Raw genomic sequence first — 115,343 nt, 5'->3', positions numbered from 1 at the left:
ACGGCTGGGTCGCCGTCGCCACCCTCACCGGCATCGCGCTCGTCTCCGGGATGATCTCGACGATCGGTGCCGTGGCCTCCGCGTCGGGCCTGGTCCTGCTGCTGAACTCGGTGATCGGCGCGGGCCTGCCGCTGCCCGGCGCCTGGTGGCTGGCGCCGATCCTGATGTCCGGCGGCGGACTGCTGGTGCTGCTCCTCGCCCTGCTCTTCTGGCCGCTGCGCTCCGGGGTGCCGGAACGGGCCGCGGTCGCCGACAGCTACCGCGCCGTCGCCGATCTGCTCGCCGCCTGCGGCGGCGAGGTGCCCGGCGAGTACGACGCGGCCCGGCGCGCCGTCACCGAGTCGCTGAACGAGTCGTACGACGTCATCCTCGCCCGCCGCACCCACCAGCACGGCCGCAGCCCCGACCTCACCCGGCTGCTCGCGCAGCTCAACGCCGTCACCCCGGTGATAGAGGCCGCCCCGGCCGCCCACCAGAGCGGCCACCGCCTCGCGCCCCCGGTCGCGGAGACGGTACTGCGGCTCGCGGTCGCCGTGGAGAGCGGCCGCACCGGCCCGACGCCGATCGACCTGCCCACCCCCACCGACGAGGCCGGCCGCGCCGTCGAGCACGCCGTGCGCCACGCCGCCGAGGTCGTGGCCGCCCCCGACGTGGACCTGCTCGGCCCCGTCACCGCCCCGGCGCCGCCCGGGCACGGCCCCGTCGTCGTCCCGGTCACCGTCTCCGCCGTTCCCACCACCGCGCTGCACGTCCGCGCCGCCCGGGCCGCCCGTGCCGCCGCCCTGTCCGCCGCCGCCTGGCGCTACGGTCTGCGGCTGGCCCTGTGCATCGGGCTCGCCCAGGTCCTGGTCTCGACCATCCCGGTCCCCCGCTCCTACTGGGTCGCCCTCACCATCACCTTCGTCCTCAAGCCCGACTTCGGCTCCGTCTTCTCCCGGGCACTGCTGCGCGCGCTGGGCACGGTGGTCGGGCTGGCCGTCGCGGCGGCGGTGCTGACACAGGTGCCGCGCGGCTGGTGGGACGTACCGACGATGATGCTGCTGGCCCCGCTGATCCCGATCCTGACGCCGCGCGGCTACGGCTACCAGACGGCGGCCATCACCCCGGTGATCCTGCTGCTCTCCGACATCCTCAACCACCTGGGCACGGCCCTGCTCCTGCCGCGCCTGGTGGATTCCCTGGCGGGCTGCGCGATCGCGCTGGTGGCGGGCTACCTCCTGTGGCCCGAGAGCTGGCACACCCGGGTCGGCGACCGCCTGGCGGACGCGGTCGCGGACACCGCCCGCTACGTCGAGTCCGCGTTCGGCGCGGGAACGGCCCCGGCGGTCCGCGCCCGGATGCGCCGCCGCCTCTACCGCGACCTGTCCGACGTCCGTACGGAGTTCCAGCGCGCGCTGACCGAACCGCCGCCCGTCGGCCGGCGCGCCGCCGCCTGGTGGCCGCTCGTCGTCGCCGTGGAACGCATCGTGGACGCCACGACCGCGGCCCGGGTCCGCGTGAAGCACGGGGCCGCGGCGCCGTCACCGGCCGAGGTGTCCCAGGTGGCGCGCCAGCTGGGAGAGCTGTCCGCGGGCCTGCGGGAGGCGAAGACCCTGATCGCCGTCCGCAGTGACCTCACGGGACCGGCGGACAGCGTCCTGGAACCGGTGCGCCAGGAGGTCGCGGCGGCCAGGGCGATCGCGTCCCCGCACTGAGCGGCGGGCGTCGAGAGTACGCGGGCGCGGACCCGTCGCGAAGCGGTGAACGAGAGTGAACCCATCGGCGCGGCAGGGGTGTTAACCATGGGGGCGGCACGGCCGGGGACACGGTGTTGACACAGCGGCCCGACGTTGCTCACCCCACCCCAAGATCACCACCTGGGGCCGCTAACCTTACGTGTCCGTCCTGGCCAGGGATTAACGGGCATCAACTCACGCGAAGGGTTGCGCACATGGGCATTCTGACTCTCCTGCGGAACGCATTCGGCCGCTCACGCAAGGATCACGCCGCCGAGACAAAGGGTGCGGAGCAGACCTCGCAGGAGACGGTCCCCACTCAGGAACCGGCGGCCCCCTCCGAGGAGCCGGCATCGGAACCCACGGCAACCGCCCAGGTCCCCGAGCCGCGCAGCACGTCCGAGCAGGACGAACACGAACTGGTGGCGGCGGCCTTCGACAACGTGACGGTCCCGAAGCCGACGGAGTCACCGGAGACCGAACCGACGACCGAGCCCGAGGCAGAGCCGACGGCCGAGGCCGCACCGGAGGCCGAGGCCGCACCGGAGGCTGAAGCGCAGACCGAGCCGGTCGCCGAAGCCGCACCGAAGGTTGAAGCGGAGACCGAGCCGGTCGCCGAGGCAGAGCCGACGGCTGAGGCCACGCCGGAGACCGAGCCGGTCGCCGAGCCTGAGGCCGAGCCGGTGGCTGAAGCCGAGCCGGTCGCCGAGGTCCCCTCGGAGCCGGAGACGGAGACGGCAGCGGTGGCCGAGACCGAGCCGACGCCGGAGCCGGAGACCGAGCCGGTCGCCGAGACCGAGCCTGCGGCCGAGCTGCCCTCGGAGCCGGAAGCCGAGCCGACGCCGGAACCGGCGCCGGAAGCCGAAGCCGAGCCGGAGGCCGAGGCGCCTTCGGAGCCGGCGGCGGAGGCCGAGGGCACGGACGAGTCCGAGCCCGAGACTGCGGCCGAACCGGCCGCCGAGGTCACGCCCGCGGCGGACCCCGAGCCCACGACCGAGCCGACGGCCGAAGCGGAACCCGAGCCTGAAGCGGAAGCGGAACCCGTCACCGAACCCGAGCCGGTCGCGGCCGCTCCCGAGCCGGAGCCCGAGCCGGAGCTCACGTCGGAGCCCGAGCCCGAGCTCACGTCGGAGCCCGAGCCCGAGCCGGAGACGGCTCCCGAGCCCGAGGCCGAAGCCGAGCCCGCCGCCCCGCTCACCGCCACCGCTCCCGGGCTCGCCAGCGCCCACGGCGCCGCCACCGCCGCCCTGGCGAACGCCGGCCTCACCGGCACCCGGGCGAAGCTGTACCTCGTGCTCGACCGCTCCGCGTCGATGCGCCCCTACTACAAGGACGGCTCCGCCCAGGCCCTCGCCGACCAGGCCCTCGCCCTCGCGGCGACCCTGGACGCCGACGCCACGGTGCACGTCGTCTTCTTCTCCACGGAGGTGGACGGCACCGCCGACCTCACCCTCGCCGACCACGAGAACCGGATCGACGAGCTGCACGGCTCCCTCGGCCGCATGGGCCGTACGAGCTACCACGCGGCCGTGGAGGCGATCGTCGCCCACTACGAGAAGTCCGGCACGACGGACCCCGCCCTGGTCGTCTTCCAGACCGACGGCGCCCCGGACGCCAAGACCCCGGCGACCCAGTCCCTCGCGGACGCCGCGAAGAACAACCCGTCCCTCTTCTTCTCCTTCGTCGCCTTCGGCGACCTGGAGAACAAGGCCTTCGACTACCTCCGCAAGCTGAACACCGGCAACGCGGCCTTCTTCCACGCGGGCCCGACCCCGCGCGAGCTCACGGACGCCGAGCTGTACGAGGGCGTACTGGCCGCCTGGCGTCCGTAACCACCGCCCGCCCGGCCGCACCGCCGGGCACCACCCGCGCCGTCCGCTTCCCACCCCTTAAAACGGGAGGCGGGCGGCGCACCCGTTTCGGCTACGATTTCAAGGTTCAGAGACGACCAGAGAACCGACGATCGTCACCCCACGTAGCGACTTGGGAGCAGCCCGCGATGGCTCGACACCTCATCACCAGCGCCCTTCCGTACATCAACGGGATCAAGCACCTGGGCAACATGGTGGGGTCCATGCTCCCGGCGGACGTGTACTCCCGGTACCTCCGCCAGCGCGGCCACGACGTCCTCTACATCTGCGCGACGGACGAGCACGGCACCCCCGCCGAGCTCGCGGCCAAGGAGCAGGGCCTGCCGGTGGCCGAGTTCTGCGCCCAGGCGCACGACGCGCAGAAGGCGGTCTACGACGGCTTCGCGCTCGCCTTCGACTACTTCGGCCGCAGCTCGTCCCCGGAGAACCGGGACATCACCCAGCACTTCGCCCGCAAGCTGAACGAGAACGGCTTCATCGAGGAGCGGGCGATCCGCCAGGTGTACTCCCCGGCCGACGGCCGCTTCCTGCCGGACCGCTATGTCGAGGGCACCTGCCCGCACTGCGGCTACGACAAGGCCCGCGGCGACCAGTGCGAGAACTGCACCCGCGTGCTGGACCCGACCGACCTGATCAACCCGCGCTCCGCGATCTCCGGCTCCACCGACCTGGAGGTCCGCGAGACCAAGCACCTCTTCCTCCTCCAGTCCAAGCTCCAGCACGAGGTCGAGGCCTGGGTCGCGCGCCACGAGGCGGACTGGCCGCAGCTGGCCTCCTCGATCGCCCGCAAGTGGCTGACCGAGGGCCTGCACGACCGGGCGATCACCCGTGACCTGGACTGGGGCGTGCCGGTCCCGGCCGACACCTGGCCGGAGCTGGCGGCGGAGGGCAAGGTCTTCTACGTCTGGTTCGACGCCCCGATCGAGTACATCGGCGCGACGAAGGAGTGGGCGGACCAGGACCCGGAGAACCGGGACTGGAAGTCCTGGTGGTACGAGGCCGACGACACCGTCCGCTACACACAGTTCATGGCCAAGGACAACGTCCCGTTCCACACGGTGATGTTCCCCGCCACCGAGCTCGGCGTGCGCGAGCCGTGGAAGAAGGTCGACTACGTCAAGGCCTTCAACTGGCTGACGTACTACGGCGGCAAGTTCTCCACGTCCCAGAAGCGCGGTGTCTTCACCGACCAGGCGCTGGACATCCTCCCGGCCGACTACTGGCGCTACTTCCTGATCGCCAACGCCCCGGAGTCGGACGACTCGTCCTTCACCTGGGAGCACTTCACGGCGACCGTGAACAAGGACCTGGCCGACACCCTGGGCAACTTCGTCAACCGGGTGCTGTCCTTCTCCCGCAAGCGCTTCGGCGACGACGTCCCGGCGGGCGGCGAGCCGGGCGAGGCGGAGGCGCGTCTGGGCGAGGAGATCGCCCGGCTGCTCGCCGAGTACGAGTCCCAGATGGAGGCCCTCCAGTTCCGCAAGGCCGCGGCGGCGCTGCGCGCCCTGTGGTCGGCGGGCAACTCCTACCTGGAGGAGAAGGCCCCCTGGCTGGAGATCAAGACCGACAAGGACGGCGCGGCCCTCACCCTGCGCACGGCGATGAACCTGATCCACCTCTACTCGGTGGTCTCGGAGCCGTTCATCCCGGCGTCGGCGGCGACGATGCGCGCGGCCTTCACCCTCCCCGACGACACGGCGGCCTGGGTCACCGAGGCCGAGGCGAAGTCCCTCACCGCGGTCCCGGCCGGCACCCCGTTCACGGTTCCCCCGGTCCTCTTCGCCAAGCTCACGGACGAGGACCTGGAGACGTACAAGGAGCGCTTCGGCGGTTCGCCGGAGTAGCCACGGCTCTTCCGACAGCGGGCCCGGTGACGTCGTGCGGCGTCACCGGGCCCGCTGTGCTGCGTCACCGCATCGGTCCGCTACGACGCCGACGCGGACGGGGTGGCCGAGGCGCTCGGCTGCGGCGGGGCGCCCTCGCCGTCGTTGGTGGCGTCCGGGTCGACGCCCACCGTGATCGACCCGTGGACACCCCGGGCGATGTCGCGCTTGTCGTACTTCAGCTTGAGCAGGCCGCCCTGGGTGCCGCTCTGGTCGTAGATCGTGTCCTCGGTGAGCGTGGTGCGCTCGGTGGTGTTGGCGGAGTACGGCGCCACCTCGGCGGAGGCGAGGACCGACTCCTCGTCGAAGAAGAACTGGCCGGTGTGGCAGGTGTGCCCGCCCTCGTAACCGGCGTCGGTCCACTCGCCGTCCACGTGCACCTTGACGTGGATGTGCACGCAGCGACCCCGGTACCAGCCCGGGAAGACGGTCTTGAAGGTGACGTGACCGTGCCGGTCGGTCCGCCAGGTGCCGCGCAGATAGCGGGTGTCGTCGGTGGGCTCCTGGTGCCCGCCGGGGTTGCCGCCGCCGGGGCCGCCCGTAGGCGGTTCGCCGGTGGGCGTGCCGGTCGGGGGCTCACCGGTGGGCGCGGGGCCGCCACCGCCGCTGCCCTGGCTCTCGTAGCCGGAGTAGACACCGGAGGCGTCACAGTGCCAGATGTCGACGGCGGCGTTCCGGACCGGCCTGCACGTCTCGGAGTCGATCACCTTGAGGGCGAGCAGCAGCGGGATGCCCTCCCGGTCCTCGGTGACGTCCCGGCGGATCTTGTCCGCGTCGATGTAGTACGGGCCTTCGACGGCTTCGGAGGTCAGCCGGTAGCAGGCCTCGGCGCCGCTCGTGGCCGCGGCCGGCGCCGGTCCGCCGCCACCCGCCTCACTGGCGAAGGCGTCCGCCGCGAACGCGCCTGCCAGACTCACCGCGGCGACCGCTCCGGTGCCCGCGACGACGACCTTGCGGCGTGTCAGTTCCCTTGATTCCGGCAGCCCTTGGGGCTCCTGATTCTCTGTCATGCGCCGGAAAGCTAGGGAGGCAGCCTGTCAGCGAGCTGAGAAAAGGACGCTCTTTGCCCTGTCCGGGCGAGGAGGGCCGGAAATCACCTCCGGGACAACGCGACCTCGTGACAGTCGCGTTCGGGCCGATCCGACCGCCGCACGGCCATGGACGATCTCCCTACATCGGTATAGGTTTCAAAGATCTTGCACAAAGGGGGAGAAAGTCATGGCACTTTTCGGCAACGCGCACACCGTCGACCCGGCGCAGGCGCAGCAGGACTACGCCCGTCTGCTGGGGCAGGGCGAGCAGGTGCACGCCGCGTTCCTGCTGATCCGCGACACCATCCTGTTCACCGACCGCCGTCTGATCCTGGTCGACAAGCAGGGCATCACCGGCAAGAAGGTCGAGTACCACTCGGTCCCGTACCGCAGCATCACCCACTTCGCGGTGGAGACGGCGGGCACGTTCGACCTCGACGCCGAGCTGAAGATCTGGATCTCCGGTTCGTCGGTCCCGATCGAGAAGACCTTCACCAAGGGCGTGGACATCTACGAGGTCCAGGCGATCCTGACCCAGTTCGTGGCGAAGTAGCCCGCCGGCGGTCCGGCACACCGAAGAGCGCCCGGGACGGTGACGTCCCGGGCGCTCTTCCCGGTCCGGCCGCGATCGCCCCGGAGCCGGGGCGGTCCGGACTACGCCGCCGAGGCCGACGCCCCCGGCTGCACCGCGTCGTCCGTGCCGTCATGGGTGGCGTCCGGGTCCACGCCCAGGGTCAGGGAGGCCTGCACCCCCTTCGCGATGTGCTTCTTGTCGTACTTCAGCTTGAGCAGGCCGCCCGCGGTGCCGCTCTGGTCGTAGATCGTGTCCTCGGTGAGCGTGGTGCGCTCGGTGGTGCTGGTGGAGTACGGCGCCACCTCGGCCGAGGCCAGCACGGCCGCCTCGTCGAAGAAGAACTGGCCGGTGTGGCAGGTGTGCCCGCCCTCGTAACCGGCGTCGGTCCACTCGCCGTCCACGTGCACCTTGACGTGGATGTGCACACAGCGACCCCGGTACCAGCCCGGGAAGATCGTCTTGAAGGTGACGTGACCGCTGCGGTCGGTCCGCCAGGTGCCGCGCAGATAGCGCTCGTCGTCGGTCGGCTCCTCGTGGCCACCGCCACCGGTGCCGCCGGAGGGCGCGCCGGACGGGGGCTCACCCGTGGGAGTACCGGAGGGGACGTCGGTCGGCGCGCCGCCGGCGCCGGTGGACAGGCTCTCGTAACCGGAGTAGATGCCCAGCGCGTCGCAGTGCCAGATGTCGACGGCCGCGTTCTTGATGGGCTTGCAGGTCTCGGAGTCGATCACCTTGAGGGCCAGGGTCAGCGGGATGCCTTCCTTGTCCTCGGTGATGTCCTTACGGATCTTGTCCGCGTCGATGTAGTAGGGACCCTCGGTGGTCTCCGAGGTGAGCTTGTAGCAGGTCTCCGCGGCGGTGGCCGACGCGGTCGAGCCGGTGGCCGGCTCGCCGGCGAAGGCGGTCACGGCCACGCCGCCGCCCACGCTCGCCACGGCCACGGCCGCTCCGCCCGCCACGACGACCTTGCGCCGGGTCATGCTCCGCTTGTGTGCTGGTCCTTGGTTTCCCGTCATGGGCGGTGACGTTAGGCACGGGCCCTGTCAGGAGCGTGGGGAAGGACTGTGCGTTGCCATGTGCGTGCAAAAGGGGCCAGGGAGTGGCTCCTCCGGAAGACCGGCGGTCATCTCAGGACCCTGGAGTGAAAGTCGCCACAGCGGATACGTATGGTTCTCGCCATGCCAGTCCCTGAGGTCATTCCGATCGCTTACGAGCCGCAGGGCCGTACCCAGGCCGTCGGCCGCTACGCGGACGGACAGTTCCTGGGCTCGGTCACCTATGCCTTCCCCGAGAAGTACCGTCCCGACGACGGCTGGGAGGTGCACAAGCGCCTGTACTCGGTGCTGCATCTCTTCGACGCCGACGGCCGCTACCGCGACTCGGAGATCTGGTGCGCCGGCACCTGGGCCGAGCAGCAGCGGTCCCCGCACGGAGGAACGTCGGTGCTCGCCCACGCCCGCGCCCACCTGGCGACCAAACTCCGCAGCCTGCCCCGGCGCACCTACACGGACATCGCGGTCCGTCCCTTCCGAGTCACCGTCGACGGCGTGCTGTTCGGCCTGCTGACCGGCGAGGACGAGGGCGAGGCCTGGGCCGAGCTCTACCCGGACCACCTCGGCTTCGGCGCGCCCTGGGACGGGCGGTACGACACCTAGGACCTGAACGGCGAAGGGGGCCGGAGACCGACATCGGTCTCCGGCCCCCTTCGTCAGGGCTCGTCCGGGAGCGGATCTCGCTCCCCGCGCTCGGCTACTTCGGCTGCGGCTTGCGCACCGAGAGGTGCAGCTCGCGCAGTCGCGCCTCCTCCAGCTCCGTCGGCGCGCCCATCATCAGGTCCTGGGCGTTGCCGTTGAGCGGGAAGGAGATCGTCTCGCGGATGTTGGGCTCGTCCGCGAGGAGCATGACGATCCGGTCGACGCCGGGGGCGATACCGCCGTGCGGCGGGGCGCCGAAGCGGAAGGCGCGCAGCATGCCCGCGAACTTCTCCTCGACGGTCTCACGGTCGTAGCCCGCGATCTCGAAGGCCTTGAGCATGATCTCCGGCTCGTGGTTCCGGATCGCGCCGGAGGACAGCTCGACGCCGTTGCAGACGATGTCGTACTGCCAGCCCAGGATGTCCAGCGGGTCCTGGGTCTGGAGGGCCTCCAGGCCGCCCTGCGGCATCGAGAAGGGGTTGTGCGAGAAGTCGATCGCGCCGGTCTCCTCGTCCTTCTCGTACATCGGGAAGTCGACGATCCAGCAGAACCGGAAGACGTTCTCCTCGAAGTGGCCGGCGCGCTTGGCGGCCTCGACGCGGACCGCGCCCATGATCTTCGAGACCTCGTCGAACTCGCCCGCACCGAAGAAGACGGCGTGACCGGCCGCCAGCGACAGGCGCTTGGTCAGCTCGGCGACGTTCTCCTCGGTCAGGAACTTCGCGATCGGGCCGGTCAGCGAGCCGTCCTCGGCGACCCGGACCCAGGCCAGGCCCTTCGCGCCCAGCGTCACGGCGAAGTCGCCGAGCTGGTCGAAGAACTTGCGGGGCTGGGCGGAGACGTCCGGCACCGGCAGCGCGCGCACGTGCTTGCCGGCGAACGCCTTGAACTCCGAGCCCTCGAAGATGTCGGTGATGTCGACCAGTTCGAGCTGCGCCCGCAGGTCCGGCTTGTCGGAGCCGTACTTCAGCATCGCCTCACGGAACGGGATCCGCGGGAACGGGGACGTCACATGACGGCCGTTGCCGAACTCCTCGAAGAGCTCCGTCATGAGCTTCTCGATGGGCTGGAAGACGTCCTCCTGCTCGACGAAGGACATCTCCACGTCGAGCTGGTAGAACTCGCCCGGCGAACGGTCCGCGCGGGCGTCCTCGTCGCGGAAGCAGGGCGCGATCTGGAAGTACCGGTCGAAGCCGGAGATCATCAGCAGCTGCTTGAACTGCTGCGGGGCCTGCGGCAGCGCGTAGAACTTGCCCGGGTTCAGGCGGGACGGCACGACGAAGTCGCGGGCGCCCTCGGGGGAGGTGGCGCTCAGGATCGGGGTCGCCATCTCGTTGAAGCCCAGTGCCGTCATCTTGTGGCGGATCGCCGAGATGACCGCCGTACGCAGCATGATGTTGCGGTGCATACGCTCGCGGCGCAGGTCCAGGAAGCGGTACTCCAGGCGCCGCTCCTCGTTGACCCCGTCCTCGGCGTTGATCGTGAAAGGCAGCGGCTGGGCGGCGCCGAGCAGCTCGACCTCGCCGACCTCGACCTCGACCTCACCGGTGGGCAGCTCGGGGTTGACGTTGTCGCTGCCACGGGAGACGACCTTGCCGTCGACGCGGACGGTCGACTCCTTGGTCACCTTGTCGAGAGCCTCGTACGCGGGCGTGCCGGGGCGGGCGACGAGCTGCGTGATGCCGTAGTGATCGCGCAGATCGATGAAGAGGATGCCACCCAGGTCGCGCCGATTGTGCAGCCAGCCACTCAGCCGGACGTCGGTGCCGACGTCAGAGGCGCGGAGCTCGCCGCAGGTGTGGGACCTGTACCGATGCATCGTCGTTCATCCAGCCTTCGCGGATCGGGGTTGCGTTTCACGTGAAACCTCACCCCAGCCTACCGGCCAGCCCGTGATCACCTCCCCACCATTGGTACGGCAGGTCCGGGGGCGGGCCCGCCGCGAGGGCCCGGACAGAACCTGCGCTACGGCTCCGACGGCCCGGACGGCACCTGCGACGGCCCGGGCGGCCCGGACGGCAGGTGACGGGTGCGCAGTTCGTGCAGGACCCCGAAGACGGCCGCCGTCAGCGGCACCGACAGCAGCATCCCGAGGATCCCGGCCACGGACGCGCCCGCGGTGATCGCCAGCATCACCACGGCCGGATGCATCTGCACGGTCCGGCTCTGGATCGCCGGCTGGAGCACGTGCCCCTCCAGCAACTGCACCCCCACCACCACACCGAGCGCCCACAGCGCGATCACGAATCCGCGTTCGGCGAGCGCGACCAGCACGGCCACCGAGCCGGAGAGGAAGGCCCCGAGGTAGGGGATGTAGGCGGCGACGAAGACGAGCGCCCCGAGCCCGATCGCCCCCGGCACCCGCAGGATCAGCAGACCGACGGTGATGCAGACCGCGTCGATCAGCGCGATGAGCGTCGTCCCCCGCATGAACCCCTCGACGGCCTCGAAGGCGCGCCGCGCCATCACCTCCACGGTGTCGGCGGTGCCCCGCGGGGCGAGCGACCTGAGCGCGGGGGAGACCCGGTGGGCGTCGCGCAGGAAGAAGAAGACGAGCAGCAGGGCCAGAACGGCGACGGCGATGGTCTCGCCGACGACGCTGACCCCGCTGATGACGTTGGAGGCGGCGGTCCCGCCGAACCGGGCGAGCAGCTCCCGGCTGTGGCCGGCGAGGTCGTCCAGCGAGGTGCCGGCGGCGCCGAAGTGGTCGGCGATGCTGCGCGCCGCGGTCCTGAGCGAGGCGACGATCTCGTCCCCGGTGTGGACGAGCGCCGCGACGACGATGTAGACGGCCCCGCCGACCACGGCCACCACGGCGACGCAGGTGACCACGGCCGCCACGGACCGGTTGACCCCGGCCTTCACCAGCCGGCGGTGCAGCGGCCCGAGCAGCGCGGTCCCCAGCAGCGCGAGCAGCACGGGCGTCACGGCCGTACGGAGCTCGGCGCACAGCCGGATCCCGAGATAGCCGACTCCGGCGACCAGCAGGACGACGGCACACCAGGCGGCGAGCCGACGGGCGGGATCGGGAAGCAGGTGCACACCTCCACCCGATCACGCGGCGGGCGGGCCGTCCCGTCGGGACGGCCCGCCCGGGTGACGGAGCGTCAGGCCTGCGGTCCGCCCTCGGTCATCCCGTGCACCGCCGGGACGGTCCCCAGGCGGCCCTTCTGGAAGTCCTCGAACGCCTGCTGGAGCTCCCTCTGGTTGTTCATCACGAACGGGCCGTAGTGGGCCATGGGCTCACGGATGGGCTGTCCGCCCAGGAGCACGACCTCCAGGTCCGGGGTGTGGGAGTCCTGCCGCTCGTCCGCGCGGACGGTCAGCGAGGAGCCCGTGCCGAAGACGGCCGTCTGGCCCAGCTGGATCGGCCGGCGCTCGGCGCCCACCGAACCCCGCCCGGCCAGCACGTAGGCGAGGCCGTTGAAGTCCTCGCGCCACGGCAGGGTGAGCTCGGCACCCGCGGCCAGCGTCGCGTGGATCATCGTGATCGGGGTGTGGGTGATGCCGGGGCCCTGGTGGCCGTCCAGCTCACCGGCGATGACCCGCAGCAGCGCGCCGCCGTCGGGGGTGGACAGCAGCTGGACGTTGCCGCCGCGGATGTCCTGGTAGCGCGGGGCCATCATCTTGTCCTTGGCCGGGAGGTTCACCCACAGCTGGAGGCCGTGGAAGAGGCCGCCCGACATGACCAGGGACTCCGGCGGCGCCTCGATGTGCAGCAGGCCCGAGCCCGCCGTCATCCACTGGGTGTCGCCGTTGGTGATGGTGCCGCCACCGCCGTTGGAGTCCTGGTGGTCGAAGACGCCGTCGATGATGTAGGTCACGGTCTCGAAGCCGCGGTGCGGGTGCCAGGGGGTGCCCTTGGGCTCGCCCGGCGCGTACTCCACCTCGCCCATCTGGTCCATCATGATGAACGGGTCCAGGTGGCGGTAGTTGATCCCGGCGAACGCGCGGCGCACCGGGAAGCCCTCGCCCTCGAAGCCGCTGGGCGCGGTCGTCACGGTGAGCACGGGGCGGGCCACCGCGTCGGCGGGAGCGGCCACACGGGGCAGCGTCAACGGGTTCTCGACGGTTACTGCGGGCATGTCGGTACCTCCTTGTGCAACCAGATTAGTTGAGCATTGAACTTTCTGCCACCCTCAACGGGGAGAGCCCGGAGGGAATTCCCTCCGGGCTCGGGTCGTGTCATCGGGGTCGGCCGGGGCGGCAGGATCGGACGGCCGGGGCAGCCGGTCAGCCGTACATGCGACGCATCGCGAATTCGACCATCTGTTCTACGGCTTTGGCGTCGAAGACCATCCGGTACTCGCCCTCCATGTCGAGGACGAACCCGTACCCGGTCGGCAGCAGGTCGATCACCTCGGCGCCGGTGATCACGAAGTACTTGGACTCCTTGCCCGCGTACCGGCGCAGCTCCTTGAGGGAGGAGAACATCGGGATCACCGGCTGCTGGGTGTTGTGCAGCGCGAGGAAGCCCGGGTTGTCGCCACGCGGGCAGTACACCTTCGAGGTCGCGAACACCTGCTGGAAGTCCTCGGCGGCCACCTGGCCCGTGGTGAAGGCGCGGACCGCGTCCACCAGGGAGGGGGGCGACGGTTCCGGGTAGAGCGGCGGCTGCTGGCCGTAACCGCCGACACCGCCGGGCATCTGCTGCTGCGGCGGGGCGTACCCCTGCTGGGCACCCGCGCTCTGGTCGTAGCCGTACATGCCCCAAAGAGTAACGAGTCACAGATGACCCGATCGGGGTTGCATCTTATTACTGGCGGGTAGCATCATCTAGCTACTTGTTGGTAAGTGAAACAGTCGCGAGGATTCAGCGCCTCGCCGATCCCGCTACGGAGCCGTCGCCATGGGGCACTACAAGTCGAATCTCCGCGACATCGAGTTCAACCTCTTCGAGGTGCTCGGTCGCGACAAGCTGTACGGCAGCGGCCCGTTCGAGGAGATGGACACCGAGACCGCCAAGAGCGTCCTCGCCGAGCTGACCCGCCTGGCGGAGAACGAGCTGGCCGAGTCCTTCACCGACGCCGACCGCAACCCGCCGGTCTTCGACCCGGAGACGAACACCGCCCCGGTGCCGGCCTCCTTCAAGAAGTCGTACAAGGCGTTCATGGACTCCGAGTACTGGCGCCTCGGCGTGCCCGAGGAGATCGGCGGCTCCACCTCGCCCCGCTCCCTGATATGGGCGTACGCGGAGCTGATCCTCGGCGCGAACCCGGCGGTCTGGATGTACTCCTCCGGCCCCGCGTTCGCGGGCATCCTCTTCGAGGAGGGCAACGACGTCCAGAAGCACATCGCCGCGATGGCCGTCGAGAAGCGCTGGGGCTCCACGATGGTCCTCACCGAGCCCGACGCCGGCTCGGACGTGGGCGCCGGCCGCACCAAGGCGATCCAGCAGGAGGACGGCTCCTGGCACATCGAGGGCGTGAAGCGCTTCATCACCTCCGGTGAGCACGACATGGAGGAGAACATCCTCCACTACGTCCTCGCCCGCCCCGAGGGCCACGGCCCCGGCACCAAGGGCCTGTCCCTCTTCCTCGTCCCGAAGTACGAGTTCGACTTCGAGACCGGCGAGCTGGGCGAGCGCAACGGCGTCTACGCGACGAACGTCGAGCACAAGATGGGCCTCAAGGCCTCCAACACCTGCGAGATGACCTTCGGCGACCGCCACCCCGCCAAGGGCTGGCTGATCGGCGACAAGCACGACGGCATCCGCCAGATGTTCCGCATCATCGAGTTCGCCCGCATGATGGTCGGCACGAAGGCAATCTCCACCCTGTCGACGGGCTACCTGAACGCGCTGGAGTACGCCAAGGAGCGCGTCCAGGGCACCGACCTCGCGAACTTCATGGACAAGACCGCGCCCAAGGTCACCATCACGCACCACCCCGACGTGCGCCGCTCGCTCATGACGCAGAAGGCGTACGCCGAGGGCATGCGCGCCCTGGTCCTGTACACGGCCGCGGTCCAGGACGAGATCCAGATCAAGGAGGCCGCCGGCGAGGACACCTCCGCCGCCGAGGCCCTGAACGACCTCCTCCTGCCGATCGTCAAGGGCTACGGCTCCGAGAAGGGCTACGAGCAGCTCGCCCAGTCGCTCCAGACCTTCGGCGGCTCCGGCTTCCTCCAGGAATACCCGATCGAGCAGTACATCCGCGACGCCAAGATCGACACCCTGTACGAGGGCACCACGGCGATCCAGGGCCAGGACTTCTTCTTCCGGAAGATCGTCCGCAACCAGGGCGCCGCGCTGAACTCCCTGGCCGAGGACATCAAGAAGTTCCTCGCCATCGGCACGGGCGGCGAGGAGCTGTCCGCCGCCCGCGACCACCTGGCCAAGGCGGCCGTCGAGCTGGAGGCCATCGTCGGCCTGATGCTGACCGACCTCGCCTCGACCGAGCAGGACGTCAAGAACATCTACAAGGTGGGCCTGAACACCACCCGTCTGCTGATGGCCTCCGGCGACGTGGTCGTCGGCTACCTGCTGCTCAAGGGCGCCGCGGTCGCCGCGGAGAAGCTGGAGACGGCCTCCGCCAAGGACCGGGCCTTCTACACCGGCAAGATCGCGGCGGCGAAGTTCTTCGCGGCCAACGTCCTGCCCGGCGTCACCCTGGCCCGCAAGGTCGCCACGGACGTCGACCTGGAGCTGATGGAGCTGGACGAGGCCGCCTTCTAGTCCGCACGGAAGCAGCTCCACCAAGCCCTCACGAGGGCCCGTTCCCAGTGATGGGGAGCGGGCCCTCGTCCGTCGTTAAGGTGAACCCATGAGCGAACCCTCCCGCTTCGACCGCGGCCACACCGACGACCTCATGACCTTCCTGAGCGCCAGCCCGTCGCCGTACCACGCGGTGGCGAACGCCGCCGAACGGCTGGAGAAGGCCGGCTTCCGGCAGGTCTCGGAGACGGACGCCTGGGACGGGACGAGCGGCGGCAAGTACGTGCTGCGCGGCGGCGCCATCGTGGCCTGGTACGTCCCCGCGGGCGCCGCGCCGCACACCCCCTTCCGGATCGTCGGGGCGCACACCGACTCGCCCAACCTGCGGGTCAAGCCGCTGCCCGACACCGGCGCGCACGGCTGGCGGCAGGTGGCCGTGGAGATCTACGGCGGTCCGCTGCTCAACTCCTGGCTCGACCGCGACCTGGGCCTGGCGGGACGGCTGACGCTGCGGGACGGTTCGACGCGTCTGGTCGACGTCGACCGGCCGCTGCTGCGCGTGCCGCAGCTCGCCATCCACCTCGACCGCGCGGTCAACTCCGACGGTCTCAAGCTCGACAAGCAGCGCCACCTCCAGCCCGTCTGGGGCCTCGGCGACCGGGTGCGCGACGGCGACCTGATCGCCTTCGTGGAGGAGGAGGCGGGCCTCGCCGCGGGCGAGGTGACCGGCTGGGACCTGATGACGCACTCCGTGGAGGCGCCCGCCTACCTGGGCCGCGACAAGGACCTCGTGGCCGGTCCGCGGATGGACAACCTGCTGTCGGTGCACTCCGGCACCGCGGCGCTGGCGGCGGTGGCGGCCCTGGACGACCTGCCGTACATCCCCGTCCTCGCCGCCTTCGACCACGAGGAGAACGGCTCGCAGTCCGACACCGGCGCGGACGGCCCGCTGCTGGGCAGCGTGCTGGAGCGTTCGGTGTTCGCCCGCGGAGGGTCGTACGAGGACCGGGCCCGTGCCTTCGCCGGCACCGTCTGCCTGTCCTCCGACACCGGCCACGCGGTCCACCCCAACTACGCCGAGCGGCACGACCCGACGCACCACCCGCGCGTCAACGGCGGCCCCATCCTCAAGGTGAACGTCAACAACCGCTACGCCACCGACGGTACGGGCCGCGCGGTGTTCGCCGCCGCCTGCGAGAAGGCGGACGTCCCGTTCCAGTTCTTCGTCTCCAACAACTCCATGCCCTGCGGCACGACCATCGGCCCGATCACCGCGGCCCGCCACGGCATCCGGACCGTCGACATCGGCGTGGCCATCCTGTCGATGCACAGCGCACGGGAGTTGTGCGGCGCGGACGACCCGCACCTGCTGGCGAACGCGCTGACGGCCTTCCTGGCGGGTTAGCAACATCCCGCCGCGGCATGGGTGTTGCCCGCCGGGGTACCCGCAGTCCAGGACCGGAACGACCGGTCAGGACAGGGAGGCGAGCCTGATGGGTCTCGGCGGATGCATCATCCTCATCGGAGTGGGAGCCATACTCACGTTCGCGACCGACTGGCACATGCAGGGAGTCGACCTCGACATGGTCGGCATCATCCTGATGCTGGTCGGACTGATCGGTGTGGCGACGTTCAGCGGACTCGCGCGGCGCCGGCGGGTGGTCGTACCGCCCGCGGCCACCGTCGTCGAGGAGGAGCGGCACCACCACCGCGACGGCTACTCCGACGGGTACGGCGTGTGATCCCGGCACGACGCCGCAGTCCCCGGCCGCGCGGGCGGACCGCTCACTCGATGTGAGTCACGGAGCGTGAAGCGTTGACCCCGCATTGTCAAATAATGTGGCTATCGTGAAGACTCTGTCGCGCAGAGGCCATGGAGTCTTGCAATTCCACGACGGGGGAGCTCTGCCGTGCACGACCCGGCGGTACTCGGCGACCCCGCCGCAAGGGGCAATGCGACCAGTTCGGCCAATTCACCCTCCGGGCGTCACGGCGCCCGCCGCGCGCACGCCGCGCACGAGGAACCGGTGGACAACCCCCGGCTCGCGGTACTGATCCCGGCGCACAACGAGCAGGACCGCATCGCCGACGCCATCGACGGCCTGTGGCGGCAGAACCGGCGCCCCGACCTGATCGTGGTGGTCGCCGACAACTGCACCGACGACACCGCCGCCGTGGCCACCGCCCACGGCGCCCAGGTCTTCCACACCCAGGGCAACACCCACAAGAAGGCCGGCGCCCTCAACCAGGCCATCGCCTGGATGCTGCCCCACCTCGACGACCGCGACCTGCTGCTGGTGCAGGACGCGGACACCGTGCTGAACCCCTGGTTCACCGAGACCGCCATCGCCACCTTCAACCGCAAGGTCGGCGCCGTCGGCGGTGTCTTCTACGGCGAGGAGGGCGGCGGACTCCTCGGCCTGCTCCAGCGCATGGAGTTCCACCGCTACGCCTGGGAGCTGGACCGCACCGGCGGCAGGGCCCAGGTGCTGACCGGCACCGGAACCATGTTCCGGGCCCGGGTGCTGCGCGAGGTGCGCGCCGCCCGCCGCGCCGGCACGATCGGCGGCGGCAACAGCTACTACAGCCTCGCCTCGCTCACCGAGGACGACGAGATGACCAAGGCGGTCAAGACCCTCGGCTACCGGGCCATGTCCCCGGCCGGCTGCGCGGTCGTCACCGAGGTCATGCCCACCCTGCCCAAGCTGTGGCACCAGCGGCTGCGCTGGCAGCGCGGAGCGCTGGAGAACCTCCGCGACTACGGCTGGACCCGGGTCACCGCCCGCTACTTCGTCCAGCAGTTCCTGATGGGCTTCGGCGCGCTGTCCTTCCTCGTCTACCTGACCTTCATGGCCATGTCCACGGCGATCTACGGCCTGCCCGGCCTGTCCCCGTTCTGGACCTCGATCGGCCTGATCTTCGTGGTCGAGAAGACCGTCTCCGTGCGTCGCGCCGGCCCCAGGGCACTCCTGGTGGCCCTGCTGATGGTCCCGGAGATGCTCTACGACCTGTTCCAGCACGCCGTCTACTTCTCCTCGCTGTGGGGCCTGTTCCGCCGCAGCGAGGAGAAGTGGGTGGCCACCTGAGCCCCCACACCCTCCGCCGACACCTGAGCACCGAGGAGAAACGACCGTGTACGGACGAGTGATAGGCGTCGGCACCACCGGCGCCGGAGGGGCCACGCTGGCCGCCACCGGGATGTGGATGAACAGCATGGCCCTGATGGTGGCCGCCACCACGCTGGTGGCGGCCGGAGTGGCCCTGTTCAAGCTGGCGCCGCGCCCGCGCCGCCGCTGAACCGCCGGACGCCCTGGGACGTCAGGCGTCCCGCGCCGTCTCCTGGCCGTCCATGCCGGCCAGGACCAACGGCAGCCGGTCCGCCCCGCCTTCGGTGAGGCGGACCGGAACACCCCAGTCCTGCTGGTGCACATGGCAGGCCGGATATTCGTTGGCCGGATCGTCGTCGCACGAAGCGGCCATCGCCGAGACGTGCAGCACGCCCTCGGTGACCGCCGGGTCCAGCTCCAGCGTGCGCGAGAGGTCCGTGTCCGCGCCCTCCCCCGCCAGCAGCAGTCCGGGCGGGGTCGAGGAGACCAGCAACCGGGTCGAGGGACCGTAGCGGGTGTCCAGCTTCTGGCCCGCCGGAGCCTGGAAGATCACATCCAGCCGCAGCCTGCCGGGCCGCACCTCGGTGGCCGCACGCTGCGTGCGGTGGGCGACCGACTCCACCCGCACCGCCTCCTCCGGCAGCCGCAGCCGGGTCAGCCGGTGCCGGGCCGACTCCACGACCACGATGTCCTCGCCGACGAGCACGGCGTCGCTCGGTTCCCGCAGATCCGTGGCCAGCGTGCTCACCTCGCCGGTCACGGGGTCGTAGCGGCGCAGCGCGTGGTTGTAGGTGTCGGCGACGGCGACCGAACCGTCGGGCAGCGCGGTCACCCCCAGCGGGTGCTGGAGCAGCGCCTGCCCGGCGGCACCGTCCCGGTGCCCGAAGTCGAACAGGCCGGTGCCCACCGCCGTGTGGACGACGCCGTCGAGATCCACCCAGCGCAGCGCGGACGTCTCGGAGTCGGCGAGCCACAGCCGGTCGGCGGTGGCCGCGAGCCCCGAGGGCTGGGCGAACCAGGCCTCGGCCCCCGGCCCGTCGACGAGCCCCTCGTTGGTCGTCCCCGCCGCGACCGCGACGGTCCCGGCGGCGGGGTCGTACGCCCACAGCTGGTGGACGCCCGCCATCGCGATCCACACCCGGCCGCCGAAGACGGCCACGTCCCACGGCGAGGACAGGTCGACCTCCCGGGCCGGTCCGGACGACGGCGAGCCCTGCCACCACTGGCGGCCGGTGCCCGCGAGGGTCGTCACCTCGCCGGTCGACAGCTCCAGGCGCCGCAGGGCGTGGTTGACCGTGTCGGCGACCACCACGTCCCCGTCCAGCAGCGTCAGCCCCTGCGGCTCGTTGAAGGTCGCCGTGTCCGCCGTACCGTCCGCGAACCCGCGCGCGCCCGATCCGATCCGCCGCACGACCGTCTCGCCGTCCTCGGCGAACTCCACCAGCTGATGCCGGGTCGTGTCGCTGACCAGGAAGGTCCCGGAGGGCAGCAGCAGCGCCTTGCCGGGGAAGCGCAGCACCGTCGGCTCGGGCTCCGGCGCCACGTACGGCCCGTCGCCGCGGCGCAGCGTGCCCTTCGCCTCGTGCTCGGCCTCCAGTTCCTCGACGAGCCGCGCGATCGCGTGCGCGTGTCCCTCACCGGCGTGCTGCGCGACGACGTACCCCTCGGGGTCGATCACGACCAGCGTCGGCCAGGCCCGCACCGCGTACTGCTTCCAGGTGGCGAGCTCCGGGTCGTCGAGCACGGGGTGCTCCACCCCGTAGCGCTCGACCGCGTCCACGACCGCCTGGTGCTCGGCCTCGTGCACGAACTTCGGCGAGTGGACCCCGACGATCACGACGGTGTCCCGGTGCTTCTCCTCCAGCTCCCGCAGCTCGTCGAGGACGTGCAGGCAGTTGATGCAGCAGAAGGTCCAAAAATCCAAGATCAATATGCGGCCTCGGAAGTCGGCGAGCTTCAGGTCCTTCCCGCCCGTGTTGATCCAGCCGCCCTTGCCGATCAGCTCGGGGGCACGGACACGGGCACGGCGGGGAGAGGAGTCGCTCATGACCCCAGAGTGCCATCACCGCTGCTGGGGCGTGGTCCCGCCCTGGTGGATCACATCCGTGCCGGGGAACGGGACCCCGGACACAGAGGGTGATCGCTCCGTGACGACCGGACCGCTTCGGGGAAGTCATGCGGGCATGAGATTCCTGGTACGCGACCGGCTGCTCGGCTTCGGCGACGACTACTGGATCGAGGACGAGCACGGCGAGAAGGTCTTCCTCGTCGACGGCAAGGCGATGCGGCTGCGCGACACCTTCGAGCTGAAGGACGCCCGCGGCCGCGTCCTGATCGACTTCCACCGCAGGATGCTGACGCTGCGGGACACGATGGCGATCGAGCGGGACGGCGAGCCGCTCGCGACGATCCGCCGCAAACGGCTCTCCCTGCTGCGCAACCACTACCGGGTGTCCCTCGTGGACGGCACCGAGCTGGACGTCGGCGGCAGGGTCCTCGACCGCGAGTTCGCCGTCGAGTACGACGGCGAACTGCTCGCCGTCGTCTCCCGGCGGTGGCTGCACGTACGGGAGACGTACGGCGTCGACGTCGTACGGGAGGACGCCGATCCGGCGCTGCTGATCGCGGTGGCGGTGTGCGTCATCCACCTGGCGGAGCAGGAGCGGGAGGGGGAACGGGTGCGGGACTGATCCCGGCTCCTCAGCGAAGGGGGGCGGCCAGTCCCAGGACGCGGTCCTTCAGGGCGGGGAACTGCTCCCGGACCGTGGCGACCTTCGCCGGGTCGAACTCCACGGTGAGGACCTCCTCCTCGGGACCCGCCTGCGCGAGGACCTCGCCCCAGGGATCGACCACGATCGAGTGACCCGCCTGGGGAACTCCCGCATGGGTCCCGGCCGTTCCGCACGCGAGCACGAACGCCTGGTTCTCCACCGCCCGCGCCTGGGCCAGCAGCGTCCAGTGCGCGCGCCGGCGCTCCGGCCAGCCGGCCGGGAGCAGCAGGACCTCGGCGCCGGCGTCGACGAGCCCGCGGAAGAGTTCGGGGAAACGGAGGTCGTAGCAGGTGGCCAGACCGACCGTCGTGCCGGCCAGGCGCGCGGTGCGCAGTTCCGTGCCCGCGCCCATGAGCACGGCCTCGCCCTTGTCGAACCCGAAGCGGTGGATCTTGCGGTAGGCGGCGGCGAGCTCTCCGGAGGGGGAGAAGAGGAGCGAGGTGTTGTAGAGGGAGCCTTCCGGGTCCCGCTCCGGGATCGAGCCCGCGTGCAGCCACACGCCCGCCTCGCTCGCGGCCTTCGCCATCGCCTCGTGGGTCGGCCCGTCGAGCGGCTCCGCCTCGTCGGCGAACCGCTCGTAGGCGAAGGCGCCCGTGGTCCACAGCTCGGGCAGCATCACCAGGTCGGCGGCGCCGGCCCGATCGCGTACCAGAGAAGCCACCCGCGCCCGGCGTGACGCGGTCGATTCGCCTTCGTCCACGGCGACTTGGATCAAAGAGGCGCGCACACTACCACCGTCCTGGCATTCGAGCCGTCCACACGGGCCTACGATCGTCACACGAAAGCACTGCCGGGGTGCCTCGCAGCAGCGTAACTTGGGGGTCCCCCCGATTCGAGCGGAGCCGAGAATAGGGGGAGCCAAGGCACCCACCGATTGTCACCTCCCGCTGGCAACGCCGCCGTAAACCAACCGTGTACCGACCGCCGAGGGGTCCCGTTCCGTGAGTCTGCATCCCACCCTCCAGCCCTACGCCGACGCCTGGACCCACTCCATCGACGCGATATCCGAACTGGTCCAGCCGCTCGTGGAGGGCGAGTGGAACCGGCGGACCCCGTGCCCGGGATGGTCGGTCCGGGACGTCGTCTCGCATGTGATCGGCCTGGACTGCGAGATGCTGGGCGACCCGCGCCCCATCCACACCCTGCCGCGGGACCTGTTCCACGTCACCAACGAGCACCAGCGCTACATGGAGATGCAGGTCGACGTCCGCCGCCACCACACGGCGCCGGAGATGACGTCGGAGCTGGAGTACACGGTCATCCGCCGCAACCGTCAGCTGCGCAACGAGTCCCGCGATCCCGGCACGAAGGTGCGCGGCCACCTCAGCACCGAGGTCACCCTCGAGGAGTCCATGCGCACCCACGCGTTCAACGTCTGGGCGCACGAGCAGGACCTCCGGGCCGCGCTCGGCCGTCCGGGCAACCTCGACTCCCCCGGCGCGCACATCGCCCGCGACGTGCTGCTCGCCGGACTGCCCCAGGTCGTGGCCGACAAGGCGCAGGCTCCGCGCAGTTCGGCGGTCGTCCTCGACGTGCACGGACCCGTCGAGTTCCTGCGCACGATCCGCGTCGACATCCAGGGCCGCGGCACCCTGGAGACGGCCCCCGCCCTCGGCCCCGCCGCCACCCTCACCCTCGACTGGGAGACCTTCGTGCGTCTGGCCTGCGGCCGGGTGTCCGCGGACGCGGTGGCGGACCGGATCAAGGCGGAGGGCGACCCGGAGCTCGCCGAGGCGATCCTGCGGAACTTCGCGGTGACCCGGTAGTCCGGTGGTGCGGGTGACCCCGTGACGCGGTGATGCCGTGACGCGGTGATGCGGAGGCGTGCCGGCCCGGTGGGGCCGGCCACGGGCGGGGGACACCCGCCCGACCGCTCACCCTCACACCGGTACGTGCACCGTCTCCACCCGGGACGCCACCAGCCGCTCCCGCTCCCGCCGGGCCGCCCGACCGCGCAGGCGCAGGATCTGGGTGACGCCGAGCGCCTGGAGGACGAACACCGCGCAGAAGGCGACGGTGAAGTCGTCGCCGGTGGCGTCCAGCAGCACGCCCACCGCGAACAGCGTCGTCATCGAGGCGACGAACCCGCCCATGTTCGTGATGCCGGACGCGGTTCCCTGCCGCTCCGGCGGATTCGCCGGCCGCGCGAAGTCGAAGCCGAGCATCGACGCCGGTCCGCACGCCCCGAGCACCGCGCACAGCACGATCAGCAGCCACATCGGCGCGTGCGCGCCGGGCCAGGCCAGCGTCACCGCCCAGACCACGGCCGTGGCCCCCACCGTCCCCAGCGCCAACGGCAGCCGGGCCTCGTGGTGCCGGGCCACGACCTGGCCGTACACCAGGCCGACCAGCATGTTGGAGAGCACGACCAGCGTGAGGAGTTCACCGGCGGTGGCCCGGCTGAGCCCCTGCGCCTCGACCAGGAACGGCATCCCCCACAGCAGCAGGAACACCATCGCGGGGAACTGGGTGGTGAAGTGCACCCACAGCCCCAGCCGCGTACCCGGCTCCCGCCAGGACGCGGCGATCTGACGGCGGACGTAGGCGGCGCCCCGGTGCGGGAACGGCTCCGGCTCGCACCCCTCGGGGTGGTCCTCCAGGAACAGCAGCAGCAGGACGAGCACCACGACACCGGCGAGCGCGCTGCCCGCGAACGCCGCCGTCCAGCCGACGCCGTGCAGCAGCCGGGCCAGCACCAGCGTCGAGACCAGGTTGCCTGCCATGCCGGCCAGACCCGCGAGCTGCGCGACCAGCGGTCCGCGGCGCGCCGGGAACCAGCGCGAGCCGAGCCGCAGCACGCTGATGAACGTCATCGCGTCACCGCAGCCGAGCAGCGCCCGCGACGCGAGCGCCGTGCCGTACGTCGGCGAGAACGCGAAGCCCAGCTGCCCGGCCGTGAACAGCACGGCGCCGATGGCCAGCACCTTCCTGGTGCCGAGCCGGTCCACCAGGAGCCCCACGGGTATCTGCATGCCCGCGTACACCAGCAGTTGGAGGATGGAGAAGGTGGACAGCGCGGAGGCGCCCACGTGGAAGCGGTCGGCGGCGTCGAGTCCGGCCACGCCCAGGGACGTACGGAAGATGACGGCGACGAAGTAGACGGCGACGCCGATGGACCAGACGGCCACGGCACGACGGCCGCCCGGCGGGTCCGAGGGGAGCACGGTCGCGGGCCTGGCACCGCCGCTCATCGGACCTCGCCCCGGGCCAGATGGGAGAACCAGCCGATGTGCCGATGGACCAGGGAGACGGCCGCCTCCGCGTCCCCCGCGCGCAGCGCGCCGAGGATCTCCTCGTGCTCGGCGAGGGTCTTGGCGATCCGGTCGGGGTGGGAGTGCATCACCGCCACGCCCATCCGCAGCTGGCGGTCGCGGAGCTGGTCGTAGAGGCGGGAGAGGATCTCGTTGCCCCCGCTGCGGACGATCTCCGCGTGGAAGCAGCGGTCGGTGACGGCGGCGCCCGCCAGGTCCCCGGCGGCGGCCTGGGCCTTCTGCCGGGCCAGCAGCCCCTCCAGCCGTTCGACGAGACCGGCGGGGGCGGGTACGGCCTTGCGCGCCGCGTGCTCCTCCACCAGCAGCCGGGTCTCCACGACGTCGGCGATCTCCTGCGCGGAGACCGGCAGGACCAGGGCACCCTTCTTCGGGTAGAGCTTGATCAGCCCCTCGGCCTCCAGCCGCAGCAGTGCCTCGCGCACGGGGGTGCGCGAGACCCCGACGGCCTCGGCGAGCTCGCCCTCGGTGAGCAGGGTGCCGCCCTCGTAACGACGCTCCAGGACGGCTTGCTTGACGTGGCTGTAGACGCGGTCGGCGGCGGGTGCTTGTTTGACGGCCAGGCTCATGCCCACAGGATAGATACATCACGTACGCATGGTGGCGCCCGTTCCAGCATCCGGACCCCGGAGCGGGCGAGCCCCTCGCCCTTCACCCGTTCGGGGAATTCCGACCCAGCAACCGCACAACCTTCTGTGCTACTTACGTGTCACACACTTGCGGCCCTCTCGCTGTAGCCCGCCAACTCGGCCGCACAACAGGGGCATTCAACTTATTCGGGGTAACTCACTTGATAAAGGGCATTAAGGGCATCCGTCGCCGCCGTGTCGCCGCCGTAGCCGTCACCGCGGGCGCCGTGCTGGCCACCGGAGCCTTCGCCGCCGCACCCGCGCAGGCCGTCACCACGCCGTCGATCCTGGGCAAGACCGGCTATGTGATGAACAACGCGAACGGTGCGACGCTCTACAACAAGGGCATGGACACCAAGCTGTCCACCGGTTCCACCACGAAGATCATGACCGCCAAGGTCGTGCTCTCGCAGTCCAACCTCAACCTGGACGCCAAGGTCACCATCCAGAAGGCGTACAGCGACTACATCGTCGCCAAGGGCGCGTCGTCCGCCCACCTGATCGTCGGTGACAAGGTCACCGTCCGCCAGCTGCTCTACGGTCTGATGCTGCCCTCCGGCTGCGACGCCGCGTACGCGCTGGCCGACAAGTACGGCACCGGTTCGACCAGGGCCCTGCGGGTGAAGTCGTTCCTCGCCAAGATGAACGCCACCGCCAAGAGCCTCGGCATGACGAACAGCCACTTCGACTCGTTCGACGGCATCGGCAACGGTGGCAACTACTCGACGGCGAAGGACCTGACGAAGCTCGCCAGCAACGCGATGAAGAGCGCGAACTTCCGCGCGATCGTCAAGACCAAGTCGTACACGGCGAAGACGATCACCAAGACCGGCAGCACCCGCACCATGGCCGCGTGGACGAACACGAACACGCTGCTCAGCAGCTACAGCGGTGCCATCGGTGTGAAGACCGGCTCGGGCGCCGAGGCGAAGTACTGCCTCGTCTTCGCCGCGACCCGGGGCGGCAAGACCGTCATCGGCACGATCCTCGCCGACACCAACGCGACGCAGCGCGCCACGGACGCCACGAAGCTCCTCAACTACGGCTTCGCGCGACTGGCCTGACGCATCTGATCGAGGGGGTCCTTCCGCGGCGGCGGAAGGACCCCCTCGGTGTTTCCCGCCCGATTTCACCCGCAACGGTGAACATCATTGAGCTGGCTGGCATATTCGATTTGCTCCGCTCTACGTTCCGCAGCGGAGGTGGTTCACATGAATGAACCCAGCAAGCGGCCCGACGCGGGCAAGCAGCACGACGCGATCGACGTCGGCGACTTCGTCTACGCGGCCACGGGCGCCCGGGTCCGAAGGCTGACCCTGCCCGGCGGGGCGCACTGGTTCCCGGCGGTGGACGTGTGCAAGGAGTTGGGTTACAGCAACTCCCGGAAGGCGCTCTCCGACCACGTGCCCGAAGACCATCGAGACATGCTCGAGACCGTCACTGGAAGTTACGGTGTCAGCATTCCCGCAGGCAGGGGGTGGCGCCGAGACTTGCAGATGATCGACCTCCAGGGTCTGATCCTCCTCGTCAACGGTTGCACCAAGGCCGCCTGCGCACCCTTCAAGCAGTGGTGCGCCGAGGTGATCGAGACCGTCCAGCGCGATGGTTCCTACACGCTGGAGGAGGCCGAGGTGCAGCCCGCCGCACCCGGCGGCCCCATCGCGTACGCCATGCCGCAGCAGGTCGCCGACGCCATCGTCCGACTGGAGGAGCGCAACATCCAGGCGGACGAGCAACTCGCCGTCACCCGGCAGGAGTCGCTCGCCCTGCAACGCACCACGGTGGACCTCCAGACGAACATGACGGAGATGCAGCGCACCCTGGTGGAGATGCAGCGCGAGGCACTCGCGGCGCAGCAGGCCGTGGCGCTGGCCCTGGAGCGCATCGCGAACCGGCTCGACGCCCTGGCCCTCGACCGCCCGGCGCCCGCCGCGGCCTTCCCGGTGAACCCGACCACCGAGTCCGTGCTGGCCGACTGGCGGCAGCGGCTGTCCGTGACGTCGGACGTGTGGGCGGTGGCGGTGGCGATCGTCCCGGTCCTGGTCGAGACGGGTGAACTGCGTCAGCCGCTGGAGTCCATCGCGGCCCGTACGGGGCTCTCGGTGCACCGGGTGAACGACAGCCTGCGCATGCTGCGCAAGCACGCCTGCATCCACTCCCGGGGCGCCGGTGAGGACGGGGCGCCGGTCTACGTGCTCAACCGGCCCTGATGCGGAACACCTGACCCGGAACAGCAGAGAGGGGACGGTCGCAAACCGAAGTTGCGGCCGGCCCCTCTCTGCGTCGAGCCTATCCGGTCGAGGCGACCGTCATGCCCAGGTGATCAGTTTTTTCGGCTCCCCCAGGATCGCCGCGACATCCGCGAGCACCTTCGAGCCCAGTTCGCCGTCGACCAGACGGTGGTCGAAGCTCAGGGCCAGCGTGGTGACCTGACGGGGCTTCACCTTGCCCTTGTGGACCCACGGCTGGAGCTTGATCGCACCGACCGCGAGGATCGCGGACTCACCCGGATTGAGGATCGGCGTACCGGTGTCGACGCCGAAGACGCCGACGTTGGTGATCGTCACCGTCCCGCCCTGCATCGCCGTCGGCGAGGTCTTGCCCTCGCGCGCCGTGGACACCAGTTCGCCCAGTGCCTCGGCCAGCTGCGGCAGGGTCTTCGCCTGCGCGTCCTTGATGTTCGGCACGATCAGACCGCGCGGGGTGGCCGCCGCGATGCCCAGGTTGACGTAGTGCTTGAGCACGATCTCCTGGTTGGCCTCGTCCCAGGACGCGTTGACGTCCGGGTTGCGCTTGATGGCGACCAGCAGGGCCTTGGCGATCAGCAGCAGCGGGTTCACCCGCAGCCCCTGCATGTCCTTGTCCTGCTTCAGCTCCTCGACGAGCTTCAGCGTGCGGGTCACGTCGACCGTCACGAACTCCGTGACGTGCGGCGCGGTGAACGCCGAACCGACCATGGCCTGCGCGATCGCCTTGCGGACCCCCTTGACCGGGATCCGGGTCTCGCGGGCGGCGTCGTACGCCGCGACCGGAGCCGGAGCCTGCACCGGAGCCGGGGTGACGGCCGGGACGGGCGCCGCCTCGGTCACCGGAGCCGCTGCGGCCGGAGCCTGCGCGGCGGCCGCCGCCGCGTGCACGTCCTCACGCGTGACGATGCCGTCCGGACCGGACGGAACCACCTGCGCCAGGTCCACGCCCAGGTCCTTGGCCAGTTTGCGCACCGGGGGCTTCGCCAGCGGACGCTGCCCGGCGGTGGCGGTCGCGCCCGCGCCGTTCAGCTCGCCCTGGATCGCCGCCGCGGCCTGGTTCTCCTGGCCCGGGGCCGGCGTTCCCTTGCGGGGGCGCCGCCGGGTGGAGGAGGTGGCCACGCCGTAGCCGACGAGGACCGGCGTGCGGGCCGGCGCCGCCGGCTCCTTCTGCGCCGGGGGCTCCTCCTGCTGCGCCGCGGCGGGCGCCGGGGCCTCGACGGGGGCGGCCCCGCCCGCCACGTCCACCGCGATGATCGCCGTGCCCACGTCCACCGTGGTTCCTTCGGGGAACCGCAGTTCGCGGACCACTCCGTCATAGGGGATGGGGAGTTCGACGGCCGCCTTGGCGGTCTCGACCTCGCACACCACCTGGCCGTCCGTCACCGTGTCGCCGGGCTGGACGTACCACTTGAGGATCTCGGCCTCGGTGAGTCCCTCGCCCACGTCGGGCATCTTGAACTCGCGTACGGACCCTTCGGTCATCGTCGTCACGACCCTCTCCTCAGTACGCCAGGGCACGGTCGACGGCGTCGAGCACCCGGTCCAGGCCCGGCAGGTACTCCTCCTCCAGGCGGGCGGGCGGGTACGGGGCGTGGTAGCCGCCGACCCTGAGCACCGGAGCCTCCAGGTGGTAGAAGCAGCGCTCCGTGATCCGGGCGGCGATCTCCGCGCCGGAGCCGAAGAACACGGGCGCCTCGTGGACCACGACCAGGCGTCGGGTCTTCTCGACCGAGGCCTGGATGGTGTCGAAGTCCAGCGGGCTGACCGAGCGCAGGTCCACGACCTCCAGGGACTTGCCCTCCTCGGCGGCCGCGGCGGCGACCTCCAGGCACGTCTTGACCATCGGGCCGTACGCGACGAGCGTCAGGTCCGTGCCCTCGCGGGCGACGCGGGCCTTGTGCAGCTCGCCCGGGATGGCGTCGGTGTCGACCTCGCCCTTGTCCCAGTAGCGGCGCTTGGGCTCGAAGAAGATGACCGGGTCGTCGCTCTGGATCGCCTGCTGGAGCATCCAGTAGGCGTCGGAGGAGTTCGCCGGGGTGACGACCTTGAGGCCCGCGACGTGCGCGAAGAGCGACTCGGGGGACTCGGAGTGGTGCTCGACGGCGCCGATGCCGCCGCCGTACGGAATGCGGATGACGACCGGCACCTTCACGGCGCCGAGCGACCGGGCCCGCATCTTCGCGAGCTGGGTGACGATCTGGTCGTACGCCGGGAAGACGAAGCCGTCGAACTGGATCTCCACGACCGGCCGGTAGCCGCGCAGCGCGAGTCCGATCGCCGTGCCGACGATGCCGGACTCGGCGAGCGGGGTGTCGATGACCCGGTCCTCGCCGAAGTCCTTCTGGAGGCCGTCGGTGATCCGGAAGACTCCGCCCAGCTTGCCGACGTCCAGGCCCATGATGACGACCTTGGGGTCGGTCTCCAGGGCCTTGCGCAGCGACTCGTTGAGCGCCTTCGCGAGAGGAAGCGTCTGAACAGCCATGATTACTCGGCCTCTCCGCCCGTGAAGGACGCCTGGTAGGCGGCGAACTGCGCGCGCTCCTCGTCGACGAGCGCGTGCCCGTCCGCGTACACGTTGTCGAAGATCGCCATGTGCTCCGGGACGGGCATGGCCCGGACGACCTCGCGGACGTGCTTGCCGAGCGTCTCGCTCTCCGTCTCGAGCTCCTCGAAGAAGGCCGCGTCGGCGTGGCCCTCGCTCTCCAGGTAGGCCCGCAGGCGCAGGATCGGGTCCTTGGCCTCCCACGCCTCGCGCTCCGCGTCGCGGCGGTAGCGGGTCGGGTCGTCGGAGGTGGTGTGGGCGGCCATGCGGTACGTGAACGCCTCCACCAGCGTCGGTCCCTCGCCGCGCCGGGCGCGCTCCAGGGCCGCGCGGGTCACCGCGAGGCAGGCCAGGACGTCGTTGCCGTCGACCCGGACGCCGGGGAAGCCGAAGCCACGGGCGCGCTGGTAGAGCGGGACGCGGGTCTGCTTCTCGATGGGCTCGGAGATCGCCCACTGGTTGTTCTGGCAGAAGAACACGACCGGAGCGTTGTAGACCGCCGAGAAGACGAACGACTCGTTGACGTCGCCCTGGCTGGAGGCGCCGTCGCCGAAGTACGCGAGCACGGCGGAGTCCGCGCCGTCCTTGGAGACGCCCATCGCGTAGCCGGTGGCGTGCAGGGTCTGCGAGCCGAGGACGATCGTGTACAGGTGGAAGTTGTTGCTGTTGGGGTCCCAGCCGCCGTTGTTCACGCCGCGGAACATGCCGAGCAGGTTGGTCGGGTCGACCCCGCGGCACCAGGCGACGCCGTGCTCGCGGTAGGTCGGGAAGACGTAGTCGTCGTCGCGCAGGGCGCGGCCGGAGCCGATCTGGGCGGCCTCCTGGCCGAGCAGCGAGGCCCACAGGCCCAGCTCGCCCTGGCGCTGCAAGGACGTGGCCTCGGCGTCGAAGCGTCGGGTGAGCACCATGTCGCGGTACAGACCACGGAGCTCGTCGGGCGTCACGTCGGCGACGTACTGGTCGTAGTCGGCGTTCTTGACGCGCTTGCCCTCGGGCGTCAGCAGCTGGACGAGCTCCGGCTCCGCGCCCGCTGTGTCCGGCGTCCTGCCGGCGCTCGTGCGCTTGGTACCGGCGCTGCGTCGCGGCTTGCGCGCGGCAGTGCTCTCCACGGTCACGTGTAGCTCCTCCGTCGGTCCGGCCCCCGGGGTTGCCGGCAGGCTGGGGTCCCCCCTGCTCCTTTTTGGAGCCGGGGGGAGCGGCTCACCTGTTCCGGCACCCGTGCACGGGGTGGGTGCCACTCGGCCGGGAACAGGCGTGACAGGTGCCCCGGCGAGCGCCCTGCAACAGTCACGTTACCCAGTGCTCCACATTTCTGTGAAACCCCTCCTGACCTGCGATTTTGCTTGGATTTCCAAGTAAATCGGGATGGACGGGAAGGTCGCTGGTCACAGCCTTGCAGGAGGCCGGAGCAACGGCACGTTATCCCGGTCACCCATGTCACGGGAAGAGCTGACGTGGGAAACTGACCAGGTGCGCGAAGAGGGAAAAATCAGGGTCTTCCTCCTCGATGACCACGAGGTGGTGCGCCGCGGAGTGCACGAGATGCTCTCCGTCGAGGACGACATCGAGGTGGTGGGCGAGGCCGGTACGGCCGCCGAGGCCCTGGCGCGAATTCCGGCCACCCGGCCCGACGTGGCGGTCCTCGACGTCCGCCTGCCGGACGGCAGCGGGGTGGAGGTGTGCCGGGAGGTCCGGTCCCGGGACGACTCGGTCAGATGTCTGATGCTGACCTCGTTCGCGGACGACGAGGCCCTCCTGGACGCGATCATGGCGGGTGCCTCCGGCTATGTGCTGAAGGCCATCCGGGGCAACGAGCTGCTGACCGCCGTCCGTGCCGTCGCCGCCGGGAAGTCGCTGCTCGACCCGCAGGCCGCCGCGCGCGTGCGCGAGCGCCTGCACGAGGGCGGGCGGGCCAGGGCCGACGACCGGCTCGCCCGGCTGACGGAGCAGGAGCGCAGGATCCTCGACCTGATCGGCGAGGGGCTCACCAATCGCCAGATCGGCGAGCGGCTGCACCTCGCCGAGAAGACGATCAAGAACTACGTCTCGGGTCTGCTGGCGAAACTCGAGATGCAGCGGCGCTCCCAGGCCGCCGCCTTCGTGGCCCGGATGCAGGCCGGAAAAGAGTGAACACGCGTGCGCGGTGATCCTCATGGGCGGCGTCGAAGGCCGCCGGGACCGGTTCGAGCACACTATGTGATCACAAGCGACTGACCGCGACTTACTGTGACAACGCCCAGCTCACAGCCTTGTCCGGTGCCCTAGCATCTGGCGCGTGCCGCGCCTTTCCGTACCACCCCGTGCACCTCACGCGCCCCCGTCGCCGCCGTTGAGCGCCCTCCTGCGCCAGTACGCCGCCGGGTCCGCCCTCGCCTGCGAGCCCGTCGACCAGGGGCTGCTGAACCGCGGCTACCGCCTGTGCACCACCCGCGGCCGCTACTTCCTCAAGCACCACTTCGATCCCGACACCGCCGACCCGGCCGCGATCGAGCGCCGGCACCGGGCCACCCAGCGCCTGGCGGACCTGGGCGTCCCGGTGGCCCCGCCGCTGACCGGCCGCGACGGGCGCACCGTCGCCGTGGTCGGCGGCCACGCCTACGCCCTGCACCCCTGGATCGACGGCCGCCACCGCCACGGCGGCCAGCTCACCACCGGGCAGTGCGCACGCCTCGGCGGGCTGCTGGGGGCCGTGCACGCCTGTCTGGAGCGTGTGATGCCACCGAAGGGGCGCACCCGTCCCGCCACGAGCCCCCATCCCGTGGAGAGCGCCGATCCGGACTCCACGTTCGCCCTGATCGACGACCTGCTCGCCCGGGTCGGCCGGCACCGCCCCGCCGACTCCTTCGACGAACTGGCCCGGCACCGGCTGCTGGAACGCCGCGCCCTGCTGGAGCGGCACGCGGACCGGAGGCCGCCGCGCGGGGCCTCGGTGGGCTGGGTGCACGGCGACTTCCATCCGTTCAACCTGCTCTACAAGGGCGACGCCCCGGCCGCGATCGTCGACTGGGACCGTCTGGGCGTGCAGCCCCGCGCCGAGGAGGCCGTACGCGCCGCCGCGATCTTCTTCGTACGACCGGTGGGCGCCCTCGACCTGCCGAAGACGCGGGCCTACGCGCGCGCCTACCGCCGCTCGGCGGGGGCCGGCCCCTCGGAGCTCGCCGCGGCCGTCCACCGGGTCTGGTGGGAGCGCCTGAACGACTTCTGGATGCTGCGCTGGCACTACGAGCGGGGCGACACCCGCGCGGATCCCCAGTTCCCGGCGGCCTCGGCGCTCGTGATGTGGTGGACACGGGAGTACGACGCGGTGTGCGAGGCGTTCGCGGGGTGACGCGACGCGCGCGTGCACCCGGTCCTCGGGTGCACGCGCGCGTCGCAGTGCTGTCGGGCGGCCGCCGGACGGCCGGAAGGCCGTCGCCGGGCGGGCCGGCGGTCGGTCAGAGGCCGCCCGCCGCTCCGTCCGTGGCGCCGCCGGTGTCCGTGCCGCCGTCGGTCGGGTCCGCGGGCGTGGACGGGTTCGACGCCGTCTGCGAGGGCGCGGACGACGGGTCGTCGCCGGTGGTCGGGTCGTCGGTCGGCTCGTACGACGGCTCGCTGGAGGGCGTCTCGGACGGCGTCCACGACGGCGTGTACGACGGCTTGTAGTGCGAGCCGTTGCCCTGGCTGTCGTCCGACGAGGTGTCCGAGGAGTCGTCGGTGACCTCGTCGCTCGGGGTCTCGGTGGCCTTGTCGTCCACGGCGCTGTGCGAGACCGTCGGCGACGGCGAGGTGCCCGTGCCGGACCCGGTACCACCCCCGTTCTTCAGCGCCAGCGCCACGCCCGCCACGACCGCGATCACCGCGAGGACGGCGAGGATCCACAGCTTGCCGCGGCCGCTGCCCCGGTTGCCGTGCCCCTCGAAACCGCCGTCGTCACCGCTGCCGTACCCGGCCGGCAGGATCGGCTGCGGGATCATCGTGGTGCCGGAGCCGTCGCCGCCGTGCGGCAGCACGGTCGTGTTCGCGAATCCGGCCGACGGGGCGTGCCGGCCGTCGTGCGCCTGCACCGGGCCGGTGTTCCAGGTGCCGGTGTGGCTGCCCTGGTCGTACAGCATCTGCAGGCCGTACTGGACCAGGCCGCGCATCTCCTCCGCCGTCTGGAACCGGTCGTCGGGGTCCTTGGCGAGCGAGCGCATGACGAGCCCGTCGAGCTCCGGCGGCGCGGCGTCGGCGTGCTCGGACGGCGGCGTCGGGATGTCCTGGACGTGCTGGTAGACCACCGACAGCGGGGTCTCGCCGATGAACGGCGGACGCAGCGCGAGGAGTTCGTACAGCAGGCAGCCCGTCGCGTACAGGTCGGAGCGGTAGTCGACGGCCTTGCCCAGCGCCTGCTCGGGGGAGAGGTACTGCGGGGTGCCCATGACCATGCCGGTCTGCGTCATCGTCGTCGACGCCCCGTGCAGGGCGCGGGCGATGCCGAAGTCCATCACCTTCACGGCGCCGTTGTCGGTGATGATGACGTTCGCCGGCTTGATGTCGCGGTGCACGATGCCGTGCTGGTGCGAGTAGGCGAGCGCCTCCAGCACCCCGGAGACGATGATCAGGGCCTGCTCGGGCCCCGGCGCCTCGGCGTCGATCAGCAGATCGCGGATGGTGCGGCCCTCGACCAGCTCCATCACGATGTACGGCACCGACTGGCCGCCCACGATGTCCTCGCCGGAGTCGTACACGGCGACGATCGCGTGGTGGTTCAGGCCGGCCACCGACTGTGCCTCGCGCGTGAAGCGGGCCTTGGAGGTCGGGTCCTCGGCGAGATCGGCGCGCAGCAGCTTGACGGCGACGGTGCGCCCGAGCCGTACGTCCTCGGCCGCGAACACCTCGGCCATTCCGCCCCGGCCCAGTCTGTGGGTGAGCCGGTACCGGCCGTCCCCCACCAGTCCGCCGTTACCCCACAACTCCGGCGCATCTGACATTCCGCCGCCAGTCGCCTCGGGGTCGGACGGGCCCTGGGCGCGCTGCTGCTGTGCCATCGGTCCTCGCCGTCGTTTCTGCCCGCGGTGCGCGCGGTGTTTTCACGGTCTCCGTCGGCCACGCTACAGCCTCGGCGCAAGCCTCCGGTCCGGGGCGACCCCCTCGATCGGCCGAGGACGGATCGGCCATCAAAGCCGTAGCACGCGCTGTCGCGCAAATCCTGTCCACCGCCGGTTCGGCACCTGTAACGCTTGCGCGACGCTTCTTTCGCGTACGGTCACGGAACGGGCACCGAGCTTGACGTGTCCGTGCCCTGGGGCAGACTTGGCCGAGAATGGGTCATTCGATCAACGACGGTCATGGCGCAGGCGGATATGCGCAGACGGCTATGGGGGACAAGCGGAGATGAGCCAGGACGGGGCGAACGGCCGGTACGCGGGGCGCGCCCTCGCCGGCGGCCGCTACCAGCTGCGCGACTTGCTCGGCGAAGGCGGCATGGCCTCCGTGCACCTCGCCTACGACGCCGTGCTCGACCGCCAGGTCGCGGTGAAGACCCTGCACACCGAACTGGGCCGGGAGCAGGCCTTCCGGGAGCGGTTCCGCCGCGAGGCCCAGGCCGTGGCCAAGCTCACCCACACCAACATCGTCTCCGTCTTCGACACCGGCGAGGACGACGTCGACGGGACGACGACTCCGTACATCGTCATGGAGTACGTAGAGGGCCGTCCGCTCGGGTCGGTCCTCGACGAGGACGTGCGCACGCTCGGCGCGATGCCCGCCGACAAGGCCCTGAAGGTCACCGCGGACGTGCTCGCGGCGCTGGAGATCAGCCACGAGATGGGGCTGGTGCACCGTGACATCAAGCCCGGCAACGTGATGGTGACCAAGCGCGGCGTCGTCAAGGTGATGGACTTCGGCATCGCCCGCGCCATGCAGTCCGGCGTCACCTCCATGACGCAGACCGGCATGGTCGTCGGCACCCCGCAGTACCTCTCCCCCGAGCAGGCCCTCGGCCGGGGCGTGGACGCGCGCAGCGACCTGTACTCGGTCGGCATCATGCTGTTCCAGCTGGTCACCGGGCGGCTGCCGTTCGAGGCGGACTCGCCGCTGGCGATCGCGTACGCGCATGTCCAGGAGGAGCCGGTGGCTCCCTCCTCGATCAACCGCGCGCTGCCGCCCGCCGTGGACGCGCTGATCGCCCGCGCGCTGAAGAAGAACCCGAACGAGCGCTTTCCGACCGCCGTCGCCATGCGCGACGAGTGCCTGCGGGTGGCGGCCTCCCTCCAGGCGGCCGCGCCGAGCATCGTCCCCGGGGCCCAGACGTCGAGCGGGGCGGGGGTCAGCGCCGCGGTGTTCCCGCCGGTCGACCAGGCGACTGCGGCGCCGACCGGCCCGGTGCCGACCGGCCCGGTGCAGACGCCGTACCAGCCGACACCGCCCGGCCCGTACGGCACCGCGGCGCCGACGCCGCCCGGTCCGGCTCCGGCGTACGGCTACCCGCAGCAGGCGCACCCGACGCCCCCGGGCCACCAGGGCGGCTACGGGACGCCGGTTCCCGGGTACTCCCCGCAGCACGGGCCGTCCACGCCTGCCCCGTACCACCACACCCCGCAGACCGTGACCGCCAAGACGCCCTCGGGCGGCGGCAACCGGTCGGTCGTCGTCGGGGCGATCCTCGTCTCGCTGGTCGCGGTGGGCGGTCTGCTCGTGGCCCTCGACATGAACGGCGACGGCGACGACAACGGGGGCCAGGGCGGGAGCAGCACGAGCGCCTCGACCTCGGCCTCGGCGCCGACCTCGGACGGCAAGGTGGCGGGCTATCGCGGCCCGGACACGTCGAAGACGATCGACCCGACGGAGTGCAGCGAGCCGCAGGAGTCGTACAACGACCCGAACAAGATCCGGCTCCCGGACTTCCAGTTCAAGTACATCAAGTCGGTCAAGGAGTGCTTCCAGGCCGCCGGCTGGAAGATGAAGATCACGGAGGTCGACGAGAACACCTACGGCGAGGGCTCGGTCCGGGACCAGTTCCCGCCGGCCGGTACGGACGTCGACCCCAAGGCGGTACCCGAGATCACGCTCACCGTCTCGACGGGCAACCCCCCGTCCTGACCCGCGTCCTGCCCCGGGAGAAGCGACCGGCCCCGTCCCGGGACCGTCGGGTCCGGAACAGGGCCGTGGCGTGCTCACACGTCCGGTGATCTAGAGATACGGCCCACCGGTGCGGCCGACCGTGCGCGGGTCCTCGAGGCCCTCGTGGCTCGCGCCCGGCGGAAGGGCGCGGCGCATCTGCTCCAACTGGGCGCGGGCCGCCATCTGCTGGGCGAACAACGTGGTCTGGATCCCGTGGAAGAGGCCCTCCAGCCAGCCCACCAACTGGGCCTGCGCGATGCGCAGTTCCGCGTCGCTCGGGGTCGCCTCGTCCGCGAACGGCAGGGACAGCCGCTCCAGCTCCTCGACGAGCTCCGGAGCCAGTCCGTCCTCCAGTTCCTTCACCGAGCTCGCGTGGATCTCCTTGAGCCGGACCCGGCTCGCCTCGTCCAGGGGAGCTGCCCGCACCTCCTCGAGCAGCTGCTTGATCATGCTGCCGATCCGCATGACCTTCGCGGGCTGCTCCACCATCTCCGTCACCGGGATCTCGCGCGAGTCGTCGTCCGCGTCCGTGCCACCGAGTGCCATGCCATCCTGGCCCACGACCAGGATCTTCTGGGCGTTCTCCGGCGACTTTTCGTTGCTCGGCATCTCCATGCCGTCATTCTCTCGCACCACCACACCCCGTCACGTCCCTCCCTCGGCCGAATCCGGAATGCCCGGATCGTCCTCCCGTGTGACGCTGATTGCCTCGATCTTGGCAATCTGACGACCGGGCAGCGGGAGGGGGTCACCGACGTGACTCCAAGGCGGTACATATGGCGCACGGCGGGCGTGTGCGGACTGTTGGGACTGGCCTGCGGGCTCGTCGGCGGGAGCGGACCGGCGTACGCGACGGACTGCGTCCGTCCCCGCGCGGCCTCGCCCGCCCCGGCCCCGCCCATACCCGCGGCACCCATACCCGCCGCGCCCATACCCGTGGCACCGGTCGCGCCCGCCGCGCCGAAGTCCTCGCACACGTCTTCGCACACGTCCTCACACGGCGGCTCCGCGCATCACTCCGCATCCGCATCCGCCTCGTCGTCGGCCTCCGCGTCGAGCTCAAGCTCCGCTTCGGCCTCCGCCTCCGCGTCCGCGTCCGCCGCGTCCGCCGCCGACCCCGAGCGGGCCGGCAGCCGGGCCGGTGAGGGGCGGCAGCGGCCCGGACGCCGGGACGACACGGCGGTGCGGATCGAGGGCGAGGAGGACTCGCTGTACCCGGACGGCACGGACGAGGACCCGGACGACGCGGATGCCTCCGCCGTCCCGGACGCCTCGACGGCCGGCCGGTCCACCGAGGCGCCCCAGGAAGCCGGTCTGACGCCCGCCACGCCCCCCGGAGATCCCGCGCACCAGACCGTCGCGCGCTCCGCGGGCACCCCCGAACCCGTCCTGCGGATACTGCCGCTCGGCAGCGGTCTGATGCTGATGGGTCTCGGCTTCGGCCTCGCGTTCGTGGCCCTGCGCCTGCGGCGCGGCTGAGCGCGCCGCGCAGAACACGTCGTCCGGACCCCCGGCGGAGCGGTCAGGCCACGTTGTGCTCCGCCACCAGCAGCACCTTGCCGATGTGGCCGCTCTCCTCCACGACCCGGTGGGCGGCCGGCGCCTGGTCCATGGGGATCTCGCGGTCCACCACCGGTCGCACCCGGCCGCCCGAGATCAGCGGCCAGACGTGCTCGCGCACGGCCGCGACGATGGCCGTCTTCTCGGACAGCGGGCGGGCCCGCAGTGAGGTCGCGGCGACCGCGGCGCGCTTGTTGAGGAGGGTGGCGATGTTCAGTTCGCCCTTGATCCCACCCTGCATGCCGATGATCGCCAGGCGGCCGTTGACGGCGAGCGCCTGGACGTTGCGGTCCAGGTACTTGGCACCCATGTTGTCGAGGATGACGTCCGCACCGGCGCCGCCCGTGGCCCGTTCGACCTCGGCGACGAAGTCCTGCTCCCGGTAGTTGATCAGGATGTCCGCGCCGAGTTCCGCGCAGCCGTCCAGCTTCTCCTTGCTGCCCGCGGTGACGGCGACCCTGGCCCCGACGGCCTTGGCGAGCTGGATCGCCATCGTGCCGATGCCGCTGGAACCGCCGTGCACGAGCAGCGTCTCGCCCGGACGGAGGTGGGCGATCATGAAGACGTTCGACCAGACCGTGCACACCACCTCGGGCAGCGCCGCGGCCTGGCGCAGGTCGACCCCCTCGGGCACGGGCAGCAGCTGACCGGCCGGGACGACGACCTTCTCGGCGTAGCCGCCGCCCGCGAGCAGCGCGCAGACCTCGTCGCCGATGTTCCAGCCGGAGACGCCGGTGCCCACCGCGGCCACCCGGCCGGAGCACTCGAGGCCCGGGTACGGCGACGCCCCCGGCGGGGGGTTGTAGAGGCCCTGCCGTTGCAGGATGTCGGCGCGGTTTACGGCACTGGCCACCACCTCGACCAGGACCTCGCCCTCGCCCGGTACGGGATCGGGGACCTCGGCCCACACCAGGGCCTCGGGTCCGCCTGCTTCGGGAATCGTGATCGCATACATGGAACCGACGCTACTCCCGCCGCGTCTGCCGACCGCGAGCGGCGCCCACCGGCCTCGGAGCGGCGCCGCAGGACCGGCAGGACGGCGCCCGGGCCGTCGCTCAGGCCGGTGGGAGCGGCGGGACACTCGACGCGCCGGAGGTGCCCCGGGGGGTGTCCGGCGCCACCCGGACGATCGTGATCAGCCGGTCCGTCGGCTCCAGGAGGCCGACCGCCGGATCGTCGTAACCGAGAAGGCGGTGCCCCCGTACGACACTGACCACCAGGTCGTCGGTCTCGCGCGGACCGCGGCCCGCCTCGGCCTTGGTGACGGGCCGCTCGACGAGATCGAGTCCGACGCCCTGCTGGATGAGGTCCTCCATGACCCGCCCGGCGGAGGGGCTGAGCACCGACAGGCCCAGCAGACGGCCGGCTGCACCGGCGCTGGTGATGACCTCGTCGGCACCGGACTGCTTCAGCAGCGGGGCGTTCTCCTCCTCGCGCACGGCGGCCACGATCTTCGCCGTGCGGTTGAGCTGCCGGGCCGTCAGGACCACCAGGACGGCCGTGTCGTCGCGCTGGGTGGCGATGATGATCCGACCCGCCCGGTGCACCTCGGCCTGCCGCAGCACATCGCTGCGTGTCGCGTCCCCGACGATCCCCTCGTAGCCCTCGGCCGTCGCGGCGGCGATCACCGTCGCGCTGGGGTCGATCACGACGACCTGGTTCTTCTTCAGGCCGGACGCACAGGCGGACCGGATCGCGGACCGGCCCTTCGTGCCGAAGCCGACGACGACAATATGGTCGCGCAAGGTGGGCCTCCGATGGTGATGGACCGCGACGGGCGCGCCGCGGCGGACGTGTTGCTCGTGACGTGTACGCCCGTGTCGGCCACCATGGTGCCGACTTTCCCGATCACCGCCACAGGGGGCACGCGATGAACGACCGGCGACAACCGCCATACCGGACGAAAAGGCTCTCGCTTCTGCGTTCCGTCTGGTACCGGACCAACACCGAGGCGCGCGACGACGCCGAGGCGGGCCGGTCCATCTCCATGCCGACCCAGAGCACCACACCTCCCTTGCAGCAGGTACTGCGCCGCCTGGCCCTGGCTCTGCTGGTGCTGGCCGTCACCACGCTGATCGTCTACGTCGACCGGGCCGGCTACCACGACAACGCCGACGACTCCGTCGACTTCCTCGACGCCGCGTACTACTCCACGGTCACCCTCTCCACCACCGGCTACGGCGACATCACCCCGGTCAGCGACTCCGCCCGGCTCACCAACATCCTCCTGGTCACGCCCCTGCGTGTGCTGTTCCTGATCATCCTGGTCGGCACCACTCTGGAGGTCCTCACCGAGCGCACCCGCCAACAGGTCCGCATCCACCGCTGGCGCGCCCGGACCCGCGACCACGTCGTGGTCATCGGTTACGGGACCAAGGGCCGGCACGCCGTCCAGACACTGGTCGGTCAGGGCGTCGCCAAGGACCGGATCGTCGTCGTGGACGCCCAGCACAAGGCAGCCGACCTCGCCGGGGAGGACGGACTGGTGTCCGTGACCGGGGACGCCACCCGCTCCGAGACCCTGCTCAAGGCCGAGGTCCAGAACGCCGCACGGGTGATCGTGGCCCCGCAGCGCGACGACACGGCCGCCCTGGTCGCCCTGACCGCCCGGCAGCTGAACCGGCGCGCCACGATCGTCGCCGCCGTCCGGGAGGACGAGAACGCGCCCCTGCTCAAACAGAGCGGCGCGGACACCGTCATCACCAGCTCCAGCTCGGCGGGCAGGCTGCTCGGGGTCGCCATGGTGAGCCCGTCGGTGGCCCGGACCCTGGAGGACCTGATGACCCTCGGCAGCGGCCTGGACCTGATCGAGCGGCCCGTCCTGGACGACGAGGTGGGCCGTGCGCCCCGCGACAGCACGGACCTCGTCGTCGCCGTAGTACGCGGCGGGCAGCTGCTGGACTACACCGACGCCCGGCTGACCGACATGCACGCGGGGGACCACGTCATCGTCGTGAGCCGGGCCGTCCCCACCGCCACGCTCTGACGGTGGCGCGGGTGGGGATGTTTCACGTGAAACAGGCGGCGACGCCGCCACTCGCCCACGGCAGGTCGAGCAGGTCCGCCTCCTGATCCCGCCGGACCCCGCCCGGCGGTACGACCGCGAGGGCGTCGGCCGCCGCGATGCCCCGCAGCATCGCCGGGCCGTTGTAGTGCAACGGCAGGGCACGGTCGCCGCGCAGCACGACGGGGATGAGCCGGGTGTCGTTCGGATGCCCGTGCGCCTCCTCCTGGAGGCGCACGGCATACGGCTCCGGAGCGGGACGCGCGGCCAGGGTGCGCAGCAGCGGCTCGGCAAGGGTGAGCAGGCCGGAGACGGCCGCGAGGGGGTTGCCGGGCAGCCCGACGAGATGCTGGTCGCTCTGCACCCGGGCCAGCAGCATGGGGTGTCCCGGACGCACCTGGACGCCGTCGACCAGGAGCTCGGCACCGAGCCGGTCGAGCGTGGGGTGGAGGTGGTCGACGGGACCCGAAGCGGTGCCGCCGGTGGTCACGATCAGATCCGCGTCGGAGGTCGCGAGGGCCTTGCCCAGGGCCTTGGGGTCGTCGCCCAGATGGCGGACGGAGGTGACCTCGGCGCCCAGGGCGCGCAGCCAGGGCGGCAGCATCGGGCCCAGTGCGTCCCTGATCAGACCGTCGTGCGGCCGGCCCTCGGTGAGCAGTTCGTCGCCGAGGACGAGGACGTCGACGCGGGGGCGCGGGACCACGCTGAGGGTGTCGTACCCGGCCGCCGCGGCGAGACCGAGCACGGCCGGGGTCACCAGGGTGCCGGTGGGGAGCAACTGGTCGCCGCTGCGGCACTCCTGACCACGCGGGCGGATGTCCTGCCCGTGCGCGACCCCACGGGTGGCGTACAGACGGCCCTTGTCGTCCGTGCGGCCGTGCTCGCTGCGCAGCACCGCGGTCGTGTCCGACGGGACGCGGGCGCCGGTGGCGATCCGGACGGCCTGGCCGTCGCCCAGCGCCCCGGGATCCGCCTGGCCCGCCAGTATCCCTTCGCCCCCTACGTCCCAGGGGCCTGGACCGGCGACCGCCCAGCCGTCCATGGCCGAGGTGTCGAAGGAGGGGAGGTCGGTGAGGGCGGCGAGCGGCGCGGCAAGGACGAGGCCGAGGGCGCCGTCGAGGAGGACGGAGACGGGAACGCGGCGGGCGGCGGCGCGCCGGGCGGCCCGCTCGGCGATCGCGCGTGCCTCGGGCCAGGGGGTGGCCGTGTGGTGACGGTCCTCCGGCGCGCGGGCCGCCTCCCCGTGCTCGTCGGCCGCCTTCGGGGCGGTCGCGGGACGAGGGGCGGCCGGGGCGGGACCCCTGTTCTCGTTCACGAGGGCGAGCACCTCCTCGACGTCGAGGTCCTCCGGGTCCTGGACACTCTCGGCGCCCGGCCCGGCCGGGGCACGACGGGCGGTCACCCGGCGTCCGGGCGGCTGTCCGGGGCGGCGTCCGGAGCCGGCTCGGCGGGCTTGTCCCCTGCGGGATCCTCCTGCGCCCAGCGCAGCGCCAGCGCGGCGGCCTTGCGGGCGGCCTCCGCGACCGCCTCGGGGCCGCCCTCGGCCCGTGCGGCCGCGTAGCCGACCAGGAAGGTGGTCAGCGGCGCCGCGGGCCGTGCGACACCGTGGGCGGCGTCTCTGGCGAGGTCGAGCAGCACGCCGGTGTCGACGTCCAGGTCGATGCCCAGTTCGTCCTTGACCGCGGAAATCCATTCATCCAACACGTGCCCATGCTCCCTGATGCGTGACCTGGCGGTGGCGATGTCGTCCCAGGTGTCGCAGTCGAAAGAGGCGACCGGGTCCGGGACACGGGTGAGATCGAGACCGGCGGTCAGCCTGCGCAGCGGCAGTCCGACGAGACCGCCCCGGCCCTCGTGGGCGGGGTGTTCCTCGGCGAGCGCGCGCAGACCGTGGCGCAGCGCCCGGACGCGGTAGGCGGCCACCAACGGCTGTTCGCGGCCGTCGGCGTCGGTGAGCAGCGCGCCGTCCGCGCCCGAGGACCGCAGGACGCCGAGCAGCTGCCGTACCGTTCCCGGCGCGAGGAACGGCAGGTCGGCGGAGAGCACCACGACGTGTTCCGCCGTGGTGTGCCGGAGCCCGGCGTCGAGCGCGGCGACGGGTCCCGCGCCGGGCGGGTCCTCCCGCGCCCATCGCACGGTCCGGGCGGTGGGCCTGGGGTCGGCCACCACGACGGTCGTCCGCGCGTCGGCACAGGCGCCGAGCACGCGGTCGAGCAGCGTCCGCCCGCCCACCCGCACTCCGGGCTTGTCCGCGCCGCCGAGCCGTCGGGCGCCGCCCCCGGCGAGCACCACGGCGTCGTACGCCGTACCGTCGCCGGGGTCACCCGGGGCCCCCGGGGCGCCGAAGGGCTCGTAGTCGGTCACGCACCGAGTATGCGCGCCGCGGCGATCACAAGGAACGGAGCAGTACCGCCGGCTGTTCCACGCAGTCCGCCACATAGCGCAGGAACCCGCCCGCCGTGCCGCCGTCGCACACCCGGTGGTCGAAGGTGAGCGAGAGCTGGACGACCTGCCGGACCGCGAGTTCGCCCTCGTGCACCCAGGGCCTGGGGACGATGCGGCCGATGCCGAGCATGGCCGCCTCGGGGTGGTTGATGATCGGCGTGGAACCGTCGACGCCGAACACCCCGTAGTTGTTCAGGGTGAAGGTCCCGCCGGTGAGGTCCCCGGGGGTCAGCGTGCCGGTGCGGGCCGCCTCGGTCAGCCGGGCGAACTCCGCGGTCAGTCCCTCCGCGTCCCGTGCGTGCGCGTCCCGGACCACGGGGACGACCAGCCCGCGTTCGGTCTGCGCGGCGAAGCCCAGGTGCACCCGGTCGAGCCGGACGATCTCCCTGGCTTCCAGGTCGACGGTGGAGTTGAGCTCCGGATAACGGGCCAGGGCCGCGGTGCAGATCCGGGCCAGCAGCGCGATGAGGGAGATCTTCGGTCCCCCGGCCGCGTTCATGGCGGCCCGGGCCCGCATCAGCTCCGTCGCGTCGGCGTCCACCCAGCAGGTCGCGTCCGGGATCTCGCGCCGGCTGCGGGACAGCTTGTCGGCGACGGCGCCCCGGATGCCCTTGAGGGGGACTCGGGTTTCGCCGGTCGCGGTGGTCGCGGCGGGGGACGGCTGCGCGGCCGCCGGTGCCACCCGCGGGTGCGGTGCGGCGGCGGGTTCGGCCCCCCGCTGCGGGGCGGTGGCGGCCTTCAGCGCGTACTCGACGTCCGCCCGCAGGATCAGCCCGTCCGGCCCGGAGCCGGTCAGCTCACGCAGATCCAGCCCGTTCTCCCGGGCGAGCCTGCGCACGAGGGGAGAGATCACGGGCACGGGCCCGTCGGAGAGCGACGCGGCCACGGACGAACCGGCAACGGACGAACCGGCCACGGACGAACCGGCCACGGGCTCGCGCCCCGCGGCCACGGTCCCGGCGGAGGCCGGCTGCCCGCCGGAAGGCAGTGAACCTCCGGAGGACACCGGCCGGTCCGTGGGACGGACCCTCCTGCGTCGCGCCGGAGCCGCTCCCGTCCCGTATCCGACCAGGACGTTGCCGGAGCCCGTGTCCTCCTCGACGGTGGCCGGTCCACCGACCGCGACCGTCAGCAGGGGTGCTCCGACGGGCAGTTCGGTGCCCTCGTCGCCGAAGCGGGCGGTGACCACACCGCCGTAGGGGCAGGGCACCTCGACCATCGCCTTGGCCGTCTCGACCTCGACGACCGGCTGGTCGATGGCGACGACGTCACCGACCTGCACCAGCCAGCGCACGATCTCCGCCTCGGTGAGCCCCTCGCCGAGGTCGGGGAGCTTGAACTCCAGCACCTGTGCCATCAGTTGTCCGCCTCCCATTGCAGACGCGCCACGGCGTCCAGGATCCGGTCCACGCCGGGCAGGTGGTGACGCTCCAGCATCGGCGGCGGGTACGGGATGTCGAATCCCGCGACGCGCAGCACCGGTGCCTCCAGGTGGTGGAAGCAGCGCTCGGTGACCCGGGCGGCGATCTCCCCGCCGGGACCGCCGAAGCCGCCCGACTCGTGCACCACGACCGCCCGTCCGGTGCGTCGCACCGAGGCGCAGACCGTCTCGTCGTCGAACGGCACCAGGGAGCGCAGGTCGACGACCTCGAGGTCCCAGCCCTCCGCCCGGGCCGCCTCGGCGGCTTCGAGGCAGACGGGCACCGACGGACCGTAGGTGATGAGCGTGGCACTGCGGCCCGTGCGCCGCACCACGGCGCGGCCGATCGGCTCGACCGTCCCCGGGTCCTCCGGGTTCCAGGTGTCCTTCGACCAGTACAGGCGCTTGGGTTCGAGGAAGACGACCGGGTCGTCGGAGGCGATGGAGGCGCGCAGCAGCCCGTAGGCGTCGGCGACCGTCGCGGGCGTGACGACGTGGAGCCCCGGGGTCGCCATGTAGTACGCCTCGGAGGAGTCGCTGTGGTGCTCGACACCGCCGATGCCGCCGCCGTAGGGGACCCGGATGGTGATCGGCAGCGGCATCTTTCCGCCGGTGCGGTTGCGCATCCGGGCGACATGGCTGATGAGCTGCTCGAACGCCGGGTAGGCGAACGCGTCGAACTGCATCTCGACGACCGGGCGCAGCCCGTACATCGCCATGCCGACGGCCGTGCCGAGGATGCCCGCCTCGGCCAGCGGGGTGTCCGTGCAGCGGTCCTCGCCGAACTCCTTGGCGAGGCCGTCGGTGACGCGGAAGACACCGCCGAGGGTGCCGACGTCCTCACCCAGGACGTGCACCGCGGGGTCGGCGGCCATGGCGTCGCGCAGGGCCCGTGTGAGGGCCTGCGCCATGGTGGCCGGCTTGACGGCGACCGTGGTCATCGGTGGGTACCTTCCCGGTCGTCGTGCCCGGCCGCCAGTTCCGCCTGCAACAGGTCGCGCTGCTCGCGCAGTTGCGGGGTGGGTTCGGCGTACACGTGGGCGAACAGGTCCATGGGGTCGAGCACCGGGTCCTGGTTCATGCGTTCACGCAGGTCGGCGGCCATCGCCTCGGCGTCGTCGCGGACCGCGCGGATGCCGTCCTCGTCGAGCAGGCCGCGCTCGGTCAGCTCGCGCTCCAGCAGCACGACCGGGTCGTGCGCCCGCCAGGTCTCGACCTCGTCGGCGGCTCGGTAGCGGGTCGCGTCGTCGGCGTTGGTGTGGGCGTCGATGCGGTACGTGATCGCCTCGACGAGGGTGGGGCCGCCGCCCTGGCGCGCACGGTCCACGGCCTCGCCGAGGACCTCGTGCACCGCGGCCGCGTCGTTGCCGTCGACCAGGCGGCCCGGCATGCCGTACCCGACGGCCTTGTGGGCCAGGGAGGGCGCGGCGGTCTGCTTGGCCAGCGGGACGGAGATCGCGAAGCCGTTGTTCTGGACCAGGAAGACGACCGGGGCCTGCCAGACGGCGGCGAAGTTCAGGGCCTCGTGGAAGTCGCCCTCGCTGGTGCCGCCGTCGCCGACCATGGCGAGCGCGACCACGTCGTCGCCCTTGAGGCGGGCCGCGTGGGCGAGGCCGACGGCGTGCGGGAGCTGGGTGGCCAGCGGTGTGCACAGGGGCGCGACACGGTGCTCGTAGGGGTCGTAGCCGGTGTGCCGGTCACCGCGCAGCAGGGTGAGCGCCTGCACCGGGTCCACCCCGCGCGCGACGGCGGCCAGGGTGTCGCGGTAGCTGGGGAAGAGCCAGTCCCGCTCCTGGAGGGCGAGCGCGGCGGCGACCTCGCTCGCCTCCTGCCCGGTGGTGGAGGGGTAGACGGCGAGCCGGCCCTGCTTGGTGAGGGCGGTGGCCTGCGCGTTGTACCGGCGGCCGCGCACCACGTGCGCGTACAGCCGCCGCAGCAGCTCCGGGTCGGCCTTGGCGGCGGCCGGCGTGCCGAGGACGCGGTAGGGCTCCGCGTCGGGCAGCAGCGGCGCGGGGTCGGTCCTGGGCTGCCAGGCGGGCGGCGGTGTCGGGCGGTACCCGCCCCGCTGCTCCATCACCGTCATGACGGCACCTCCTCGTGGGAGTGGCTACGGGAGGCGCGTCGGCTGTGACCCGCCCCACCTACCGATTGTTCGGTCGTCGGCACATTTTGGCTACATGCGCCCCCAGGCTGTGGACAAACGGTTCTCCACAACCTGAGATGGACGCAGTACGTCCATGAGGGAGAGGCGGGGGGACATGTCACCTGAACAAATGGCCGAGCGCCCGGAGGGCGGCACCGCCCTGCCGCCCCCGCGTCCGCTGGACGCCATCGACCAGGACATCCTCCAGATGCTCCAGACCGACGGCCGCGCGTCGATACGGTCGGTCGCCGAGCGGGTGCACGTCTCGCGCGCGAACGCCTACGCGCGGATCAACCGCCTGGTCGAGGACGGCGTCATACGGGGCTTCGGGGCCCGCGTGGACCATGAGCGGGCGGGCCAGGGCACGTCCGCGTACATCACGCTGAAGATCGTGCAGAACTCCTGGCGGACGGTGCGCGAGCAGCTCAGACTGCTGCCCGGGGCGTCCCACATCGCGCTGGTGGGCGGCGACTTCGACGTGCTGCTGCTGGTGCACACCCCCGACAACCGGGCGCTGCGCGAGGTGGTCCTCACCCGGCTCCAGGCGATCCCCGAGGTGCTCAGCACCCGCACGCTGCTCGTGTTCGAGGAGGAGGACCTGGAGCCCCAGGGGTGAGTCACGGGGACGGCTCGCGGCGGGGTCCCGCCGGGCCCCGGCGCCCCGGGAGGGCGCTGTCCCGCCGCGCCGCCGGCGCCGGAGCCCCGGGAACGAGCGGCGCGCCGCTCGGCCCGGAGCTGTGCGGGCGGTCCGCCGCGTCACTCGGCCCGGCGCAGTCCCCCGAAGACCAGCCGCACCACCGCGTCGGCCACGTCGCCCGCGGTCGTCCCCCCGCCGCCGGGCCGGTACCACTCCACGATCGAGTTGATCATCCCGAAGACGAGCCGCGTCGCGAGCCGCCCCTCCATGTCGACGCGCACGTCCCCCTCGGCGGCCGCCGCCTTCAGCAGGTCGGCGACCCGGTGGTCGAAGTCGCGGCGGCGCTCCAGGGCCCACCGCTCGGTGCCGGTGTTGCCGCGCACCCGCAGCAGCAGCGTCACATAGGGCAGGTCGGATATCAGCACCTCGACCATGCGGCGTACGACGTACTCCAGGCGCTCGACGGCCCGCCCCACGCGCGCGTGCTCCTCGTCGAGGATCCCGAACAATTCGTCCAGCGCCCGGCTGACGGCCCGCCGCAGCAGCTCCTCCTTGCCGGTGACGTGGTGGTAGATCGACGACTTGGAGATGCCGGCCGCCCTGGACAGGTGCTCCATGGACGTGCCGTCGTAACCGCGCTCGTTGAACACCTGGACGGCGACGGACAGCAGCGTCTCCGGGGTGTACGTGTCGCGCTTGGCGGTGGTCACGAGGTCCCCTCCCGCTTGTCGGTGGCGTACGCGTGGCGGTACAGCGCGAGGGAGGGCGCGTAGCGGCCGCAGGGGTCCCGCAGGTGCAGGTCGTCGAGGAGGGCGTACGCCCAGTTGCGGCCGAGCCTGCGGCTCCATTCGAACGGGCCGAGCGGGTAGTTGACCCCCAGGCGCATCGCGGTGTCGACGTCCTCCTCGGTGGCCACGCCCTTGCTCACGGCGTCGTGCGCCAGGTCGACGATCCGGGCCACGGTACGGGCGACGATCATGCCCGGCACGTCGCCGATGACGCTGACGTCCTTGCCGAGCGCCTGGAACAGGCCGGTGGCCTCGGCCAGCGTCGCCGGGGCGGTGTCCTGCGAGGCCGACAGGGCGATCCGGGTGGCCCTGCGGTAGTCGAGGGCGAGGTCGAAGTAGACGACGTCGCGGAACTCGACGGACGTCTGTCCGTCGGCGAGCGCCAGCTGGCCACCGGACGGCAGCACCAGACGCGTGCCGTGGTCCTCGTCCTCCTCGCGGACCTGGATGCCCGCCTCGCGGATCAGCGCGACCAGCTCCGCGGCGGGGCCCAGGTCGCCCTCGACGACCACGTACGCGGGCGGCTGCGCCTTCTCCGCGGTGTGCGGCTCGGCGCGCTCCGCGCCGTCGCGGTGGTCGTACCAGCCCTGTCCGGTCTTGTGCCCGAGCCGGCCCGACTCGACCAGCCGGCGCTGGGCCAGCGAGGGGGTGAACCGCGCGTCCTGGAAGAAGGACTGCCACACGGAGTGCGTGACGGACTCGTTGACGTCCTGCCCGATCAGGTCGGTCAGCTCGAACGCGCCCATCCGGAAGCCGCCCGACTCGCGCAGGACCGCGTCGATGGTGGCGGGATCGGCGCCCTGCGCCTCGTAGACCGCGAACGCCTCGGCGTAGAACGGCCGTGCGATGCGGTTGACGATGAAGCCGGGGGTGTCCGCGCAGGCGACCGGGGTCTTGCCCCAGGCCCGGGCCGTCTCGTACGCGCGCGTGGCCGAGGTGACGTCCGTGGCGAACCCGGAGACCACCTCGACCAGCGGCAGCAGCGGCGCCGGGTTGAAGAAGTGCAGGCCCACGAAACGCCCGGGATTGCGCAGGGCGCCGCCGATCGCGGTCACCGACAGGGACGAGGTGTTGGTGGCGAGCAGGCAGTCGTCGCCGACGACCGCCTCCAGGTCGCGCATCAGCTCCTGCTTGACGTCCAGCCGCTCCAGGATCGCCTCGACGACCAGCGCGCAGTCCGCCAGGTCGGCGATCTCCCGCGCGGGCCGGAGCCGGGCACGTGCCGCGTCCCGGTCCGCGGCGCTCAGGCGGTCCTTCTCGACGAGCCGGTCGAGCCGGGCACCGATCGCTTCGGCGGCCGCCAGGGCGCGTCCGGGGGCGGCGTCGTACAGCCGTACGGTGTGGCCCGCGACCAGCGCGACCTGGGCGATGCCCTGGCCCATGGTGCCGGTGCCGACTACGGCCACGGGGCTGTTCAGGTCGATTGCTGTCATGTGCGCGATCCTCCCGCACGGGGTTTTCCACAGATGCGGCGGACCCCCTTGTCCCGACCGATCGTTCGGTTACTCTAACTCTGACTAGCTGTTCCTGCCCATGTTTCTGCCCAGGTCATGAGCTCGACGAAGAGTTCTTGAGACGAGGAGTTGGTCCCGCATGGCCGCCGAATCGACCGCCCACGAGCTGATCGCCAAGCACCGGCCCACCCTCGACCAGGCGCTCGAGGCGATCCGCACCCGCGCGTACTGGTCCCCGCACCCCGAACACCCCAAGGCCTACGGCGAGAACGGCAGCCTGGACGCCGCGGCGGGCAAGGCCGCCTTCGACGCCGTCCTGAACACCCGTCTCGACCTCGGCCAGCCCGGCACCGACGACTGGGTGGGCGGCGAGATCTCCCCGTACGGCGTCGAGCTGGGCGTCACCTACCCGCACGCGGACGTGGACGTCCTGCTGCCCGCCATGAAGGCCGGCCAGGGAGCCTGGCGGGACGCGGGCGCGGAGCTGCGCGCCGCGGTCTGCCTGGAGATCCTCAAGCGGATCAGCGACCGGACGCACGAGTTCGCGCACGCGGTCATGCACACCAGCGGCCAGGCGTTCATGATGGCGCTCCAGGCGGGCGGCCCGCACGCGCAGGACCGCGGCCTGGAGGCGGTGGCCTACGCGTACGTGGAGCAGGTCCGCACCCCGGACACCGCGGAGTGGAGCAAGCCCCAGGGCAAGCGCGACCCGCTCGCGCTCACCAAGCAGTTCACCGCGGTCCCGCGCGGCATCGCCCTGATGATCGGCTGCAACACCTTCCCGACCTGGAACGGCTACCCGGGCCTGTTCGCCTCCCTCGCCACCGGCAACGCGGTCCTGGTCAAGCCGCACCCGCGCGCGGTGCTGCCGCTCGCGCTCACCGTGCGGATCGCGCGCGAGGTGCTCGCCGAGGCGGGCTTCGACCCGAACCTGGTCGCCCTGGCCGCCGAGCGGCCCGGCGAGGGCATCGCCAAGACGCTGGCCACCCGCCCCGAGATCCGCATCGTCGACTACACCGGCTCCACCGCGTTCGGCGACTGGCTGGAGGCCAACGCCCGCCAGGCGCAGGTCTACACGGAGAAGGCCGGCGTCAACACGGTGTTCGTCGAGTCCACCGACGACTACAAGGGCATGCTCTCCAACCTGGCCTTCTCGCTGTCGCTGTACAGCGGCCAGATGTGCACGACCCCGCAGAACCTGCTCATCCCCCGCGACGGCATCCGCACCGAGGACGGTCCCCGGACCTTCGACGAGGTCGTCGCCGACCTCGCCCGGTCCGTGGACGGCCTCCTCGGTGACGACGCGCGCGCGAACGCCCTGCTCGGCGCCATCGTCAACCCGGATGTGAAGGCCCGCCTGGAGGCGGCCGCGGGGCTCGGCGAGGTCGCCCTCGCGTCCCGGCAGGTCAGCAACCCGGACTTCCCCGACGCGGTCGTCCGTACGCCCGTGATCGTGAAGCTGGACGGCGCGCGCAAGTACTGGGAGGGGGCCGACGACGAGGCCGCGTACATGAACGAGTGCTTCGGGCCCGTCTCCTTCGCCGTCGCCATGGACTCGGCGGCGGACGCGGTGGAGCTGCTGCGCCGCACGATCCGTGAGAAGGGAGCGATGACCGTGGGCGCCTACACCACGGACACCGAGGTCGAGTCGGCCGTGCAGGAGGTCTGCCTGGAGGAGGCCGCCCAGCTCTCGCTGAACCTCACCGGCGGGGTGTACGTCAACCAGACGGCCGCCTTCTCCGACTTCCACGGCTCGGGCGGCAACCCGGCGGCCAACGCGGCGCTCACCGACGGCGCGTTCGTCGCCAACCGGTTCCGGACGGTGGAGGTCCGGCGCCAGGCCTAGGGCGTGTGCGGGGCGGCGCGCTCAGCGGGTGCGCCGGCGCGGGGCGGCGCGCTCAGCGGGTGCCGGGCGCGCCCCCGGTGACGCTCCAGTGGTACAGCGTCATGGCCACACTGGTCGCGAGGTTGTAGCTGGAGACCTGGGGGCGCATCGGCAGCGCCAGGAGCTGGTCGGCCCGCGCGCGCAGCTCGGCGGAGAGGCCGGTGCGCTCCGAGCCGAAGGCGAGCACCGCGTCCTCCGGCAGCTTCAGCCCCCGGATGTCCTCGCCCTCCGGGTCGAGGGCGAACAGCGGCCCCGGCGGCAGCTCGGCCACGGTCAGCCGCTCCACCGCGGTGGCGAAGTGCAGCCCCGCCCCGCCGCGCACCACCGTGGGGTGCCACGGGTCGAGCGTGCCGGTGGTGACCACACCGGTCGCCCCGAAACCAGCGGCGAGCCGGATCACGGCCCCCGCGTTGCCCAGGTTGCGCGGATTGTCGAGGACGACCACGGGAGCGGTGCGGGGCATGCGTTCCAGCGCGCCCAGATTCGCCTCGCGGGCGGGCCGTACGGCCAGGGCCGCCACGGCGGTGGGGTGCGGGCGGGGGACGAGCGAGGCGTACGTCGCCTGCGGGACCTCCGTCAGCAGCGCGTCCAGGGCGTCCCGTACGTCGGGGGCCAGCTCGGCCGCCAGCGCCAGCGCCGCCCGCCGGTCGGCGGTGACCGCCACCGGCACCCGGGCCCCGAAGCGCACCGCGTGCTTGAGCGCGTGGAAGCCGTCGAGCAGCACGGCGGTGTCGGCGAGCCGGTGCCAGACGGGCAGCGGATCGGGCCGGGCGCTCGCGGGTTCCGGGCGGACGCTGACGGGATCGGTCATGCCGTGAAGCCTACGCGGGGGCTCCGGCGGCCTCGGCGCCCTCTACCTCCCCGGCGTCCCCGCCGTCCCCGCTGCCCTTGCCGCCCCCGCTGCCCTTGCCGTCCCTGCTGTTCTCGGCGGCCTCGGCGCTGTGCCGGTCCCGCTGCGCCGGCAGCACGGGGCCGCCGCGCGGCAGCAGACGCTCCCGCACACGTGCCGCCCAGCCGCCCAGCCGGCGCAGGAACGACGTCGGCAGGAAGACCGAGTCCGCGGCGATCATCGCCAGCGAGAAGAACGGCAGTCCGAGCACCACGGCGATCACCGCGTGCTCGGTCATCATCAGCGCCAGCAGGACGTTCTTGACCCGCCGGTTGAACAGCGTGAACGGGAAGGCCACCTGCACGATGACCGTCCCGTACGTCACGACCATCACGATCGTGCCGCTGACGGACATCAGGTCGGCCAGGGCCGGCCAGGGCGAGAAGTAGTCCAGGTGCAGCGGGTAGTAGACCGCGGTGCCGTCCTGCCAGCGCGAGCCCTGGATCTTGTACCAGCCGGCCGTCGCGTAGATCACACAGGCCTCGGCCATGATCACGAGCAGCGCGCCGTTGTGCACGATGTTGGCGATGACGTCGAGAAGTATCCGGGGCTCGGCCGACTTCGCCCGGCGCCCGACGGCCCACCACAGGGCCGACGCCGTCCACACCGCCCACAGCAGCACCGGCACGGTCGGATCGCCGTCCAGCCGCCCCGCGGCGGTCACCCCCACCAGCACCGCCCCGAGCGCCACCCACAGCAGCGGCCCGGTCCGGTCCGCCACCCGCTCACCGCGCGCCCGTGCCTCCCGGCCGAGCCGGGCCCGCCGCTCGTCCAGGGACCACACCTGGCCGCAGCGCGTGAACACCAGGTAGAACGACATCAGGTGCAGGACGTTGTCGCCGCCGTCGCCCATGAAGACACTGCGGTTCTGCAGCGACAGCACGCCCACCATGAAGACCACGGACATGGCGCGGGTGCGCCAGCCCAGCAGCAGCAGCGCGGCGGCCAGCACGGCGAGCGCGTAGACGATCTCGAACCAGACGCGGCTGTCCGCCCACATCAGCGCCGTGAAGGCGCCGTTGAGTCCGATCAGCTGCTGGGCGAGGCCGAAGTCCCACGGGCCGTCGGGCCCGTACATCTCGTGGCGGTGCGGGAACTCGCGCAGCAGGAACAGCAGCCAGGTCGCGCTGAAACCGATGCGGATCACGGCGGTCTGGTACGGGCCGAGGGCCGAACCGGTCAGGCGGGCGATGCCGCCGGACACCGACAGGGCGATGCGGTTCACTTCGTGGCCCCCTCGGCCTCGTCGGCCGGGACCGACCACCAGGACAGCACCCGGTACATCGGCTTCAGCGAGATCCGCTCGCCACTCCACGCGGGCGGACGCACATTGGTGGTGGCGGAGCGGACCTGGACGCTGTCGACCGTGCCGCCGTTCCCGGCCGCGCCGTCCCGGTCCAGCCGCAGTTCGACGATACGGCGCAGATACGACTCGGAGAGGCTGCCGCGAAGTCCCACCGGCCGGTTGTCGGCGTCGTGCGTCGCCGTGAAGAAGTCCCAGGCCCGGCGGAGCTCGTTCTGGTCGACATGGCTCGGGAGCGGATTGGCGTCGATGGCCCGCCCGTCCTCGGCGGACAGGTCGTACCAGTCGGTGGTGTGGATCTCGCCGGCCGCCGTACGGACCCGGGCGCGGGCCTGGACCGCGATGTTCTGCTGGAGCGGATTGGGCGCGAAGAGCTTCCAGTTCTGCTCGAACTCCGGATAGATCCACTCCTCGATCGCCTTGCCGTGCTTCTTGGTGACCGTGTTCGACGGGGCGACATGCATGAACACCATGCCGAGGTGCACGCAGACGGTGACCGCCACGACGGCGAGCGCCAGGGCGGCGGCTATCTGGTAGCGGGGCGAGAGGGCGGCGACATCGGTACGCGGCTCGGGAGGCGGTCCCGTCGTCGCGTCGTCCGATTCCGTCGCGTGCTGCGGTTCCGTCGGCTCGGCGTGCTCCGGTCCCGCCGGACGGCCGTCGTCCGCGTCCGTCGAGGCGGCCGGATCGGTCGAGGCGGCCGGATCCGGCGTGGTGGCCTGCTCAGGCGTGGTGGCCGGTCCGGTCGGGGCGGGCGTCCCGGTCTGCACCCTCGGCTCGCTCCCGGCGTCCGTCACGTCCGCATCCCCGGCCCTCCGCATGGTCACCCCGGCCCCCTGCGCAGGTGGGGTGCCCGGACCGGGCGAGGCGCTCCCGCCACCGCCGGCCGCGTCCGTTCCGCCGTACGCATCCATTCCGCCCCGTTTCCCGATCCCCGTCCGTGTTCCGGCCCCCGGCCGCAGGGCACCGTACCGCCCGTACGCGCCGCCCCACGGCGGTCGCACGCGAACGTTACTCAGACCCATCCGCACCGCACAGCCCCGTACGCCCCGCCGCGAGTTCCGTACGCCCTCGCACCGTCGGTCGGTCAAACAGACGGGCGGGCCGGCAGGCCGTCGACGCCGAGGGCCGGCGCCCATCTCACCACGGACGCCGTCGCGTCCTTCGCGCGGGCACTCACCGGCCGTCCCGAGCGGCCGACACCCTCGCCCACCGTTCCCTTCTTCTAGAACCTGTTCTATCTTGACGGTCCGTCAGATCAGGCCGTCGGCCCGTCACGGCCGGGGTGCGCGTGGGAGGACAGGGACCGTGGACTTCACCTTCACCGAGGAGCAGCAGGCGGCGGCCGAGGCGGCACAGGGGGTGTTCGCCGGGGTCGCGCCCGACGGCGTGCCCAGCCCCGCGCTCACCCGGGGGGCCGCCGTCGCCGACGGCTTCGACCGGGCACTGTGGGCCAGGCTCGCCGACGCGGACCTGCTGAGTCTGCTGCTGGAGCCCGAGTACGGCGGGGCCGGGCTGGACGCCGTCGCGCTGTGTCTGGTGCTGCGCGAGTCGGCGAAGGTGCTGGCCCGGGTACCGCTGCTGGAGAGCTGCGCGGCCGCCGCGGCCGTACAGGCCTACGGCGGGCCGGCTTCCGGCGGTGCGGCGGCGCCGAAGGCCGCGCTGCTCACGGCGGTGGGGCGGGGCGAGATCGTCCTGACCGTCGCTTCCCACGGCCGCACCGGCCACGATCCGGCCGAGCTCGCCGTGGCCGCCCGCCAGGACGGCGACGCCTGGATCCTCGACGGGGTCCAGACGGCCGTGCCGTGGGCGCACGACGCGGACTACACGGTCGTACCCGCCCAGGTGTCCGCCCACCTGGCCCCGCGCACCGGGGCCGACCGCACGGACACCGACCACGCCGAGACCGGTCGCACGATCCTCGCCCTGGTCCCGCGCGATCACGAGAGGGTCGTACGCGCCGAGCAGGTGTCCACCACCGGCGAGCGCCTCGCCGAGGTACGCCTGGAGTCCGCGCGGATCGCGGCGGCCGACGTCATCGACGCCGACGGCGCCTGGGAGTGGCTGCGCGGGCTGCTGACCACGGGCACGTGCGCGCTCGCGCTCGGGCTGGGCGAGAACGTGCTGCGGATGACCGCCGAGTACACCGGCAGGCGCGAGCAGTTCGGCTTCCCCGTGGCCACCTTCCAGGCCGTCGCCGTGCAGGCCGCCGACCGTTACATCGACCTGCGGGCGATGGAGGCCACCCTGTGGCAGGCCGCGTGGCGGATCGCGTCCGGGACGCAGGGCGCGTTGCCGACGACCGGTGACATCGCGGTCGCCAAGATCTGGGCCTCGGAAGGGGTGCGCAGGATCGTGCAGACGGCACAGCACCTGCACGGCGGGTTCGGCGCGGACGTCGGATACCCGCTGCACCGGTACCACGCCTGGGCCAAGCATCTGGAGCTGTCGCTCGGTCCGGCGGCGGCCCACGAGGAGGCGCTGGGCGACCTGCTGGCCGCCCATCCGCTCGGCTGAACCGAATGACCGGATGAACCGGCAGAAACGGCCGCCGGGACCGCGGGACCCCGCAGCCTGCGGGGTCGCGGGACCGTGAGACCGCTACAGGACGTGTCCGGGCCGGCCCTCGTCCGTCACGACGGGACGGCCTGCGGCCGCCCAGACCTGCATGCCGCCGTCCACGTTCACGGCGTCGATGCCCTGCTGGACCAGGTACATCGTGACCTGGGCCGAGCGTCCGCCGGAACGGCAGACGACATGGACGCGGCCGTCCTGGGGCGCCGCCTCGGTCAGCTCGCCGTACCGGGCCACGAACTCGCTCATGGGCAGGTGCAGCGCCCCTTCGGCGTGACCCGCCTGCCACTCGTCGTCCTCGCGGACGTCCAGCAGGAAGTCGCCGTCCTTGAGGTCAGTGACCTCGACCGTGGGCACACCAGCTCCGAAACTCATGCCACCGACGCTACCCGAAACGCCTCGCGTCCCGACCGGGGCTACCCCAGCAACGCGGCCAGCTCCGCCTCACGTGCGGCGACATCGGCCAGGAGCTTCTCGGCGATCTCGTCCAGCAGGGCGTCGGGGTCGTCCGGAGCGAGCCGCAGCATCTCTCCGATCGCGCTGATCTCCAGCTCCCGCGCGAGGTGCGTGAGCATCTCCTTGCGCTCGGCCAGCCATTCCAGGCGGGCGTAGAGCTCCTCGCTGGGGCTGGGGGCCCGCTCGGCGGGCGCCGGACCGGCCGCCCACTCCTCGGCCAGCTCACGCAGCAGGTTCTCGTCGCCACGGGCGTAGGCGGCGTTGACCCGGGTGATGAACTCCTCGCGCCGCCGGCGCTCGTCCTCCTCCTGGGCCAGGTCGGGGTGGGCCTTGCGGGCGAGTTCGCGGTAGAGCTTGCGGACCTCGTCGCTGGGGCGCACCCGCTGCGGGGGCCGCACCGGCTGGTCCGTGAGCATCGCCACGGCCTCGGGGAACAGACCTTCGCCGTCCATCCAGCCGTGGAACAGCTCCTCGACGCCCGGCATCGGCAGCACCCGCGCGCGAGCGTCCTGCGCCTTGCGCACATCCTCGGGGTCGCCGGTGCGGGCGGCCTTGGCCTCCGCGATCTGCGCTTCCAGCTCGTCGAGCCGGGCGTACATCGGGCCGAGTTTCTGGTGATGGAGGCGCGAGAAATTCTCGACCTCCACACGGAAGGTCTCCACCGCGATCTCGTACTCGATCAGCGCCTGCTCGGCGGCCCGTACGGCCCGCTCCAGCCGCTCCTCGGGCCGTGCCTGCTCAGCTTCCGGGGTCGTCACCCGAACAGCGTAGGCCACCGTCGGGCCGGTCCGGTTCCACAGGGCCGGGACAGACCGCCCGCACCCTGATCGCGCCGAGGCCCGGCAGGCCACCCGGAACGTTCCGCGACGGCAGACGACCCCGCGCGGACGGCCGCCGAACGTCACACGCCCGTCGGCGACCACACACGGACAGCCGCCGAACGTCACACGCCCGTCGGCGACCACACACGGACAGCCGCCGAACGTCACACGCCCGTCGGCGACCACGCGCAGACGGCCGCCGAGCCTCCCGATCCCTCTGGGCGACCACGCGCAGACGGCCGCCAGGCCTCACACGCCCGTCTCCGCCGGGACGCGGCCCGCCCGTACCGCGGCCACCAGCCGGGCGTGGTCCGCCTCCGTGCGGTCGGCGTAGGCGACGGCGAAGGTGCCGATCGCCTCGTCCAGCTCCTCGTTCTTGCCGCAGTAGCCCGCGATCAGGCGCGGGTCGGCGCTGTGCGAGTGGGCGCGGGCCAGCAGGGCGCCGGTCATCCGGCCGTAGTCGTCGACCTGGTCGGCGGCGAGCGCGGCCGGGTCGACGCTTCCCTTGCGGTTGCGGAACTGCCGGACCTGGAAGGGCCGGCCCTCGACCGTCGTCCAGCCCAGCAGGATGTCGCTGACGACCTGCATCCGCTTCTGGCCGAGGACGACCCGGCGGCCCTCGTGCTCGACCCGGGGCACCTCGAACCCGGCGCTCACCAGGTGCGGCACCAGCGCCGACGCCCGCGCCTCCTTCACCTGGAGGACCAGGGGCTCGCCCCGGTGGTCCAGCAGCAGCACCACGTACGACCGGGTGCCCACGCTGCCCGTGCCGACGATGCGGAAGGCGACGTCGTGCACCGCGTGCCGGGCCAGCAGCGGGAGACGGTCCTCGGAGAGCGTGTCCAGGTACGGCTCCAGAGCCGCGGCGACCGCCGCGGCCTCGGCGTCCCCGATGCCCCGCAGGACCGGGGGCGCGTCGACGAAGCGGCGGCCGCCGTCCGCGGTCGGTTCGGTCGACTTGGCCGCGAAGCGTCCGCTGGTGTTGGCCCGCGCCTTCTCGGAGACCCGCTCCAGGGTGCCGAGCAGGTCATGGGCGTCGGTGTGGGAGACCAGCTCCTCGTCCGCTATGGCGTTCCACGCGTCCAGCACCGGGAGCTTGGCCAGCAGGCGCATGGTGCGGCGGTAGGCGCCCACCGCGTCCCGTGCCGCCTTGCGGCAGGTGTCCTCGTCGGCGCCGGCCTCCCGGCCCGCGAGCACGAGCGAGGCGGCGAGCCTCTTGAGGTCCCATTCCCAGGGGCCGTGCACGGTCTCGTCGAAGTCGTTGAGGTCGATGACCAGGCCGCCGCGGGCGTCACCGTACAGACCGAAGTTCGCGGCGTGCGCGTCGCCGCAGATCTGCGCGCGGATCCCGGTCATGGGCGTGCGGGCCAGGTCGTAGGCCATGAGACCCGCCGAGCCCCGCAGGAACGCGAACGGGGTGGCCGCCATCCTGCCCACCCGGATCGGCGTGAGCTCCGCGATCCGGCCCCGGTTGGACTCCTCCACCGCGGCGACCGCGTCGGGCCGTGAGGCGTCGAGGTCCAGTTCGGCGTGGGCCGCGCGGGGCACCCGGCGCCGCAGCGCCTTCCCCTCCTCCTTGGGCGACCCCTCGACGGGCCACGCGGCGAAGCCCCGCACGGTGGACAGGCGCCGGGCCACCACCGGCGCGTCCGGCCGTCCCTGCGCCACCGCCCGTTCCGGCGCCGCCGAACGCGCCGACTGCCCCGGAACCACCGGTTCCACGCCGGGCTCCGCAGCACCGACGGCCTCCGCCGACCCGGCGGACCCCACCGGCTCCGCCAACTCCGCACCGACCTCGGTCATGACGACCGCCTCCCCCGCACCCGCGCACGAACTTCCATGAACATCAATGCGTGCTGACGGTACCGCCGGTGGCCGAAACGCGTCAGACCCTGTGGACAACCACCCGCAGAACACCCACTCCGGGCGCCGGGTGGGCCGGCTCTCGGCCCTCCTCACCTCCGGCACTCCGGCACTCCGGCCGGCCCGGACGCCTCAACCCCGGGCGCAGCCGTCCAGCACCGTCCGGTACCAGGGCGCGTACCGGGAGAAGGACTCCGCGAAGTCCGGTCCGGGCGCGGCTGCCAGGTCGGTCCGAAGCGGCCCGCCGTCGAACCAGTGGTCGGTGACGAGCATGCCGAGCGCGTGCCCCAGCCGCGGTTCGCCGTGCAGCAGGTCCCGGGCCTGCTGGACGGTCAGGTCCCGCTCCGGCCAGGTCAGTCCGGCGCAGTCGGCCACCGCCCGCAGCAGGTCCCGGACGGTCACCGGCTCGGCGGGGGCGACGTGGTAGACGGACGCGGTCAGGCTCCGTCGCGGGGCGAGGCCCGCCATGACCGCCAGACGGGCCAGCTCGTGCACGGAGACCACGGACAGTCGCGCGGGCCAGCCCTCGACCGTGCCGGGCAGGGCGCGCAGCAGACCGGGCAGACCGGGGACGAACCAGGTGTCGCCTGGACCGTGGACGAGATGCGGGCGGAGCACGATCCCGTCCGCGGCGAGCACGGCGTCCTCGGCGACGGCCCGGGTCGCCGAGGTCGGCGACTGCGGGTTGCGGACCAGGTCCTGCGGGCGGGCCCGGCGGTAGGTGCCCCGCCCGTAGACGGACGCCGTGCTGATCTGGACGATGCGGGACACCCCGGCCCGTCGGGCCTCGGCGACCAGGGCCTGCGTACCCCGGGCATTGACGCTCTCGTTGTCCTCCGGACTGCCGCCGACCCGAGCGGCACAGTGCAGCAGCACGTCCACCCCGGCACACACTCCGCGCAGCGAGCCGGGATCGCCGAGATCGGCCTCGACGGTCACGGGCTCCCGCGCGCCGGGCGGCGACTGACCGGCGGAGCCGGGCAGCGGTCTGCGATGAAGCATCAGCCGCAGGTCCACGCCCAGGCCGCGGGCCTCGCCGACCACGTGACGGCCGACGAAGCCGGCCGCTCCGGTGATCAGGACGGTAGGTGGCACGGAACTCCCTCCGCGGGACGCAGAACTCCCCTGCGGGTCAAAGGATGCCCTCCCCGGAACACCGGCTCCGGACGGAGGGCGAGCCGACAGGATCATCAACTGTCCGGCACCCAGGAGCACTTCACGCCGCTCACGACTCTCCCGGCCTGCGGGCGGCCCGGCCGCATCACCTTCGGCACAGCCAAGTCCCGCCCCACGGGCCCGACATCGCGGTCACTCCGAGAGATCGCCCGGACACGGAGTGCACCCGCCGACGTCATCGAATTCGATCATGGACCCCGGACCGCGGAGGACGGCCCTTCCGGGCGCTGAGACCTTCCTCACAATCCACCCGTCGCCGGGGAGGACGAAAACAAGTGAAGATCCACATCGAGGATCGGGTGACCGGCGGCCCCGAGTCGGCGACTCCGAGCCCGCACCCCTCGCACCGCCGACCCCGACCGAAGACCTCGGCCCGGCAACGGCCCCCAGGTTTCCGCCCACATACGCGAAACGGTCGGTACCGTAATCGGTACCGACCGTTTCGTCTGGTGCGCGAGGGGGGAGTTGAACCCCCACGCCCTTGCGGGCACTGGAACCTGAATCCAGCGCGTCTGCCTATTCCGCCACCCGCGCATTGGGTGCGTCTTCCGGCTCCGTTCCTTTTCGGTGCGGCGCCTTCCGACATGCAGAACATTAGCACGCGGTCGGGGGTGCGTTCACATCCCTTTCCCCTGGGCAGGCGGTGAGCAGCGGCACAGTCGGCCCGCCCGGTGCCGTCGCGGCTACGTCTCGACACGTACCGGTTCACGTATCAACCTCGTACCGGTACCGGCCGTCCGACCGGGAGCCGGTCAGGGTGCACAGTCGGGTGCGGGACACTGGTCTGCGGCCCCCTCTACGATCCTGGGCAAGAGGAGTTCGAAGGGGAGTTCCGCAGGGAAGCTCGCAGGCGTCGACGCCCGTCGACCGAGCCGACAGGGGGAACCAGCCGATCGAGCAGCGCGTGGATACGATCAGTAAGCAGTACGAGCAGTACAAGCACCGGACAAGGCACAGGCACAGGCACAGCGGCAACGACGGAGGAGGTGCCCCATGGGAGTCCTGAAGAAGTTCGAGCAGCGCCTCGAAGGTCTGGTCAACGGCACCTTCGCCAAGGTCTTCAAGTCCGAGGTCCAGCCCGTGGAGATCGCCGGCGCGCTCCAGCGCGAGTGCGACAACAACGCCACGATCTGGAACCGCGACCGCACGGTCGTCCCCAACGACTTCATCGTGGAGCTGAGCACGCCCGACTTCGAGCGCCTCAGCCCCTACTCCGGCCAGCTCGGCGACGAGCTCGCCGGCATGGTGCGCGACTACGCCAAGCAGCAGCGCTACACCTTCATGGGGCCGATCAAGGTCAACCTGGAGAAGGCCGCGGACCTGGACACCGGCCTGTACCGGGTGCGCAGCCGTACGCTCGCCTCGTCCAGCAGCCAGCAGGGACCGCAGGGCCCCGACCCGTCGTCCGCGAGCGGCCGGCGTCCGGGCGGCCACGGCTACCCGCAGCCCGGCGCAGGCGCACCCCCGATGCCGGCCGCACCGCCGCCCGGCGCGGGCCCGCGCCCCGGTGGCTACGGCTACCCGCAGCCGGCCCAGCCCGGCGGCGCGGCCCACGGCGCGCGCACCCGCTACTGGGTCGAGGTCAACGGCGCGCGTCACCAGATTTCCCGCCCGACCCTGGTGCTGGGCCGCAGCACCGAGGCCGACGTGCGGATCGACGACCCCGGCGTATCCCGCCGGCACTGTGAGATCCGGACCGGAACGCCCTCGACGATCCAGGATCTCGGGTCCACCAACGGCATCGTGGTGGACGGGCAGCACACCACCCGCGCTACGCTCCGCGACGGCTCGCGGATCGTCGTGGGCAGCACCACCATCATTTACCGGCAAGCCGAAGGGTGAAGCGGGGGCAATGTCAGAGCTGACCCTCACGGTCATGCGGCTGGGTTTCCTGGCCGTACTGTGGCTGTTCGTGATCGTGGCCGTGCAGGTCATCCGCAGCGACCTGTTCGGTACGCGTGTCACCCAGCGCGGAGCGCGGCGGGAGGCCGCCCGGCCTCAGGCGCAGGCCGCCCGGCAGGCGGCGGCGCCTCCGCAGCAGCGCCAGCAGGCCGCCGGCGGCCGCCAGCGCCGCAACGCCCCCACCAAGCTGGTCGTGACCGAGGGCACCCTCACCGGTACCACGGTCGCGCTGCAGGGCCAGACCATCACCCTGGGCCGGGCGCACGACAGCACGATCGTGCTGGACGACGACTACGCCTCCAGCCGCCATGCCAGGATCTACCCGGACCGGGACGGTCAGTGGATCGTCGAGGACCTGGGCTCCACCAACGGCACGTACCTCGACCGGAGCCGGCTGACGACTCCCACGCCGATTGCGCCGGGTGCGCCGATCCGCATCGGCAAGACCGTCATCGAGCTGCGGAAGTAGTACGACAATGAGCGAGCGGAGCGAGCACGCAGGCGCGGTCCACACCCCGGACCCCGGCGCGCTCCCGACCGGAGGGTGGGCACCGTGCGGATGTATCCGGAGCCGACGGGCGAGGTGCGCATGAGTCTCTCACTGCGCTTCGCCGCCGGATCGCACAAAGGCATGATCCGGGAGGGCAACGAGGACTCCGGCTACGCCGGTCCCCGTCTGCTCGCCATCGCCGACGGAATGGGCGGCGCCGCCGCCGGCGAGGTCGCCTCCTCCGAGGCGATCTCCACCATCGTCGCTCTCGACGAGGACATCCCCGGCTCCGACGTCCTGACCTCGCTCGGCACCGCCGTCCAGCGGGCCAACGACCAGCTGCGCGCCATGGTCGAGGAGGACCCCCAGCTCGAAGGCATGGGCACCACGCTCACCGCCCTGCTGTGGACCGGCCAGCGACTGGGCCTGGTCCACGTGGGCGACTCGCGCGCGTACCTGCTGCGGGACGGCGTCCTCACCCAGATCACCCAGGACCACACCTGGGTGCAGCGCCTGGTCGACGAGGGCCGCATCACCGAGGAGGAGGCGACCACGCACCCGCAGCGCTCGCTCCTCATGCGCGCGCTCGGCAGCGGCGAGCACGTCGAGCCCGACCTGTCGATCCGCGAGGTCCGGGCCGGCGACCGCTACCTGATCTGCTCCGACGGACTGTCCGGGGTCGTCTCCCACCAGACGATGGAGGACACCCTCGCCAGCTACCAGGGCCCGCAGGAGACCGTGCAGGAGCTGATCCAGCTCGCGCTGCGCGGCGGCGGCCCCGACAACATCACCGTCATCGTCGCCGACGTCCTCGACCTGGACACCGGTGACACCCTCGCCGGGCAGCTCTCGGACACCCCGGTCGTGGTCGGCGCGGTCGCCGAGAACCAGAACCAGCTGCACGACAACGGCATCATGCAGACGCCCGCCGGACGCGCCTCCGGCCTCGGCCGCCAGGTGCCCGGACAGGGCGGCGGCGGCGAGTTCGGCCCGCCCGGCTCCGGCGACACCACCGGCTACGTCCCGGCCGGCAGCTTCGGCGACTACACGGACGACGACTTCGTCAAGCCCGGCAAGGGCCGCAGGTGGCTGAAGAGATCCTTCTACAGCGTCCTCGCCCTCGCCGTGATCGGCGGCGGCCTCTACGGCGGCTACCGCTGGACGCAGACGCAGTACTACGTCGGCACCAAGGGCGAGCACGTGGCCCTGTACCGCGGCATCAGCCAGGACCTGGCATGGGTCTCGCTGTCGAAGGTGGAGAAGGACCACCCCGACATCGAACTCAAGTACCTCCCGCCCTACCAGCAGAAGCTGGTCCAGGCCACGATCGCCGAAGGCAACCTGGGCACCGCCCAGAAGAAGATCGACGAACTGTCGGTCCAGGCCTCCGCGTGCAAGAAGGAAGCCCAGCGCCGCACCGCCGAGAGCGAGAACAGCGCCAAGACGGGCCAGGGCGAGGCCGGAGGCACCACGGGAACCACCAGCACCTCCCGCACGTCCAAGGCATCGCCGTCGCCGAACGCGTCGGCATCGACGTCCCCGACCCCGTCCAAGTCCGCGACCGCCACTCCCAGCCCCGGCCCCAGCCTCTCGGAGGAGGAGCAGAAGGTCGTCTCGCTGTGCGGTAAGCAGTAGGCAAGCCGTGAGAGGCCCCGTCACACGATGAGCAGTACTACCAACTCGCCGACGCACCACACGTCCACGATCGGCTCGATCGGCACCCCGAGCCGGCGCAACACCGAGCTCGCGCTCCTGGTGTTCGCCGTCGTCATCCCGGTGTTCGCCTACGCCAACGTGGGCCTGGCCATCGACGACAAGGTGCCGTCCGGCCTGCTGAGCTACGGCCTCGGCCTCGGCCTCCTGGCCGGCGTCGCCCACCTCGCCGTACGCAAGTTCGCCCCGTACGCGGACCCGCTGCTGCTGCCGCTGGCCACGCTGCTGAACGGGCTCGGACTCGTCGTCATCTGGCGGCTGGACCAGTCCAAACTGCTCCAGTCGATCAAGCAGGCAGGCACCGCCGCGCCCCGCCAGCTGCTGTACACCGCCATGGGCATCGCGCTGTTCATCGTCGTCCTGGTCTTCCTCAAGGACCACCGCGCGCTGCAGCGCTACACGTACATCTCCATGGTCGGCGCCCTGTTCCTGCTGCTGCTGCCGCTCGTACCGGGTCTCGGCCAGAACATCTACGGCGCCAAGATCTGGATCTCCGTCGCCGGCTTCTCCATCCAGCCCGGAGAGTTCGCCAAGATCGTCCTGGCGATCTTCTTCGCCGGCTACCTGATGGTCAAGCGCGACGCGCTCGCCCTGGCCAGCCGCCGTTTCATGGGCCTGTACCTGCCGCGCGGCCGCGACCTCGGCCCGATCCTGGTCGTCTGGTTCATCTCGATCCTGATCCTGGTCTTCGAGACCGACCTCGGCACCTCGCTGCTGTTCTTCGGAATGTTCGTCATCATGCTGTACGTCGCCACCGAGCGGACCAGCTGGATCGTCTTCGGTCTGCTGATGTCGGCGGGCGGCGCGGTCGGCGTGGCGAGCTTCGAGCCGCACGTCCAGCAGCGTGTCCAGGCCTGGCTCGACCCGATGAAGGAGTACGCCCTCAGCCGTCAGGGCGTCGCGGGCCACTCCGAGCAGGCGATGCAGGCCCTGTGGGCGTTCGGCTCCGGCGGCACCCTCGGCACCGGCCTCGGCCAGGGCCACTCCGAGCTCATCCGGTTCGCCGCCAACTCCGACTTCATCCTCGCCACCTTCGGCGAGGAACTCGGCCTGGCCGGCATCATGGCGCTGCTGCTGATCTACGGCCTGATCGTGGAGCGCGGCGTGCGCACCGCCCTCGCCGCCCGCGACCCGTTCGGCAAGCTGCTCGCCATCGGCCTCTCCGGCGCCTTCGCGCTCCAGGTGTTCGTCGTCGCCGGCGGTGTGATGGGCCTCATCCCGCTGACCGGTATGACCATGCCGTTCCTGGCGTACGGCGGTTCCTCCGTCATCGCCAACTGGGCCCTGATCGGCATCCTGATCCGCATCAGCGACACCGCGCGCCGTCCGGCTCCCGCCCCCGCCTCCAACCCCGACGCCGAGATGACCCAGGTGGTCCGCCCGTGAACAAGCCCCTGCGCCGGATCGCGATCTTCTGCGGCCTCCTGGTCCTCACCCTGCTCCTGCGCGACAACTGGCTCCAGTACGTCAAGGCCGACACCCTGGCCTCCGACACGGACAACCGTCGCGTCAACATCACGCGTTACGCCAGCCCGCGCGGCGACATCATCGTCGGCGGCAAGGCCATCACCGGCTCCGTCGAGTCGGGCGACAACGACTTCAAGTACAAGCGCACCTGGAAGGACGGCGCCATGTGGGCGCCGGTCACCGGGTTCTCCTCCCAGGCCTTCGGCTCCAACCAGCTCGAGAAGCTCGAGGACGGCATCCTCACCGGCACCGACAACCGGCTCTTCTTCCGCAACACCCTGGACATGATCACGGGCAAGCAGAAGGAGGGCGGCAGCGTCGTCACCACCCTCAACGCCGCCGCCCAGAAGGCCGCCTACAAGGGCCTGGGCAACAAGAAGGGCGCCGTCGCCGCGATCGACCCGGCCACCGGCAAGATCCTCGCCCTGGTCTCCACCCCCTCGTACGACCCGTCGACCTTCGCCGGCACCTCGGACAGCGACCAGAAGGCCTGGAACAAGGTCCTGAAGAAGAACAACCCCGACGACCCGATGCTCAACCGGGCCCTGCGCGAGACCTACCCGCCCGGCTCCACCTTCAAGGTCGTCACCGCCGCCGCCGCGCTGGAGAACGGCGTGGTCTCCGGCATCGACGACCCCACCAAGACACCGGACCCGTACAAGCTCCCGCAGACCAGCACCAACCTCACCAACGAGCACAGCGGCTGTGAGAACGCCAACCTGCGCGAGGCACTGCGGGTGTCCTGCAACACCGTCTTCGCGAAGATGGCCGACAACGTCGGCAACGACAAGATGATCGAGCAGGCCGAGAAGTTCGGCTTCAACAACGCCGAGCTCGACACCCCGGTGCGCGCAGCCAAGAGCATCTACCCCAAGGACAACGCCCCGCAGAACGCCCTCGACGGCATCGGCCAGGGCTCCAACGCGGCCACCCCGCTCCAGATGGCCATGGTCGCCTCGGCCGTGGCCAACGACGGCAAGCTGATGCAGCCCTACATGGTCGACCAGCTGCGCGCCTCCAACCTCGACGTCATCGAGACGAACGAGCCCAAGGAGCTCTCCCAGGCCGTCTCCTCCGAGACCGCCCAGAAGCTCCAGCAGATGATGGAGACGGTCGTGAAGTCCGGTACCGGAACCTCGGCCCAGATCGACGGCGTCACCGTGGGCGGCAAGACGGGTACCGCCCAGCACGGCCTCAACAACAGCGAGAAGCCGTACGCCTGGTTCATCTCGTACGCCAAACTGTCGGACGGCAGCACTCCGGTGGCCGTCGCCGTCGTCGTCGAGGACGGCGCCGCCAACCGCGGCGACATCACCGGTGGCGGTCTCGCGGCTCCGATCGCCAAGGCCGTGATGAAGGCAGTCATCGACAGCAAGAAGTGACCCCGCTCACGTCCCCTTCACATCGGTGCACGTTGCGATACCGGTCCTGTATCGGGTTACGGGCTAGGCCAGGTCACACAGAGCGATCCGGGTACGGTATGCCCGGACGACAGCCTCCGACCGCACAGACGTGCGGGTCGGGACCGACGGAGAGGGCTGGTAGGTAGCTATGGAAGAGCCGCGTCGCCTAGGCGGCCGGTACGAGCTGGGCCATGTGCTCGGCCGTGGTGGCATGGCGGAGGTCTACTTCGCGCATGACACCCGGCTCGGACGCACGGTGGCGGTGAAGACGCTGCGCGCGGACCTCGCGCGCGATCCGTCCTTCCAGGCCCGGTTCCGCCGGGAGGCCCAGTCGGCCGCCTCGCTCAACCATCCCGCGATCGTCGCGGTCTACGACACGGGCGAGGACTACATCGACGGGGTCTCGATCCCGTACATCGTCATGGAGTACGTCGACGGCTCCACTCTGCGCGAGCTCCTGCACAGCGGCCGCAAGCTGCTGCCCGAGCGCACGCTCGAGATGACCATCGGCATCCTCCAGGGCCTGGAGTACGCCCACCGCAGCGGCATCGTGCACCGTGACATCAAGCCGGCCAACGTCATGTTGACGCGCAACGGCCAGGTCAAGGTCATGGACTTCGGCATCGCCCGCGCCATGGGCGACTCCGGCATGACGATGACCCAGACCGCGGCGGTCATCGGCACGGCCCAGTACCTCTCGCCGGAGCAGGCCAAGGGCGAGCAGGTCGACGCCCGCTCCGACCTGTACTCCACCGGCTGCCTGCTGTACGAGCTGCTGACCGTCCGGCCGCCCTTCGTGGGCGACTCCCCGGTCGCGGTCGCCTACCAGCACGTCCGGGAGGAGCCGCAGTCCCCGAGCGTCTTCGACCCCGAGATCACGCCGGAGATGGACGCGATCGTCCTCAAGGCACTGGTCAAGGACCCGAACTACCGCTACCAGTCCGCCGACGAGATGCGCGCCGACATCGAGGCCTGCCTCGACGGCCAGCCGGTGGCGGCCACCGCGGCGATGGGCTCGGTCGGCTACGGCGGCTACGGCGACGACCAGGCGACCACCGCCCTGCGCGCCGACGGCGGCGCCACCACGATGATGCCGCCCATGAGCCCGGGCAACGGCGGCGGCTACGACTACGACGACCGCCCCGACCGGCGCCGTCAGAAGAAGAACAACACCTCGACGGTCCTGCTGGCGGTCGCGGCCGTCCTGGTCCTCGTGGGCGCCATCCTGATCGGCAAGTGGGCGTTCGGCGGCGGTGGCGCGGGCAACGACACCGTCAGCATGCCCAGCTTCGTCGACCAGACCGTCGCCCAGGCACAGCAGATGGCGGACAACGCGGACCTCAAGGTCGCCATCACCAAGAAGCCCTGCGAGAACACCGAGACCGGCAAGGTCTGCTCGCAGGACCCGACGGCGGGCACCGAGGTCAAGAAGCAGTCCACCGTCAACCTGGTCGTCTCGACCGGGGCGCCGAAGGTGGCCGTGCCGAACGTCGTCGGCAAGAAGCTCGACGACGCCAAGGGCATCCTCGAGGCCGACAAGTACCAGTTCAACGTCAAGACCAAGGAGACGGTGTCCTCCCTGGAGGCGGGCACCGTCCTGGAGCAGAATCCGGCGCTCGGCAAGGAGGTCGAGAAGGGCTCCACGATCACGCTGACGGTCGCCAAGGCCGAGGAGCGGTCCACGGTCCCGGACGTCCTGGGCAAGAGCTGTGACGAGGCCAAGGCCCAGATGCAGGCCAGCGACCTCACCGGCAACTGCACCGAGGTGGAGACCGACGACCAGAACCAGGTCGGCAAGGTCATCGCGACCACCCCGGAGCGCGGCGCCCAGGTCGACAAGGGCTCCACGGTCCAGATCCAGATCGGCAAGGCCAAGCAACAGCAGCAGGTCCAGGTCCCGAACATCCAGGGCCAGAAGCTGAAGGACGCCAAGCAGATGCTCCAGCAGGCGGGCCTCAACGTCGGCAGCATCCAGGGCTCCCAGGACGACGACGCGACCGTCTTCAGCTCCGACCCCGGTCAGGGCAACACGGTCCCGACGGGCACGACGGTCAACCTGATCGCCGTGAAGCAGGGCAACAACGGCGGCTTCCTCGGCGGCGGCAACGGCTGACGGCAGGAGCGCCGCGCACGGCGACCGCACCACGGCGACGGCCCCCGACCGAGTGATCTCGGTCGGGGGCCGTCGCCGTCACCCGTTGCCGTCGCTCCGCCGGAAGCCCGCGTCAGCGCAGTTCCTTCGGCGGCGTGCGCTCGCCGTCCACGGCGTCCACCCGTACCAGCTCGCCCCACACCACGTACCGGTAGCGGCTCGTGTACACCGGCGTGCAGGTCGTCAGCGTGATGTAGTGGCCCGCCTTCTTCTTCCCCGACTCCCCGGGGACGGACCCGAGCACCTTGACGTTGTACTTCGAGGTCTCGGGGAGAATCGCGTAGACCTTGTAGACGTACCACTTGTCCTTGGTCTCGAAGACGATCGGGTCGCCTTCCTCGACCTTGTCGATGTTGTGGAACTTCGCCCCGTGGCCGTCGCGGTGGGCGGCCAGGGCGAAGTTGCCGTTCTTGCCCGTGGTGGGCAGCGTTGCCTTGACCGGATCGACGTAGTAGCCGGCGACACCGTGGTTGAGGACCTTCGCCGACGTGCCCTTCTCGACCAGGACCTCGCCGTTCCTCATCGAGGGCACGTGCAGGAAGCCGATCCCGTTGCGGGTGTCGAGGGCGCCGGGGCCGGTGTCCTGCCCGGCGGCCCAGCCGTCGCGGACCTTGTCGCCCTCCTTGTGCGCCGCCCGGTCGGCGACGACGTTCGTCCACCACAGCGAGTAGACGACGAACAGACCGAGCACCAGCCCCGCCGTGATGAGCAGTTCACCGAAGACACTGACCGCCAGGGCGATCCGGCCCCGGCCCCGGTGCCGCGGCTCCGGCCCCGACTCGGGCACGGCGGTGTGCTCTTCGGTCTCATCGGCGGTCGCTGCCACTGTTTCCTCTGCCCTTAACTGACGAGCGCATCCGGCTTGCCCTTGCTGCGCGGCCGTACCTCGACCATCTTGCCCCAGACGATCAGCCGGTACTTGCTGGTGAACTCCGGCGTGCACGTCGTCAGGGTGATGTAGCGGCCGGGCCCGGTGAAGCCCGACCCGGTGGGAACGGGGTTGATGACGGTGGTGTTGCTCGGCGACGTCACCGGCAGCATCGACGTCATCTTGTAGACGTAGTAGGTGTCCTGGGTCTCGACCACCACCTCGTCGCCCGCCTGGAGCCGGTTGATGTACCGGAACGGCTCACCGTGCGTGTTGCGGTGGCCGGCGAGCGCGAAGTTGCCCGTCTTCGCGTCGGGCATCGCCGTCTTGAGCGGGCTCTCGCCGTAGTGGCCGACCATGCCCTTGTCGAGCACCTTCTTGTTGCTGACGCCCTCCGCGATCGGCACGACGACGTCCAGCTCGGGGATGTGCAGGATGGCGAAGCCCTGCCCCGGCGAGAACGTGCCCGGCGCCCGCTTCCCGCTCGCCCAGTCCTGCTGGAGGCTGCTGGCCTCCTTGCCCGCCTCGGCGTGGGCCCGCACGTTCGTCCACCACAGCTGGTAGGTGACGAACAGCAGCATCAGCACACCGGTCGTGATGAACACCTCGCCGATCGCCCGGCTGGCGACCACGGCCGGGCCGGCCTTGCGCGCCCGCGCCTGCTTGCGCGCCTCGACCCGGGACAGGGGTGCGCGGGATCCGGAGCCGCCCGACGGCGTACGGGTCTCGGGTGCCCCGCCGCCATGACGCCCACCACGGCGCTTGGCGGCCTTTCTGCGGGCCGCGCGGCCTCCCGGGGTGGCTGGAGTGGCGGACGGGGCCGCTGAGGCCTCAGAAGCCGATACAGGGCCACCGGCCCCCAGGTACGACGGGTCGGGCAGCCGCAACGCGACGGTCTCGTCGTCGAGGGGGCGTCCGTACGACGCGCCGTCGTACCGGTCCCCGAGCGCGGTCACGCCGTGGCCCTGCCCACCACCGGGGCGAGCCCCGCCGACCTCGCCACGGCACCCGCGTAGCCGCACTCGACCAGCCAGTTGGCCAGCATCCGGTGGCCGTGCTCGGTCAGCACCGACTCGGGGTGGAACTGCACGCCCTCGACCGGGAGTTCCCGGTGGCGCAGTCCCATGATGATGCCGTCGTGCGTGCGGGCCGTGACCTCCAGCTCGTCCGGCACCGTCGCCGGCTCCGCGGCCAGCGAGTGGTAGCGGGTCGCGGTGAAGGGGGACGGCAGCCCGGCGAAGACGCCCTTGCCGCTGTGCTCCACCGGCGAGGTCTTGCCGTGGAGCAGTTCCGGCGCGCGGTCCACCACGCCGCCGTACGCCACCTGCATGGACTGCATGCCCAGACAGACCCCGAAGACCGGGACACCGGTGGCGGCGCAGTGGCGCACCATCTCGATGCAGACCCCGGCCTCCTCGGGCGTGCCCGGTCCGGGGGACAGCAGCACCCCGTCGAAGCCGTCCTGCGCGTGCGCGGTCGACACCTCGTCGTTGCGCAGGACCTCGCACTCGGCGCCCAGCTGGTACAGGTACTGGACCAGGTTGAAGACGAAGCTGTCGTAGTTGTCGACGACGAGAATGCGCGCGCTCACTGGTTGTCCACCGTCACATCGTTGAAGGGCAGCAGCGGTTCGGCCCACGGGAAGACGTACTGGAAGAGGACGTAGACCACGGCCAGAACCAGCACGATCGAGATCAGCGCCTTGACCCAGGCGTTTCCCGGCAGCTGCCGCCAGATCCAGCCGTACATGCCGTCCCTTCCCCTCGTACCACGGCACCAGACTCACGCCGCACGGCACCAGACTAACGGCGCAGCGCCTCGGGTTCGCCTGCCTCCACGGGCTGTGTGGAGTCCAGGTGCGCCCACACGATCAGCCGGTGACTGTGCCCCCACTCGGGATCGCACGTGGTCAACGTCAGATAGCGGCCCGCCCTCGTATACCCGGACTTACGTGGCACAGGGGCGATCACCTCAACGTCCGTGGGCACGGTTTTGTAGGGCCCTTTGTCGATCCGGTACGTGAACCAGGTCGTCCCGTCCGTCAGCACCACCGCGTCCCCCCGGCGCAGCCGCGGAAAGTCCTTGAACGGATCACCGTACGTACGCCGGTGCCCGGCCACGGAGAAGTTGCCCGTCTGCCCCAGCCGCGCGGTGCCCGCGTAGTGGCCCAGGCCCTTCTTCAGGGTGGCGGTGGCGGTGCCCTCCAGGACCGGCTTGTTCCACGTGAAACCGAGCCGGGGGATGTACATGATCGCGAAGGGCCTGCCGCTGCGGTACGCCGTCGGCGCCGGGGCGGGGGAGGCGGCGGCACCGGGGGCCGCCGACGGCCGGGCGCTCCCGTGCGCCCACTCCTGCCGCAACCGGTCGATCTGGTGGTCCATGACCCGGTCGGCCTTCACCCCGGTCCAGAACAGCACGTAGACGACGAAGAGCACGATCACCGTGCCCACGGTGATGCAGAGCTCGCTGACGGTCCTGACGATCACACGCACCGACACAGGACCCCCCGGCGGCCGCCCTACTCCACGTGCTTCTACCCCACAGGCTTCGCGTAGTGCAGATCCACTGTGCCCGAGTAGCCGGGCAGAGTCACCGTGCCGTTCTCGGTGACTTTCCAGCCGAGCCCGTAGACGTTGACGTACACCATGTAGTTCTGGATCGCCGGGGCCTCCGCGAGGGCCTTCTGGAGCTTCTCCGGGTCGCCGACCGCCGTGATCTTGTACGGCGGCGAGTAGACCCGGCCCTGGAGGATCAGGGTGTTGCCGACGCAGCGCACGGCGCTGGTGGAGATAAGCCGCTGGTCCATGACCTTGATGCCCTTGGCGCCGCCCGCCCACAGGGCGTTCACCACGGCCTGGAGGTCCTGCTGGTGGATGACCAGATAGTCGGGCTGCGGCTCGGGGTAGCCGGGAAGCTTGGCCGTCGCGTCCGGCGGGGCGTCGTTGAGGGTGACCGTGATGGCCTCCCCCTTGAGCTTCTGGGTCCCCGCCCGCTTCTCCAGGGCCGTGACCTTCGCGTCCTCCGCGGCGGTGCTGCCGTCGTCGCCCGCGGCGAGGGACTCGACGTCGTTGCGCAGGGTCGCGTTGGACTCGTCCAGCTGGCCGTTCTTGCGGCTGCGCTCCTGGATGAGGTCGGAGAGCTTCAGCAGCGAGGTGTCCGTACGGATGTTGGTGCCCTTGGCCGTGTTGAAGCTGGTGAAGAAGAGCAGCCCGGCCAGCGCGAAGACGGCCACCGTGAGCACCCGCACGGGCCGGAGACCGACCCGGCGGTGGACAGGACTGGATTCGGTCCCGGGAGAGTCGGCAGAATTGCTCAACGTACCCTTATCTCCTTCGACGCCACGGAAGCACTACGCTAACGGACGCCCGGGGGAGCGCTAAGAGTCCCCTTGTACGCTGCCCCGAGCCAGCCACAGTTCCCTGCGCGGCCACGCAGCGCATCGACAGGAGAGACCCTCGTGCCGAAGTCACGTATCCGCAAGAAGGCCGACTACACGCCGCCCCCGGCGAAGCAGGCGACCACCATCAACCTCAACAGCCGTGCCTGGGTCGCGCCGGTCATGCTGGCCATGTTCCTCATCGGCCTCGCCTGGATCGTCGTCTTCTACGTGTCCGACGGCTCTCTGCCCATCGACAAGCTGGACAACTGGAACATCGTGGTCGGTTTCGGCTTCATCGCGGCGGGATTCGGCGTCTCCACCCAGTGGAAGTAGGGCCGTCCGGGGCTCTGCCCACGGCTATCCGCTGAGTTATCCACAGCCGTTTTCCACAGTGGGGAAAAGAACGACGATCTGTGGATAACCCATCGGGGGATGACGTCGGCGTGACGGGATCCCTCATCGTCGAAAGCTTGTTCGCCCCCTGCCTGACCTGCGGAAACACGGGTCGGTGACAGGGGGCACAGCTGTTCCCGCACGATGTGCACAAGATCCGCCACACGCTGTGGACAACCATCCGCTCAGGTGAGCTGGAACGTCCTCAACAGCGTCACGCCCACGATGACGGCCAACGCCAGCGCACAGCTGCCGTACTGCACCAGAGCACGGCGCCGGCGGGGCGCGTGGACCATGGCGAAGCCGATGGCGACACCGGCGACGAGACCGCCGATGTGCGCCTGCCAGGCGATGTTCATGCCTGATCCGAAGGTGAAGACGAGGTTGATCACCAGCAGGGCGATCACGGGACGCATGTCGTAGTTGAGCCGGCGCATGAGCACCGCCATCGCGCCGAAGAGACCGTAGATCGCGCCGGAGGCTCCGAGCGAGGGCTGGTTCGGCGCGGCGATCAGATAGCAGAGCGCGCTGCCGGCCAGCCCGGAGACGAAGTAGAGCGCGAGGTAGCGGACCCGGCCGAGGGCCGCCTCCAGGGGGCCGCCGATCCACCACAGGCTGAGCATGTTGAACAGGATGTGGATATAGCTGCCGTGCAGGAACATCGAGGTGAGCAGCCGGTACCACTGGCCCTGGGCGACGCCCTCGACGGAGTGCAGCAGCGGGACGTAGGCCTGCCCGAGGAGCTCGAACCGTTCGCTGAAGCGGTCTCCGACGATCTGCTGGACCAGGAAGAGAGCCAGGTTGACGCCGATCAGCACCTTGGTGGCGAGCCGCGGATCGGCGGCGACGGCGCCGCCCGCGAGGGTGCGGGGCCGGGCCGCGGCCGGGCCGGCGCCGGATTCACGGGCGCAGTCGGGGCACTGGAAGCCGACCGAGGCGTTGACCATGCACTCGGGACAGATCGGGCGCTCGCAGCGGGTACAGCGGATTCCGGTCTCACGGTCCGGGTGCCGGTAGCAACCGGGCAGACTCTGGGCGTCCTGCCGACTGCCGCGAGCCTGGTCCATGACATCCCCTAGGTCGTCGTCTGCAATGCCTTGCCCCGCCCATCCTTACGGACGAGCGGGGCATAAGGTTCCCTGCCTCGACGTGCGGACGGCGGCGCGTCGGGCGCGTGGCCGCCTCGGCGTCAGCTCTGACGGGTCTCGACGACGACCGACTCGATGACGACCTCGTTGACCGGGCGGTCGGTGCGCGGGTTGGTCTGGGTGGACGCGATGGAGTCGACGACCTTCTGGCTCGCCGCGCCGGTGACCTCGCCGAAGATGGTGTGCTTGCGGTTCAGCCAGGCCGTCGGGGAGACGGTGATGAAGAACTGCGAGCCGTTGGTGCCCGGGCCGGCGTTGGCCATGGCCAGCAGATAGGGCTTCGAGAACTGGAGCTCCGGGTGGAACTCGTCCTCGAACTGGTAACCGGGGCCGCCGGTGCCGTTGCCCAGCGGGTCACCGCCCTGGATCATGAAGCCGCTGATCACCCGGTGGAAGACCGTGCCGTCGTAGAGCCTGGCCGTGGACTTCTCGCCCGTCTCGGGGTTGGTCCACTCACGCTCGCCCTGGGCGAGCTCGACGAAGTTCTTGACCGTCTTGGGCGTGTGGTGCGGGAAGAGCCGAACCTCGATGTCGCCATGGTTGGTCTTCAAAGTGGCGTAGAGCTGCTCGGCCACGGTCTGCCTTCCGTTGTCTTCCTGTGACTGTCCGAATCCTCGCACGGCCCGGGCGACACGGCGCCCGACGACCCCTTCCGGGCGGATATCCGGGTACTTGCTTGCGGAAAACGAGGCCAGTACTCCCACGACACGGGCACTCGGCGACGATCCGTGGCATTGTCGACGACAAGCTCACGTTCTCCGCATTCATCCGCTATTGCGCTTGATCACCAACCGAGACGCTCTCGAACGGAAGTGATCATAAGTCGGACGGTATGACCCGTATGACCGTCCGCGCATGACCCGGCGCCCGTTGACAGGCATGATCCGTAAAAGCGTGGAAAGTCGAATTACCGTACGCCACCGAGGAGGAGGAACCCGTGACCCGCATCGACAGCGTGCGCGCCGCGACCGGAACGGCGAAGGACAGCGTGCTGCACGCCGCGGAAGTTGTGGCGCCCTACGCCGACACGGCCAAGGAGAAGGCCGCGTACTACGCATCCGAGGCCCGCGTACGGCTCGCGCCCAAGGTGTCGCAGGCCGCGGAGCAGGCCCGCGTCCAGTACGACGCCCACCTGGCGCCCCGGCTGGAACAGGCCCTCTCCCATGTGCCGCCCAAGGTCGACCAGGCCGCACAGGAGGCGGCGACCCGCACCCGCGAGGTCGCCCGGCAGGCCGCCGACTACTCCCGCCCGAAGATCGAGCAGGCGGTGGCGGCGGCCGGTCCCGTCAAGGACGAGGCGGCCGCCCGCAGCCTCGCCGCGCTGGCCGCGTTGCGCGGTCAGGTGACCCCGAAGGAGATCCAGCAGCTCGCCCGCAAGCACAAGCGGCGGGCGAAGGCCGGGCGGGCCGTGAAGGTGATGGCCGGTCTGACCGCGCTGGCAGCCTGCGCCTTCGCCGCATGGAAGTGGTGGGACAGGCAGGCCAACCCGGAGTGGCTCGTCGAACCGCCGGCCGCGACGGAAGTGCCCGAGTCGAATCGGCTGGCGTCGGTGGACGGCAGCCAGTCCGCGCTCGATCCCGAGGTACAGGCCAAGGAGGCCGAGGAAGAGGCGGCGGACCGCGAGGACCGCGGCTGACGTCGGCCGAGTAACGCCGAGGGGCGGAGAACCTGGCGGTTCTCCGCCCCTCGGCGATGTTTCACGTGGAACCACGGAGGCGTGTTTTGCGGTGACGTTTGCAACGCACCGACCCTCCACAATCCCCACACGTTTCCTTGACGCAACGCACCCGTCCGGTCACGCGGCCGCGCGGAAGCCGTTTCACACAAGGCCGCCGTGTCGGAGAAGGTCCGCCACGCCTCCCTGACCAGCCCCTTCGGGACGGTCCGCCGACGCCACTCTCCGCGCATATTTGCGCAAAGAACTGCAACGCCCCGGACCCCTCCCCGAACCATTCGAGTGACACACCTCACGGAACACGCAAAAGACCGGCCGGACACCTGCGAGGTGTCCGGCCGGTCCGTTCCGTGGAGCCTAGGGGAGTCGAACCCCTGACATCTGCCATGCAAAGACAGCGCTCTACCAACTGAGCTAAGGCCCCGGAAGCAAGGCGTCCGACCGGAGAAACCAGATCCCGGTGGGCGCCGCAGACCAGAGTACCGGGTCATCCCGAGTATCTCGCAAAAAGTTGGGGGGTCCCCGTGGGCGACCACTCTCCGTAAGATGCTCGACGTGGTTCGCTACAGCGAACCGCGGTTCTTGGGGAAGCGATGGGGAGACGCAATGGACGCCGCACAGCAGGAAGCGACCGCGAGAGCGCGGGAACTGCAGCGGAACTGGTACGGGGAGCCGCTGGGGGCGCTCTTCCGTAAGCTCATAGAAGACCTGGGCCTCAACCAGGCCCGTCTGGCGGGGGTGCTGGGCCTGTCCGCACCGATGCTGTCCCAGCTGATGAGCGGTCAGCGGGCGAAGATCGGCAATCCGGCCGTGGTACAGCGGGTCCAGCTGCTCCAGGAACTCGCGGGGCAGGTCGCGGACGGCAGCGTCAGCGCCGCCGAGGCCACCGAGCGGATGGACGAGATCAAGAGGTCACAGGGGGGCTCGGTGCTCAGCAACAACGCACAGGCGACCAGCAGTTCCGGTGCGCCCACGGTCAAGCGGGTGGTCCGGGAGATCCAGTCGCTGCTGCGGTCGGTGGCCGCCGCCGGCGACATCATCGAGGCCGCGGACACCCTCGCCCCGACCCACCCGGAGCTGGCAGAGTTCCTCCGGGTCTACGGCGCCGGCCGCACCTCGGACGCGGTGACGCACTACCAGTCCCACCAGAGCTGACGCCGACGGCCCGGTGACCGAAGGGGGTTCGGGGACCGGGCCGATGCCCTGAGGGGGCAGGCGGAAGCCGTCGCGCCCACCGTGGGAGGAGTCGTCGCCCCTGCCGCGGGGGAGGGCAAGAGGGAACGCCTCAGGGGGAGGAGCAGCGCACAGCCATGGGTGAGGTCTTCGCCGGCCGGTACGAACTGGCCGACCCGATCGGACGCGGCGGGGTCGGTGCCGTCTGGCGCGCCTGGGACCACCGCCGACGCCGCTACGTGGCCGCCAAGGTCCTCCAGCAGAGCGACGCGCACTCGCTGCTGCGCTTCGTGCGTGAGCAGGCGATGCGCATCGACCATCCCCATGTGCTCGCGCCCGCCAGCTGGGCCGCCGACGACGACAAGGTCCTGTTCACCATGGACCTGGTCGCGGGTGGTTCGCTGGTCCACCTGATCGGCGACTACGGCCCGCTGCCGCCGGCGTTCGTCTGCACCCTGATCGACCAGCTCCTGGCCGGACTGGCCGCGGTGCACACGGAAGGCGTCGTGCACCGCGACATCAAACCCGCCAACGTGCTGCTCGAAGCCACCGGGACGGGCCGTCCCCGGCTGCGGCTGTCCGACTTCGGCATCGCGATGCGGCTCGGTGAGCCCCGTCTGACGGAGACCAACCTCGTGGTGGGGACACCCGGTTACCTCGCGCCCGAGCAGTTGATGGGCGCGGAACCGGACTTCGCGGCCGACCTCTTCGCCGTCGGGCTGGTCGCGCTGTATCTGCTGGAGGGTGCCAAGCCCGACGCCAAGGCGCTGGTGCAGTACTTCGCGGCGCACGGGACGCCGGGAGCGCCCGAGGGCATCCCCGAGCCGCTCTGGCAGGTCGTGGCGATGCTGTTGCAGCCGGACCCGCAGGCCCGGTTCCGTACGGCCACGGGAGCGCGCAAGGCGCTCGGGGCAGCCGCCGAACTGCTGCCGAAGCCCGGCATCGACGACGAACTGATCGAGATCTTCGACCAACTCGGTCCGCTCCCCGCCGGGTTCGGGCCCGACGGGCCCCACGGGCCACCACCGTCCCCCGGACCCCGGCCGCCGCGGGCCGCCTCCGCCGCTCTGGCGGACCCGGGCACCACCCCCGACGCCGGCCACACCCCGGACACCCCCGCCGCTCCGGACGGGAACACCGCCACCGGTCCGGCGGCCGGCCCTCCGGCCAGTGGGCACGGCACCGGCACCACGCTCCGCGCGGCAGGCCCCGGCACCGCCCCCACCGACCCCCGCCTGAGTCCGAGCCCCCCGTCCCCCTCCCCGGCCCCGTCTCCTTCCGCGGCTTCACCGGCTCCCGCTCCGGCCCCGGAACACTCCGCCGCGTCCCGGTCCGCCCACGCGGCCGCCCCGGCGCCGTCCCGCCCCGCGTCCATGTCCGACACCGGCAGCTTCCACCTTCCGCCGCCCGGGACGCCCGTCCCCGAAGTCCCCGCGCCCCGGCACCCCGTGCCCGCCGCCCCCCACGAGCCCACGTACGCCCCGCCCGCGCCCCCGCTCCCGGCCGCCCACCCGCAGCCGGGCCACGCCGACGCCTCCACCGCCTCGTACACCGCCGAGGTCCCGCGGACGCCGACGGCGGCCCGGGAGACCGCACGCCACCGTGCCCGGCGCCGCCCCGGCCCGCCCGCCCGGGTGACCGTCCCGCTGCTGCTGCTCGCGCTGGCCTGCTACGCCGTGGGGTTCTGGGCGCTGGCCCGCGTCTGAGCGTCCCTGCGGCGCGCTGCCGCCGTCCACACCCCGAGACCCAGCAGCAGCACACTGCCCGTGCCGATCCCGCCCGCGGCCAGCGCCGTCATCGCGGTGCTGCGGACCGCGCCGCCGTCCGCGGCCGCCCGGTCCCCCTCCGTGACCTCGAAAACGCCCTGTGGCGCGGACCGGCCCGCGTATCCGGGCCCGGCCTCCCCCGCGCCGTCGACCCGCACCCGCAGCGTCAGCCCGAACGGCCCGGTGCCGAACCGGTCGGCCACCTGCGCGGCGAGATGCACCACCAGATAGTAGGAACCGGCGAAGCGCACCGCGCCGACCGCGTCGGTGGGGTCGTAGCGGTTGACGTAGCGGACCGGTGGCACGGGGGCGAGCGCGGCCGACTTCTGCCTGCCGTCGTAGCTGACGCCCACGTCCTCGACCTGTGCTCGCACCGGGTTGTACAGCGACAGCACCAGCGCTCCCACGGCGTAGCCGCTGCCGCCGCTCGCGCTGCCCAGGTCGGCGGTGGCGTGGAGCTGCCGCCCCCAGTCGACGGGCACCTTGTAGAAGAGCGTCTGTCCGGGCACGATGTCGGCCCGCCAGACCCCCTGCCCGACCGCGGTCGCCGAGCCGAAGCCCGCGCCGCCCTGCCGCTCGCGCGGCTCGTCCGCGAGCGGAGCGGGGGAGGCGGAGTTCCAGACGTCGGGCGCACGCGTCGCGCCGGCCTCCTCCGGCCGGGGTTCCGAGAACACGGCGAGCTCCAGGTCCCAGTCCCCCGGCGCGGTGTCCGTCGTACCGAGCCGCTCCACGACCAGGTAGTACGTGCCCGACTGCCGGCACAGGGCCTTGGCCGGGGACACCTCCCGCGCGCCCCACGCAGTGACGGGCCGCGGACTGCGGGCGGCTCCGAAGGTCGCCGAGTCGTACGAGCAGGCGTGACCGTCGGAGTCCTGCACGGAGACCCTGATCCCGTCCACGGCGCCGATCGAGGCGTCCGGGGCGGGCACGGCGGTGGCGGAGGCGTACACGCTCGACGTGGTGTCGAGTTCCAGGCGGTAGTAGACCTTGCCGCTCCCGGCGAGGGTGCTCCGGTAGGTCTCCCCGGGATCCAGGCGCCCGGCGTCCGCGGTCCCGGCCGCGCCGACGACCCTCCGATCGCCGTCGGCGAAGGCGTACCCGGGAGCCGCCGAGGACGCCGCGGAGGCGGCGGACGTGCGGGGGGCGGCCGCCGCGCCCGGTACGGCCGCGACGGAGCACAGAACCGCTGCCGCGGCGACCGCGCGCGCCCGCGGTCGCCTCCGCCGGACCCCGGCGTGTCCCCACGCCCTCGTACGCCGTCCCCACACGCGCCCCACCACGCGCCCCCTCGCCGCTGCCGGACCGGAACGTCGCCCATCCTGCCCCGCCGCGAGGTGGACCACCCGGCAAATCCGTACGAGCGTCCGAAACCGGAGGCCACGGACAACGCAAAACCCCGACCGCAGGGGCGGTCGGGGTCTGTTCAGAATCCGGTGTCGGTACTCACGAACCCGTGGGCACGGAGTCAGTCGCCTCCGTCCACAGATCCTGCTCGGCGCGATCCGCCTGGATCTGGCGGTACACGAGGAGCCCGCCGATGGCGGCCAGTGCGACCAGGAGAAGCTTCTTCACCGCGCGACCTCGTCTTTCCTTGACGTAGGGGACCTCTGGCGCCCGACTATACACACCGGCCGATATCGATCAGTGACCTGCACCGGGGCCCCCAACTGCGGCCCGGGACAGCGCAGTACGAGCGGCTCGAACCGCTCCGACCAGCACGGCCGCCGGAGAGTGAGCACCCCTCCACGCACAGCGACTTCTACCGCGTCCTGCCCGTCCGCTCCCCCTCTTCCAATTTTCGGCCTCCCTTGCGCCCATCCGTGTGGTGCTGATCCGAAGATCGACGCGCCGCGGGCGTCGGTCCACCACTTCGCGACCGACATACACATCATGAACAAAGTACGCAAATCGACCGACCCGAATGTGAGGGGCCATGGGCCGCAACCAGGTCATGAAGCTCTGGACCGTCATCGTCACCGCCTTCCTCGCGCTGTGCACGGCGCTCGGACTCGTCACGACGACCGCCACGACGGCGGTAGCCCGGACCGAGCCGATCCGCAAGAGCAACAGCAACGCCCTGGGAACGACGGTGCCGGCCCCGGCCCCCTGGCTCCTGTCCCTCGACCGGACCCTGCCTCCCACGATGAAACAGCGCATCCGCGCCGAGGCCCACGGCAAGTCCCCCGGCTGCCGCAACCGCTCCGCGGCGGACACCGAGGCGGCCGCCCCGCCGGTCCGGTCCCTCTGTGAAGGCTCCGACGCCCCGGACGAACCGCCCACGCCCCTCCAGCAGTGACAGCGCGGCCGGCGAACCCCTCCACGGCGCCGACGACCGGACACGAAGGCCCTCGACCTGATTCAGGTCGAGGGCCTCTCTGTCAGCCGGACAGGCCCTGACGGCGCGGGATCAGCTCCCGCAGATCGGCGAAGAGACGCTCGTGGGCGGCCGCCGCGGCCGGGTCGGTGAGGTCCATCCCCTGGATGAAGCCGTGCACGAGCCCGGGTTCGACCCGGTGCCGGACCGGCACACCGGCCCGCGCGAGCCGGTGGGCGTAGGCGTCGCCCTCGTCACGCAGCGCGTCGTGCTCGGCGGTGACGATCAGGGCGCCGGGCAGTCCTGACAGGTCGTCGGCGTGCAGCGGGGAGGCGGCCCGGCGCCGGGCGGGGTCCGGGACGAACTGCTCGACGAAGAGGGCGAGCTCGTCCGCGTCCGGGCCGTGTCCGGTGCCCTTCTCGGCGATGGACGGCTGACGGAGCAACAGATCGGTGTTCGGACAGAACAGCGCCTGCAACGCGGGCAGCGGCCCGCCCTCGTCGCGCAGCACCAGACATGCCGCGGTGGCGAGGAAGCCGCCGGCGCTGTCACCGGCCACCGCGTCGGGCCGCACGGCGCGCAGCACCGCGACGGCGTCCCGTACGGCGGCCGGGTGGGGGTGCTCGGGGGCCAGCCGGTAGTCGACCGCGAGGACGTCCAGGTCGCACGCCCGGGCGATACGACGGCAGGTGCGGTCGTGGGTGTCGAGGTCGCCGAAGACGAACCCGCCGCCGTGCAGGTACACCAGCAACGGGCGCGGCCCGTCGCCGGGACGGTAGCGGCGGACGGGCACGGCTCCGGCGTCCGTGGTGACGAAGGCGTCCTCCACCCGGGGAAGTTCGGGACCCCGTGGACGGACGGCACGCCGCTCGTACGCCGCGGCGCGCAGGCGCACGACCAGATCGGGCACGCGGACGACCGGGTCGGGCAGGCCAGGCAGGTCGGGCAGTGAGGCCGACGGCTCGGGCGAGGAGTTCACGACTCGACCGCCTCCCCGTCCCCCGCGCCGGCCAGGGCCCTGGCCGCGGCACCTCCACCACCGCGCAGGCGACAGCCCCCGAAGAGCGCCGGGCCCACCGCGAACACGAGCAGGACCAGGGCCTGCGGCACCCCGGTCAGCGCGTAGATCACCAGGACGACGACCGCATAGATCACCGCCGGGACCAGTACGGACAGACCCGAGATCCCCCGCAGCGTCCGTACCCGCCACCACGGCACCCTCCGGACGTCCGCCTCCCGGCGGGCGCGCCCCTTCGGTCCGGGCGGCGCTGCCTGGCGCCGCGCCCCGGCCGTCAGCGTCGCGTACGTGAGCGCCCCGGATCCCGGCGCCAGGTTCCCCTCATCGTCGTACGACATCGATGTCCACCCCTCCCGCGGGCCCCACCCCGCTCCCCAAGTCCCCATCTGGCAAAGGGACTTTAGACTTCCGCCGGTCCGCGTCCGGTCCGCGTCCCCCCATGACCTCCCGCACGGCCGGCCGTCACGGGACGCCACGGCCGTCCGGTCGGACCAGGCGGCGCGGTGCGGCCCCCTCAGCTGCCCACCAGACGCCTCGGGGGGCCCGCACCGCGCCGCGGGCCTTCGGACTCTCACCGGCCCCCTCAGCCGCTCCTGTGGAGGCACCGGCCGGCCGGGCGGCGGATGTCGACCGCCGACGCAAAAGACCCCCGGCCCAAATGGACCGGGGGTCTTTTCGCTGGTGGGGCTAACAGGATTTGAACCTGTGGCCTCATCCTTATCAGGGATGCGCTCTAACCAACTGAGCTATAGCCCCGCCGCGCTTTGCGGTGTGTGTCCCGCGCGCTGACTCCTGAAGATTAGCGCACGACCTGCGCAGTCCCAAAATCGGTTGTCGCCGGGGCGTCGGCGAGCCTGTCCGCAGGGCTCATTCGTCCTCGGCCAGCGTCAGCTCGACGCCGCCCACGAAGCCCGCCGAGAGGTTGTAGATGAACGCGCCGAGGGTCGCGAGAGCCGTCGCGAGGATGACGTCGATCACCGCGATGATCGTCGTGAACATCAGGACGTTCGGCAGCGACAGGAACGACTGGAGGTCGAAGCCGTTCGACTCGTTCGAGCCGGTGGCCTCGGAGATGGTGCCGCCGACGGTCGAGAAGACGCCCATCGCGTCCATGACCATCCACAGCACGGCCGACGCGACGATCGTGCAGAGGCCCAGGGCGATGGAGAGCAGGAAGCTGACCTTCATCACCGACCACGGGTCGGCCTTGGCGACCCGCAGGCGGGCCTTGCGCACCCGTGGCGTCGTACGGGCGCCGGTACGCGGCCTGCGCACCGCGGACGCCGGGGCGGCGGGCGCGGGCGTCTGATAGGCCTGCGGCGGGTGGTAGGGCCCGGCAGGCTGCTGGGGCTGGCGCTCCCCCGGCAGCGGTGAGCCGGCGTGCACGCCGGGCTGGCCGGGCGGCTGCGCCGGGGCGGCCGGGGCGGCCGGGCCCGATCCAGCCGTCTGCTGGGCCTGCGGGCCTCGGGTGTCCGTCACAGTTCCCCCCTGGGATCCATGAGTGTCAGTCGAGTGCGAGTCTGTCGCATTCGTGGCGGAGCCACGTCCGCCGCCGTCCGTTTCCGTACCGATCGAGGTACCAGACGGTCCGGCGCCTGTGGCTCCGCTCACGATGACTCACTCCTCGTGCTACTCGGCCGAGGGCTCCGCGCCCTCGTCCGTGCCGATGACCGTGACGTCCTCGGCGGCCTCGTCCACGGCGCCGTCGCCGTCGACCTCCTCCGCCTCGCGTCCCGCCTCGGCGTTACGTGCGATACCTACGACGGCATCGCGCTTGCCCAGGTTGATCAGTTGGACGCCCATGGTGTCACGGCCTGTCTCCCTGACCTCGCTGACTCGCGTGCGAATCACACCACCGGACAGCGTGATGGCGAGGATCTCGTCGCTCTCCTCGACAATCAGCGCCCCGACGAGTGATCCACGGTCCTCGACGATCTTGGCGGCCTTGATGCCGAGGCCGCCGCGACCCTGGACGCGGTACTCGTCGACAGCGGTCCGCTTCGCGTATCCGCCGTCGGTGGCAGTGAACACGAACGTACCCGGTCGAACAACATTCATCGAGAGCAGCTCGTCGCCCTCGCGGAAACTCATGCCCTTGACGCCCGAGGTGGCACGGCCCATGGGCCGCAGAGTGTCGTCCGAGGCGGTGAACCTGATCGACTGGGCCTTCTTGCTGATCAACAGGAGATCATCGTCGGCCGAGACAAGTTCGGCTCCGATCAGTTCGTCGTCGGATCCGTCCTCCCGCTCGCGCAGGTTGATGGCGATGACACCACCGGAGCGCGGCGAATCGTAATCCTTCAGCGGGGTCTTCTTGACCAGACCGGCCTTCGTGGCCAGCACCAGGTACGGCACCGCCTCGTAGTCACGGATCGCGAGGATCTCGGCGATCGCCTCGTCCGGCTGGAAGGCCAGCAGGTTCGCCACGTGCTGGCCGCGCGCGTCCCGGCCGGCGTCGGGCAGCTCGTACGCCTTCGCACGGTAGACGCGGCCCTTGTTGGTGAAGAACAGCAGCCAGTGGTGCGTGGTCGACACGAAGAAGTGGTCGACGATGTCGTCTTCCTTGAGCTTCGCGCCGCGTACGCCCTTGCCGCCGCGCTTCTGCGCCCGGTAGTCGTCCGCCTTGGTGCGCTTGACGTAGCCACCGCGCGTGACGGTGACGACGATGTCCTCCTCGGCGATGAGGTCCTCGATGGACATGTCGCCGTCGTAGGGCACCAGCATGGTCTTGCGGTCGTCGCCGAACTTCTCGACGATCGCGGCCAGCTCCTCGCTGACGATGGCCCGCTGGCGGACCGGGGAGGCCAGGATCGCGTTGTACTCGGTGATCTTCGCCTGGAGCTCGTCGTGCTCCTGGACGATCTTCTGACGCTCCAGGGCGGCCAGCCGGCGCAGCTGCATCTCGAGGATGGCGTTGGCCTGGATCTCGTCGATCTCCAGGAGCTCCATCAGGCCCCCGCGCGCGATCTCGACGGTGTCGCTGCGCCGGATCAGCGCGATGACCTCGTCGATGGCGTCCAGGGCCTTCAGCAGGCCGCGCAGGATGTGCGCCCGCTCCTCGGCCTTGCGCAGCCGGAAGCGCGTACGGCGGACGATGACCTCGATCTGGTGCGTCACCCAGTGGCGGATGAACGCGTCCAGGGAGAGCGTGCGCGGCACGCCGTCGACGAGCGCCAGCATGTTGGCGCCGAAGTTCGACTGCAGGTCCGTGTGCTTGTAGAGGTTGTTCAGCACCACCTTGGCGACCGCGTCCCGCTTCAGGACGATGACCAGCCGCTGACCGGTACGGGACGAGGTCTCGTCGCGCACGTCGGCGATGCCGCCGATCTTGCCGTCCTTCACCAGGTCGGCGATCTTCTGCGCGAGGTTGTCGGGGTTGGTCTGGTAGGGCAGCTCCGTGACCACCAGGCACTGGCGGTTCTGGATCTCCTCGACCTCGACGACCGCGCGCATGGTGATCGAGCCGCGGCCCGTGCGGTAGGCCTCCTCGATGCCCTTGCGGCCCACCACGAGGGCGCCGGTCGGGAAGTCCGGGCCCTTGATGCGCTCGATGAGCGCGTCCAGCAGCTCCTCGTGCGAGGCGTCGGGGTTCTCCAGGCACCACTGGGCGCCGGCCGCGACCTCGCGCAGGTTGTGCGGCGGGATGTTGGTGGCCATGCCGACCGCGATGCCCGCCGAGCCGTTGATCAGCAGGTTCGGGAAGCGGGCGGGCAGGACGGTCGGCTCCTGGGAGCGGCCGTCGTAGTTGTCCGTGAAGTCGACGGTCTCCTCGTCGATGTCACGGACCATCTCCATCGACAGCGGCGCGAGCTTGCACTCGGTGTACCGCATCGCCGCCGCCGGGTCGTTGCCCGGGGAGCCGAAGTTGCCGTTGGAGTCCACCAGCGGCATCCGCATCGACCACGGCTGCGCGAGGCGGACCAGCGCGTCGTAGATCGAGGAGTCGCCGTGCGGGTGGTAGTTGCCCATGACGTCGCCGACGACGCGGGCGCACTTGTAGAAGCCGCGCTCGGGCCGGTAGCCGCCGTCGTACATCGCGTACAGCACGCGCCGGTGGACGGGCTTGAGGCCGTCCCGGACGTCGGGCAGGGCACGCGAGACGATGACGGACATCGCGTAGTCGAGGTAGGAGCGCTGCATCTCCGTCTCGAGCCCGACGGGCTCGACACGAAGGACGGTCTCGCCGCCCTCTTCAGGGGTGGCAGGCGTGTTCTCGTCGGTCATTGCTGGTGAGGATCCTTCCTGATGCGGTCAGCTGAGACCGACTCAGATGTCGAGGAAGCGGACGTCCTTGGCGTTGCGCTGGATGAACTGGCGCCGGGCCTCGACGTCCTCGCCCATCAGGACCGAGAACAGGTCGTCGGCCTGGGCCGCGTCGTCCAGGGTGACCTGGCCGAGGACGCGGTGCTCCTGGTCCATCGTGGTGATGCGCAGCTCCTCGGCGTTCATCTCGCCGAGACCCTTGAAGCGCTGGATCGAGTCCTCCCGGACCCGCTTGCCGCGCTGCCGGCCGAGCTCGATCAGCGCGTCGCGCTCCCGGTCCGAGTACGCGTACTCCGCGTCGTCCCGGCCCCACTTGATCTTGTAGAGCGGGGGGCGGGAGAGGAACACGTGGCCCGCCTCGACCAGCGGCCGCATGAAGCGGAACAGGAAGGTCAGCAGCAGGGTGTTGATGTGCTGGCCGTCGACGTCGGCGTCCGCCATCAGGATGATCTTGTGATAGCGGAGCTTGGAGATGTCGAAGTCCTCGTGCACACCGGTGCCGAAGGCGGAGATCAGCGCCTGGATCTCCTGGTTCTGCAGGATCTTGTCGATCCTGGCCTTCTCCACGTTGAGGATCTTGCCGCGGATCGGGAGGATCGCCTGGTACTGCGGGTTGCGGCCGGACTTGGCCGAGCCGCCGGCGGAGTCACCCTCGACGATGAAGATCTCGCACTTGGTGGGGTCGTTCGACTGGCAGTCGGAGAGCTTGCCCGGCAGCGACGCCGACTCCAGCAGGCCCTTGCGGCGGGTGAGGTCGCGCGCCTTGCGGGCCGCCACGCGCGCGGTGGCCGCCTGGATGCCCTTGCGGACGATGTCCGCGGCCTCCACCGGGTTGCGGTCCAGCCAGTCGGCGAGGTGCTCGTAGACCGCCTTCTGGACGAAGGTCTTCGCCTCGGTGTTGCCCAGCTTGGTCTTGGTCTGGCCCTCGAACTGCGGCTCGCTGAGCTTCACCGAGATGATCGCCGTCAGACCCTCGCGGATGTCGTCGCCCGTGAGGTTGTCGTCCTTGTCGCGCAGCAGCTTCTTGTCGCGCGCGTACTTGTTGATCAGGTTGGTGAGCGCCGCGCGGAAGCCCTCTTCGTGCGTACCGCCCTCGTGGGTGTGGATGATGTTGGCGAAGGAGTACACGCCCTCGCTGTAACCGCTGTTCCACTGCATCGCGACCTCGAGGGACAGGCTCTTGTCCCTGTCCTCGGCCTCCAGGTCGATGACCGACGGGTGCACCGGCTCCCCCTTGCGGGAGTTGAGGTACTTCACGAAGTCGACGATGCCGCCCTCGTAGTGGTACGTGACGGTCTTGACCTCGCTCTTCTCGTCCGCACCCGCCTCGTCCGCCCCGGCCGTGGCCTTCGCCGACTCGCGCTCGTCGGTGAGCTTGATCGTCAGGCCCTTGTTGAGGAACGCCATCTCCTGGAAGCGCCGCGAGAGCGTCTCGAAGGAGTACTCGGTGGTCTCGAAGATGTCCGCGTCGGCCCAGAAGGTGACCGAGGTGCCGGTCGACTCGATGGCCTCGTGCTTGACCAGCGGCGCCGTGGGGACGCCCATCTTGTAGTCCTGCGTCCAGCGGTGGCCGTCCGTCCTGACCTCGACGGAGACCTTGCTGGACAGGGCGTTCACCACCGAGACGCCCACGCCGTGCAGACCGCCGGAGACCGCGTAGCCGCCGCCGCCGAACTTGCCGCCCGCGTGCAGCACGGTCAGCACGACCTCCAGGGCCGGCTTGCCCTCGGAGGCGACGATGCCCACCGGGATGCCGCGACCGTTGTCGATCACGCGGACACCGCCGTCGGCGAGGATCGTCACGTCGATCGTGTCCGCGTGCCCGGCCAGCGCCTCGTCGACGGAGTTGTCGACGACCTCGTACACGAGGTGGTGCAGACCGCGCTCACCGGTGGAGCCGATGTACATACCGGGTCGCTTGCGGACCGCGTCCAGACCCTCGAGGACGGTGATGGCGCTGGCGTCGTACGAGGCGGTCACCTCGCCGCCCGAGGGGGTGGCCACGTCGTTCGTGCCTTCGTCGGTGGACGGGATGTTCTCGTCGGTGTTGCCGGAATCGGCCACGAAGCGCCCTTTCTGGCACAGCACGAGCCAGGCTCGTCGGCAGGTTGCCGGAGCGGCTGCGGCATGTTGCGTTGGTAAGCCTTGATCAGCGTTGCTCAGCTTCTCCCGGGCGGTCCCCACGTTTGGGGCGGGATCTGCTTCCAGTCTACCGGTTGCGCCGACAGTGATGGGGGTTTGCCGGTACCTGAGTCCGCATGTGCCGCCCTGAACCGGGCTCTTCCGGGTCCCGATATACGGAAGGGGGCTCCAAGAGGCTCACAGCGGCACTCAGCGCTTTGAGGTGTCAACCCGTTGCTACTCAAGGGTCGGATCAGAATTCGCAACCGTGTGCGGTCGTACGACGAAAGCACCGTGTACCCGCATCACGTGAGGTAAGTCACTCTCGCGCAACCCCCGGCCGGCCCTGAATCGGCCCCGGATCGGGCTCGCGGCGGCGCGGAACGGCCCCGGGGCGGTCCCGCGGAGCCCTCAGGCAAGCCGGCGGCGGCCCGTCCCACCGGGCACGGGCCGACCCGCGATCACTCCCGGCTCATCCGTAGGTGTCACCGGGGCCGGTGCTGCCCGGAGCGCGCAGCGGACCGTACCGGCGGACGGGGGCGGTGGGCCCGTACACCTTGATCAGCTTCACCGCTCCGTGTCCGAGGTCCTCGTTCAGCCGGGCCACCAGCGTCGGGGCGAGCAGGCGGAGGTTCGTCGCCCAGGCCGTGGAGTCGCAGCGCACCACCAGCACCCGCTCGTCCTCGTCGTACTTCTCCGGAACGCAGTGCTTGGCCACGTCCGCGCCGACGATCTCCGGCCAGCGACCCATCACCCCGCCCACCGCGGCGGGTGTCTCCCAGCCGCGCTCGGTGAGCAGCCGGCTGATCGCGGAGCCGAGCGCCATCGGGTCACGGCCGTCGGCGCGTGCCCCGGAACGCAGACCGCCGCCCCGGCGCGCCTGCCTCTTCTGCTGCGCCGCGTCCCCGCGCGCGCGTGCCTGCTCGCGGGCCGCCCGCAGCGCCACCCGCGCGAGGTCCACACCCGAGGGCTCGGGCGTCTTCCCGGATATCTGCCCGGAGTCCTTCTCGCGGGCCGGTTCCTGGCCGCTCACAGCCGCTCGACCGTCCCGTCGGCCACGGCGTACCGCGCGCCCGCCAGCACATGGGGGACGTCGTCGTCGACCGCGGCCGTCACCAGGACCTGCTCACCGGTGGCGACCAGCTCGGCCAGCCGCTCCCGGCGACGGGCGTCGAGCTCGGCGAAGACGTCGTCGAGGATCAGCACGGGCTCGTTCCCCTCGGCCCGCAGCAGCTCGTACGACGCCAGTCGCAGCGCCAGCGCGTAGGACCAGGACTCGCCGTGCGAGGCGTAGCCCTTGGCGGGGAGCTGCCCGAGCTTGAGCAGCAGATCGTCGCGCTGCGGCCCCACCAGGGTGACGCCCCGCTCGATCTCCTGCTTGCGGGCCTCGGCCAGGGCGGCCATCAGCTGGTCGTTGAGCTCCTCACGGCTGTGGCCGGTGATCCCGGCCGCGGACGGCCGGTACTCCAGGACGACCGGCCCGCCGCCGGGGGCCAGCTGCTCGTACGCCTTGTCGGCGAGCGGCTGGAGCGCGGCGACCAGGTCGAGACGCCGGGCGAGCAGTTCCGCGCCCGTGCGCGCGAGGTGCTGGTCCCACACGTCGAGCGTGGACATGTCCATGGAGCGGCCGCCGTGGCGGCGAGCGAGCGCGGCCGACTTCAGGAGGGTGTTGCGCTGCTTGAGGACCCGCTCGTAGTCGGCGCGCACGCCGGCCATCCGCGGGGAGCGCGCGGTGATCAGCTCGTCGAGGAAGCGGCGCCGCTCGCCGGGGTCGCCCTTGACCAGTGCGAGATCCTCGGGGGCGAACAGCACGGTCCGTACGATGCCCAGCACGTCACGCGGCCTGACCTGCGACGACCTGTTGATACGGGCGCGGTTGGCCTTGCCCGGGTTGAGCTCCAGCTCGACCAGTTGCTGCCGTTCGCCCTGCCTGACCTGGGCCCGGACGATCGCGCGGTCGGCGCCCATCCGGACCAGCGGCGCGTCGGAGGAGACGCGGTGGCTGCCCAGGGTGGCCAGATAGCCGACGGCCTCGACGAGGTTCGTCTTTCCCTGGCCGTTGGGGCCGACGAAGGCGGTGACGCCCGGGTCGAGCGGAACCTCGGCCCGGGCGTACGAGCGGAAGTCGGCCAGCGACAGATGCGTGACGTGCATGGTCGTGTACCGACCTCCCCCAGATCCTTCGGGTAGCGGATTACTTCTTCTCGACCGCGTGGCCGCCGAACTGGTTGCGCAGGGCGGCGATCATCTTCATCTGCGGCGAGTCCTCCTGGCGGGAGGCGAACCGGGCGAACAGCGAGGCCGTGATCGCGGGCAGCGGCACGGCGTTGTCGATGGCGGCTTCCACGGTCCACCGGCCCTCGCCGGAGTCCTGTGCGTAACCCTTCAGCTCGTCCAGGTGCTCGTCCTCTTCGAGGGCGTTCACCGCGAGGTCGAGCAGCCAGGACCGGATGACCGTGCCGTCCTGCCAGGAGCGGAAGACCTCGCGCACGTCCGTGACGGAGTCGACCTTCTCCAGCAGCTCCCAGCCCTCGGCGTAAGCCTGCATCATGGCGTACTCGATGCCGTTGTGGACCATCTTCGCGAAGTGACCCGCGCCGACCTTGCCCGCGTGCACCGCGCCGAACGAACCCTCGGGCTTGAGGGCGTCGAAGACGGGCTGCACCTTGGCGACGTCGTCGGCGTCACCGCCGTACATCAGCGCGTAGCCGTTCTCCAGGCCCCAGACACCGCCGGAGACACCGCAGTCGACGAAGCCGATGCCCTTGGCCGCCAACTCCCGCGCGTGCTGCTCGTCGTCGGTCCAGCGGGAGTTCCCGCCGTCCACGACGATGTCACCGGGCTCCAGCAGCTCGCCCAGTTCGTCGATCGTGGCCTGGGTCGCGGCACCGGCCGGGACCATCACCCAGACCACCCTCGGGCCGCTGAGCTTGCCCACAAGCTCTTCCAGGCTGTGGACGTCGGCGAGGTCCTGGTTGCGGTCGTATCCGATGACGGTGTGACCTGCGCGGCGGATCCGCTCGCGCATGTTGCCGCCCATCTTGCCGAGGCCGACGAGACCGAGCTCCATCAGTTGTTCCTTAGGTTGCTGTGTGGCGAGGGCACTTTCGTACCTGTGTCCGACCCTAAACCCGGACGCTCACGCACACCTGTGGGCATACCCGCTCATACGTACGCCCTCACCTGTGGCTTCGTCCGCGGGCCGGTTGTCCACCGGGCCCGCGGACGCTGTGGACAACCGTCAGCCGCTCAGCCGCACCGGCATGATCAGGTACTTGTAGGCGATGTCCGCCTCGGCGTCCACCGACGGCTTGCCGCTGAGCAGCGCGGGCTTGGTGGACGTCGTGAAGGACAGCTGCGCCACCGGGGAGTCGATCGCGCTCAGGCCGTCCAGCAGGAACGTCGGGTTGAAGGCGATGGAGATGTCGTCGCCCTCGAGCTGGGCGTCGACCCTTTCCACAGCCTGTGCGTCGTCGCTGGAGCCGGCCTCCAGGATGAGCACGCCCTGCTCGAAGCTGAGCCGCACCGGGGTGTTGCGCTCGGCCACCAGGGCGACGCGCTTGACGGCCTCCACGAAGGGGGCGGTCTCGATCACGGCCACGCTGTTGAACTCCGTCGGGAACAGCGTGCGGTACTTCGGGAGATCGCCCTCCAGGAGCCGGGTGGTCGTACGACGGCCGGCGCCCTCGAAACCGATCAGACCCTCGCCGGCACCCGAGCCGGACAGCGCCAGGATGACGCTGTCGCCGCTCGTGAGGGCCTTGGCGGTGTCCAGGAGCGTCTTGGCGGGCACCAGGGCCACCGCGGACGCGTCGGGGTTCTCCGGCTTCCACAGGAACTCGCGGACCGCGAAGCGGTAGCGGTCGGTGGAGGCCAGCGTGACGGTGTCGCCCTCGATCTCGATGCGCACACCGGTCAGGACGGGCAGCGTGTCGTCACGGCCGGCCGCGATGGCGACCTGCTGCACGGCGGAGGCGAAGACCTCGCCGGGGACGGTGCCCGTCGCGTTCGGCATCTGGGGAAGTGCCGGGTACTCCTCCACAGGCAGGGTGTGGAGGGTGAACCGGGAGGAGCCGCAGACCACCGTCGCCCGTACACCGTCTGTGGAAATCTCCACCGGACGGTTGGGGAGGGCGCGGCAGATGTCGGCGAGCAGCCGGCCGGAGACGAGGACCGTGCCCTCCTCCTCGACCTCGGCCTCCACCGACACGCGTGCGGAGACCTCGTAGTCGAAGCCGGACAGGCTGAGCTGGCCTTCCTCGGCCTTCAGCAGGAGGCCGGCGAGGACCGGCGCCGGCGGACGGGCCGGGAGGCTGCGCGCCGCCCAGGCCACTGCCTCCGCGAGTACGTCGCGTTCCACCCGGATCTTCACCGTTGCCGCCTCCTGCTGTTGCCGGCGCTTCTCGCTCTGCCTGGCCTTCGTCGTCTGTCTCGGTGCCGTCGGTCCCCGTGGCGGGGAGGGCCACCGGGGAACAGTCTGACGCACGGCACTGACAGTAGGTGCCTATCGAGGTCAAGTCGTGACGAGGGGCAGCCGGGCACCGAGGAGCGAGTTGTGCACAGGACCCCCTTCGAAGCTGATTTCTCGCTCTCTCTAGTCGGGAGTAGTAGTAGGGGCTGTGGATACCGTGGATAACCCCGTTTTCGCAGCTCAGAGGCGATTTTTTATCCACCGGTCCTGTGGGTGACGGCCGTGGACAACTCGGGGTTTCTGTGGAGAACAGAAAGTTCTGCACACACCGTGCACAGCCGGGGGCCACTTCTCCCCAGCGTCGTCCCCAGCTTTACCCGCCTTTCCCACAGCCCAACCCGGCACCTTCGTGTGACGCCTTTCACTCGACCCAGTGAGCAGGGGCTACGGGTTGCCGAACAGTGGACAGCCTTGTGGAGAAGCCGGGGATCACTGGGGACAAGCAGCCCCAGCCTGTGGGTTGTCGGTGGACAACCTCGTGCACAGCTTGTGGACCGGCAGGTTGTCCACAGTCTGTGGAGATCCTTCGTCCACGAATCCACAACCACCTGACCTGGTCTGATGCTCCTTCAACCGGGCCGCCTGTGGAAACCGTCTGGACAACTTCCCGGTCCCCAGGATGTGGACGGAAAAAAGTCGCCCAATCTGTGGAGAGTGGCCGTAACCCCGCAAGTAATCGAACAGTCGATGGCGTGCCGACGACCGGCCCGCTCCCCGAAGCGGGGGTCGTACGGCCGATGCGACGGGCCCGCGGCCGGCTCGGCGGGTCCACGGACCCGGTCCAACGGGCTCACGGACCCGGTCCGACGGCCCCGTGAGCGGCTCGGCGGGTCCGTCGGACCCGGCTCAACAGGCCCACGGACCCGGTTCGGTGGGCCCGTTGAGCAGACGCCCGGGAACGGCGGAGGGGGCCGCTCGCACGGCAGGGAACGGCCGAGGGCGCCCCCGGGATCTGCTCCCGGGGGCGCCCTCGGCGCGTCGTCGGCGGCCCTCACGGCCCGTCCTGTCAGCCGCTCGCTCAGCCGTTCTTGATGCGGTTGGTCAGCTCCGTCACCTGGTTGTAGATGGAGCGCCGCTCGGCCATCAGATTGCGGATCTTGCGATCGGCGTGCATCACCGTCGTGTGGTCACGGCCGCCGAACAGCGCCCCGATCTTCGGCAGGGAGAGATCCGTCAGCTCGCGGCACAGGTACATGGCGATCTGCCGGGCCGTCACCAGCGCGCGGCCGCGCGAGGTGCCGCACAGGTCCTCCACCGTCAGCCCGAAGTAGTCGGCGGTGGCGCCCATGATGGCCGTCGAGGTGATCTCGGGAGCCGAGTCCTCGCCGCCGGGGATGAGGTCCTTGAGGACGATCTCCGTCAGACCCAGGTCCACCGGCTGCCGGTTGAGCGAGGCGAAAGCCGTCACCCGGATCAGCGCGCCCTCCAGCTCACGGATGTTGCGCGAGATCCGCGAGGCGATGAACTCCAGCACCTCCGGCGGGGCGTTGAGCTGCTCCTGGACCGCCTTCTTGCGCAGGATCGCGATCCGCGTCTCCAGCTCGGGCGGCTGGACGTCGGTGATCAGACCCCACTCGAAACGGTTTCGCAGCCGGTCCTCCAGGGTCACCAGCTGCTTGGGCGGCCGGTCGCTGGAGAGCACGATCTGCTTGTTGGCGTTGTGGAGCGTGTTGAAGGTGTGGAAGAACTCCTCCTGCGTCGACTCCTTGTCCGCGAGGAACTGGATGTCGTCGACGAGCAGGATGTCCATCTCGCGGTAGCGCTTGCGGAAGCTGTCGCCCTTGCCGTCGCGGATGGAGTTGATGAACTCGTTGGTGAACTCCTCGGAGCTCACGTACCGCACGCGGGTGCCGGGGTACAGGCTGCGCGCGTAGTGTCCGATCGCGTGCAGCAGGTGTGTCTTGCCGAGGCCCGACTCCCCGTAGATGAACAGGGGGTTGTAGGCCTTCGCGGGCGCCTCGGCGACGGCCACGGCGGCCGCGTGGGCGAACCGGTTCGAGGCGCCGATGACGAAGGTGTCGAAGAGGTACTTCGGGTTCAGCCGCGCGGTGGGCTCACCGGGCCCGGCCGCCGGCGCGGGCTTCGCCGCCAGCGGGCCGGGCGCGCCGGCGGCGGGCAGGCCGGAGCCGACCGGGCCGCCGCGGTGCGCAGGGCCGGAACCGGCGGGCGGCTCGGGCAGGTCGCGGCGGGCGGCGTCGCGCTGGTCGTAGTCCGGGCGTGACGACTCGTAGTCGGAGCGCTGCTGGTCGTAGGACGGCCGGTCCATGGGCTGGGGGCGGTAGTCCGACGGAGGGCCGTAGGAGTCCTGCCCTGTGGAGCCATAGGAGTCCTGGGAGGGCGGGCCGTAGGAGTCCGGGCCCGTGGAGCCGTAGGAGTCCTGGGAGGGCGGGCCGTAGGAGTCCGGGCCCGTGGAGCCGTAGGAGTCCTGCGGGGCGCCGTAGGCGTCACGCGAGGGCGAGGCGTACGGGTCGCGCTCCGGGAAGCCGAGACGCTGCTGGTGCCAGCTGTACTCGTCCTGCGCCGGGCGCGGCCAGGCGCCGGGCTCGGGGCGCTGGTACTCGGACGGGTAGGCCGGACGGGCGGTGGGCATCTGCTCACCGCGCTGGTGGGAACGCTGGTCGCCCTGCGCGGGGGCGGACGGCTCGGCGCGATGGCGGCCGTATCCCTCGTACTGACCGGAGGAGGACTCGGGGTCCTCGTAGCGCGAGGGCGACGGAGCGGGGGGCGCCGGCGGGGCCGGGGGCTCGCCGGCGGAGTCGTCGACGGTGATCGCGATCCGGATGGGACGGCCGCACTCGCGGCTCAGGCTCTCGCTGACAATGGGGGCGAGGCGTCCTTCGAGAACGTTCTTGGCGAACTCGTTCGGTACGGCGAGCAGGGCCGTGTCCGCGACCAGCGCGAGCGGCTGACAGCGCCGGATCCAGTGCTCGTCCTTGACCTCGACGCCCTGCCCGCGACCCTCGCCGAGAAGTTGTTCGAGTACGCGTGGCCACACTGCGGCAAGATCGGCAGGTACGTCAGCCACGGGGCACGCTTTCTCACGGGGTCCCACGCGGGTGTGTTTGCGGGACGGATCGGGATTTCAAATCGGGCGGGGCAGGGGTCAAGGGGAACGAATCGGAGGTCAGCCACGGTAGTCAGGGCAGCGGGTGTGGTTCAAGTTGTTGTCCCCAGCCTGTGGATAGTGTCCCCCAGGGAGCCCCGGTTTGACCGGATGGCGCAGCCCCGCGTACCGTAACCAGGTCGAGTTGTCGATGGCTGCTGCCGCCTGCCTCCGATGGGCACAGATCGCGTTTCGGTGATCGGGAAGCGGTGCACTCGGGCGTAACGCGAGCTACTCGTGGGCGCACGGTGACAGCCAGGACGGCACCCCGCAACTACCGATTGATTTCTGGAGCCCCCGAGTGAGCAAGCGCACCTTCCAGCCGAACAACCGTCGTCGCGCCAAGACCCACGGCTTCCGCCTGCGGATGCGCACCCGTGCCGGTCGCGCGATCCTGGCGAACCGCCGCAGCAAGGGTCGCGCCAGCCTGTCCGCCTGATTTCACAGGTCGTGACGTCGTGCTGCCTACCGAGCATCGGCTGAGGCGGCGCGAGGACTTCGCGGCCGCGGTACGACGGGGTCGCCGGGCAGGACGCCCGCTCCTCGTCGTCCACCTTCGTAGCGGTGTCACGGACCCGCACGCGCCTGGGGAGAGCGCTCCCCGGACACGTGCGGGTTTCGTCGTGAGCAAGGCCGTGGGTGGCGCGGTCGTGCGCAACACGGTGAAGCGCAGACTGCGCCATCTGATGCGTGACCGAGTCGCCCTGTTTCCCCCCGGTAGCCTGGTAGTCGTAAGAGCGCTGCCCGGAGCGGGCGACGCCGACCATGCACAGCTGGCCCGAGACCTGGACGCCGCAGTTCAGCGGCTGCTGGGAGGGGGCGCGCGATGAAGTACCCGCTGCTGGCTCTGATCAAGCTGTACCAGTGGACGATCAGTCCCTTGCTGGGGCCGGTCTGCAAGTACTACCCGTCGTGCTCCCACTACGGCTATACGGCCATCGACCGGCACGGCGCGATCAAGGGAACGGCACTCACCGCCTGGCGCATCCTGCGGTGCAACCCGTGGTCGCTCGGTGGCGTGGACCATGTTCCGCCGCGCAAGCGTCCGCGGTGGCACGAACTGCTGCGCAACGCATGGCGCGCACGCAAGGGCGGGACCTCCGCCGCCGAACCGGCCACCGAGGGACAAGGGATGTCCGACCACCCCTCGAGCCCGGCCGCAGAGACCCCGTCCCATGTCCAAGGAGCATGATTAGTGGACACGATTGCCAGCCTCTTCAGCTTCATCACGACACCCGTTTCCTGGGTCATCGTCCAGTTCCACTCGGTGTACGGGAAGGTCTTCGGCCCCGACACGGGCTGGGCCTGGGGCCTGTCCATCGTGTCCCTGGTGATCCTGATCCGCATCTGCCTGATCCCGCTCTTCGTGAAGCAGATCAAGGCGACCCGGGCCATGCAGACGCTGCAGCCCGAGATGAAGAAGATCCAGGAGCGCTACAAGAACGACAAGCAGCGCCAGTCCGAAGAGATGATGAAGCTGTACAAGGAGACGGGTACCAACCCGCTCTCCTCGTGCCTTCCCATCCTGGCGCAGTCTCCGTTCTTCTTCGCGCTGTACCACGTGCTCAACGGCATCGCGACCGGCACGACGATCGGTGTGATCGACGAGCAGCTGCTCGCGAGCGCCCGTAAGGCCCACATCTTCGGCGCCCCGCTCGCCGCGAAGTTCACCGACAGCGCGGCCGCGGTCTCCCAGCTCGGTGCTGACATCACCAACGTCCGGATCGTCACCGCGATCATGATCGTTCTGATGTCGGCCTCGCAGTTCTACACGCAGCGCCAGCTGATGACCAAGAACGTCGACACGACGGTCAAGACGCCGTTCATGCAGCAGCAGAAGATGCTGATGTACGTCTTCCCGGTCATGTTCGCCGTCTTCGGCATCAACTTCCCGGTCGGTGTCCTCGTCTACTGGCTGACCACCAACGTGTGGACCATGGGCCAGCAGATGTACGTCATCCACAACAACCCGACCCCGGGTTCCAAGGCCCAGGCCGCGTACCTGGAGCGCCTGCACAAGCACGTCACGAACCACGGCAAGACCCGCAACCGCCGTGAGAAGGCCATCGTCAAGGCCATCGTGACCAAGGGCCGCGACCGCAACGAGTTCGAGCGGAAGTTCATCAACGGCCTGAGCAAGGCCGGCCTCGCGGCGCAGGCCGACGGCAACGTGACCAAGGCCGAGAGCCAGGTCGCCCTCCAGACCGAGGACGGCGTGTCGGCCGCGCCCGCGGCCAAGCGGCAGCAGCCCAAGCGTCAGACCAAGGCGCAGCGTCAGACCGGTGTCACGAAGCCGGCCAGCGAGACCGAGCAGCCTACGACGTCGCTGAGCAAGTCCGAGGACGAGCCGAAGGACGCCAAGCCCGCTCCGGAGGACGCCAAGCCCGCCGCCGCGAAGAACCCCGCCGCGAAGCCTGGTACCGGCAGCAGCCGCAGCAGGGCCCAGTCCGGTCAGCGCAAGGGCCCGCAGCGCCCCAAGTCCCCGTCCAAGAAGTAAGAAGGAGCCCATCCCGTGACGGAAGGCACCACCTCCGCCGCTGTCGAGGGTGCAGACACCCTGTCCCGCCTGGAGCAGGAGGGTGAGATCGCCGCGGACTACCTCGAGGGTCTGCTGGACATCGCTGATCTCGACGGCGACATCGACATGGACGTCGAGGCCGACCGCGCCTCGGTCTCGATCATCAGCGACGCCGGCGGCCGGGACCTCCAGAAGCTGGTCGGCCGCGACGGCGAGGTGCTCGAGGCTCTTCAGGAACTGACCCGCCTGGCCGTGCACCGGGAGACCGGGGACCGCAGCCGGCTGATGCTGGACATCGCCGGGTACCGCGCGCAGAAGCGTGCTGAGCTCTCCGAGCTCGGGGCCAAGTCCGCAGCCGAGGCGAAGAACACCGGCGAGCCGGTGAAGCTGAAGCCGATGACCCCCTTCGAGCGCAAGGTCGTGCACGACGCGGTCAAGGCAGCAGGCTTGCGCAGCGAGTCCGAGGGCGAGGAGCCGCAGCGGTTCGTCGTCGTACTGCCCAACTGATTCGGTACGTACATCTCTCCGGCCCCGTCTGTTGCGCAGGCGGGGCCGATCTTTGTCAGCCTGATGGTTCTGGTGGTCGGCGCTCGGAGCGCCGATGCGGTACGGAAGGACGGTCCCCCGTGACGGAGGCAGCGGAGCTCCCCCCTGCGCCCGAACAGGCGCGTGAGGTATTCGGCGATCGCTTCGATGATGCGGTCCGGTACGCCGAGCTCCTGGCTGAGGCAGGAGTCCAGCGTGGCCTGATCGGCCCACGGGAGGTACCCCGCCTGTGGGAGAGGCACCTGCTGAACTGCGCGGTGCTTTCCGAGGTCGTGCCCGATGGCGTGACGGTGTGCGACGTCGGCTCGGGCGCGGGTCTGCCCGGCATCCCTCTGGCGCTGGTGCGGGAGGACCTGAAGATCACCCTTCTGGAGCCCCTGCTGCGGCGTACGAACTTCCTGACCGAGGTGGTCGAGCTTCTGGGGCTCGACCATGTGACCGTTGTCCGCGGTCGCGCGGAGGAGGTCATGGGCAAGGTCCAGCCGGTCCATGTCGTGACGGCCCGGGCCGTGGCTCCGCTGGACCGGCTGGCCACCTGGGGCATCCCGCTGCTGCGGCCGTACGGGGAGATGCTGGCACTCAAGGGCGACACCGCGGAGGAGGAGCTCAAGAGCGCCGCGACGGCGCTGAGCAAGCTCGGTGCCGTGGAGACGTCCATCCTGCACGTGGGTGAGGGCGTGGTGGACCCGCTGTCCACGGTGGTACGGGTCGAGGTCGGGGAAAGCCCTGGCGGCGTACGGTTCGCGGCGAAGCGTGCGAAGGCTGCCCGGACGAGCCGAACGAGGCGGCGCCGTTAGTACTGGAGTCCAGTGTGATGAGTGTCTCTGATCCTTCGTGAGGGTGAGACCTACTCCACACAAGCTTCCCCGTCTGCGCAGCCCGGAGTGTCGCGAAGGCCCGGCCGCAACCGCTGTGCATCGTGTTTCACGTGAAACATCGCTCCCTGCTGCACGGAATCATCAGCCGAGGCCGCGCCGCGGCCCAACCCCGCGACCGTAAGCCGCTTGGATCCCGCAGCGAGGCCCCTGCCTCCAGGGCCGAGATGTCCCTCGTAGGGGGCACGGAGTTGTCCACAGAGGTGGATTTCTCCACAGAACCCCAGGGCTCACTGGTTCACGACCCCGAAGACATGGGAGGCTCTGTTCATTGCGAGCTTGAAGTCGAGGAGAGTGAATCCTTGCGGTCCGACGCCAACATCGCGGGACCGATGACCGATCCGGTCCCCGGTCCCCGTACCGAGTCGATGGGGGAGGATGTTTCACGTGAAACACCGCCCCCCATGGACGACACACCGATCGGTCGTGCTGCCCAATTGGCGGTGGAGGCTCTCGGCCGCGCCGGCGAGGGTCTGCCACGACCTCACCAGACCCGTGTCATGGTCGTGGCCAACCAGAAGGGTGGCGTGGGCAAGACGACGACCACCGTCAACCTTGCCGCTTCCTTGGCCCTGCACGGTGGCCGCGTCCTCGTGATCGACCTCGACCCGCAGGGCAACGCATCCACCGCCCTGGGGATCGACCATCACGCAGAGGTCCCGTCCATCTATGACGTCCTGGTCGACAGCAAGCCTCTGGCCGAGGTCGTTCAGCCCGTCCCGGATGTCGAGGGTCTCTTCTGTGCCCCCGCCACGATCGATCTCGCCGGTGCCGAGATCGAGCTGGTGTCCCTGGTGGCACGCGAGAGCCGCCTCCAGCGGGCGATCCAGGCGTACGAGCAGCCGCTGGACTACATCCTCATCGACTGCCCGCCCTCGCTCGGTCTGCTGACAGTCAACGCGATGGTCGCGGGCCAAGAGGTACTCATTCCCATCCAGTGCGAGTACTACGCGCTGGAGGGCCTGGGGCAGCTGCTCCGCAACGTCGACCTGGTACGGGGGCACCTCAACCCCGTCCTGCACGTGTCGACCATCCTGCTCACCATGTACGACGGCCGAACGCGCCTGGCGTCCCAGGTCGCGGAAGAGGTGCGCACCCACTTCGGTGAGGAGGTGCTGCGGACGAGCATTCCTCGCTCGGTCCGTATCTCCGAGGCACCGAGTTATGGGCAGACGGTGCTGACCTACGATCCAGGATCGAGCGGTGCCCTCTCCTATCTTGAGGCGGCACGAGAAATTGCGCTGAGGGGTGTGGGCGTCCGCTATGACGCGACACACGCTCACATCGGCGCTCAGAGCGACCCGAGCATGGTGGAGGGGATCCAGTGAGTGAGCGACGGAGGGGGCTGGGCCGTGGGCTCGGCGCGCTGATCCCTGCTGCGCCGACGGAGACGACGCCGACTCCGCCTGCCATAGGGGGAGCCGCTTCCGCGGCTCCCGGACCGGGTCCGGTGCTGACCGCGGACCGCGGTGTGGCTGCGGCCAAGGTGGCCACGTTGCCGTCTGTTTCACGTGAAACCGATGATCTGGCGCTGAGCAGCATCGCGGAGACGCCCGCGCCCCCACTGGGTGCGCACTTCGCCGAGCTGCCGCTCGACTTCATCACGCCGAACCCGCGGCAGCCGCGTGAGGTGTTCGACGAGGACGCCCTTCAGGAGCTGATCACCTCCATCAAGGAGGTCGGTCTCCTTCAGCCGGTCGTCGTGCGTCAGCTGGGTCCCGCGCGCTACGAGCTCATCATGGGCGAGCGGCGCTGGAGGGCCTGCCGAGAGGCGGGGCTCGAGGCGATCCCGGCGATCGTGCGAGCCACGGACGACGAAAAGCTCCTCCTGGACGCGCTCCTGGAGAACCTGCACCGGGCGCAGCTGAATCCGCTGGAAGAGGCGGCGGCCTATGACCAGTTGCTGAAGGACTTCAACTGCACTCACGACCAGTTGGCTGACCGTATCGGCCGGTCCCGCCCTCAGGTCTCCAACACTCTGCGTCTGCTGAAGCTTTCGCCGGCCGTCCAGCGTCGTGTGGCCGCCGGAGTGCTCTCCGCCGGCCATGCCCGGGCGCTGCTCTCGGTCGACGACTCGGAGGAGCAGGACCGTCTGGCTCACCGGATCGTGGCTGAGGGCCTCTCGGTGCGTGCCGTCGAGGAGATCGTGACGCTCATGGGGTCGCGGCCGCAGACGGCGCAGCGGTCCAAGAGCCCGCGGGCCGGAGGGCGGGTGTCTCCCGCACTGTCCGATCTCGCGACTCGTCTCTCGGATCGCTTCGAGACCCGGGTGAAGGTTGATCTGGGGCAGAAGAAGGGCAAGATCACCGTGGAGTTCGCCTCCATGGAGGATCTGGAGCGGATCCTGGGATCGCTGGCTCCGGGCGAGGGCTCGGTCCTTCAGCAGAGCCTCCAGGACAGCGAGTCCGTCGAGTCGGAGGACTGAGTCTTCCTGGGCCGGCAGCGCGGTTGAGCCTGCCCGGCCAGCCAGAGCAGGTCGTGTCCGGTGTATGCCGGAACACGGCCTGCTCTTTGCTTTTAGGCGGTATCGGTGTAATCGCATCGTGGATACGATGCGAGAGGGTAAGGCGCATTCACCTTTGGCAGCACCTCTGATGGGGAGGCCGGGGCCATGCGAACGATGGGCCGGACCGGACTGATGAGTGTGACGCTCGGGCTGGGCGCGATAGGCGGGTTCGTCGGCAGCATGCTCAGGGAACGGAACGCTCTGGCAGCCGCCCGCGAGGCAGCGGGCGAAGGAAGCGAGGAACAGCCTTCATGGGGCGTCGGCTCGTACCGCTCACGCTGGACAACGTTCAGGACCTTCCCCAGCGCTGTCGCTCGTGTGTCTTCTGGGAACTGGACCCTGTCAGTGGTGAAGCCGCGCTGAAGGCCGGTACACCCGCCCTGGAGAAGGAGGCCTGGATCTCCGGGGTCCTCCTGGACTGGGGATCGTGCGGTCGCGTCGTCTACGTCGACGATGTGCCGGTGGGCTTCGTGCTCTACGCACCGCCTGCTTACGTGCCCCGCTCCACGGCCTTTCCCACAAGCCCCGTCTCGCCGGACGCGGTGCAGCTGATGACCGCCTTCATCATGCCGGGTTACCAGGGACAGGGACTGGGCCGGGTGATGGTGCAGACGGTGGCCAAGGATCTGTTGCGTCGTGGCTTCAAGGCGATCGAAGCCTTCGGCGATGCCCGGTGGAAAGAGCCGGCCTGCGTGCTTCCTGCCGACCATCTGCTCGCCGTGGGCTTCAAGACGGTCCGCCCGCATCCCACGTATCCGCGAATGCGCCTGGAGCTACGGACGACGCTCTCCTGGAAGGAAGACGTTGAGATGGCGCTGGACCGCTTGCTGGGCGCAGTACAGAAGGAGCCAGCGCTGCGGCCGCTGTAGCTAAGGCTGATAGGCGAATGGGCCAACCCATCAGGGTTGGCCCATTCGTGGTTTCACGTGAAACACGCGCCGTTGGCTAGACAGCTCCGAACGTCACTCGGCGATGAAGTCCTCAAGGTCGCGGAGGATCGCGGCCTTCGGCTTCGCGCCGACGATGGTCTTGGCGACCTCGCCGTTCTGGTAGACGTTCAGGGTCGGGATCGACATGACGCCGTACTTGGCCGCAGTGCCCGGGTTCTCGTCGATGTTGAGCTTGACGATCTCGATCTTCTCGCCGTACTCGGCGGCGATCGCCTCGAGCGAGGGCGCGATCTGGCGGCACGGACCGCACCAGGCGGCCCAGAAGTCCACCAGGACGGGCTTGTCGCTCTTGAGGACGTCCTCGTCGAAGGAGGCGTCAGTCACGTTCTTCAGAGTGCCGGCCACAGCGGGCTCCTTACTGGTTATGCGTGGGGAGGAAGGGGGTCAGACAGAGGTCGTCTCGGGCTCGGCCTGCTCTTCGTCCGCCAGAGCGGCGAGGAAGCGCTCGGCGTCGAGGGCGGCGGAGCAGCCGGTGCCGGCAGCGGTGATCGCCTGGCGGTAGGTGTGGTCGACCACGTCACCGGCGGCGAAGACACCCGTCAGGTTGGTACGCGTGGACGGGGCGGCGACCTTGAGGTAGCCCTCGTCGTCGAGGTCGAGCTGGCCCTTGAACAGCTCGGTCCGCGGGTCGTGGCCGATCGCGATGAACAGGCCGGTGACCGCCAGGTCGGACAGCTCGCCGGTCTTGAGGTTGCGCAGCTTCAGGCCGGCCAGCTTCGGGTCACCGTGGATCTCGGCGACCTCGCTGTCCCAGACGAACTTGATCTTCGGGTCGGCGAAGGCGCGCTCCTGCATCGCCTTGGAGGCGCGCAGGGTGTCGCGGCGGTGCACGATCGTCACGGACTTGGCGAACCGGGAGAGGAAGGTCGCCTCCTCCATCGCGGTGTCACCGCCGCCGATCACGGCGATGTCCTGGTCCTTGAAGAAGAACCCGTCACAGGTGGCGCACCACGAGACGCCGCGGCCGGAGAGAGCGTCCTCGTTGGGCAGACCGAGCTTGCGGTGCTGCGAGCCGGTGGTGACGATGACGGCCTTGGCCTGGTGGACCGTGCCCGAGGTGTCCGTGACGGTCTTGATGTCACCGGTGAGGTCGACGGAGACGACATCGTCCGGGATCAGTTCGGCGCCGAAACGCTCGGCCTGGGCGCGCATGTTGTCCATGAGCTCAGGGCCCATGATCCCGTCGCGGAAGCCGGGGAAGTTCTCCACCTCGGTGGTGTTCATCAGCGCGCCACCCGCGGTGACGGCGCCCTCGAACACCAGCGGCTTCAGCGACGCGCGTGCGGTGTACAGCGCCGCCGTGTACCCGGCGGGCCCCGAACCGATGATGATCACGTTACGGACGTCGCTCACGACTTGATTCCTCGTCTCTGGACTGCGTCGTACGGCCGGTGGAGACCCTCTCGAGACTCTCACCCCACCCAACGGATCCTAAGGGGCGCGCATTCCCGCTGTGTCCGCGCACACGCATACGCGTCACCGAACGGGACACCACAGAGGAAGGAGAGAAGCCTGGGGCGCGGTGTGCGGGCTCAGGAGCGCGTATAGGAGTGGGTGAGCAGCACCTTGGCCGGGGCGGCCGACGGGTGGCTCACACAGCTCGTGTCCACGATGTAGACGGTGACCCGGGTGCTGTCGGAGGGATTGGGGAGCACCACGAGAAGTGCGTCCGTCCCCTGATAGATGCCCTGCTCGGTCGCGAGCGCCGCGTCGTTGCGACCGATGCCCTTCTGGATGCAGGGCGGGACCGTGGGCTGGCGGAAGATCTTCGGCTTCACCGTGCCGGGAACGGACTCCGCGCCGAGGCTGTCCGGTGCTTGCGAGCTGCCTGTGCTCTGGGCGAGGAGCGTGGCGACCTGGCCTTCGAGTTTTCCTTCGGAGAAGGTGTCCGCGGCCGTGGACCGGTGCCCTCCGACTGTGTTTCCGGACGAGGTGTTGTTCCAGAGGGAGGACAGCAGTACGGAGCCCAGGGCCAGGACGGCAGCCGTGCAGGCCACTCCCAGGACGACTACCTTGCGGCGCCCGCGCACTCGGCCGCTCTTGCGTCCTGGCCCGGTGGAGGCGGTGCGCGCATGACCCGAGGGGCGGTCCGTGGCGACCGATGTTTCACGTGAAACATGCGGGCTGTCGCCCACGGGGGAAGCGGGCCGAGGAGAGGCCGTCGGCGCAGGGGAGCCGTCAGTGGTGGGTGCCGTGGCGTTGAGCAGCGCTTCGGCGGCGAGGGCGGCGTCGATACGGCTCGCGACCTCGGCGGACATGCGGGGCGGGCCGGGGACCGTGCCGAGCAGTTCCCGGATCTCCTCCAAAGAGGCGTGGACGTCCGCGCAGAGCTCGCACTGGTTCAGATGCCGGCGTACCTGCGTGGTGCGGGACGGTGGCAGCAGACCTTCGGTGAGGTCGGAGATCTCCGCGACGTCCGGGTGCCCGGCCATGTCCGTCGTGGATGTCACGCTCGCCCACCTCCGCCCTTCACAGCAGCTGAGTCGCTTGATCCTGGGTCACGGGAATCCTTGTCGTGCGGTCCCGCCGCCGGTGGGACGGATGTCCCCTCCGTCCGGTTCCGCCCCTGGCTCACACCGTCGTCTTCACCGGCCTTTTCCGGCCGCAGGTGGGTGAGCAGCGGCAGGAGTCTGGCTCTGCCCCGGGCGCAGCGGCTCTTCACCGTCCCGGTCGGGACGTCGAGCACACGGGCGGCTTCGGCGACGGGGTAGCCCTGCATGTCGACCAGGACGAGCGCGGCCCGCTGATCGGGCGGGAGTGTCCCCAGCGCCTCCAGGAGTTCGCGGTGCAAATCGTTGCGCTCGGCGGGGGCCGAGGCCGACTCGTGCGGCTCCAGCAGCTGTTCCAGGCGCTCGGTGTCGTCGACCGGCGAGGTCTTGCGGGAGGCCGCCTTGCGAGCACGGTCGAGACAGGCGTTCACCGTGATGCGGTGCAGCCAGGTCGTGACAGCCGACTGACCGCGGAAGGTGTGGGCGGCCCGGTAGGCGGAGACGAGGGCGTCCTGAACGGCGTCAGCGGCCTCCTCGCGGTCGCCCAGGGTACGCAGCGCGACCGCCCAGAGGCGGTCGCGATGGCGCCGTACGAGCTCACCGAAGGCGTCCGGATCACCGCCGACGTGACGGGCGAGCAGGTCCTGATCGCTGCTGTCGCCGTACGCGGTGCCATCCGCCATCGGACCCCCTCCCCCCTCGGTGAGACGTCAGCCCGTGAACTTCACTTCGGTGATGGCCTGCTTGTGGCCTTGCCCGCTGTACCCCTTCTGGGCCGAATAGGGCATGGCAGTCATCCAGACGAGCACGTACCGCGTCTTCACCGCCTTCTTGGCCGTGATCTTCAGCTCGGTGCCCGAGGTCTTGGCCTCGGCGAACTGCGTCATGGAGTTGAGCGGTGCCGACGACGACAGCGAATCGGTGGCATACAGCGCGGCCGTCGTGTGGTCGCCGCCGTAGTCCAGCCCTATCGAGACTGCCGACACGTTCTGGGCGGAGCCGAGGTCGTAGACGATGCCCACACCCTGTTTGTAGGGCGCCAATACGGGGCCGTCGGAGAAACGGTGGGTACGCCAGTAGGTGGAGGTGTCGCCGTCGTAGGTGAGCTTCACCTCGTCGGGGTGCTGGGCATCGCCGTCCGGGTAGTACTCCACGGCATCCTGGATGGTGATCGGCTTGGGGGCAGGCTTGGCCGACTCCGTGGCCTTGTCGCCGTCGTCCGTCGTCTGGGTGGTGTCGTCGGGCGAGTTGCTCTGGTCCATCAGGGCGTCCGCCAACTGCCAGCTGCCCAGGCCGAGGGCGGCGATCAGGAGCGCCGAGACGGCCCACTTCAGGACCTTGCCCGTACGGCTCTGCAACGGCGGCGGCGGGGTCGGCGGCAGCTGCTGGGTGACCCCCGGATGCGCCGCAGGGCGCCCGTAGGTGCCCTGCTGGTACGTCGTGCGCTGGTACTCGGGCGGTCCGGCGAACGCGGGCTCCGGTGGGCGGATGCGGGGCATCTCGCCGATCGCCTTCACCAGCTCTTCGGGCGTCGTGCACGCGGCCTCGTGACGGGAGGCCGTGGCACCGTCGTTGGCGAGCGCGCGCATGGCCAGCTCGGACAGCCCGCGGTGGATGTTGGCGCGCACCTGGTCGGGGGCGATGAGGCCGACGTCCTTGGGCAGGCCGGACAGGCCGTAGGCGTCGTTCTCGTACGGCCAGCGCTGGGTGAGGGCCGCGTACAGCAGGGCGCCGATCGCCTCGGTGTCGGTGCGCTGAGGGGTGTCGGAACTGATGCCGCGCAGCGCGGCGTTCACGGCGAGGCCACGGATGCGCCACTGGCCGGTGGAGGCGCGCAGCACCGCGTTGGGGTTCAGGCGCAGATGCGCGAGACCCTCACGGTGGGCCGCGGCCATGGCCCCGGCGATCTGGCTGACCATCTGGTAGGCGTCGTGCGGCTCCAGCGGGCCGGCGGACAGCAGCGCGGTCAGCTCGGTCGCGTCGGGCAGCCACTCGTGGACGACGTAGACGAGGTCGTTCTCCTCGACGGCGTCCAGCACCTGCACGAACCGGGGATCACCCAGCAGCGCGGAGGAACGGGCGGCGGCCAGTACCGACCGGGCCCGCGTATGGTCCGCCGGCAGGATGTGGACGCCGACGGCGCGACGGAGTTTCTCGTCGACCGCGCGCCAACTGCTGAATCCGTCCAGACGGGTGACGCACTCTTCGAGGCGGTAGCGCCTGGCGAGTTTGTGGCCGCTGTGCAGTTCGGGCGGTGAAGCCTTCTCAGGACTCTCGGTCCCGCCACTCCCCTGTGCCCCGTCGATGTCCGTGTCCCACTCCCGGTTCTGGGCCTCCCCGTCGGCCGTGGACTGGTCCGCCTGCGCGGCCGGTGGCTCGTCGCCGCCGTTGCCTGCCACGTCGACGGCAGCCGTACTACGTTCCGCCACCGTCGTCCCTGCCTCCCCATCCATTGCGCGCCCTACGACGTCGAATCCAATTGTGCCCACAGTCCGCTGCTATGCACGACACACGATGGCGCACGATGGTTGTGCGCCTACCCCCACTTCAGCGCCCCAGGCGCCCGCGCACCATGCCGACGAGGGAGTTGAGTTCCTCGATGCGCATGCGGCGGGCCGCCAGGTAGAAGACGCCGAGCAGAACGACACCGCCGACCAGCAGAGCAGCGAAGGAACCCGCGGCCCCCTGGCCGAGCGTCTGCGCGATGCCGTAACAGGCCGCTCCCGCCAGCAGGGCGGCCGGTACCGAGGCGATGCACAGCCGCGCGTAGGTGCGCAGCACGCGCGTGCCGTCCAGGTCGCCGCCCAGACGCTTGCGCAGCCGGTGCCAGGCGATGCCGACGCCGATGGCGTAGGCGAGGCCGTACGCGGCGGCCATGCCGACCACCGCCCAGCGCGCCGGGACCAGGAAGTAGCACAGCAGCGAGGCACCCGCGTTGACCGCGGCCACGATGACCGTGTTGTAGAAGGGGGTCCTGGTGTCTTCGTAGGCGTAGAAGGCGCGCAGGACCACGTACTGCACGGAGTAGGGGATCAGGCCGAGACCGAAGGCCATCAGCATGAAGCCCATGTTGGTGGCTTCGCTGGTGCCCGAGGAGCCGAAGATCAGCGTGCACATCGGGATGCCGAGGGCGAGGAAGCCGAAGGCGATGGGCACGATCGCGACGGCCGTGGTGCGCAGACCCTGGGAGATGTCGTCGCGGACGGCGCCGCCGTCTCCCTCGGCCGCCGAGCGGGAGATCCGCGGCAGCAGCGCGGCCATCAGGGAGACGGTGATGATGGCCTGCGGCAGGCCCCAGATCAGCTGGGCGTTGGCATAGGCGGCGAAACCGGTGCCCGCGACGTTCGAGTCCTTGCCCGCGGCGGTGGACAACTGGGTGACGACCATGGCGCCCGCCTGGTTGGCGAGGACGAACAGCACCGTCCACTTGGCGAGCATCGCGGCCTTGCCGAGGCCGTGGCCCTTCCAGTCGAAGCGCAGCCGCAGCCGGAAGCCGGTCTCCCGCAGGTACGGGATCATCGCCAGAGCCTGGACGACGAGGCCGAGCAGAACACCGATGCCGAGCAGTCGCTGGCCCTCCGGCGGGATGTTGCCCGCCGTCATCCCGGAGCTGCCGGCGGTGCCGTAGACCCAGATGAACATGCCGAGGGTCACGATGATGACGATGTTGTTCAGGACCGGGGTCCACATCATCGCGCCGAACCGGCCGCGCGCGTTGAGGATCTGCCCCATCACCACGTGCACGCCCATGAAGAAGATCGAGGGCAGGAAGTAGCGGGTGAAGGTGACGGCGACGTCATCGGCCGCGGGGTCGTTGGCGACCGGGATCGAGAGCATGCGGACCAGGAGCGGTGCGGCGATCATCGCCAGCGCGGTGAGCGCGCCGAGTGCCACCATCACCAGGGTCAGCAGCCGGTTGGCGAAGGCCTCGCCGCCGTCCTCGTCCTCCTTCATCGCCCGTACGAGCTGCGGGACGAAGACCGAGTTGAGTCCACCGCCGACGGTCAGGATGTAGATCATCGTCGGCAGCTGGTAGGCGACCTGGAAAGAGTCGCCGAGGAGGCCGAGACCGAGGGCGGAGACGATCAGCGCGGAGCGGACGAAGCCGGTGAGGCGGGAGACCATCGTGCCCGCGGCCATGACGGCGCTCGACTTCAGCAGGCCGGAGGCCCGCCCGCCCTTCTTCGCGGCGGGAGCCGGCGCGGGCGTCTCGGCCGCGGGAGGCGTCAGCGGTGCCTGGTGGGGCCCCACGGGCCCCTGAGCCGCCACCGGGGGGGTGGCAGGTCCGGGCACGGCCATGGCGTCCACCGGCGGGCGCGCGGAGCCCTGTTGCTGGTCCTGGAAGAGGTGGGCGAAGGCGTCCGTCTCCTGACGCTCCTCACCGGCCTGGGTCACCAGGTCGTCCACGCCCACGAACTGGGTGGTGCGGGGGTCCTCGCCGAACGGCAGGTACTGGGTCGGACCGGCCGGCTCCGGCGCGGGGGTCTGTGCCCAGACCCGCGGGTCGGGAGCGTACGGCGACTGCTCCGGCCGTCCGTACAGCGGCTGCTGCGGCTCGTACGTGCCCGGCGGCGGCGGAGGGTGCGCGGCACGGTCGTAGAGCGCCTCGGCGACCGGATCCTGGGCGGAGAGGTCCTGTGCCCGGTAGGGGTCCTGGTCGTAGGCGTCCTGGAGGTACATGTCCGCCGGGTGCTGCGGCGGCACCTGGCCATGCTCGGGCGGCGGGCCCTCGGGGTGGCCCGAGCCGCCCGCGGCCTGGCCGCGGTCACCGTCGTACGGCGCGTTCATGGTTTACCCCACCTCATCGTCCCGGGCCCACCGGCCACGACATCCTCAACGGTCCACTCTCTCACCCGTGCCGGACGGGTCGGCGCTTTCCGCTGCGGTGTCCGGGGTCGGGTCACTCGGCTGCTCCGGGTCGTCTGACCCGGACCGGCCGGCGGACTCTTCCTTGGGACGGCTGCGGGGCCCCTCAGGGTTCAACTGGTCTTCGGCGTCCGACGGGCCTTCGGTCGGTTCGTCGGCCTCACCGCCCTCGTCGGGGCCGTTCTCCTGGCCTTCCCGGGCCGCCGCGCGCTTGCGCTGGGTGTACATGCGGAACCCGGCGAGGACCAGAAGCAGGACGCCACCGCCGATGACCAACATCACCGTGGCCGTGATCTCGGTGACCTTCACGTCGAAGGTCACCGGTGCGCCGTACGCCTGGCCGTCCTGCGTGTACAGCTGGGCGATCACCGTGGTCTGGCCGTTGACATTGGCGGACGTGGGGAACTTCACCGTCTGGCTGTGCCCGCCGGAGACCGCGATGGGCTGCTCGGAGTACGGCTTGCCGCCGATCTTGAGCCGGGTCGAGTTGGTCGAGGTGAGCCGCAGCACCAGATGGTCGACGCCCTGCACCAGGTTGTTCTGCACGGTCACGGGGATCGTGGCGCTGCGCCCGGAGAGTTTGGTGTCGGACTTGTCGATCAGCTTGACCTGGGCGGTGAGCGTGTCGAGGTAGCTCTCGACGTCCTGGCGGAACGTGCTCGCCTCGACCGGCCGGCCACGCCACGACGTGGACATCTCACGGTTGAGCGCCCGGCCGAACGGGGTCACGACCCGGGACTCGTCGGAGAGGATCACCTGGAAGTTGTCGAGCGTGTCCTGGGTGCCGGCGATCTGCGCGAAGGCCGACCGCGGCAGTTCCTTCCTGCGCAGCGAGGAGGGGTACTTCGACGCCGAGGGGATCTTGGTGGTGGCGCCCGGGTCCGGCTTGGCCTTGGCGGCCGCCGTGAGCTCCTGCGACTGGGACCAGTTCCCGCTCTGGAGGGCCGTCAGGGCCGCGGCCATCGCCTGCGCCTGGCTGCCGGACGGCATGCGCTGGGGCGCCACGACGATGCTGCGCTGTTTGTCGGTCTGGAGGTTGAGCGCGAGGCTCTGGGCCAGGAACCGCTGCACGGCGAGCGTGGAGTCCGAGGCCTTCGTCAGATCGTCCTGGAACGCCTTGGACAGCCGTGAGTCCGCCACCACCGCCGTGGTGCCGCCGCCGAGGGGACGGGCGGCCGAGGGGGTGTAGGACAGGCCGCCGGTCTCCACCAGGCTGTCGCTGCGCGCGATCACCTTGTCGGCGCCCGCGGAGGTGGCGACCTTGACGATCGACGGGTCGACGGCGCCGTCGACGGGCCAGGCGAAGTCTGTGTTCGGTGTCACATGGAGAATCGGCTCCACCGTGTTGGTGACCACGTCGGAGGCCGCCTTGAGGTGGCTGAGCGAGCCTGTGACGTTCGTGCCGTTGTGGGCGAGGGCCGCGAGGTCGGGGTCGGCGAACGGCAGGGCGACGACGTCCTTGTCCACCACCGCCTTCTGCAGTTCGGCCAGCCATGCCTTGGCGATCGCCTGGTGGGTGCCCGTGGTGGTGGTGTCCTCGGGGCCCCGCACCTTGTAGCTGCGGGTCATGGCGTCGACGGAGGCGAGCAGGTCCGGGTCGATCACCCAGGTGACGTCCAGGCTCTTGCCCAGGGACAGCAGCTGGTCGAGACGGCCGCCCGGGGAGATCTCCTGGGCCAGGTCGTCGTTGAGGAACACTGGCGTCTGCTGCTCGTTCGAGCCGGTCTCCGCCGTCATGTGGACGGTCGAGATCAGCGGCCACAGGACGGTCGTCTTCGTCTTCGTGTCCGCCTCGTCCGGCTGCCACGGCAGGAACGTCCGCTGGATGCCCAGCACCTGCTCCCACGGCTGTGCGGCCGTCTGCCCGGAGAGGGAGACGCCGAGCGGGTAGATGCCGTCCTTGCCGAGGTCCAGCTTGTCGACCGGTACGGAGATGCTGAAGTGCTGCGCGACGCCCGGAGCGAGCTCGGGGAACTCCTGCACGTACGAGCCGCCGACCTCCGAGCCGTCCTCGCCCGAGTAACCGGTGCGGTCGGCGGTGGTGTCGATCGCCGAGCGGGTGGTCAGCACGGAACCCACGCGCAGGCCCACATGGGCGTCGCTGACCGCCTGCTTGCCGTTGTTCGTCACGGTGCCGGAGACGGTCACGGTGTCCCCGTCGGTCGGCACGGACGGGGTGAGCGTGTCGACGGAGACGGCTACGGTGCGGGAGCCGGAGGCCGCGCGGGCGGAGTCCTGTCCCGCGGCCTGCGCGGAGGGGGCGGCGGGCAGCTGGAGCAGACCGGC

The 115,343-nt window shown here is 70.8% G+C and carries 99 protein-coding genes, 3 tRNA genes and 2 pseudogenes (2 of these 104 running past the window's edge); 42 read left to right on the top strand and 62 right to left on the bottom strand.

The annotated features are described in order from the left end of the window. The 3 genes from ACZ60B_RS03890 to metG form a co-directional block, all read left to right on the top strand. Positions 1 to 1,694 carry the 3' portion of an FUSC family protein gene (locus ACZ60B_RS03890; RefSeq protein ID WP_469383903.1) on the top strand. Its footprint begins 298 nt before the window's first position, so 1,694 of the gene's 1,992 nt are visible here — the last part of the coding sequence; its start codon lies off the left edge, out of view; its stop codon occupies positions 1,692 to 1,694. 236 nt (positions 1,695 to 1,930) lie between these two features. Continuing rightward, complete coding sequence (locus ACZ60B_RS03885; protein ID WP_469383902.1) at positions 1,931 to 3,547, top strand: VWA domain-containing protein; 1,617 nt, start codon at positions 1,931 to 1,933, stop codon at positions 3,545 to 3,547. 167 nt (positions 3,548 to 3,714) lie between these two features. Continuing rightward, positions 3,715 to 5,430 (top strand): methionine--tRNA ligase, encoded by a 1,716-nt coding sequence (gene metG / locus ACZ60B_RS03880; protein ID WP_469383901.1) that lies wholly within the window; start codon positions 3,715 to 3,717, stop codon positions 5,428 to 5,430. An 80-nt stretch (positions 5,431 to 5,510) separates the two neighbouring features. Here metG and ACZ60B_RS03875 read toward each other — a convergent pair whose 3' ends face one another. Next, positions 5,511 to 6,479 carry an intradiol ring-cleavage dioxygenase gene (locus tag ACZ60B_RS03875; RefSeq protein WP_469383900.1) on the bottom strand — a complete coding sequence of 323 codons (969 nt, stop codon included), beginning with the start codon at positions 6,477 to 6,479 and terminating at the stop codon, positions 5,511 to 5,513. Positions 6,480 to 6,687: 208 nt separating this feature from the next. Between ACZ60B_RS03875 and ACZ60B_RS03870 the strand changes: the two genes are divergently transcribed. After that, positions 6,688 to 7,053 carry a PH domain-containing protein gene (locus ACZ60B_RS03870; protein WP_469383899.1) on the top strand — a complete coding sequence of 122 codons (366 nt, stop codon included), beginning with the start codon at positions 6,688 to 6,690 and terminating at the stop codon, positions 7,051 to 7,053. Between the two features lie 101 nt (positions 7,054 to 7,154). Here the strand turns inward: ACZ60B_RS03870 and ACZ60B_RS03865 are convergent, their stop codons facing one another. Next, positions 7,155 to 8,090 (bottom strand): intradiol ring-cleavage dioxygenase, encoded by a 936-nt coding sequence (locus ACZ60B_RS03865; RefSeq protein WP_469383897.1) that lies wholly within the window; start codon positions 8,088 to 8,090, stop codon positions 7,155 to 7,157. A 162-nt stretch (positions 8,091 to 8,252) separates the two neighbouring features. On the opposite strand from ACZ60B_RS03865, the gene ACZ60B_RS03860 reads away from it, so the two are divergent. After that, complete coding sequence (locus tag ACZ60B_RS03860; protein WP_469383896.1) at positions 8,253 to 8,729, top strand: hypothetical protein; 477 nt, start codon at positions 8,253 to 8,255, stop codon at positions 8,727 to 8,729. Between the two features lie 94 nt (positions 8,730 to 8,823). Here ACZ60B_RS03860 and aspS read toward each other — a convergent pair whose 3' ends face one another. From aspS to ACZ60B_RS03840, 4 genes are all read right to left on the bottom strand, one after another. Next, positions 8,824 to 10,587 (bottom strand): aspartate--tRNA ligase, encoded by a 1,764-nt coding sequence (aspS, locus tag ACZ60B_RS03855; protein ID WP_469383894.1) that lies wholly within the window; start codon positions 10,585 to 10,587, stop codon positions 8,824 to 8,826. 146 nt (positions 10,588 to 10,733) lie between these two features. Next, the gene (locus ACZ60B_RS03850) at positions 10,734 to 11,810 is read right to left on the bottom strand and encodes an AI-2E family transporter (protein WP_469383893.1); all 1,077 of its coding nucleotides are present in this window, start codon (positions 11,808 to 11,810) and stop codon (positions 10,734 to 10,736) included. Positions 11,811 to 11,875: 65 nt separating this feature from the next. Then, a complete protein-coding gene (locus ACZ60B_RS03845) occupies positions 11,876 to 12,853 on the bottom strand; it encodes a pirin family protein (RefSeq protein ID WP_469383892.1) in 978 nt (325 codons plus the stop codon). A gap of 148 nt (positions 12,854 to 13,001) precedes the next feature. Beyond that, positions 13,002 to 13,475, bottom strand: a complete 474-nt coding sequence (locus tag ACZ60B_RS03840) for an SseB family protein (protein WP_469383890.1) — start codon at positions 13,473 to 13,475, stop codon at positions 13,002 to 13,004. Positions 13,476 to 13,617: 142 nt separating this feature from the next. On the opposite strand from ACZ60B_RS03840, the gene ACZ60B_RS03835 reads away from it, so the two are divergent. The 5 genes from ACZ60B_RS03835 to ACZ60B_RS03815 all read left to right on the top strand — a co-directional run bounded on the left by ACZ60B_RS03835 (position 13,618) and on the right by ACZ60B_RS03815 (position 18,720). Then, complete coding sequence (locus ACZ60B_RS03835) at positions 13,618 to 15,444, top strand: acyl-CoA dehydrogenase (RefSeq protein WP_469383888.1); 1,827 nt, start codon at positions 13,618 to 13,620, stop codon at positions 15,442 to 15,444. Positions 15,445 to 15,532: 88 nt separating this feature from the next. Then, positions 15,533 to 16,828 carry a M18 family aminopeptidase gene (locus ACZ60B_RS03830; RefSeq protein WP_469383886.1) on the top strand — a complete coding sequence of 432 codons (1,296 nt, stop codon included), beginning with the start codon at positions 15,533 to 15,535 and terminating at the stop codon, positions 16,826 to 16,828. Between the two features lie 88 nt (positions 16,829 to 16,916). Then, complete coding sequence (locus ACZ60B_RS03825; RefSeq protein WP_469383884.1) at positions 16,917 to 17,165, top strand: DUF6458 family protein; 249 nt, start codon at positions 16,917 to 16,919, stop codon at positions 17,163 to 17,165. A gap of 285 nt (positions 17,166 to 17,450) precedes the next feature. Continuing rightward, on the top strand, positions 17,451 to 18,509 hold the full coding sequence (locus ACZ60B_RS03820) for a glycosyltransferase family 2 protein (protein ID WP_469384089.1): 1,059 nt from the start codon (positions 17,451 to 17,453) through the stop codon (positions 18,507 to 18,509). A gap of 46 nt (positions 18,510 to 18,555) precedes the next feature. Then, complete coding sequence (locus ACZ60B_RS03815; protein WP_454400698.1) at positions 18,556 to 18,720, top strand: hypothetical protein; 165 nt, start codon at positions 18,556 to 18,558, stop codon at positions 18,718 to 18,720. A gap of 21 nt (positions 18,721 to 18,741) precedes the next feature. Here ACZ60B_RS03815 and ACZ60B_RS03810 read toward each other — a convergent pair whose 3' ends face one another. Further along, positions 18,742 to 20,577 (bottom strand): NHL domain-containing thioredoxin family protein, encoded by a 1,836-nt coding sequence (locus ACZ60B_RS03810; protein WP_469383882.1) that lies wholly within the window; start codon positions 20,575 to 20,577, stop codon positions 18,742 to 18,744. Between the two features lie 136 nt (positions 20,578 to 20,713). On the opposite strand from ACZ60B_RS03810, the gene ACZ60B_RS03805 reads away from it, so the two are divergent. Further along, complete coding sequence (locus ACZ60B_RS03805) at positions 20,714 to 21,220, top strand: LURP-one-related/scramblase family protein (protein ID WP_469383880.1); 507 nt, start codon at positions 20,714 to 20,716, stop codon at positions 21,218 to 21,220. A 10-nt stretch (positions 21,221 to 21,230) separates the two neighbouring features. Here ACZ60B_RS03805 and ACZ60B_RS03800 read toward each other — a convergent pair whose 3' ends face one another. After that, entirely contained in the window at positions 21,231 to 22,028 is a 798-nt protein-coding gene (locus tag ACZ60B_RS03800) for a carbon-nitrogen family hydrolase (protein WP_469383879.1), read from the bottom strand. A 214-nt stretch (positions 22,029 to 22,242) separates the two neighbouring features. Between ACZ60B_RS03800 and ACZ60B_RS03795 the strand changes: the two genes are divergently transcribed. Then, positions 22,243 to 23,067: a maleylpyruvate isomerase family mycothiol-dependent enzyme gene (locus tag ACZ60B_RS03795; protein ID WP_469383878.1), complete on the top strand. Its 825-nt coding sequence runs from the start codon at positions 22,243 to 22,245 to the stop codon at positions 23,065 to 23,067. Between the two features lie 114 nt (positions 23,068 to 23,181). On the opposite strand, the gene ACZ60B_RS03790 is transcribed toward ACZ60B_RS03795, so the two are convergent. Together ACZ60B_RS03790 and ACZ60B_RS03785 are read right to left on the bottom strand one after the other, a co-directional pair. Beyond that, positions 23,182 to 24,492 carry an MFS transporter gene (locus tag ACZ60B_RS03790; RefSeq protein ID WP_469383877.1) on the bottom strand — a complete coding sequence of 437 codons (1,311 nt, stop codon included), beginning with the start codon at positions 24,490 to 24,492 and terminating at the stop codon, positions 23,182 to 23,184. After that, positions 24,489 to 25,139 carry a GntR family transcriptional regulator gene (locus ACZ60B_RS03785; RefSeq protein ID WP_469383876.1) on the bottom strand — a complete coding sequence of 217 codons (651 nt, stop codon included), beginning with the start codon at positions 25,137 to 25,139 and terminating at the stop codon, positions 24,489 to 24,491. The genes ACZ60B_RS03790 and ACZ60B_RS03785 overlap by 4 nt, the downstream gene beginning before the upstream one ends. Before the next feature lie 221 nt (positions 25,140 to 25,360). On the opposite strand from ACZ60B_RS03785, the gene ACZ60B_RS03780 reads away from it, so the two are divergent. Next, positions 25,361 to 26,263 (top strand): D-alanyl-D-alanine carboxypeptidase family protein, encoded by a 903-nt coding sequence (locus tag ACZ60B_RS03780; protein ID WP_469383875.1) that lies wholly within the window; start codon positions 25,361 to 25,363, stop codon positions 26,261 to 26,263. 147 nt (positions 26,264 to 26,410) lie between these two features. Then, positions 26,411 to 27,409 carry a BRO-N domain-containing protein gene (locus ACZ60B_RS03775; RefSeq protein ID WP_469383874.1) on the top strand — a complete coding sequence of 333 codons (999 nt, stop codon included), beginning with the start codon at positions 26,411 to 26,413 and terminating at the stop codon, positions 27,407 to 27,409. 99 nt (positions 27,410 to 27,508) lie between these two features. Here the strand turns inward: ACZ60B_RS03775 and ACZ60B_RS03770 are convergent, their stop codons facing one another. From ACZ60B_RS03770 to pdhA (ACZ60B_RS03760), 3 genes are read right to left on the bottom strand one after another with little or no spacing between them, the layout of a single operon-like run. After that, positions 27,509 to 28,939 carry a dihydrolipoamide acetyltransferase family protein gene (locus ACZ60B_RS03770; RefSeq protein ID WP_469383873.1) on the bottom strand — a complete coding sequence of 477 codons (1,431 nt, stop codon included), beginning with the start codon at positions 28,937 to 28,939 and terminating at the stop codon, positions 27,509 to 27,511. Between the two features lie 10 nt (positions 28,940 to 28,949). Further along, positions 28,950 to 29,930 carry an alpha-ketoacid dehydrogenase subunit beta gene (locus ACZ60B_RS03765; protein WP_469383872.1) on the bottom strand — a complete coding sequence of 327 codons (981 nt, stop codon included), beginning with the start codon at positions 29,928 to 29,930 and terminating at the stop codon, positions 28,950 to 28,952. Between the two features lie 2 nt (positions 29,931 to 29,932). Then, positions 29,933 to 31,105, bottom strand: coding sequence for a pyruvate dehydrogenase (acetyl-transferring) E1 component subunit alpha (gene pdhA / locus ACZ60B_RS03760; protein WP_469383871.1), 1,173 nt, complete (start codon positions 31,103 to 31,105; stop codon positions 29,933 to 29,935). Between the two features lie 355 nt (positions 31,106 to 31,460). On the opposite strand from pdhA (ACZ60B_RS03760), the gene ACZ60B_RS03755 reads away from it, so the two are divergent. Next, on the top strand, positions 31,461 to 32,120 hold the full coding sequence (locus tag ACZ60B_RS03755; protein ID WP_469383870.1) for a response regulator: 660 nt from the start codon (positions 31,461 to 31,463) through the stop codon (positions 32,118 to 32,120). Between the two features lie 145 nt (positions 32,121 to 32,265). Continuing rightward, the gene (locus ACZ60B_RS03750) at positions 32,266 to 33,318 is read left to right on the top strand and encodes a phosphotransferase (protein ID WP_469383869.1); all 1,053 of its coding nucleotides are present in this window, start codon (positions 32,266 to 32,268) and stop codon (positions 33,316 to 33,318) included. Between the two features lie 106 nt (positions 33,319 to 33,424). On the opposite strand, the gene ACZ60B_RS03745 is transcribed toward ACZ60B_RS03750, so the two are convergent. Beyond that, a complete protein-coding gene (locus ACZ60B_RS03745) occupies positions 33,425 to 34,996 on the bottom strand; it encodes a protein kinase domain-containing protein (protein WP_469383868.1) in 1,572 nt (523 codons plus the stop codon). A 346-nt stretch (positions 34,997 to 35,342) separates the two neighbouring features. On the opposite strand from ACZ60B_RS03745, the gene ACZ60B_RS03740 reads away from it, so the two are divergent. Further along, positions 35,343 to 37,049: a Stk1 family PASTA domain-containing Ser/Thr kinase gene (locus ACZ60B_RS03740; protein WP_469383867.1), complete on the top strand. Its 1,707-nt coding sequence runs from the start codon at positions 35,343 to 35,345 to the stop codon at positions 37,047 to 37,049. Positions 37,050 to 37,139: 90 nt separating this feature from the next. On the opposite strand, the gene ACZ60B_RS03735 is transcribed toward ACZ60B_RS03740, so the two are convergent. Together ACZ60B_RS03735 and ACZ60B_RS03730 are read right to left on the bottom strand one after the other, a co-directional pair. Beyond that, positions 37,140 to 37,685 carry a bacterial proteasome activator family protein gene (locus ACZ60B_RS03735; RefSeq protein ID WP_469383866.1) on the bottom strand — a complete coding sequence of 182 codons (546 nt, stop codon included), beginning with the start codon at positions 37,683 to 37,685 and terminating at the stop codon, positions 37,140 to 37,142. 398 nt (positions 37,686 to 38,083) lie between these two features. Then, a complete protein-coding gene (locus ACZ60B_RS03730) occupies positions 38,084 to 38,248 on the bottom strand; it encodes a hypothetical protein (protein WP_469383865.1) in 165 nt (54 codons plus the stop codon). Positions 38,249 to 38,252: 4 nt separating this feature from the next. Here ACZ60B_RS03730 and ACZ60B_RS03725 point away from each other — a divergent pair, with 4 nt between their 5' ends. Next, positions 38,253 to 38,549 (top strand): hypothetical protein, encoded by a 297-nt coding sequence (locus ACZ60B_RS03725; RefSeq protein WP_469383864.1) that lies wholly within the window; start codon positions 38,253 to 38,255, stop codon positions 38,547 to 38,549. A gap of 43 nt (positions 38,550 to 38,592) precedes the next feature. Here the strand turns inward: ACZ60B_RS03725 and ACZ60B_RS03720 are convergent, their stop codons facing one another. Together ACZ60B_RS03720 and ACZ60B_RS03715 are read right to left on the bottom strand one after the other, a co-directional pair. Then, complete coding sequence (locus tag ACZ60B_RS03720; protein ID WP_469383863.1) at positions 38,593 to 39,585, bottom strand: NAD(P)H-quinone oxidoreductase; 993 nt, start codon at positions 39,583 to 39,585, stop codon at positions 38,593 to 38,595. 100 nt (positions 39,586 to 39,685) lie between these two features. Continuing rightward, positions 39,686 to 40,444, bottom strand: a pseudogene (locus ACZ60B_RS03715) (potassium channel family protein); the annotation flags it as partial. Positions 40,445 to 40,500: 56 nt separating this feature from the next. Here ACZ60B_RS03715 and ACZ60B_RS03710 point away from each other — a divergent pair. After that, positions 40,501 to 41,616 carry a potassium channel family protein gene (locus ACZ60B_RS03710; protein ID WP_469383862.1) on the top strand — a complete coding sequence of 372 codons (1,116 nt, stop codon included), beginning with the start codon at positions 40,501 to 40,503 and terminating at the stop codon, positions 41,614 to 41,616. A gap of 22 nt (positions 41,617 to 41,638) precedes the next feature. Here the strand turns inward: ACZ60B_RS03710 and ACZ60B_RS03705 are convergent, their stop codons facing one another. Genes ACZ60B_RS03705 through pdhA (ACZ60B_RS03685) form a run of 5 tightly spaced genes read right to left on the bottom strand, consistent with a single transcriptional unit; the run spans position 41,639 to position 47,582 of the window. Next, entirely contained in the window at positions 41,639 to 43,036 is a 1,398-nt protein-coding gene (locus ACZ60B_RS03705; protein WP_469383861.1) for a molybdopterin molybdotransferase MoeA, read from the bottom strand. After that, the gene (locus tag ACZ60B_RS03700; protein ID WP_469383860.1) at positions 43,033 to 43,998 is read right to left on the bottom strand and encodes an NTP transferase domain-containing protein; all 966 of its coding nucleotides are present in this window, start codon (positions 43,996 to 43,998) and stop codon (positions 43,033 to 43,035) included. Before ACZ60B_RS03700 ends, ACZ60B_RS03705 begins: the two co-directional genes overlap by 4 nt. Positions 43,999 to 44,023: 25 nt before the next feature. Beyond that, entirely contained in the window at positions 44,024 to 45,436 is a 1,413-nt protein-coding gene (locus tag ACZ60B_RS03695; RefSeq protein ID WP_469383859.1) for a dihydrolipoamide acetyltransferase family protein, read from the bottom strand. Then, on the bottom strand, positions 45,436 to 46,440 hold the full coding sequence (locus ACZ60B_RS03690) for an alpha-ketoacid dehydrogenase subunit beta (protein WP_469383858.1): 1,005 nt from the start codon (positions 46,438 to 46,440) through the stop codon (positions 45,436 to 45,438). The genes ACZ60B_RS03695 and ACZ60B_RS03690 overlap by 1 nt, the downstream gene beginning before the upstream one ends. Continuing rightward, positions 46,437 to 47,582 (bottom strand): pyruvate dehydrogenase (acetyl-transferring) E1 component subunit alpha, encoded by a 1,146-nt coding sequence (gene pdhA, locus ACZ60B_RS03685; RefSeq protein ID WP_469383857.1) that lies wholly within the window; start codon positions 47,580 to 47,582, stop codon positions 46,437 to 46,439. The genes ACZ60B_RS03690 and pdhA (ACZ60B_RS03685) overlap by 4 nt, the downstream gene beginning before the upstream one ends. Positions 47,583 to 47,772: 190 nt before the next feature. Here pdhA (ACZ60B_RS03685) and ACZ60B_RS03680 point away from each other — a divergent pair, with 190 nt between their 5' ends. Continuing rightward, the gene (locus tag ACZ60B_RS03680) at positions 47,773 to 48,258 is read left to right on the top strand and encodes an Lrp/AsnC family transcriptional regulator (RefSeq protein ID WP_469384087.1); all 486 of its coding nucleotides are present in this window, start codon (positions 47,773 to 47,775) and stop codon (positions 48,256 to 48,258) included. 140 nt (positions 48,259 to 48,398) lie between these two features. Here ACZ60B_RS03680 and ACZ60B_RS03675 read toward each other — a convergent pair whose 3' ends face one another. Together ACZ60B_RS03675 and ACZ60B_RS03670 are read right to left on the bottom strand one after the other, a co-directional pair. Next, positions 48,399 to 48,989, bottom strand: a complete 591-nt coding sequence (locus ACZ60B_RS03675; RefSeq protein ID WP_469383856.1) for a TetR/AcrR family transcriptional regulator — start codon at positions 48,987 to 48,989, stop codon at positions 48,399 to 48,401. Next, a complete protein-coding gene (locus ACZ60B_RS03670; protein WP_469383854.1) occupies positions 48,986 to 50,500 on the bottom strand; it encodes a 3-hydroxyacyl-CoA dehydrogenase in 1,515 nt (504 codons plus the stop codon). Before ACZ60B_RS03670 ends, ACZ60B_RS03675 begins: the two co-directional genes overlap by 4 nt. A gap of 160 nt (positions 50,501 to 50,660) precedes the next feature. On the opposite strand from ACZ60B_RS03670, the gene paaN reads away from it, so the two are divergent. Next, a complete protein-coding gene (gene paaN, locus ACZ60B_RS03665; RefSeq protein WP_469383852.1) occupies positions 50,661 to 52,367 on the top strand; it encodes a phenylacetic acid degradation protein PaaN in 1,707 nt (568 codons plus the stop codon). A gap of 52 nt (positions 52,368 to 52,419) precedes the next feature. Here paaN and ACZ60B_RS03660 read toward each other — a convergent pair whose 3' ends face one another. From ACZ60B_RS03660 to ACZ60B_RS03650, 3 genes are read right to left on the bottom strand one after another with little or no spacing between them, the layout of a single operon-like run. Further along, entirely contained in the window at positions 52,420 to 53,217 is a 798-nt protein-coding gene (locus ACZ60B_RS03660) for a TrmH family RNA methyltransferase (protein WP_469383851.1), read from the bottom strand. Between the two features lie 10 nt (positions 53,218 to 53,227). Further along, positions 53,228 to 54,520 carry an HTTM domain-containing protein gene (locus ACZ60B_RS03655; RefSeq protein ID WP_469383850.1) on the bottom strand — a complete coding sequence of 431 codons (1,293 nt, stop codon included), beginning with the start codon at positions 54,518 to 54,520 and terminating at the stop codon, positions 53,228 to 53,230. Next, entirely contained in the window at positions 54,517 to 55,419 is a 903-nt protein-coding gene (locus ACZ60B_RS03650; RefSeq protein ID WP_469384086.1) for a DUF5819 family protein, read from the bottom strand. The genes ACZ60B_RS03655 and ACZ60B_RS03650 overlap by 4 nt, the downstream gene beginning before the upstream one ends. 487 nt (positions 55,420 to 55,906) lie before the next feature. Here ACZ60B_RS03650 and ACZ60B_RS03645 point away from each other — a divergent pair, with 487 nt between their 5' ends. After that, entirely contained in the window at positions 55,907 to 57,115 is a 1,209-nt protein-coding gene (locus ACZ60B_RS03645) for an acyl-CoA dehydrogenase family protein (RefSeq protein ID WP_469383848.1), read from the top strand. Between the two features lie 84 nt (positions 57,116 to 57,199). Here ACZ60B_RS03645 and ACZ60B_RS03640 read toward each other — a convergent pair whose 3' ends face one another. The 5 genes from ACZ60B_RS03640 to ACZ60B_RS03620 all read right to left on the bottom strand — a co-directional run bounded on the left by ACZ60B_RS03640 (position 57,200) and on the right by ACZ60B_RS03620 (position 62,022). Next, entirely contained in the window at positions 57,200 to 57,529 is a 330-nt protein-coding gene (locus ACZ60B_RS03640) for a rhodanese-like domain-containing protein (protein ID WP_469384085.1), read from the bottom strand. A gap of 59 nt (positions 57,530 to 57,588) precedes the next feature. Continuing rightward, positions 57,589 to 58,386, bottom strand: a complete 798-nt coding sequence (locus ACZ60B_RS03635; RefSeq protein WP_469383846.1) for a hypothetical protein — start codon at positions 58,384 to 58,386, stop codon at positions 57,589 to 57,591. Between the two features lie 312 nt (positions 58,387 to 58,698). Beyond that, positions 58,699 to 60,252, bottom strand: a complete 1,554-nt coding sequence (locus ACZ60B_RS03630; protein ID WP_469383845.1) for a DUF2252 domain-containing protein — start codon at positions 60,250 to 60,252, stop codon at positions 58,699 to 58,701. 192 nt (positions 60,253 to 60,444) lie between these two features. Continuing rightward, positions 60,445 to 61,407, bottom strand: coding sequence for an NAD-dependent epimerase/dehydratase family protein (locus tag ACZ60B_RS03625; RefSeq protein WP_469383843.1), 963 nt, complete (start codon positions 61,405 to 61,407; stop codon positions 60,445 to 60,447). Between the two features lie 528 nt (positions 61,408 to 61,935). After that, a tRNA-Leu gene (locus ACZ60B_RS03620) sits at positions 61,936 to 62,022 on the bottom strand. 459 nt (positions 62,023 to 62,481) lie between these two features. Between ACZ60B_RS03620 and ACZ60B_RS03615 the strand changes: the two genes are divergently transcribed. The 6 genes from ACZ60B_RS03615 to pknB all read left to right on the top strand — a co-directional run bounded on the left by ACZ60B_RS03615 (position 62,482) and on the right by pknB (position 70,576). Next, on the top strand, positions 62,482 to 63,330 hold the full coding sequence (locus tag ACZ60B_RS03615; RefSeq protein ID WP_469383841.1) for an FhaA domain-containing protein: 849 nt from the start codon (positions 62,482 to 62,484) through the stop codon (positions 63,328 to 63,330). A gap of 10 nt (positions 63,331 to 63,340) precedes the next feature. Beyond that, positions 63,341 to 63,859 carry an FHA domain-containing protein FhaB/FipA gene (locus ACZ60B_RS03610; RefSeq protein WP_469383840.1) on the top strand — a complete coding sequence of 173 codons (519 nt, stop codon included), beginning with the start codon at positions 63,341 to 63,343 and terminating at the stop codon, positions 63,857 to 63,859. Positions 63,860 to 63,979: 120 nt separating this feature from the next. Further along, the gene (locus tag ACZ60B_RS03605) at positions 63,980 to 65,515 is read left to right on the top strand and encodes a Stp1/IreP family PP2C-type Ser/Thr phosphatase (RefSeq protein ID WP_469383838.1); all 1,536 of its coding nucleotides are present in this window, start codon (positions 63,980 to 63,982) and stop codon (positions 65,513 to 65,515) included. A gap of 27 nt (positions 65,516 to 65,542) precedes the next feature. After that, positions 65,543 to 66,979 (top strand): FtsW/RodA/SpoVE family cell cycle protein, encoded by a 1,437-nt coding sequence (locus ACZ60B_RS03600; RefSeq protein WP_469383836.1) that lies wholly within the window; start codon positions 65,543 to 65,545, stop codon positions 66,977 to 66,979. Then, positions 66,976 to 68,442, top strand: a complete 1,467-nt coding sequence (locus ACZ60B_RS03595) for a peptidoglycan D,D-transpeptidase FtsI family protein (RefSeq protein WP_469383835.1) — start codon at positions 66,976 to 66,978, stop codon at positions 68,440 to 68,442. Before ACZ60B_RS03600 ends, ACZ60B_RS03595 begins: the two co-directional genes overlap by 4 nt. Positions 68,443 to 68,611: 169 nt before the next feature. Further along, on the top strand, positions 68,612 to 70,576 hold the full coding sequence (gene pknB / locus ACZ60B_RS03590) for a Stk1 family PASTA domain-containing Ser/Thr kinase (protein ID WP_469383833.1): 1,965 nt from the start codon (positions 68,612 to 68,614) through the stop codon (positions 70,574 to 70,576). A 112-nt stretch (positions 70,577 to 70,688) separates the two neighbouring features. Here the strand turns inward: pknB and ACZ60B_RS03585 are convergent, their stop codons facing one another. From ACZ60B_RS03585 to ACZ60B_RS03560, 6 genes and pseudogenes are all read right to left on the bottom strand, one after another. After that, complete coding sequence (locus tag ACZ60B_RS03585; protein ID WP_469383830.1) at positions 70,689 to 71,441, bottom strand: class E sortase; 753 nt, start codon at positions 71,439 to 71,441, stop codon at positions 70,689 to 70,691. 14 nt (positions 71,442 to 71,455) lie between these two features. Then, on the bottom strand, positions 71,456 to 72,505 hold the full coding sequence (locus ACZ60B_RS03580) for a class E sortase (RefSeq protein WP_469383829.1): 1,050 nt from the start codon (positions 72,503 to 72,505) through the stop codon (positions 71,456 to 71,458). Next, positions 72,436 to 73,074: an aminodeoxychorismate/anthranilate synthase component II gene (locus tag ACZ60B_RS03575; RefSeq protein ID WP_469383828.1), complete on the bottom strand. Its 639-nt coding sequence runs from the start codon at positions 73,072 to 73,074 to the stop codon at positions 72,436 to 72,438. Before ACZ60B_RS03575 ends, ACZ60B_RS03580 begins: the two co-directional genes overlap by 70 nt. Further along, a pseudogene (locus ACZ60B_RS03570) lies at positions 73,071 to 73,281 on the bottom strand (hypothetical protein). The gene ACZ60B_RS03575 and the pseudogene ACZ60B_RS03570 overlap by 4 nt, the downstream one beginning before the upstream one ends. A gap of 4 nt (positions 73,282 to 73,285) precedes the next feature. Next, a complete protein-coding gene (locus tag ACZ60B_RS03565; RefSeq protein WP_469383827.1) occupies positions 73,286 to 73,975 on the bottom strand; it encodes a class E sortase in 690 nt (229 codons plus the stop codon). Positions 73,976 to 74,016: 41 nt separating this feature from the next. Then, positions 74,017 to 74,799, bottom strand: coding sequence for a DUF881 domain-containing protein (locus ACZ60B_RS03560; RefSeq protein WP_469383825.1), 783 nt, complete (start codon positions 74,797 to 74,799; stop codon positions 74,017 to 74,019). Between the two features lie 141 nt (positions 74,800 to 74,940). Here ACZ60B_RS03560 and crgA point away from each other — a divergent pair, with 141 nt between their 5' ends. Continuing rightward, a complete protein-coding gene (gene crgA / locus ACZ60B_RS03555; RefSeq protein WP_469383823.1) occupies positions 74,941 to 75,195 on the top strand; it encodes a cell division protein CrgA in 255 nt (84 codons plus the stop codon). Between the two features lie 245 nt (positions 75,196 to 75,440). On the opposite strand, the gene ACZ60B_RS03550 is transcribed toward crgA, so the two are convergent. Beyond that, positions 75,441 to 76,322 carry a rhomboid family intramembrane serine protease gene (locus tag ACZ60B_RS03550; protein ID WP_469383822.1) on the bottom strand — a complete coding sequence of 294 codons (882 nt, stop codon included), beginning with the start codon at positions 76,320 to 76,322 and terminating at the stop codon, positions 75,441 to 75,443. 122 nt (positions 76,323 to 76,444) lie between these two features. Further along, positions 76,445 to 76,978 carry a peptidylprolyl isomerase gene (locus ACZ60B_RS03545; RefSeq protein ID WP_469383821.1) on the bottom strand — a complete coding sequence of 178 codons (534 nt, stop codon included), beginning with the start codon at positions 76,976 to 76,978 and terminating at the stop codon, positions 76,445 to 76,447. 362 nt (positions 76,979 to 77,340) lie between these two features. On the opposite strand from ACZ60B_RS03545, the gene ACZ60B_RS03540 reads away from it, so the two are divergent. Beyond that, positions 77,341 to 78,039, top strand: a complete 699-nt coding sequence (locus ACZ60B_RS03540) for a DUF5324 family protein (protein WP_469383819.1) — start codon at positions 77,341 to 77,343, stop codon at positions 78,037 to 78,039. Between the two features lie 390 nt (positions 78,040 to 78,429). On the opposite strand, the gene ACZ60B_RS03535 is transcribed toward ACZ60B_RS03540, so the two are convergent. Continuing rightward, a tRNA-Ala gene (locus ACZ60B_RS03535) sits at positions 78,430 to 78,502 on the bottom strand. Between the two features lie 182 nt (positions 78,503 to 78,684). Here ACZ60B_RS03535 and ACZ60B_RS03530 point away from each other — a divergent pair. After that, on the top strand, positions 78,685 to 79,233 hold the full coding sequence (locus tag ACZ60B_RS03530; RefSeq protein WP_469383818.1) for a helix-turn-helix domain-containing protein: 549 nt from the start codon (positions 78,685 to 78,687) through the stop codon (positions 79,231 to 79,233). 155 nt (positions 79,234 to 79,388) lie between these two features. Further along, the gene (locus ACZ60B_RS03525) at positions 79,389 to 80,957 is read left to right on the top strand and encodes a serine/threonine-protein kinase (protein WP_469383817.1); all 1,569 of its coding nucleotides are present in this window, start codon (positions 79,389 to 79,391) and stop codon (positions 80,955 to 80,957) included. On the opposite strand, the gene ACZ60B_RS03520 is transcribed toward ACZ60B_RS03525, so the two are convergent. Together ACZ60B_RS03520 and ACZ60B_RS03515 are read right to left on the bottom strand one after the other, a co-directional pair. Continuing rightward, entirely contained in the window at positions 80,921 to 82,297 is a 1,377-nt protein-coding gene (locus ACZ60B_RS03520) for a hypothetical protein (RefSeq protein WP_469383816.1), read from the bottom strand. The two genes, ACZ60B_RS03525 and ACZ60B_RS03520, sit on opposite strands and share 37 nt — an antisense overlap. A gap of 163 nt (positions 82,298 to 82,460) precedes the next feature. Further along, positions 82,461 to 82,589 carry a DLW-39 family protein gene (locus tag ACZ60B_RS03515; protein WP_003999697.1) on the bottom strand — a complete coding sequence of 43 codons (129 nt, stop codon included), beginning with the start codon at positions 82,587 to 82,589 and terminating at the stop codon, positions 82,461 to 82,463. Between the two features lie 361 nt (positions 82,590 to 82,950). On the opposite strand from ACZ60B_RS03515, the gene ACZ60B_RS03510 reads away from it, so the two are divergent. After that, entirely contained in the window at positions 82,951 to 83,313 is a 363-nt protein-coding gene (locus ACZ60B_RS03510; RefSeq protein WP_469383815.1) for a DUF6344 domain-containing protein, read from the top strand. Positions 83,314 to 83,395: 82 nt separating this feature from the next. Here the strand turns inward: ACZ60B_RS03510 and ACZ60B_RS03505 are convergent, their stop codons facing one another. The 11 genes from ACZ60B_RS03505 to dnaA form a co-directional block, all read right to left on the bottom strand. After that, complete coding sequence (locus ACZ60B_RS03505; RefSeq protein WP_469383813.1) at positions 83,396 to 84,310, bottom strand: alpha/beta hydrolase; 915 nt, start codon at positions 84,308 to 84,310, stop codon at positions 83,396 to 83,398. After that, complete coding sequence (locus tag ACZ60B_RS03500; RefSeq protein WP_469383812.1) at positions 84,307 to 84,687, bottom strand: hypothetical protein; 381 nt, start codon at positions 84,685 to 84,687, stop codon at positions 84,307 to 84,309. The genes ACZ60B_RS03505 and ACZ60B_RS03500 overlap by 4 nt, the downstream gene beginning before the upstream one ends. 341 nt (positions 84,688 to 85,028) lie before the next feature. After that, positions 85,029 to 85,105, bottom strand: a tRNA-Ile gene (locus tag ACZ60B_RS03495). A gap of 111 nt (positions 85,106 to 85,216) precedes the next feature. Continuing rightward, on the bottom strand, positions 85,217 to 85,960 hold the full coding sequence (locus tag ACZ60B_RS03490; protein ID WP_469383810.1) for a DUF3566 domain-containing protein: 744 nt from the start codon (positions 85,958 to 85,960) through the stop codon (positions 85,217 to 85,219). Positions 85,961 to 85,978: 18 nt separating this feature from the next. Next, positions 85,979 to 88,573 carry a DNA gyrase subunit A gene (gene gyrA, locus ACZ60B_RS03485; protein WP_469383809.1) on the bottom strand — a complete coding sequence of 865 codons (2,595 nt, stop codon included), beginning with the start codon at positions 88,571 to 88,573 and terminating at the stop codon, positions 85,979 to 85,981. A gap of 42 nt (positions 88,574 to 88,615) precedes the next feature. Further along, positions 88,616 to 90,700 (bottom strand): DNA topoisomerase (ATP-hydrolyzing) subunit B, encoded by a 2,085-nt coding sequence (gene gyrB / locus ACZ60B_RS03480; RefSeq protein WP_469383808.1) that lies wholly within the window; start codon positions 90,698 to 90,700, stop codon positions 88,616 to 88,618. A gap of 505 nt (positions 90,701 to 91,205) precedes the next feature. Further along, the gene (locus ACZ60B_RS03475) at positions 91,206 to 91,766 is read right to left on the bottom strand and encodes a DciA family protein (protein WP_469383806.1); all 561 of its coding nucleotides are present in this window, start codon (positions 91,764 to 91,766) and stop codon (positions 91,206 to 91,208) included. Continuing rightward, complete coding sequence (recF, locus tag ACZ60B_RS03470; RefSeq protein WP_469383805.1) at positions 91,763 to 92,887, bottom strand: DNA replication/repair protein RecF; 1,125 nt, start codon at positions 92,885 to 92,887, stop codon at positions 91,763 to 91,765. Before recF ends, ACZ60B_RS03475 begins: the two co-directional genes overlap by 4 nt. Positions 92,888 to 92,927: 40 nt before the next feature. After that, complete coding sequence (gene gnd, locus ACZ60B_RS03465) at positions 92,928 to 93,803, bottom strand: phosphogluconate dehydrogenase (NAD(+)-dependent, decarboxylating) (protein WP_469383804.1); 876 nt, start codon at positions 93,801 to 93,803, stop codon at positions 92,928 to 92,930. A gap of 171 nt (positions 93,804 to 93,974) precedes the next feature. Further along, positions 93,975 to 95,105 (bottom strand): DNA polymerase III subunit beta, encoded by a 1,131-nt coding sequence (gene dnaN, locus ACZ60B_RS03460; protein ID WP_469383803.1) that lies wholly within the window; start codon positions 95,103 to 95,105, stop codon positions 93,975 to 93,977. A gap of 1,117 nt (positions 95,106 to 96,222) precedes the next feature. Continuing rightward, positions 96,223 to 98,229: a chromosomal replication initiator protein DnaA gene (gene dnaA, locus ACZ60B_RS03455; protein WP_469383802.1), complete on the bottom strand. Its 2,007-nt coding sequence runs from the start codon at positions 98,227 to 98,229 to the stop codon at positions 96,223 to 96,225. Between the two features lie 379 nt (positions 98,230 to 98,608). On the opposite strand from dnaA, the gene rpmH reads away from it, so the two are divergent. From rpmH to ACZ60B_RS03410, 9 genes are all read left to right on the top strand, one after another. Next, positions 98,609 to 98,746 (top strand): 50S ribosomal protein L34, encoded by a 138-nt coding sequence (gene rpmH / locus ACZ60B_RS03450; RefSeq protein WP_005482975.1) that lies wholly within the window; start codon positions 98,609 to 98,611, stop codon positions 98,744 to 98,746. A 19-nt stretch (positions 98,747 to 98,765) separates the two neighbouring features. Continuing rightward, entirely contained in the window at positions 98,766 to 99,137 is a 372-nt protein-coding gene (gene rnpA, locus ACZ60B_RS03445) for a ribonuclease P protein component (protein WP_351609121.1), read from the top strand. Next, the gene (gene yidD / locus ACZ60B_RS03440) at positions 99,134 to 99,499 is read left to right on the top strand and encodes a membrane protein insertion efficiency factor YidD (protein ID WP_351609118.1); all 366 of its coding nucleotides are present in this window, start codon (positions 99,134 to 99,136) and stop codon (positions 99,497 to 99,499) included. The genes rnpA and yidD overlap by 4 nt, the downstream gene beginning before the upstream one ends. A gap of 3 nt (positions 99,500 to 99,502) precedes the next feature. Then, positions 99,503 to 100,804, top strand: coding sequence for a membrane protein insertase YidC (yidC, locus tag ACZ60B_RS03435; protein ID WP_469383801.1), 1,302 nt, complete (start codon positions 99,503 to 99,505; stop codon positions 100,802 to 100,804). 15 nt (positions 100,805 to 100,819) lie between these two features. Continuing rightward, positions 100,820 to 101,332, top strand: a complete 513-nt coding sequence (locus tag ACZ60B_RS03430; protein ID WP_469383799.1) for a Jag family protein — start codon at positions 100,820 to 100,822, stop codon at positions 101,330 to 101,332. A gap of 119 nt (positions 101,333 to 101,451) precedes the next feature. Then, the gene (rsmG, locus tag ACZ60B_RS03425; RefSeq protein WP_469383798.1) at positions 101,452 to 102,168 is read left to right on the top strand and encodes a 16S rRNA (guanine(527)-N(7))-methyltransferase RsmG; all 717 of its coding nucleotides are present in this window, start codon (positions 101,452 to 101,454) and stop codon (positions 102,166 to 102,168) included. A 332-nt stretch (positions 102,169 to 102,500) separates the two neighbouring features. Continuing rightward, positions 102,501 to 103,574, top strand: a complete 1,074-nt coding sequence (locus ACZ60B_RS03420; protein ID WP_351609106.1) for a ParA family protein — start codon at positions 102,501 to 102,503, stop codon at positions 103,572 to 103,574. Continuing rightward, complete coding sequence (locus ACZ60B_RS03415) at positions 103,571 to 104,671, top strand: ParB/RepB/Spo0J family partition protein (protein ID WP_469383797.1); 1,101 nt, start codon at positions 103,571 to 103,573, stop codon at positions 104,669 to 104,671. The genes ACZ60B_RS03420 and ACZ60B_RS03415 overlap by 4 nt, the downstream gene beginning before the upstream one ends. Positions 104,672 to 105,003: 332 nt before the next feature. Then, a complete protein-coding gene (locus ACZ60B_RS03410; RefSeq protein ID WP_384730856.1) occupies positions 105,004 to 105,621 on the top strand; it encodes a GNAT family N-acetyltransferase in 618 nt (205 codons plus the stop codon). Positions 105,622 to 105,714: 93 nt separating this feature from the next. Here the strand turns inward: ACZ60B_RS03410 and trxA are convergent, their stop codons facing one another. From trxA to ACZ60B_RS03375, 7 genes are all read right to left on the bottom strand, one after another. Beyond that, entirely contained in the window at positions 105,715 to 106,047 is a 333-nt protein-coding gene (gene trxA, locus ACZ60B_RS03405; protein WP_469383795.1) for a thioredoxin, read from the bottom strand. A gap of 39 nt (positions 106,048 to 106,086) precedes the next feature. Beyond that, entirely contained in the window at positions 106,087 to 107,055 is a 969-nt protein-coding gene (trxB, locus tag ACZ60B_RS03400; RefSeq protein ID WP_469383793.1) for a thioredoxin-disulfide reductase, read from the bottom strand. Between the two features lie 179 nt (positions 107,056 to 107,234). Beyond that, positions 107,235 to 108,152, bottom strand: a complete 918-nt coding sequence (locus ACZ60B_RS03395) for an anti-sigma factor family protein (protein ID WP_469383791.1) — start codon at positions 108,150 to 108,152, stop codon at positions 107,235 to 107,237. Beyond that, entirely contained in the window at positions 108,149 to 108,874 is a 726-nt protein-coding gene (gene sigM, locus ACZ60B_RS03390) for an RNA polymerase sigma factor SigM (protein WP_469383789.1), read from the bottom strand. The genes ACZ60B_RS03395 and sigM overlap by 4 nt, the downstream gene beginning before the upstream one ends. Before the next feature lie 27 nt (positions 108,875 to 108,901). Beyond that, on the bottom strand, positions 108,902 to 110,620 hold the full coding sequence (locus ACZ60B_RS03385) for a protein kinase family protein (RefSeq protein ID WP_469383788.1): 1,719 nt from the start codon (positions 110,618 to 110,620) through the stop codon (positions 108,902 to 108,904). 118 nt (positions 110,621 to 110,738) lie between these two features. Then, positions 110,739 to 112,979 (bottom strand): murein biosynthesis integral membrane protein MurJ, encoded by a 2,241-nt coding sequence (gene murJ, locus ACZ60B_RS03380; protein ID WP_469383786.1) that lies wholly within the window; start codon positions 112,977 to 112,979, stop codon positions 110,739 to 110,741. A 45-nt stretch (positions 112,980 to 113,024) separates the two neighbouring features. Next, positions 113,025 to 115,343: the 3' portion of a DUF6049 family protein gene (locus ACZ60B_RS03375; RefSeq protein WP_469383784.1), read on the bottom strand. Its footprint extends 96 nt past the window's final position; only the last 2,319 of its 2,415 coding nucleotides appear in the window; its start codon lies off the right edge, out of view; its stop codon occupies positions 113,025 to 113,027.

Source organism: Streptomyces sp. NPDC104096 (assembly GCF_055584385.1).
The sequence above is the reverse complement of the archived record's forward strand: the minus strand, read 5'-3'. Positions and strand labels throughout refer to the sequence as shown.

Bases quoted from the DNA above. Each gene is read 5' to 3' on its own strand.
- ACZ60B_RS03885 (WP_469383902.1), top strand. From the start codon at position 1,931: ATGGGCATTCTGACTCTCCTGCGGAACGCATTCGGCCGCTCACGCAAG.
- metG (WP_469383901.1), top strand. From the start codon at position 3,715: ATGGCTCGACACCTCATCACCAGCGCCCTTCCGTACATCAACGGGATC.
- ACZ60B_RS03875 (WP_469383900.1), bottom strand. From the start codon at position 6,479: ATGACAGAGAATCAGGAGCCCCAAGGGCTGCCGGAATCAAGGGAACTG.
- ACZ60B_RS03870 (WP_469383899.1), top strand. From the start codon at position 6,688: ATGGCACTTTTCGGCAACGCGCACACCGTCGACCCGGCGCAGGCGCAG.
- ACZ60B_RS03865 (WP_469383897.1), bottom strand. From the start codon at position 8,090: ATGACGGGAAACCAAGGACCAGCACACAAGCGGAGCATGACCCGGCGC.
- ACZ60B_RS03860 (WP_469383896.1), top strand. From the start codon at position 8,253: ATGCCAGTCCCTGAGGTCATTCCGATCGCTTACGAGCCGCAGGGCCGT.
- aspS (WP_469383894.1), bottom strand. From the start codon at position 10,587: ATGCATCGGTACAGGTCCCACACCTGCGGCGAGCTCCGCGCCTCTGAC.
- ACZ60B_RS03845 (WP_469383892.1), bottom strand. From the start codon at position 12,853: ATGCCCGCAGTAACCGTCGAGAACCCGTTGACGCTGCCCCGTGTGGCC.
- ACZ60B_RS03840 (WP_469383890.1), bottom strand. From the start codon at position 13,475: ATGTACGGCTACGACCAGAGCGCGGGTGCCCAGCAGGGGTACGCCCCG.
- ACZ60B_RS03835 (WP_469383888.1), top strand. From the start codon at position 13,618: ATGGGGCACTACAAGTCGAATCTCCGCGACATCGAGTTCAACCTCTTC.
- ACZ60B_RS03830 (WP_469383886.1), top strand. From the start codon at position 15,533: ATGAGCGAACCCTCCCGCTTCGACCGCGGCCACACCGACGACCTCATG.
- ACZ60B_RS03825 (WP_469383884.1), top strand. From the start codon at position 16,917: ATGGGTCTCGGCGGATGCATCATCCTCATCGGAGTGGGAGCCATACTC.
- ACZ60B_RS03810 (WP_469383882.1), bottom strand. From the start codon at position 20,577: ATGAGCGACTCCTCTCCCCGCCGTGCCCGTGTCCGTGCCCCCGAGCTG.
- ACZ60B_RS03805 (WP_469383880.1), top strand. From the start codon at position 20,714: ATGAGATTCCTGGTACGCGACCGGCTGCTCGGCTTCGGCGACGACTAC.
- ACZ60B_RS03790 (WP_469383877.1), bottom strand. From the start codon at position 24,492: ATGAGCGGCGGTGCCAGGCCCGCGACCGTGCTCCCCTCGGACCCGCCG.
- ACZ60B_RS03785 (WP_469383876.1), bottom strand. From the start codon at position 25,139: ATGAGCCTGGCCGTCAAACAAGCACCCGCCGCCGACCGCGTCTACAGC.
- ACZ60B_RS03775 (WP_469383874.1), top strand. From the start codon at position 26,411: ATGAATGAACCCAGCAAGCGGCCCGACGCGGGCAAGCAGCACGACGCG.
- ACZ60B_RS03765 (WP_469383872.1), bottom strand. From the start codon at position 29,930: ATGGCTGTTCAGACGCTTCCTCTCGCGAAGGCGCTCAACGAGTCGCTG.
- ACZ60B_RS03745 (WP_469383868.1), bottom strand. From the start codon at position 34,996: ATGGCACAGCAGCAGCGCGCCCAGGGCCCGTCCGACCCCGAGGCGACT.
- ACZ60B_RS03740 (WP_469383867.1), top strand. From the start codon at position 35,343: ATGAGCCAGGACGGGGCGAACGGCCGGTACGCGGGGCGCGCCCTCGCC.
- ACZ60B_RS03735 (WP_469383866.1), bottom strand. From the start codon at position 37,685: ATGGAGATGCCGAGCAACGAAAAGTCGCCGGAGAACGCCCAGAAGATC.
- ACZ60B_RS03720 (WP_469383863.1), bottom strand. From the start codon at position 39,585: ATGTATGCGATCACGATTCCCGAAGCAGGCGGACCCGAGGCCCTGGTG.
- ACZ60B_RS03710 (WP_469383862.1), top strand. From the start codon at position 40,501: ATGAACGACCGGCGACAACCGCCATACCGGACGAAAAGGCTCTCGCTT.
- ACZ60B_RS03695 (WP_469383859.1), bottom strand. From the start codon at position 45,436: ATGGCACAGGTGCTGGAGTTCAAGCTCCCCGACCTCGGCGAGGGGCTC.
- ACZ60B_RS03690 (WP_469383858.1), bottom strand. From the start codon at position 46,440: ATGACCACGGTCGCCGTCAAGCCGGCCACCATGGCGCAGGCCCTCACA.
- pdhA (WP_469383857.1), bottom strand. From the start codon at position 47,582: ATGACGGTGATGGAGCAGCGGGGCGGGTACCGCCCGACACCGCCGCCC.
- ACZ60B_RS03680 (WP_469384087.1), top strand. From the start codon at position 47,773: ATGGCCGAGCGCCCGGAGGGCGGCACCGCCCTGCCGCCCCCGCGTCCG.
- ACZ60B_RS03670 (WP_469383854.1), bottom strand. From the start codon at position 50,500: ATGACAGCAATCGACCTGAACAGCCCCGTGGCCGTAGTCGGCACCGGC.
- paaN (WP_469383852.1), top strand. From the start codon at position 50,661: ATGGCCGCCGAATCGACCGCCCACGAGCTGATCGCCAAGCACCGGCCC.
- ACZ60B_RS03660 (WP_469383851.1), bottom strand. From the start codon at position 53,217: ATGACCGATCCCGTCAGCGTCCGCCCGGAACCCGCGAGCGCCCGGCCC.
- ACZ60B_RS03650 (WP_469384086.1), bottom strand. From the start codon at position 55,419: ATGCGGAGGGCCGGGGATGCGGACGTGACGGACGCCGGGAGCGAGCCG.
- ACZ60B_RS03630 (WP_469383845.1), bottom strand. From the start codon at position 60,252: ATGACCGAGGTCGGTGCGGAGTTGGCGGAGCCGGTGGGGTCCGCCGGG.
- ACZ60B_RS03615 (WP_469383841.1), top strand. From the start codon at position 62,482: ATGGGAGTCCTGAAGAAGTTCGAGCAGCGCCTCGAAGGTCTGGTCAAC.
- ACZ60B_RS03610 (WP_469383840.1), top strand. From the start codon at position 63,341: ATGTCAGAGCTGACCCTCACGGTCATGCGGCTGGGTTTCCTGGCCGTA.
- ACZ60B_RS03605 (WP_469383838.1), top strand. From the start codon at position 63,980: ATGAGTCTCTCACTGCGCTTCGCCGCCGGATCGCACAAAGGCATGATC.
- ACZ60B_RS03600 (WP_469383836.1), top strand. From the start codon at position 65,543: ATGAGCAGTACTACCAACTCGCCGACGCACCACACGTCCACGATCGGC.
- pknB (WP_469383833.1), top strand. From the start codon at position 68,612: ATGGAAGAGCCGCGTCGCCTAGGCGGCCGGTACGAGCTGGGCCATGTG.
- ACZ60B_RS03550 (WP_469383822.1), bottom strand. From the start codon at position 76,322: ATGGACCAGGCTCGCGGCAGTCGGCAGGACGCCCAGAGTCTGCCCGGT.
- ACZ60B_RS03530 (WP_469383818.1), top strand. From the start codon at position 78,685: ATGGACGCCGCACAGCAGGAAGCGACCGCGAGAGCGCGGGAACTGCAG.
- ACZ60B_RS03525 (WP_469383817.1), top strand. From the start codon at position 79,389: ATGGGTGAGGTCTTCGCCGGCCGGTACGAACTGGCCGACCCGATCGGA.
- ACZ60B_RS03510 (WP_469383815.1), top strand. From the start codon at position 82,951: ATGGGCCGCAACCAGGTCATGAAGCTCTGGACCGTCATCGTCACCGCC.
- ACZ60B_RS03500 (WP_469383812.1), bottom strand. From the start codon at position 84,687: ATGTCGTACGACGATGAGGGGAACCTGGCGCCGGGATCCGGGGCGCTC.
- gyrA (WP_469383809.1), bottom strand. From the start codon at position 88,573: ATGACCGACGAGAACACGCCTGCCACCCCTGAAGAGGGCGGCGAGACC.
- recF (WP_469383805.1), bottom strand. From the start codon at position 92,887: ATGCACGTCACGCATCTGTCGCTGGCCGACTTCCGCTCGTACGCCCGG.
- gnd (WP_469383804.1), bottom strand. From the start codon at position 93,803: ATGGAGCTCGGTCTCGTCGGCCTCGGCAAGATGGGCGGCAACATGCGC.
- yidD (WP_351609118.1), top strand. From the start codon at position 99,134: ATGAAGTACCCGCTGCTGGCTCTGATCAAGCTGTACCAGTGGACGATC.
- ACZ60B_RS03420 (WP_351609106.1), top strand. From the start codon at position 102,501: ATGGGAGGCTCTGTTCATTGCGAGCTTGAAGTCGAGGAGAGTGAATCC.
- ACZ60B_RS03410 (WP_384730856.1), top strand. From the start codon at position 105,004: ATGGGGCGTCGGCTCGTACCGCTCACGCTGGACAACGTTCAGGACCTT.
- sigM (WP_469383789.1), bottom strand. From the start codon at position 108,874: ATGGCGGATGGCACCGCGTACGGCGACAGCAGCGATCAGGACCTGCTC.
- murJ (WP_469383786.1), bottom strand. From the start codon at position 112,979: ATGAACGCGCCGTACGACGGTGACCGCGGCCAGGCCGCGGGCGGCTCG.